The sequence below is a fragment of the Mesorhizobium loti R88b genome, from assembly GCF_013170845.1.
Classification (GTDB): Bacteria; Pseudomonadota; Alphaproteobacteria; order Rhizobiales; family Rhizobiaceae; genus Mesorhizobium; species Mesorhizobium loti_B.
In genome coordinates, this window is sequence record NZ_CP033367.1 from 2,498,014 (window position 1) to 2,609,783 (window position 111,770).

The window sequence follows — 111,770 nt, forward strand, 5'->3', positions numbered from 1 at the left end:
ATCGCCACGCCGGCGCTGGCGCAGTATGCGGCCGGTGGCGGAACGGCAAACACCGCCGGTTCGGTGGCGGTCGGTCCGTCCGCTACTACGAATGGACTGCGGGGTGTCGCGATTGGCTCTGGAGCAACTCAGGCCGGAATCGATTCGATTGCCCAAGGCACCAATGCCAGCGCCGGTAGCCAGAATGCAGTCGCGATCGGGTTTGGAACGATCGCCTCCGCGTTAAACTCCATCTATCTTGGCTCGCGCACTGTCGCCGGGACCGGTGCCACTGCCGCGAGCGCCATCGGCATCGGTACGGATGTCACGGCATCCCAGGTCGACGCCATCGCGGTAGGACGTTCATCCGTTGCGTCGGCACAATACTCGGTGGCTCTCGGCCTGAACGCGAAAGCCACGGGCGCAGGCGGCGCGATGGCGCTGGGCCAAGGCACCGTCTCAAGCAGCACCAATTCGGTCGCGCTCGGCGTTCAGGCGCAAGCCACCAGTGGCGGCGCCAACGCCTTGGGCACCTTCTCTGTTGCTTCGGGAGGGAACTCCACCGCGCTCGGCACCAGCTCCACGGCTAGCGCCGCCCTTGCGACAGCCGCAGGCTGGGGATCTGTCGCCAGTGGCGTTAATTCGTTCGCCGGCGGACAGCAGGCGGCTGCGTCAGGACAAAGCGCGACGGCGCTTGGAAGTACCTCCAACGCATCAGGCAACTTCGCTCTGGCTTTGGGTAATGGAGCCGTGTCGAGTGGGGTGGGTTCGGTCGCGGCGGGCTCGGGAGCACAGGCCACGGATGTATCGGCCACGGCGGTCGGCAATAACGCCACGGCGACCGCCGCGAACGCAAGCGCGCTGGGACTGGGCGCCACGGCGAGTGCCATAAACAGCACAGCCGTTGGCAGGCAGACCAAGGCCAGTGGAACAGGCAGTACCGCACTCGGTATCGGTTCCAACGCCAGTGCTGCCAACGCCGTGGCGATCGGCAATACGGCAGTCGCGGATTCCACCGACGCCGTCGCCATGGGCACCAATGCTGTGGCGACCGGCGGCAAGGCCGTCTCGATCGGCTCCGGCAACACCGCTTTTGGCGACGGCGCGGTCTCGATCGGCGATCCCAGCTATGCCAGCGGCACCGGCGCCTTCACCGGCGGCGCCAACAACATCGCCAACAGCGACGGCACGGCGACCGCTACGGCTGCCAACATGGCCAACGGCGCCGTCGCCATCGGCAACAACAACAAGGCGATCGGGCAAGGCTCCGTGGCGCTGGGCAACGGCTCTACCGCGGGTGCCGCCGGTCTTGCCGGCAACGTCGCGCTGGGCAATGGCGCGACGGCGGCGGCGAGTTCCGGCGACGTGGCGCTCGGCTCGGGCTCGGTGACTACTGCAGCGGTCGGCACGGCCAGCGCTGTGGTCAACGGCACGACCTATGCTTTCCAGGGCACCAATCCGACCTCGACGGTCAGCATCGGCGCGCCCGGCGCGGAACGCACGCTTACCAATCTGGCGGCAGGGCGGATCAGCTCGACGTCGACCGATGCAATCAACGGCTCGCAGCTCGCCGCCACCAACCAGGCGGTCGACGCCATAGGCACGACGCTCAACACCATCAACACCGGCGGCGGCATCAAGTATTTCCACGCCAACTCGACGCTGGCGGATTCGTCGGCGACGGGTACGGACTCGGTCGCCATCGGACCTGTCGCCACCGCAACCGGGACGAACGCCATCGCGGCCGGTACCAATTCGAGTGCCTCAGGCATCAGCGCCTCGGCCATCGGCAATGGCGCCATTGCATCGAACCTCAACGCAACGGCGTTGGGCTACATATCCAAGGCCTCAGGTCAATACAGCACCGCAATCGGCGCCAACGCCAACGCAACAGCCACGTCCAGCACGGCGATCGGCCAGAACGCGTCTGCAGCCGGTGTTCAAGCGACCGCTCTCGGCGTGGGAGCGAATGCCGGCGCCCAGAATGCGATCGCGCTGGGTGCCCTTTCCACCGCCGGCAACGCAGGCGATGTGGCGCTGGGCTCGGGCTCGGTGACCGCCGTCGCGGTCGGCACGCCCAATGCGGTGATCAACGGCACGACCTACGCCTTCCAGGGCACCAATCCGACCTCGACAGTCAGCATCGGCGCGGTCGGCGCCGAGCGTACGCTCACGAACCTAGCCGCGGGGCGGATCAGCGGCTCCTCGACAGATGCGATCAACGGCTCGCAGCTCTTCGCCACCAACCAGGCGGTCGATGCCATTGGTGCCACGCTCAACAACATCAATGTCGGCGGCGGCATAAAATATTTCCACGCCAACTCGACGGCTGCGGATTCGTCGGCGACGGGTACGGACTCCGTCGCCATCGGACCCGTCGCGACCGCAACCGGGACGAACGCCATCGCGGCCGGCACCAATTCGAGCGCCTCCGGCGTCAGCGCCTCGGCCATCGGCAACGGCGCCGTCGCATCGAGCCTCAACGCAACGGCATTTGGATACATAGCCAAGGCCTCAGGCCAATTCAGCACCGCCGTCGGACCCAATGCCAATGCTTCAGCCACCTCCAGCACGGCGATTGGCCAGAACGCGTCTGCAGCCGGTGTTCAAGCGACCGCTCTCGGTGTAGGAGCGAATGCCGGCGCCCAGAATGCGCTCGCTCTGGGCGCCCTCGCCAACGCCGGCAACGCCGGCGACGTGGCGCTGGGCTCGGGCTCGGTGACCGCCGTTGCGGTCGGCACGCCCAATGCGGTGATCAACGGCACGACCTATGCCTTCCAGGGCACCGCCCCGGCCTCGACGGTGAGCGTCGGCGCGGTCGGCGCGGAACGCACCATCACCAACGTCGCCGCGGGGCGGATCAGCGGCTCCTCGACGGACGCGATCAACGGCTCGCAGCTCTTCGCCACCAACCAGGCGGTCGACGCCATCGGCACCACGCTCAACACCATCGGCAGTTCCGTCACCAATCTCGGCAACACGATCAGCAACATCGCCGGCGATACCTCGACCGCCTATACCGACGCCAATGGCGTGGGCATCCGCTACGCCCGCACCAACGAGACCGGACTGGCGCAGACCGATTCCTTCGCGCAAGGGGTCGGCTCCAGCGCCGTCGGCTACCAGGCGACCGCGACCGGCGTCAGCGGGCTGGCGCTCGGCCGCGACAGTGCGGCCAGCATCGATGGCAGTGTGGCGCTCGGTTCGGATTCGGTGTCCGATCGCGCCCTGGCGCCAGCTACCGGCCAGATCGCGGCCGGTCCCTCGAACTTCATCCAGTATAACACCACCGACAAGACGCTGCTCGGCGCGGTTTCGGTCGGCACCGCCACATCCTACCGCCAGATCACCAATGTCGCCGACGGCACGCAGGCGCAGGACGCGGTGACGGTCCGCCAGCTGCAGGGAGCGATCGCCTCGGTCTCGGTGACGTCGACCAAGTATTTCCATGCCAATTCGGCGGCCGGCGACTCGCTCGCGGTCGGTGCGGAATCGGTCGCGGTCGGTCCGACGACGGTCGTCAACGGCGACAATGGCGTCGGCATCGGCAATGGCGCCATTGTCGACCAGACTGCGCCCGGCGGCACGGCCATTGGCCAGAACGCGCATGTCATGCTGGCCGACGGCCTGGCGCTCGGCACCAATTCGCTGGCGTCCGGCATCCAGTCGGTGGCGCTCGGCGCCGGCGCTCAAAGCACCTTTATCAACAGCGTCGCGCTGGGCGCTCAGTCCATCACCTCGGTCGGCGCTCAGACCGGCTATACGGCTTTTGGCCTCACTGCTCCGCAGACCTCGGTCGGCGAGGTGTCGATCGGCGCAGCCGGGGCCGAACGCAAGCTCACCAACGTCGCGGCGGGTTCGGCCGAAACCGATGCCGTCAACGTCTCGCAGTTGCGCGGCGTGTCGCAAAACGTCGCCAATCTGTTCGGCGGCAACACCACGGTCAATCCGGACGGCTCGATCACCGGACCGACCTACACCGTCCAGGGCAACACCTACACGACTGTCTATGACGGGCTGACCGCGGTCGACAATGCGCTCACCAACATCAGCAATGGCGGCGGCATCAAGTATTTCCATGCCAATTCGACGCTGGCCGACTCCACCGCGAGCGGCACCGACAGCGTGGCGATCGGGCCGGCCAGCGTGGCGAGCGGCACCAACAGCCTCGCCGCCGGCAATGGCTCGACTGCCACGGGCCAAGGCGCGGTGGCGCTCGGCCAGGGCGCCAAGGCCAACAACGCTAACGATGTGGCGCTGGGTTCGGGCTCGGTGACGCAGACCGCGGTCGGCACGTCCAGCACCGTCATCAACGGCAAGACCTACACCTTTGCCGGGACCACTCCGATCGGAACCGTCAGCGTGGGTGCTGCCGGCGCCGAGCGGACGATCACCAATGTCGCCGCCGGACAGGTCAACGCCAACAGCACCGATGCGATAAACGGCTCGCAGCTCTACGCCACCAACACGGCGGTCGAGGATTTGAAATCGGGCCTCGGATCGCTCACCCAGAACGCGGTGACGTATGACACCAATCCGGACGGCAGCAAGAAGAACAGCATCACGCTGCAGGGCGGCGACGTCAACGCGCCGGTCGTCATCTCCAATGTCGGTCCCGGCGTTGCCGGCACCGATGCGGTCAACGTCAACCAGCTGAACCAGGGGCTGGCCACGAGCATCAACACGTCCAACACCTATACCGACAAGGTGGCGGCCACGACCTTGCAACAGGCCAATAACTATACCGACCAGAAGCTCAGCCAGCTCAATACGGACCTGGGCGGCATACGCGACGAAGCACGGCAAGCGGCAGCGATTGGGCTCGCCGCCGCCTCGCTGCGCTACGATGACCGTCCCGGCAAGCTGAGCGTTGCGGCGGGTGGCGGCTTCTGGCGGGATTCCAGCGCCTTGGCCTTCGGCGCCGGCTACACCAGCGAGGACGGCCGCATCCGCGGCAATGTGTCGGGCACGGCGGCGGGTGGGCATGTCGGCGTCGGTGCCGGCATCAGCTTCACCTTGAACTGAGGCAGGAATGAAAGGACTTGTTGCCCTGACTTGCCTGGCGCTCTGCGGCGGCCTCGCGCCGGCTGCCGGGCAGGTCGCCTCGCCTTACAGGATCAAGCCTTCGGATGTGGTGCTGCCGCCCGATGTGAAGCTCGGTGACTATCAGCGCACCATCCGCCCATTCGAGAACTGGACGCTGATCTGCGACGAGAACCTCAAGGCCCGCAAGAAGGTTTGCAATGTCTCGCAGGTGATCGAGGACGCGTCCGGCAAGATGGCCTTCAGCTGGTCGCTTGCCGCCACGCAGGATGGCAAGCCCTACATGATCCTGCGCACGGCGCCGAATGCCAGGAGCGACGGTCTGGTGTCGCTGAAGTTCGGCGGACAGGCGCAGCCGATCGACGTGCACCTGAACGGCTGCAATGAAATGGTCTGTGTCGGCATGTTGCCGGTCGGGCCGGTCATGCGCCAGCAGATCTCGCTGAACGCGACGCCGGCGATCTCCTATCCGACCGTCGACGGCAAGACGATCACCGTGACCGCAGCAACACTCAAGGGGCTGACAGAGGCCCTTTCGCCAGTCAAATAACCGGGGCAGCACCATGAGCCAGCAGGACCAGTTCATATCCGCAAAACGCAGCAGTCCGACAGTCGATGCGGATCGGCAGAGGCTGGTCGAACCCAAGCGGCGGCGCTGGCCGCGCGTCGTCGGATTTTCACTGTTGGGGCTTGTCGTGGCGGGCCTTGGCTTTGCCGCCGGAAACTATGCCGCGATCGCCAATTTGGTCGGCAGCGCGACGGCCGCACAGCCTGAGGCAGCCAACCCGGCGCTTCCGGACACGCCTTTCCTCGAGCATGTCAAGCAGGCCGGGGTGCAGGCCTGTTCGACCATCTATCCGGTGCTCGGACAGATTTTGACGACCGGCACGAAATACAGCGTCAAATCGCTGTGGAACGACCAGGCCGCCGACAAACACGCCGTCCAGGCCTTTGTCGGTATGGACTATCGGACGGAAGGCTATAGCGGACCGGCTGCCGGCGTCGTTTTCGCGTCGCCCACCGCCTCGGGCTGCGAGGGGGCGATGGTGCGGGTGGCACCATTCGCTAGCCCATGCGCGGACATTCCGTCCATTCTGCCGCAAGGCAGCAAGATCACCGACCATCTTGGGCAGGTCGAGGTCTACGAGCTCGGCGGCAATGCCGGTGAAGCTCTTCTGCTGCCGACGGGCAAAAGCTGCGTCGTGATCTCCGTCGCTTCGGCGGCGAAGTAAGGCAAGCGACCGGGATCAAGGAAAGGGGTGCCGACCATGAGATTGCAGGCTTGGGCAGTTTTGGGCTTGGCCTTGTTGTGGAGCGGACAAGTCGTCTCGGCCGATCTGGTGGCGCCGCCGGAGCCGCAGAAGGAAGAAAAAGGCATCTGGGCGGCGATCGCCTATTCGCAGACCGACAGCAAATACGGCTTCTTCTGGGGCGCCGACAAGCGGCAGGAGGCAAACGACATCGCGCAGAAATATTGCGAGAACGCAGGCGGAAAGGCCTGCAACGTCGTCGCCGTCTTCCGCAACCATCGCCATTGGAATGACGACGACGAGACCGGCTTTCCCTACAAGCACTGCGGTGCGCTCGCCGTGGCCGACAAAGTCGATAGCCGTTTCACGCCCTGGGGGGTGAACTCGGCCGAGACCCGTCGGGAAGCGGAAGACCTCGCCTTGCGCGCCTGCGAGGCAGGGGGAGCCCAATGCAAGATCCGCGAGTGGGTCTGTACCTGACAGCAGCCACAAGGCGTCCTGAAGCTGATCTGGGCATTCCCCCGCACCGAGAAGGCCTCCTTTATTGGTTCATAGAGATTTTTCCCTGAAGGCCGTCGCCGTCTACGCAGTTGCCTTCGCTGCCTCGGTGCCGGCTGCTTCCGCGCAAGAGCAACAGGCCGCCTCGCTTCCGAACGGCGCATCGTCACTCCAGGAAACCTATCAGGACTGGCAGCTGGCCTGCAGAATGCAGGACAACGCCCGGGTCTGCACGGTCACACAGGACCAGACGCAGAAAAACGGCCAGAGACTTCTGGCCGTGGAATTGCGCGTGGGGCAAAAGGGCGGAGTGGCCGGAACCTTGTTGCTTCCCTTCGGCATATTGTTCGACCCGGGCGTGACACTCCAGATCGACGATCAGCCGCCGCTATTGCAGCAACGATTGCGGACCTGCCTGCCAGCGGGCTGCCTCGCGGTGTTTTCCATTGACCGGTCGGTGCTTGGAAAGCTGAGGGGAGGCGAGGTGCTGAAGCTCAATGTCACGACAGACGCCGAGACGCCGCTAACATTCCCGGTGTCGCTACACGGCCTGACCGCGGCGCTCGACCGCATGGTTGCGCTGAGCGCGCGGTGAGGACAGCTCAGGTTGAGCGGCCTTCGCTGACGGCGTTCATTGCAGGGTCGGCATGCGCACTATGCCTGCGAAAAACACAATGCTAGCGTCGCGCGATGACCGCAGCCTCGCCCCTTCAGGAACGCATCCGCAATCAGCTTCGCAAGATCAAAGCCGCTGCCGAAACCATCCGTCCGCGCAAGGGCTTCATGACGAAAGAGGAACTGCCCACGCTCAAGATCGGCGAGGCGCTGGTCTCGGTCATCGGCGATGACAATGTGCCGACAGAGGTCGAAAAAGTGTTGGTGATCATGCCGACCGCGCAGGTCGGATCGATTTCGATTGAAGAGCGCCAGCTCGTGCTCGAGTCGACGCCCTTGCGGAAGAAATACCACGCCGGCATGGCGGAGCACATCGCCGGCCGGGCGTTCAACCGCCGCATGATGGAGGCGAGGGGGATAGACCCTGGACTGGAAGGCGAGGCGATCGTGCCCGAGCCGAACCTCTACCTGAAGCACGTCCCGACGATCGACATCAGCCGGGAGCCCGCCCCGGGCGCGGCGCGCCGGCTGGCGGGGATCGCAGCTTGAGGAGCGGTGGCAGCAGCGGGGCTGAAGTTGGCTGGGGTGATCTGAGCGTTGTTTTCAGGGATTCTGGGGCTTGGGGTCGGACGAGAATTGCACTGCGCCGCCGCCGGCATTTCCGATTTGAACCAGGTCTTCAGTTCTTCGCGTCGCCATGCCTCTAAGCAGAACGCGCGCTCCGCCCTGCCTCGCGGCGGATGCAATCTGTATCAGGTCGGAGGTCGTACGTGTTGCTGCGTCCAAGACGAAGCCTCCTCCCGCCGCTGCGATTTGCATCAGGTCACCGGTCGTTCGCGTCTCAAAAGACATTTCATTCTCTTTCTTTGCGGATAACGATTGTCTCGATCTCAACAGCGATCCTTTGTTCGTCTCGCCTGGCATCGAACAAAAGGCCTTGTCCCGTCGATTTAACAGGGGCGAGGTCTGTAAGCTTGTTCGATGCGCGCAGGAAAAACAGAAAGTAGGGGTCCGTGATAGTTAGTGCATCGCCATCCCAAGATATCGGACTGCTGCCGGGTTCGCCAGCGGCTGCAATCGCCTGCATCTGTTCGAGCGCCGACGTGATGCTCGAACCTACCGGCGGCTCGGTCAGGCAAACTTCACGTACCCTGGTGAGAATCTTGTCGTAGGGGAGGGCAAGTTCGGCTGGGTCCTTTGCGATTGCCAACAAAATCGCCCGGTAGACGTCCCCCTTTGAGCCGTCGTTAAAGTCGTGCTCTTTTCGCTCGGTGCCCCTGGTTCTCGGTCCGGTATGCAGCGCGGTGAGCATGGTTGAAAAGTCGGTCAGAGACGAGGTGCGTAGCATTGTCTCTTCGAGGAGTGTCTCCCCGACCTCTACCCGTTCTAGTTCCGCCATGGCCTCCCTCACGTCGATCTCAAAGCCAAGGTTGAGGCAGATCGCTTGCATCAGTTGCGGTGAGCCGAACGCCTCGGCTGCTAGCTGGCGTTCCACTCTTGGCGCCAACTCGACGTTGAGTGCTGCGAACCCCTTTCGAGCAATCTGCTGCAATTCGCTCGGCGTCCAATAGGCCAGATCGACCGCCGCGACGCGCCCGCGAAGCTCCGGGTTGCTGCGAACAACATCGTCCGCGCGGTGCGGCACTGAAGCGGTTACAATCCGGACCCCGTTTTCAGCTGCGGCCTTAATCTGCCGCCCTATTTCGTCCCTGTAGGCTTGGTCGATGTAATGAAAATCGTCGATAAAGACTGCGAAGCTGCTGCCGGCTATTTCTTTGATCACCTGCTGCAGACCGTTTCGAGAGTAGGATTTCGAAGTCTCCCCACCCCAGCCGCGCGACCCTGCAAACTCGGCCTGGGCACCACCCTCGGCCACGAATGGTACCTTAAGTTTTCCCCCAGCGTTTACCGATCCTGAAATCTCGTTGGACGTGCTATCAGACACGGTGGTTTCTGAGGGCGAGCCCATCCAACCTAAAACCTTTTCCCAAAGATCGTCGGGCGACGTGATGGTGGCGCCATTGACGGAGATCAGCTCATGTTCTGGAATGACCTTCTTCACCAAGACCGTTTTGCCGGATTTGGACGGTCCTGACACAGAAATGACCATGTTCGGAGTGGCAAAATAGTCGCGGAGTTTCTGCTCCAACTTGTGGTCGGCGCGATCAACATAAGTGATCGTTGGAATGTCGTTTGGCGTGAAGACCTGCTGAATTTTCATTGTTCGCCCCGGCAACAAATAATAGACGCTCAATACACAAGTCGGGAAGGGCGTTTCAACATATTTCGTTTACCAAGCGGGGACACCGTGACGGTTCAAATTTTCAGCAATCGCCTTCGCCGCGTAGTCCCGGCGTCGGCGGAACGTCGAATAGGCCCAGCCGGCGGCGCTCTCGCTCGCGACATCGGCGTTAGGTTTACCGCAACCGATCTCGTTGACCTTTGCTGGCTGTTACCAACACTGTCCTCGAAACTAATTCTACGATCCTAGATGGTGGTTTGAGCCGTGGGAGGATGGTTCGCGGGAGGCTTATCCCATCCGAAGATCTCAATCGATGTTTTCGTCAGCCTTAGTCCTAGCCCAACTCCGATAGCCACAACACCAACCGCATTGAAGTAGCTAAGATCATCTGGCATCCCCGAAATGGCGAGTCTGAGAACTCCCAACGCGGATACGGTTAGATAGATGTAGTCAATGCACTTTACCCACGCCTTTGCGAACCACTCCCCGAAAATTCCTGCGCTGAGATGCGGGCCGGCAAATCGCGCCGCATTGTGAAAGATAGTTGTCCAAGCAATTATCGTATAAACCGCCATAAACATCGACCACTTCAGCTCTCGTTGCGGATCAGAAAAATAACTGACCGATATTATTGTAATAAAGACCGGAAATACAATCTGAAAACTCGACGCCGTCCACGCAGATAACGTCTGGCGGGAATGCAGAGAGTCAGTAACTCTTTGAAACCATAGCGAACAAGTCACGATTAGCAGCGAGACAACGGTGACGATGAGCAAGGCGCGGGGTGAAAGTGTCGAATGACGGTAGAGCGTGCCCGAAAGTAAGAGCCCCGCGGCGAACATACCCATAAGGAGCTCAAACGCCGTTACGACAAGGTGACCCACCACCCGTAGAAGATTGCCATTTTGCATGCGCGTTCCCTTCTGCCGAGTTGTGTTTTCCAGCGGAAGAAACGAAAGTGTCAAGTAGGCCGTTTTCGCACCGTTCGCGAAGGCCCCAGCGCGTTTGAGGTCATTGCCGAGGCTATGGATCACCGTGACGACAATCTTGGCGACTGAAGGTATCTATTGCCGTAGGCGCGGTGCTCGAAGCAAAACCAGTGCGAGTCCGTTCGGGGCCGTAGGATCTCAGGAACGCTGAGCGGGCCAAGATCGGGGATCCGATGGGAAACCGGGCAATCTGGAAATACAAGTGAGAGCAGCTATCCAGTTCAAGTCAACTACCACAGCCATTTTATAGCTGTAGTCATTGCCAGGAAGCACATGATCCACAGGATAACGGGTCCTGCGGCACCTTTGAACTTAAATCCAAACCCTTCAAATTCGATTGGCCCGGCTGCTTGGCGCAGCACGGCAATGATGGCAAACGAAGCAATGGCAGCAGCAGGCAGGCCAATGATCACATCAAATTTTGTTTCGATGAGGCGAGAAAGCTGAGGCGCGGACCCCACCGCAAAATCCGTCAAGTCTTTTCCGAACAAAGAGAGGACTACGAAAGCCGGAACGACAACCAAAACAACCGGTAAAGCTAACCACCACTTAGATGACTGCCCCTCAGTCGGATTTGGGTCGTCGATGCCATCCTGCATAGTTTTCCCCCTCCCCACAGTGAAGTATCAATAGAGCATTAATGCTCTGTTCGCCATTCCCACGGCCTGTCGAACGACCCGGCCCATAGGCCGCGCTTGGCGTCGACAATCCGATTCTCGTAAATATGAATGTAAGCACGCCAACGCTGATCGGATGGCTTAATATAATCCACATTTTGGCAATCACTGCTGTGTCTTGGATTCCCGCCGCTTGTATTTGCAAAGAAGGATAAAATTGTCCTGCCCCAGCTTTGGACCGACAATTGTCACTATCTGGAAGCTAAAATCGCAGTTGCTCCCCATTACTTGGGACAGCTCGCCCTCTGTTTTGCCTGATACCCTGATCACGTCACCCGGCTCGCATTTGATAGTCCCATCGTAAGCGTCGACAACGGAGACATCGCACAACTGTTCGGCATGCGTCGGACCCCACATTGAGACCAGTATACCCCCAGCTATCAAGCTTCTTACAACCGCTACAACCATTCTCGCCCCTATCCATCGCACGCGCACCCCGGCGCCTTGTGACATCGCTTCTCTCGCGAGATACAGCTTATCTCCACATGCCTGGCCGGTCGAACAATGTTTGCAGCATCCCTCAACCGGGATTGTCGACCAAGGGATGGACGGATCCAGCCGCCTGACGATGGACGCAGAATCCACCGGCATGAAAATGCCGAAGATCGCCAACGCGGCGATGATCCGAAACATGATTGCTCCCCTCCCAAGGCAAGAGGATCAAAGCATTAGTTCTGATTCAGGTCGAATCAATTAGCAGAGTTCTTGGATGGTGTTTCGGCAGTTTGATGGCATGCGTACATCAAACGTTTTCCAAAATCAGAGAGCTGGATTGGCGTCTCTATAAACAGAGAATGATGATTAGCTACCGCCGTCTGCATCACCTTAAGGGCTAGTTCGTTGGGTTTCGGAGATATTCCCGCGGCTAAATTCCGTATCTGGGCCAGTTGCCTTTCCAATTCGTCCGAATCGATCGCCGCTAGTGACGAATGCATTTCCACTCGCGCTCCGATACGCTGACCTCTATCTGGAATTACCGTTACTAACCCCAAAGAGATGACGGCACTGATTGAATGTGGGAGTCGCTGCCGGTCGATATTTTTAATGAGTTCTCGGCCCATTTCAATACGCTTCTCATGGTAGGCTCCGTACAGAAGCTCATGCTGTGCCTCAGTGATAGTTGATTGCCCATCTCCTATGCTCCTCTGTGCAGCAAAAACGCGATCGTATTCAGATGCCAGGTCGAAGAGATATTTCAGCAGTCGGGCTTCGGCAGGTCCAAGGTTCTTCAGAGCCTCGGTGAACCCTCGTTCAGCTGAGATTCCATTGTCGGGGGTCAGCGCATTGGCCGTTAGGGATGCCCACAATTCGGATAGCAAAGGGTCATCCTGCTTCGACAGATTCTCGAATAACTCGTACATCTCTCCGCCTGGGAGAGCCTTCATTTTGTTGAACGAAACTCCCATTCTTTTGAGGTGCTCTGCGGTCTTATGGAGCCCGTTCGCGAAGTTGCGAGTTCTCCATTCACGTAGTCGATCGCCAACTAGCCCTCCCCATCCATCGGCGAGACTGTTTCCAATAGCTGTCGCCGGCCCACCGAGCATTTGACGAAGCAGATCAGCGGCAGCCTTGTCTATCTCACCGCCAGGTAGCAGTGGACCCCCTTTTGAAGATTCAGACACCCCAGCCTCCAATTTCCGCATGTTGCGTCTATGTCGCGCGGATTCGCCGATAGTCGCAGGAAATGCTTTGAAATCAACGGAAGCTGATTGCAACAAGGCGCGACACGATATCTGCAAATCCTCGCAAGCGGCGAGGCCGCAACTACTTGATTTTACTATCGAAAGTAGTGGTAGCGGGAGAGCGCTACCGTCTTTCCCCCCACTCCTCGGATCGGCGGTTTCTGCTCCGTTGTCTTGGGTGAGGAGCCATTTTTGAATTGCGCCCTCTACTCAATGTGAACGTTGGTTATCCAATACCAGCATCTGGATTCGAAGACCTCGTTTTGTCTACAGCCGAAATCGTCAGACCGGCAGCCCGAGCTGCTTTCGCAGGCTTTTGTCGAATGCGGACGCGGGGACGAAACGGCGCAGGAAACTGACCTGGCGCGCCATTTTTCCCGCCGCATAGCGTTTCTTGGGAGCGGGATCGATCGCAGCGGCCAAAATGGTCTTGGCTACCAATTCGGGCGTATCGCCTTTTTCCATCGATTTCCGTACGGCTAAGGTCATGCCGGCGCGCGCGGAATCGTAGATATCAAGCAACTGGTCGGGGGCGGCGAGATTGTCCTCGAATGACGTACGGGTGTAGGCGGGCTCCACCAACGAAACGCGAATGCCGAACGGGCGCAACTCGTGATCGAGCGATTCGGAATAACCCTCGATGGCATGTTTGGTCGACGCGTAAAGCGCGAAATAGGGAGCGGGGATGAACCCCTGTACCGAACTCAGATTAATGATCCTGCCTTTCCCTTGGCGTCGCATTGCCGGCAACACCGCGTTGGTCACGCGGAAAACGCCGAAGACGTTCACGTCGAACAGGGCCTGTGCCTGGGCGGTCGAGGACTCCTCGGCGCCGCCAAACAGACCCATGCCGGCATTGTTGACTAGCAGGTCGATGCGCCCGGCATTGGCCAGAACGTCATCGACCATTTTCGCAACGGACGCGTCGTCGGTCACGTCGCAGGTCAGCATGGTAACGCCGTCGGATTGTGTGGAGGCCGTGCGACGGCTGGTTCCGAATATGCGAAAGCCAGCCTTTAGCAAGGCTTCGGCGGTAGCCCGCCCGATGCCGGAAGATGCCCCTGTGACGAGAGCGACGCCAGGATTGGTCTTGTTCATGGAAATCATATCTTTCTTTGTGTTGGATCGGAATTGGAGAAGCATGAAAGGTTGGTGTGAAGGGTGCCGATCATGAGCGCCCCTGGGCCTCGCGTCGGGTCGCCGGGGCGGTCCAGCGCCTGAACAAGGCGCTGGCATTCACGCCGCCAAAGCCGAAGCCATTGGAGATCGCGTACTCCATCTCCATTGGCCGGGGCTGGTTGGCGACGAAGTCGATGCCGTCGGCGGCCGGATCGGGAGCGCTCAGATTGAGTGTCGGCGGCGCCACCTGATCCCTGAGCGCCAGGATCGCGAAGATGGCTCCAAGCCCGCCGGCCGCGCCCAGCAGGTGTCCCGTCGCCGATTTCGTTGCACTCACAGCTATCGCGAAATCGCGCCCGAACAGGCTCTTGATCGCTTCGATCTCACCCAGGTCGCCGACTGGCGTGGAGGTCGCATGCGCATTGAGATGACCAACCTCGCGCGGCGATATCCCTGCTTGCGCAATCGCGATCTCCATGGCCCGGCGCGCACCGTCGCCGTCTTCGGGACCAGAGGTGACGTGGTGGGCATCCGCCGTCGTGCCGTAGCCGACGAGCTCGGCGAGCGGGGTTGCGCCGCGCGCCAGCGCGTGGCTCAGCGCCTCGATGACCAGTACCCCGGCACCTTCGCCCATGACGAAGCCGTCGCGCGAAATGTCGAAGGGACGCGAGGCTTGCGCCGGCGCCCAATTGAAGCCGGTTGAAAGGGAGCGCGCGGCAGCAAACCCCCCGAGACTGACGATGTTCATGCACGCTTCCGTGCCGCCGCAAACGGCAATATCAGCCTCGTTCGCGCGGATAAGACGAGCAGCGTCGCCGATCGCCTGGATGCCGGCAGCGCACGCCGTCACTGGTGCGCCCAGTGGACCTTTGAAGCCATGACGGATTGAGATCTGGCCTGCTGCGAGGTTCACCAGAAAGGACGGCACCGTAAAGGGCGACAGGCGGCGGGGCCCACGCTGGTCGACCGTGCGCACGGCTTCTGTGATGGCGGGGAACCCGCCGACCCCCGAAGCGATGATCGTGGCTGTACGCAGGCGATCCGTTTCCAAGGCCGGCTTCCATTTCGCCTGCGCAAGCGCCTCTTCCGCCGCCGCCAGCGCAAAGAGAATGAACCGGTCGACTTTGCGCTGATCCTTCGCGGACAGGATGACATCGGGATCGAAACCGGCGTCCGGATCTTCATCCGCGGAGGGAACCACGCCGCCAATCTTCGCCGGCAGGTCGCCCACCACATCGTCCGAAAGCCTACGAATGCCCGAACGACCGGCCAGCAGGCGCGACCAGGACGCTTCGACATCGGCGGCAAGGGGCGTGACCGCTCCCATGCCTGTAACAACAATCCGTCGCATCTATTCTCCTATGACTTGAGTGCGCCGACAGCACTGCCGACGCCGTTCAAGCGGCGACTGCTTGGCGCACCTGATCGGTCGCTGCATCCAGAAAAGCCTGCGCAAGGTCGGGGTCGTTGACGACCCGTGATAGGAGCACCGCGCCGACCATCGTCGACAGAATGGCCATGGCCTTGCTATCGGACTGCTCGCCATTGGCCTCGGCAATGAAACGGCCGAGGATCTCAAGATGCTCGTTGATGCCTGCTTCGAACGACCCTTTCACGTCCTGGCCCTGTCTGGCGGCATCCGAACCGAGTGCCACGATCGGGCATCCGTCCATCCTTTCTCCGCGATGGCCCATGCTGAGATAGAAGGAGAGCACTGCTTCGAGCGGATGCTCAGGGCTTGCAGCAGTTGCGGCCGACCATCGGTCGGTGGCGCTCTCCATAGCCCGCCTGGACGCCTGCGCTGCCAGGTCCTCCTTTGACTCGAATTGCTTGTAAAAGGCGCCCTGTGTCAGCCCCGCACCCTTCATCAGATCCTTGAGGCCGATGCCGTCAAAGCCGCGCTCGCGAAAGAGGCGGCTTGCCACATTGATGACGGTCTCGCGGTTTTCTGCGGCTTGAATTCGGCTCACGCGCATCGTCGATCTCCTTTTTGATTGCGTTCGTAATCTATAACCGATATAGAAATCGAACGCAATCTAATTTGAGATGAGGCGACGAGCGTGAAAAAGAGAACCGTTATCGTGTTGGGATCGACCCTGACGGCGATGTCATGGGCGGCGGCATTCGCCACGTTTGCTACTCCTGCTCAGGAGGCTCCTCTGGTGATCGACCCAAGGCAGGAAGCGCCTTTCGTCAGACTTGTGTCGGCAGCGCCAGTGACCGGATCAGAGCGCGGCTTCACCGGCGTCATCGCGGCGAGGGTGCAGAGCAATCTCGGCTTTCGCGTTCCGGGCAAGATCATGGAACGGTTGGTGGACGTCGGTCAGGAGGTCAAAGCCGGTCAGCCGCTGATGCGGATTGACGATACCGATCTGCGCCTTGCGCTTTCGGCGAAACGCAATGCCGTTGACGCAGCGCGCGCAACAGTCGTTCAGACACAGCCGGATGAACGGCGGTACGCCAGCTTGCTCCGCGCCGGTTGGGTTACGCCGCAGCGCTACGAGCAGGCGAAGGCTGCGATGGATACAGCCCAAGCGCAACTTGCCGCCGCCGAAGCCGACGCACGGGTTGCCGAGAATGAGGCGGCCTATGCAGTCCTGTTGGCGGACGCGGATGGAACCGTGGTTGAAACGCTTGGCGAGCCGGGGCAGGTCGTCGCTGCCGGCCAGCCTGTGATCCGCACCGCCAAGGCAGGCCCACGCGAAGCGGTCGTCGCGCTTCCCGAAACGATCCGGCCGGCGATCGGCTCGGCAGCCGAGGCCAGCGTGTATGGTGGCGATGAGCGCCGCTATTCAGCGCATCTGCGGCAGCTGTCGGACTCCGCTGATGCCCAGACCCGCACATATGAGGCGCGCTATGTGCTGGATGGTGAGGCTGCCACGGCACCGCTTGGCGCGACGGTTACCATTCGGCTCGCAAGCCAGGTGAAACAGCCGGAGGTTCAGGTGCCACTGGGAGCCGTGCTTGATGACGGCCGCAAGACCGGCGTTTGGGTGTTGGACAGCACCACCTCAACCGTACACTTTCAGCCCGTCCAGCTTGTTCGTGTTACCAGCGAAACCGCCGTGATCTCCGGTTTGAACTCCAACGTTCCCATTGTGTCGCTCGGCGCCCACCTCCTTCAGGAAGGGGCTCTCGTTAGGACTGAGTCCGAAAGCGGAAGCAACTGATGAACTTCAATCTTTCCGCGATCGCCGTTCGCGAACGCGCTGTCACTCTGTTCTTCATCCTTCTGCTGGTGGCTGCCGGCGCCTACGCCTTCCTCATGCTCGGCCGGGCCGAGGATCCCAGCTTCACCATCAAGACCATGACGGTCACGACGGCGTGGCCGGGCGCGACGGCGCGAGAGATGCAGGACCTCGTCGCTGAACCGTTGGAGAAGCGGCTTCAGGAGCTAACCTGGTACGACCGGGTGGAGACGACCACACGGCCAGGGTATGCGTATATGACGGTCACGCTGAAGGACAGCACCCCGTCATCCGTCGTCCAGGAGGAGTTCTACCAGGCTCGCAAGAAGCTCGGGGATGAAGCCCCGAACCTGCCGCCCGGCGTCTTCGGCCCCTTCGTCAATGACGAATATTCGGATGTGAGCTTCGCCCTTTATGCGCTGAAGGCCAAAGGTATGCCGATGCGGGAACTGGCGCGCCAGGCGGAGGGGATCCGCCAGGACCTCCTGCACGTGCCCGGCGTCAAGAAGATCAACATCCTTGGTGAACGTCCCGAACAGATATTCGTGGAGTTTTCCTTCGCCAAGCTGGCAACGCTCGGCGTGTCGGCACAAGACATCGTCGCTGCCTTGCAGCGGCAGAACACCGTCACGCCCGCAGGCTCGATCGACACCTTGGGGCCGCGCCTCTTCATAAGGGTCGACGGCGCCTATGACAGCGTTCAGGCGATCGCGGACACGCCGATTATCGCAGGGGGGCGGACCCTGAAGCTCTCCGACATCGCCGAGGTCAGCCGCGGCTATGAAGACCCTCCCACATACCTCATCCGACGCCAGGGCGAGCCCACCATCATGCTCGCGGCGGTTATGCAGGAGGGTTGGGATGGTCGCGCGCTCGGCAAAGCCCTGGAGGACAGGACTGCCGCTATCACACAAACACTGCCGCTCGGCATGACGCTCGACAAGGTAAGCGACCAGGCCGTCAACATCACCTCAGCAGTCGACGAATTCATGTTGAAGTTCGCCATGGCGCTCGGCGTCGTGCTGCTGATCAGCCTGATCAGCATGGGCTGGCGCGTCGGCATCGTCGTGGCGGCTGCCGTCCCTCTGACGCTCGCCGTCGTGTTCCTCATCATGCTGGAAACAGGCCGGTTCTTCGATCGCATCACGCTCGGCGCCCTCATCCTGGCGCTTGGTCTTCTCGTGGACGACGCCATCATCGCCATCGAGGTGATGGTGGTGAAGATGGAAGAGGGCATGGACCGCATCAAGGCGGCGGCCTATGCATGGAGCCACACTGCGGCGCCGATGCTATCGGGAACTCTAGTGACTATCGCCGGATTCGTGCCGGTGGGTTTTGCGCGCTCGACGGCCGGCGAATACGCCGGCAACATCTTCTGGGTCGTGGGATTCGCCCTTATCGTCTCATGGATCGTCGCGGTGGTCTTTACGCCGTATCTCGGCGTCAAAATGCTGCCCGCGATCAAACCGGTCGAGGGCGGTCACCACGCCATTTACAACACGCCCAACTATCGACGTTTGCGGCGGCTCATCACCTTTGCCGTGCGGCATAAATTTGTAACCTGCGGTATCGTTGGCATCGCCTTCGCGCTTTCCGTCGTCGGTATGGGGGGCATCAAACAGCAGTTCTTTCCGACATCCGACCGCCCCGAAGTGCTGGTGGAGGTTCGCCTGCCGGAAGGTGGTAGCATCGAGACAACGACCGCAGCGGTCGAGAAGCTCGAACATTGGCTGGACAGCCAGCCAGAGGCCAAGATCGTCACGAGCTATGTCGGTCAAGGCGCTCCGCGCTTTTTCTTCGCAATGGCCCCGGAGCTTCCTGATCCCGCTTTCGCCAAGATCGTCGTGCTGACCCCGGACGCCGAGGCGCGTGAGACTTTGAAGCACCGGCTCCGAGAGGCAGTGGCGCAAGGGCTTGCGCCCGAGGCGAATGTCCGCGTTACGCAGCTCGTGTTCGGCCCCTACACGCCGTTCCCCGTCGAGTTCCGGGTTATGGGACCCGATGCCACGCAACTCTACAACATTTCCGAAAAGGCCCTCGACATCATGCGGGGTGTCCCGGATGTGCGACAGGCCAACCGCGACTGGGGCAATCGCACCCCCGTGCTTCGCTTTGTCCCGGATCAGGATCGACTGAACCTCATCGGCCTCTCGCCGGCGGAGGTGGCCCAGCAACTGCAATTCCTTCTCACCGGCATCCCCGTTACGCAGGTCCGCGAGGACATCCGCAACGTCCCCATCGTGGCACGCAGCGCCGGCGGCGAGCGGCTGGATCCGGCGCGTCTGGCGGACTTCTCACTCGTGAGCCGAGACGGCCGCTCGATTCCGCTCGACCAGATCGGGCATTCGGAAATCCGTCAGGAGGAGCCAATCCTGAAGCGCCGTGACCGCACGCCCGTTGTCACGATCCGCGCGGACATCAATGAGGCCACCCAGCCTCCGGAGGTCTCCAAGCAGATCATGAAAGCCCTTCAGCCGTTGATCGCGTCCCTTCCGGCCGGCTATCGCATCGAAATGGGCGGATCGATCGAAGAGGCTGAAAAGGCCAACACCGCGCTGGGCAAGGTCTTCCCGGCCATGATAGCCGCCATGTTGATCGTCATCATGCTGCAGGTGCGATCCTTCTCAACGATGTTCATGGTTGTGCTGACGGGACCGCTTGGCCTTGTCGGCGTCGTGCCGACGCTGCTCACATTCCACCAACCCTTCGGGTTCAACGCCATTCTCGGTATGATAGGACTGGCCGGCATCCTGATGCGCAACACGCTGATCCTGACCGAACAGATCAAGGAGAACCGCGCTGCCGGCATTGACGACTACAACGCGGTCATCGAGGCCACGGTGCAACGCACACGGCCCGTCATTTTGACGGCACTTGCAGCCGTGCTCGCCTTCATCCCTCTGACGCACTCCGTCTTCTGGGGGTCAATGGCCTATACGCTGATCGGCGGAACGGCCGCCGGCACGGTGTTGATCCTGCTCTTCCTCCCCGCGCTCTACACCGCATGGTTCCGGATCAAGCCGACCGCGGATGAAATCCATGAGGTTTCGACGGAGGAACTGGAAATGCGACCAGTTGTGGCTGCTGGGTAGGGCACCGAGCCTCGTTTGTCAGCACGGGGCGACTGACGGGTTCGTGTGCCGATGCCAGTGAGAGCAATCAATATGGCTAACGGTAGCCGATGCCCACGTACCCGATTGACCTTATTGACCAAATGGTAGCGGGAGAGGGACTTGAACCCCCGACCCCAGGATTATGATTCCCGTGCTCTAACCAACTGAGCTACCCCGCCAGGACGGCGAATGGCCCGAAATCCGCCTTAAATAGAAAGGCATTTCGAGGCGTTCGCCAAGGTCGCGCGGATATAAGGTTGGGAGGGCGAGCCTGTCAAGCTTCGAAGCATTCTATATCGGCGCATATTCTCATTGCCCAAAAAGCTTTGCCGCGCTGCCATTTGGTTGCAACCGCCGGGGTTGAGTTCGACGGGGCACGTCGCTATGTCTCGGCCACGAGTTTTTAGAGTTTGAAGCAGATGAAGCCGCGCATTGCAGTCCTCGGTTGCGGATACTGGGGCTCAAACCACATCCGCACCCTCAAGGCGCTCGGCGCGCTGCGCGCGGTTTCCGACGCCAACCGGGCGCGTGCCGAAGGCTTTGCCAGCGAACAGGATTGCCTGGCGATCGAGCCCGACAAGCTGTTCGGTCGCGACGACATCGACGCCATCGTCCTGGCCTTGCCGCCGCAGTTCCATGCCGATCTTGCCGTGCGCGCCGTCGAGAATGGCAAGGACGTGCTGGTGGAAAAGCCGATCGCGCTGACGGTGCCGGATGCCGAGCGCGCGGTGCAGGCGGCCAAGGACAATGGCCGCATCTTCATGGTCGGCCATGTCCTGCGTTTCCATCCGGCCTTCGAGACGCTGAAGGCGCTGATCGACAAGGGCGAGCTTGGCGAGGTCCGCTACATCCATTCGCACCGGCTCGGCCTTGGCAAATTCCATACCGAGAACGATGCGCTGTGGGACCTGGCGCCGCACGATCTGTCGATGATCCTGGCCATCACCGGCACCGAACCGATAGAGGTGCGCGGCGAGGGCGCGGCGCTGCTCGACAGTCTGAGCGACTTCGCGCATCTGCACATGCGCTTTCCCAACGGCCTGCGCAGCCATCTCTTCACGTCACGGCTCAATCCCTATCGCGAGCGGCGGCTGACCGTGGTCGGCACCAAGGCGATGGCGGTGTTCGACGATGTCGAACCATGGGAGCGCAAGCTTGCCGTCTACCGCCATGCGGTCTGGCAGGACAGCGGGCAGTGGGCGTTCACCACCAACGAGCCATCCTATGTCGCGGTCGCTCAAGGCATGCCGCTGACGCGCGAGCTGGAGCATTTCATCCAGTGCATCGAGACGCGGGCCGAGCCGCGTACCAGCGGCGAGGAAGCGATCAGGGTGCTGCGCATCCTGACGGCTGGCACGGTCACCCACACCAAGTCGAAAGACTGAGAGAACCGCTAATCTATTCGGCGGGGATCTGCGCCGGCCTTGCGGCAAGCCGGCTCAGCATTGCCTCGGCCTCGGCGCCGCGCTCGGAGCGCTCGATGAAGCCGCCGCCGAAGATTCGGGCTTCGTTGCCGTCGTCGGAATAGAGCACGCAGGCCTGTCCGGGCGCGATGCCGGACTCACCGTCGGCCAGTTCGACCGACGTCACGCCTGCGATGTGGCGCAGCACGGCCGGGCGCGGTGGCCTGGTCGAGCGCACCTTGGCGAACAGTTCGAGGCCGCCGGCGGGAATATCGGTGAGCTGCCCGTCGCCAAGCCAGTTCATGTTGCGCAGATAGATCTTGTGCGTCTCCAGCGCTTCGCGCGGGCCGACGACGACGCGGGCCCGTTCGGCGTCGAGATGGACAACATAGAGCGGCTCGCCCGACGCGATGCCGATGCCGCGGCGCTGGCCGATCGTGTAGCGCAATATGCCCTCATGGCGGCCGAGCACGCGGCCGTCGATGTGGACGATGTCGCCCGGATTGGCGGCGCTCGGCTTCAGCTTGGCGATGATGTCGGAATATTTGCCCTGCGGCACGAAGCAGATGTCCTGGCTGTCCTGCTTGGCCGCCACCGTCAGCCCCATCTCCTCGGCAATGGCGCGAACCTGCGGCTTCGACAGACCACCCAAGGGAAAGCGCAGATAGTCGATCTGCGCTTGCGTGGTGGCGAACAGGAAATAGCTCTGGTCGCGGTCGGCATCGACCGGCCGGTAGAGCGCGCGGTGGACGCCATTGGCGCCCGAGCGGATATAGTGGCCGGTGGCGAGCGCATCGGCGCCCAGCTCCTTGGCGGTGGCCAGAAGGTCGGCGAACTTCACTGTCTGATTGCAGGAGACGCAAGGGATGGGGGTCTCGCCAGCGACATAGCTTTCGGCGAAGGGATCGATGACCGCCTTGCGGAAGCGCTCCTCATAGTCGAGCACATAATGCGGGATGCCCAGCGTCTCGGAGACGCGGCGGGCGTCGTCGATGTCCTGTCCGGCGCAGCATGAGCCGGCCCGATGCGTCGCTGCGCCGTGATCGTAGAGCTGCAAGGTGACGCCGACGACATCATAGCCCTCGCGCTTCAACAGGCCGGCGACCACCGACGAATCCACGCCGCCCGACATGGCGACGACGATGCGGGTGTTTTCGGGACGTGCTGGAAGATCGAGACTGTTCATGATGCTTTCATTCTGCGCGGCGTCTCAATGCCAATGTCGAGAATATAGGTCAAGCTTTCCGGCGACGCCAGCTTGCATGGCGATTCACGGATTGCGGACAATTCGCGATCGGCCGGATTTTCCCCAGGCAATTCAAGGCTTCCAGCCGGATGTTTCAAATGCCCGCGAAAAGACTAACGCGCCGTTCACGATCCTTACCTAGTCATTAGGGTCTGCTTAGGCAATTTTTAAAGCTGTGGCGGTAACGTGGCGGGGATTGGGTCTTTGAGTTTTTTGTAGAGAGTACGATGACCGATCTGGTTAGACCTAGAGTCAAGTATGTTATCGGGCCTGACGGCAGCCCTCTTACCATTGCCGATCTGCCGCCGACCAACACGCGTCGCTGGGTTATCCGGCGCAAGGCGGAAGTGGTTGCGGCGGTGCGTGGCGGGCTTTTGAGCCTCGAAGAGGCATGCCAGCGCTACAAACTGACCACCGAGGAATTCCTGTCCTGGCAGGCGTCGATCGACGAATACGGCCTTGCCGGGCTGCGCACCACGCGCATCCAGCAATACCGGCACTAGAGCCGGCTCAAACAAGATCAAAAGGGCGCGGTCCTCCGCGCCCTTTTTGCTGTTCAAAGCGATACGTGCCGTGGTCAGGCCGTCAGCGCCACCTTGCCGATCGGCTTGGTGGCCAGATATGCGTGGGCGGCGCCAGCCTGTTCGAGCGGAAAGCTCTTCGCTACATGGACGGTTAGCTTGTTCCCATCGATCAAGCTGGCAAGTTCCACCAGACCTTCGCGGTCAGGCACGACGGACATGCGCTCGACGCGGATGTCGCGCGCGCTGGCCAGCGCCTTGGTGGCGTCGCTCAAATTCAGCAAGGACACCAGCACGCCGCCGTTCCTGATGACCTTCAGCGAGCGGTCGGCATGCTCGCCGCCCATCGGCTCCAGCACCAGATCGATGTCACTGATTTGCGTGGTAAAATCGCCCTTGGTGTAGTCGATGACTTCGTCGGCGCCGAGCTTGCGGACGAAATCGAGCTTGTTTGGGCTGGCGGTGGCGATGACGTAAGCGCCGCGCGCCTTGGCGATCTGCACCGCCAGATGGCCGACGCCGCCGGCCGCCGCGTGGACCAGCACGCGCTGGCCCGATTTCAGCGCGCCGTGACGGACAAGGCCCTGCCAGGCGGTCAGGCCGGCCAGCGGCAATGCGCCCGCCTGGATATGATCCGCAGCCTTCGGCTTCAGCGCGATCTCGTCGGCGGGCACAGCCACCAGTTCGGCGTAGGCGGCCGCCTGTTTGGGGAAGCGCGGCATGCCGAACACCTCATCGCCGACCTTGAGGCCGGTGACGCCGGCGCCCAGCGCCTCGATGGTCCCTGAAATATCCCAGCCGAGGATGAAGGGCGGCTCTCCGAGCAGCTTGAAATAACCGGCGCGGACGGCGCCATCGACCGGATTGATGCCGGCCGCCTTGACGCGGACCAGCACTTCGCCGGCCTTTGCCGTGGGGTCAGGCTGATTGGCGATGACAAGCACGTCGGGGTCGCCGACGGAATTCTGGATAACGGCACGCATCATATGTCTCCTGTTGTTGGTGCCACTATCATTTGGATAGTAATGGTCTCTTGTCCAGTATGTACCTTTTTGATATATAGGTACCTCATGGATAGTGATTTTGACTCCTCCTTCGGCTATGACGCATACCGGCGCACGTGTCCTTCGCACACTGTGCTGGAGATGCTGGCCAGCAAATGGGTCTACCTGGTGGTCTGCGCGCTGCGCAAAGGCCGGCAGCGCAATGGCGAGCTTGCCCGCAAGCTCGAAGGCATCACGCCCAAGATGCTCACGCAGACGCTGCGCGTGCTCGAGCGTGACGGCCTCGTGCGGCGCGAGGTCTTTCCGGTCATCCCGCCACGCGTCGAATATGAATTGACCGAGCTCGGCCAGAACCTTGCGGGACTGCTCAGCCAGATCAGATCATGGGCGGAGCAGCACGCGCCAGATATCAAGGATGCCCGAGCGAGGGCAATTGCCGGAAATGAAGGGGATTTGGCCGCTTAAGGCGAATACCGGTTCTGTGGCCAAGCCTGCCCGGAAATCGGGGTGATTCCGTCCGTTCGGACGGCAACCCGGTGCCGCGATCGGCCAGGCTCAGCCGATCATGGCGCTGCGGCCGCCGGTTTCGGCCTCGCGAACCTTGGTGTCGCGCGATTCCAGCATTTCGGCCTTGGAAAGCTCCGCTTCAGCTTCGCCGAGTAATGATTCGGCAGCGCTTCGCTGCTGGGCGAGGTCGCTTTGCGAGTTTCTGAGGTTGTCGCGGCGCAAACGCGCCGCCTTGGCGAAGGTCGGATAGGCGAAATGATTGATGTCGGTGATGCCGGCTTTCTTTTCCTCGGCGGTGATCTGAAGCTCCAGTTCGACGGCCATGCGTTCGAACTCGGCGATCATCATGTCGAGCTGCAGCAGCTGCCGCCGCTTCTCATTCACCTGAAATTGTTTCAGCCGAACGAGGTTTTCACGTGACTTCATGATTCGGTACTCCCGGAAACGCACACCCGCACATATCGTCCAAACCACCTGAAAAGGCCCAGGCGTTGCCCGTGTCCACCGGCTTTCCCCGTACTATGGGAAACAAAACCCTAAAGTTTTTTGCCGGCGGTAACCATTCGTTTACGGGCATTGTTAATCATACGGGTCAGGACTTAAGGCCGGGTAAAAATTCCGGTCACCGATTCGGAAGCGCGTCGATGAGTCCCTGGAGTCACTTAGTCCAGGTTGTTAATGTGTCGCATTAGGAATTTGGGTCTGTGATTCATTATTAGATTCAAAAGGGTGTAGAAAGAGGTTAAAAAATCTGGTACCGTCGTGGACGGGAAATTAGGTTTTGTTAACCATTTGATGGCAGCCTCTGCACAAGGCAACCACTGCTCCGGTTCCGGACGGGTCGTGAAATGGTCCGGCAGCAGAAAAGGGGAATTAAATGCGTGTTCTGCTGATAGAAGATGACAGTGCAACCGCACAAAGCATCGAACTGATGCTGAAATCGGAAAGTTTCAATGTCTACACGACCGATCTCGGCGAAGAGGGTGTCGATCTAGGCAAGCTCTATGATTACGACATCATCCTTCTCGATCTCAACCTGCCAGACATGTCCGGCTACGAGGTCTTGAGAACGCTTCGCCTCTCCAAGGTGAAGACGCCCATCCTCATTCTCTCCGGCATGGCCGGCATCGAGGACAAGGTACGCGGCCTCGGCTTCGGCGCCGACGACTATATGACCAAGCCGTTCCACAAGGATGAGCTGGTCGCCCGCATCCATGCCATCGTGCGGCGCTCCAAGGGCCACGCCCAGTCGGTCATCACCACCGGCGACCTGGTGGTCAATCTCGATGCCAAGACGGTCGAGGTCGGCGGCCAGCGCGTGCACCTTACCGGCAAGGAATACCAGATGCTGGAGCTGCTCTCGCTGCGCAAGGGCACAACACTCACCAAGGAAATGTTCCTCAACCACCTCTATGGCGGCATGGACGAGCCGGAACTGAAGATCATCGACGTCTTCATCTGCAAGCTGCGCAAGAAGCTCGATGCCGCGTCCGGTGGCCAGAATTACATCGAGACGGTCTGGGGCCGCGGCTACGTGCTGCGCGAACCTGAAGACATCCGCGTCAGCGCCTGAGCGGCGCGCGCCGTTTCGCCAACCGAGAAAACCCGGCTTCGGCCGGGTTTTTGCGTGTGCCAGCAATAAGGGTGGCTTGCTGCCGCCTCAGGCGGCGACCTTCAAGGTGCGGAAGCGCTCTAGCAGCTGCGGCCGGTTGAACGGCTTCAGCAGATAGCCCTGGGCGCCGGCGCGCTTGGCCCGCATGATCGAGGCGATATCGAGCTCGACCAGTGAGATCAGGATCTGCGGCTTTATTGGGCTGTCCATGGCGCGCACGCGGCGGATAAGGTCAACCGCCTGCACGTCCGGCAGCGCGCCGTCGACGACGATGATGTCGGGCATTTCGGCGGAGCACATCTCCAGCGCATCGAGCCCGCTGGCTGCCTCGATGACCATCATGTCGGAACCGCCTAGGATGCGTTTTGCAACCTTCCTGATGACGCTCGAATCGTCGACGAACATGCAGCGTTTCATTTCCGGGTCCTCTTTGCCTTCTGGCAATCCGGTAGCGTTGGGGGCATCCGGAAATTCACCATAGGCCGATCTGGTAAAGAACCGGAAAAGCCATTAGGTAAAATTTTTGCAAAGATGCCATTTGCAGGTTGTTCTTCGCAATGCTTCGCTCAAGCGATCGGGCAAAGCTCATCGTGCCTCGATTGAGGCGTCAACGAAATATTCCGGATTGAAATACTTTGTTTTCCTTGGATGGCGGGTGTCGATTTCAGGCGGCCGAAAGCACGATTTCCTCGGCCGTTGCATGGATGGAAATCGTCATGCCGGCCTCACGGGCGAGCAGCAGCGTGTAATAGGGCTGCACCGAATGCGCATCGATCGGCTCTTCCGGCTTGTGGCCGGAATGCAGTTCGAGGAATTTCGGCGGCACGCGCAGCATCGGGCCGCTTGCCGAAATTGAAATGCGCGGCTCGGTTTCGAGATTCTCGAGGGTCACGACCAGTTTGCCGCCGCGCGGAATGGCGGCATTGCCGACCAGGATCAGGTTGAGCAGCAGCTTGACCTTGTTCTTGGGCAGCAGCGCGCGGGTCCCGTTCCAGATCAGTTCCGGCTTTTCATTCTTGAGGAAGGCGGTGGCGACCGCCTCGGCGTCGCCAGTGTCGATCAGCATTCCCGCAGAACCCGCTGCGCCGAAGGCAATGCGGGCGAATTGCAACCGGGCCGAGGCGTTCTTGGCGCTCTGGCGGATAAGCCGCATGGCGTCTTCATCGGCGCCGCCCTCGTCCAGCAGTTCAAGCCCATTGTTGATCGCGCCGACCGGCGAGATGATGTCGTGGCAGATGCGGCTGCACAAAAGCGCCGCCAGGTCAGGTGCGGAAAGGGTGAACAGTTCGGCCATCGGCGAAAATCCCTGCAAGTTCCACTAGTCATGGCCGCGCGATCGATTGTCGCGCCCGCCCACACGAATCACGCTTCAACCCGAGGCTTTCTGAATACACAGCACTCGTAGGTACAGCAACAAACCCGAAATTGTCGTCGGGGCAAATGGCGTTTTCGCGCAGGCTGCCAGCCCCGCGCGACCCCAAAGCCAGCCTTCGAACCGCCATCTTCCTGTGGGAGTTAATGGTTGAAAAAGGATTACGGCATAGTTTGCCCTTAACAGTCATCCTTAACGGCCGCCTAAAGAGCCGGACCGGGTGCGAGGCGTCGGCGAAAGTGCTCCATGACGGAGATTGGAAGCATGTTTTCCCGATTCTACGACCGGAGTTTCCTCCGCGTCCTTTCTATGGCGATCACGCTCATGGGCGTTCTCGTCTTCTCGACCTCAGCCTTGCGGGCTCAGGAATACACCGCTCAGGAGATTATCGATTCCGGTCACAAGTTCTTCGGCGCGACGTCGGGTGGGCTTGCCACCGTGATCGAGAAGATCTTCGCCTCCTATGGCCTGCCCAATGGCTATCTGCTTGGCGAGGAGGGGTCCGGCGCGCTGATCGGCGGCCTGACCTATGGCGAAGGCACGCTCTACACCAAGAACGCCGGCGACCATAAGGTGTTCTGGCAAGGCCCGTCGCTGGGCTGGGATTTCGGCGGCGAAGGCTCCCGGGTGATGATGCTGGTCTACAATCTCGACGATGTCAGCAATCTCTACAACCGCTATGGCGGCGTGGCTGGTTCGGCCTATGTGGTGGCCGGCGTCGGCTTCAATGTGCTGAAGAACAACAATGTGCTTCTGGTGCCGATCCGCACCGGCGTCGGTGCCCGGCTCGGCGTCAATCTCGGCTACCTGAAGCTGACCGAGCGGGCGACCTGGAATCCGTTTTGATTCCCTGCCGATCGCTGGGATCGCGGGCATTTCGGTCCGATCCATGCGTTAATGACCCCATTGTGCTGCGGCGAGCCCTTGCCGCAGCGCCGGATTTCCGCCATGCCAAAGGGGCAAAATCCAGCTTCTATGGTCGCCGCCTATAACGGGTAGTCCTTTGGTTCAGTCGGTTCTGTTCTTTGCCCTCGGCTTTCTCAGTGCCGGCTTTCTGGCGCTGATCGTGGCTCCCGCCGTCTGGCGGCGTGCCGTCGCCCTGACCCGCAGGCGCATCGAGGCCTCGATCCCTTTGACGCAGACTGAGATCCAGGCCGACAAGGACCGGATCCGGGCCGAGTACGCCATGTCGACGCGCCGCCTCGAAATGAACGTCAAGGCGCTGCGCGAGAAGGCTGCCGAACAACTCGTCGAGATCAATCGCGGCCGCGAGGCGTTGAAGGGGCTGGCGGTCGAGCGTACGGACAAGAACGCCGCGCTTGCCGAATTGGGCGCCAAGAGCGAGGCGCTGCGGCAGCGCGAAGAGGAGCTGCATCAGCTTTCGGAGCGGCTCAAGGAAACGGAGCGCAAGCTGGAGAAGCGGGCGCTTGAGCTCGAAAAGCTGGAGCACATGTATGACGATGCCAGCTTTTCCTCCTCAAGCCGGCAGATCGAGCTCGTGGCGCGCGAATCCGAATTGCAGAAGCTCGCCAGCGACATCTCGCTGCTGCGCGGCCAGCGCAAGGAAGCCGATCGACGCCAGCAGGAGATCGCGGCCGAAAGCAAGGCCGCGCGCGATGCCCTGAAGGCGGAGAAGAAAAGGACGGCCGAACTCGACAAGAAGGTCGAAAGGCTGCTCGCTACGCTCGCCGATCGCGAGGAGAAGCTCGAGCGTCGCGAAAAGGAAATGGCGCGGCTGCGCGAAAAGACGAAAGCCGAGGAGGGCGGACCGGCCCTGCGGCTGGTCGGCAAGCAGGATGAAGCAAACAGGCGCGATGATCTGGACAAGGCGATCGCCAAGCTCGACAGCGATCGCGAGCGGCTCGAAGCCAGGCTGACGGCACTGGCGCGTGAGAACAAGCGGCTGAAGGCGGATCTCGGCGCCATGGCGGCTTCCGGTTCCACGAATGGCGGTGCCGCGCTGCGCGAGCAGATGAACGAACTGGCGGCTGAGGTCGTCCACATGACGGCAAAACTCGAGGGGCCTGACTCGCCGATTGCCAAGGCACTGGCGGTGCCGCAGGAGTCCAACAATGGCGACCGCAGCCTTGCCGACCGCGTCCGGGCTTTGCAGAAGGCGGACGCGAACTGAAGTCCGCTTGGGCCGTCATGCCTGACGCTGCGAAAAATGATGCAGGGCGATTGCTGACGCGGCTGCGACGTTCAGGCTGTCAAAGCCTTTCGACATGGTGATCCTCACGGTTTGCAGGCGCGCGAGCAGGTTTTCGGGCAAGCCTTCGCCCTCGGTGCCGAGATAGAGCGCCAGGCGCCTGGCGGGCTTGGCATCGCGTATCTCGGTTTGTCCACGCGGCGATAGCGCGAACTGCTCAAAGCCGCGTTCGGCGAGCGTCGCCGCAAAGCCCGATGTGTCGGGGAAGGACGCGAACGGCAATTTCAGCGCCGCGCCGACCGAAACGCGGATCGCCTTGCGGTAGAGCGGATCGCAGCATGTTGCGTCCATCAGCACAGCATCGGCGCCGAAGGCAGCGGCGTTGCGGAAGATCGAGCCCATATTGTCATGGTTGGCGATGCCGACGAGCACCACGATCAGGGCCTGGTCGGGCAAGGCATCCAGCAATGACCCGGCCGGCTGCGGTGTTTCCTTGCGGCCGATGGCCAGGATGCCGCGATGCATGTGAAAGCCGGCGATCGCATCCATGACCGCGCTAGCGACGACGTAGACCGGTAGCTCCGCGGGCGCCTTGCGCAGCACATCCTTCAGGCCGTCCAGCCGGTTTTCCAGGACCAGAACGGATTCGGCGCCAAAGCGGCCGGACGACAAAAGCAGGTCGAGCACCACCTTACCTTCGGCGACGAAGCGGCCTTGCCGGCCCGCGAGATCGCGTTCGCGGATATCGAGATAGGCGGCGACGCGAAAATCCCGAGGGTCGTCAATGCGAATTGGGTCCATATCCACCGCTCAAAGATCGAGAGCGCGGTTCGTGTGTCGGGAAGACACACAAGCCACGCTCCGGAAATCGTCAGCGAGGTAAGCGGCCGTACGAGCGTTCGGTCAAGTCCCGGCGCGGCGCAATCTCTGTGCCATATGGGACAGGTCGTCCCTGCCGCCGCCGAAAATACCCTCCAGCGTGGCAAGCAGTTCGCGCACTGGATCGGATTTGCAGGAGTAGTAGATCATCTGACGGTCGCGGCGAGTTTCCACGAGGTCGAGCGCCCGCAGCTTGGCTAGGTGCTGCGAGAGGGCGGATTGGCTGAGCATCACCTTTTCGGCGATGGCGCCGACCGACATTTCGCCGTCGATCAGATAGCTCATGATCAGCAGCCGTTTTTCGTTGCCCATCAGCATCAGAAATTCGGCTGCCGAATCGGCGTTGGCGATTAGCTTTGTCGAGACCATGAATGCCCCATGCTGTTTGCTCATCGAGACACCATGGGGGCAATGGTGTCTGAATCCATAAATTCACTGCGAAAGGCGACCGACGAGTCAGCGCCACTCCTAAAGCCTAGAACATTTCGTTCAAATCTCAAGCGTTGCTTTTGATCAAATACAATTAAGTCTCGCTATCTGCCTGCCCAGCAGCCCGGCCACTCCTGGCCATGTCGACCAGAACGGGCCGCAATTCGCGTGCCGATGCCAAGGGTTGCGGGAAGAATACCCGGCAAACATTGTCCCCCGACACCAGATCCATGCCGTCTGGGTCCAGGCCGGCGATAATCCAGCCGTCACTGGGCGCCCCGGCAAAATGATGTGCATAAACGGCGATCGCGTCGAGATGGTCGGCGTTCATATGCTCGACGGCGGATTGCTCGCTCGCCGCAAGCTCTTCGATAATCGGTCCGCCGGTGACGAGATCGGAGCGACCCAGCAGATAGGCCTTGCCGAAGCCGCCATTGAGGCTGGCGCGTTGCGGCTCGAGGCGAAAGATCGAGAAATCGCCCAGCCCGGCATAGAGGCCCGCCTTGGGATTGCGGTTGAGATAGCGACGCTCGGCGCGAGCATGCGCGTCCGATCCGCGCTCGAGCCGCGATGCCTGGCAGATCAGCGTCAGGCGCGGATGCGCCAGCGGGTCGCCCTTACCGGGCTCGCCAAGCAGCAGGGAGCAGCGTGGATCGGCAAGCAAGGCCGGCGTGTGCGCCGAAAGCATCGACACCAGGATCAGCGGCGTGCCGTCGATGTCTGTTGCCACGCCGACCCGGCTTGCCAGCGGCGACCCGGTCCGCGGCTCCAGCACCGCCAGCGCACCGAAGCGGGCACTGCGCAGCAGCGTCTTCGCCAGCCGGATCGCCTGGGCGTCGGTCTCGCGGATCACGTCCTTGTTTTGATTTTGCTGCATCAAAACGCTCGCCACAATTTGTTTTCGCCTGTCGGTGCTACAGGCCGGATTCGGTCTTTCCGACGACTGCCAGTGCCATTTCGGCGGCCAGTGCTATTTCGGCGCCATGCGAATGGCGCCGTCGAGGCGGATGGTCTCGCCATTCAACATCTGGTTCTCGATGATGTGGAGGGCAAGGGCGGCATATTCGGATGGCTCGCCAAGGCGGGACGGGAAGGGCACGGCGGCCCCCAGCGAATCCTGCACCTCCTGCGGCATGCCGGCCATCATCGGTGTCTTGAAGATGCCAGGGGCGATGGTGCAGACCCGAATGCCGGAACGGGCAAGGTCGCGCGCCACCGGCAGCGTCATGCCGACCACACCACCCTTGGAGGCGGAGTAGGCGGCCTGGCCGATCTGGCCGTCATAGGCGGCAACCGACGCGGTGTTGACGATGACGCCGCGCTCGCCGCCCTGCAGCGGCTCGAGCCTGGCGGCGCGGTCGGCGACGAGGCGGATCATGTTGAAGGTGCCGATCAGATTGACCTCTATCACCTTGCGGTACTGGTCGAGCGGATGCGGCCCATCCTTGCCGATCGTCTTCACACCGATGGCGATGCCGGCGCAGTTGACCAGGATGCGTGGTTCGCCCAGCTTGCTCGCCACCTCGGCGACGGCGGCGGCGCCACTGTCGGCGCTGCTGACGTCGCACTGGACGGCAATGCCGCCGATCTCGGCCGCGACCTTGGCGGCGCGGTCGATGCCGACATCGAAGATGGCGACGCGCGCACCCTTGGCGGCAAGCGCACGCGCGGTTGCCTCGCCAAGGCCGGAGCCGCCGCCGGTCACGATCGCGATCTGGCCGTTCGGATTCATGGCGTCATCCTTTCCCGGAGCAATTCATAATTTCACGAAAGCGCTGAACACCTTTCTTGGAATTGCTCCAAGAGAGCAGGGACGGATCAGGCCCGGATCGCCGGGCAAGGTCAAGCCATGTAACCCTTTGCTTTAACGCAATTCCGGACGGAAAACCGTTTCACACTTTTCCTGGAATTGCTCTAGATATGCTCGGCAACCTTGACCTGGCTGGCATGACAGACCTCGCCCGTGAGCCTGGCAACCGCGCCTGACGTGATCTCGTGCGACAAAAGGCGATCGAGATCGACAGGGCGCGGCATTGAAATCTGGCCGCGCGGGATGCGCTTGAAGCCGAGCGGCCCGTAATAGGGCTCGTCGCCAACCAGTATGACGGCGGGCGCGCCGGCCTTGGCGGCCGCCTCGAGGGCTATCGCCACCAACCGGCGGCCGATGCCGAGATTCTTGAAGGCCGGCCGCACGGCAAGCGGTCCGAGCATCAGCGCGCGGCCGGCGCCGGCGGCGATGCGCGTCATGCGCACCGAGGCGACGACGAGGTCGCCGTCGACCGCGACAAAGGACAGCGCGCGCTCGTGGCCGCCGGCTTCGCGGATCTTGTAGGCGGCCAGCACGAAACGGCCGGGCCCGAAGGCTTCGTCGTTGATTGTTTCGATCTGGATGTCGTGCGCCGGGGTTTCCGGCAGGTATTTCACGTCGGCAAGGCTCATGGTCTTTGCGTTCCGGTACAGAGGATAGGTCGCTGCAAACGGCAGCATTCGCCAGTCAGCGCTTCATCAAGCGCGGGCGCCCTTTCGTCGTCGGTCAAACCGGATCAAAGCAAAGTCGAACATGCGGTGTGTCCGCTAGCATCAATTTTCGACTGCTGCAATCAACCCGTTCGCTGGCCCTACCGATTGACGATCTGTTCAGTCCTTGGTGATTCCGACTTGCCGCATCGCGCTCTACATGAGGTGGAAACGCGAAAGGACATTGCATGGGATTGCTGGTCGACGGCAAATGGCAGGATCGCTGGTACGACACCAAGGACAGCGGTGGCAAATTCGTGCGGGCGCAGTCGCAGTGGCGCGACTGGATCACGCGCGACGGAACACCCGCCGAAGGCCGCAGCCGCGGCTTCAAGGCGGAACCCGGCCGCTATCACCTCTATGTCTCGCTTGCCTGTCCCTGGGCGCACCGGACGCTGATTTTTCGCGCGTTGAAGAAGCTGGACGGCATTATCTCGGTGTCGGTGGTGCACCATTTCATGGGCGCCAATGGCTGGACGTTTCTCGCCGAGGACGGCGCTACCGGCGACACGCTCTACGGCCTCGACTTCCTCCACCAGATCTACACCAGGGCCGATCCCGCCTATTCGGGCCGGGTGACGGTGCCGGTGCTCTGGGACAAAAAGGAACAGACCATCGTCTCCAACGAGTCCTCCGAAATCATCCGGATGCTCAATTCAGCCTTCGACGAATGGGGCGACGCCAGCCTTGATTTCTATTCGCGAGCCTTGCGCGGCGAGATCGATGCGATCAACGCGCTGGTCTATCCCGCCGTCAACAACGGCGTCTACCGCGCTGGCTTCGCCACCACGCAGGCCGCCTATGAGGAAGCCTTCGGCGAATTGTTCTCGGCCCTCGACGCGTTGGAAGAACGGCTATCGACGCAACGCTATCTCGCCGGCGACCGCCTGACCGAGGCCGACTGGCGGCTGTTCACCACGCTGGTGCGCTTCGACCCGGTCTATGTCGGCCATTTCAAATGCAATCTGCGCCGCATCGCCGACTATCCGAACCTGTCGAACTATCTGCGCGACCTCTACCAGGTACCTGGTGTTACCGAGACCGTGAACCTGCATCACATCAAGGCGCATTATTACGCCAGCCACGAAACGATCAACCCGACGCGGATCGTGCCTGTAGGGCCGGAACTGGACTATGGTGCGCGGCATGACCGGGGCAGGTTCAGAAAGGCGGCGTGAAGGCCGCGGTTCCTACTGGAAAGGCTTGGTATCGAGCGGCGTCTGTCTTGCGCGATGGGCTTTCAACAAGGTGTTTCCGAACCGGTTGGAGTAACCGGCGGCGTTGAGGCCGAAAACAAGCAGGACAGCGAAGGCGAGGATCAAGATCCAGACATAGGCCGGAATGCCAGCGGCATCTCCAGGTATAGCGCCAGCCGCGAATGAAAACGCGAGCAGCAGCGCCGAGAAAAGCAAGGCGGCTATCGTCGAAAACGATACGATTTTCCAGTATTCCTGCCGGCTGAAAAGCCGCCCGTTTCGTTTTACGAAGAACGAATAGGCCGTCATGGTCGAGATGAAGTTTATGACGAAATTCATGGCCTTGCCCGCGCTTTCGAACAAGGACGGAAAAAACATCGCGAAGACGATGAGAGCTATCGATAGGGCGATCGTGGTCAGGATATAAATCCCGACATACGGCCATACATTGGCCGATTGCGTTTTCTCGATAGTCATTCGGCTCTCCGGGGAAACATAGTGGAATATTAGAGTTAAATAATAAAATATTCAGGCCAAGTAAGTTGTATTCCAGAGATCAGCGGTAGGGACAAGCCGGATCGCTTTGAAAGTCTGTGCAATTCGCCGGTGCCGCTATACCGTCGCCGAAAGGTATCGAAGCGGCTAAGTTCTCTGGCCTACCAGTAAGGCGACGCCGGTTCGCTCCTGAAAACCTCGGCGATGCGCCGCAGTGTTGCCGGTGTCGTTCCCTCCGGCAAGCCATCGAGCGGGAAGAAGCCGGCCTCGGCGATCTCGTGGTCCGGCTGCTTTGGCGCTGTCTGGCTGAAGTGCTCGATCACGTAGAAGCCGACATGATCGCGCCGGCTGGAACGGCGGTTGAAATGCATCGACGTCAGCACTGGCAGGCCGGTCAGGGCGATGTTGCACTCCTCGACAAGCTCGCGCGCCAATGCGTCGGCCATCGTCTCGCCCACCTCGACGCCGCCACCGGGAAGCTGCCAGCCGGGAACATAGGTGTGACGAATGAGGAAGATGGAGTTGGATGCGGCGTCGTGGATCAGGCCGCGCACGCCAAGCGTCATTGGCCGCCGCAGCACGAAATAGAGGTGAAACAACCTGGCTCGCAGTCCCGGCCAGCCGGTCTGGCGAAAATCGGCTTCTGCATCGTTCGTCATTGCTAGCGAAACCGTGGGTGGAAAGCCAAGCTGTTGTGGAAAGAAGGGCGCGTGTCGCCTATGAAAGAAACATGTTCAGGCTCGCGCATATTTCCGATGTCCATCTGGGGCCGCTCCCTGATGTATCCTATCGCGATCTCGCCTCCAAGCGCGTGCTCGGCTACGTCAATTGGCAGCGCAACCGCCGCCGCCACATGCATGATGCCGTCATCGACGCCATCACCGCCGACATCAAGGCGCAAAGCCCCGACCATCTCGCCGTCACCGGCGACCTGGTCAATCTGGCGCTCGACGGGGAGATCGAGATGGCCAAACACTGGCTGGAGACGCTGGGATCGCCACACGATGTCTCGGTTGTTCCGGGCAATCACGACGCCTATGTGCCCGGCGCCTTTGACAAGGTCTGCCGCTCATGGGCGGCCTGGATGAGCGGCGACGGCATCAACACGCCGGTCGACCGCAACGCATTTCCCTATCTGCGCGTGCGCGGCAATGTTGCGTTGATCGGCGTCTCGACGGCGCGCGCCACCGCACCCTTCATGGCCAATGGCTTCTTCATGGAGGGCCAGGCAGAGCGGCTCGGCAAGATCCTGCGCGACACCGCCGGACAAGGTCTGTTTCGCGCGATCATGATCCACCATCCGCCGGTGCGTGGTGCCGTCTCGCAGCACAAGCGGCTGTTCGGCATCTCACGCTTCCACAAAGTTGTGCGCCAGCGCGGTGCGGAGCTCGTGCTGCATGGTCATTCGCATCTGCCGTCACTGTTCCAGATCGGGGCTCGTGGCGCCAAGGTTCCGGTGGTCGGTGTCGCCGCCGCCGGCCAGGCGCCGGGCGGCAAGCATCCGGCAGCGCAGTACAATCTGTTCGATATCGATGGCGAAAAGGGCAATTGGCGCATCCGCCTGACACGGCGCGGACTGACCGGACCGGCAACACCGCCGTCGGATTTGCAGACGCTGGAACTCGGCGTGGAGGCCGGCGCTTCTATGGCCGCAAGCTGAGCCCCAAGGCCACGATACGGTCCCAGAACAGTACGACTGACACCGCCAGGCCGACCAGGGCGCCGGCGGCGATCAGGCCAAGGCCGGACAAGAAGGCCGACCAGCCCTTGCTGCGCGTCGCCACCCGCAGTGGCGGCTCTGCTTCAAGCACGCCGGCGCGTTTCATGCCGGCTACAGCCGGCTCGACCCCGCCCTCCATCATCCGCTGACGTTCGACGACGCGCTCGGCGACATAGCGCGTCACCTGATCGACAACGGGCTTCATCTCGGTCGATTCGGCGAGCACCACCCGGCCGATGCGGGTGTCCTTGAGGAAACGGTAGGTGCGGCGGTCGCGCCCCATCGCGACATGGCTGACAGCATCGATCCACAGTCGCGGCTGCAGGCCTGAGGAAACGACGAAGTCGAAATTGTCCATGTCGGTGGGAACATCGGCAAAGACCGGCGCGAGTTCGGCGGCCAGCAGATCGAGACGCATGCGGTGCGCCTCGCGCATGTCGACGACGACATCGTCGCGGTCGGCGAAGGCGTTCTTCACATCACGGATGGCATCGGACAGCTTTTTCGACTGGTCGATCCTTTCGCCTGCGTCCTTCATCGGCGTCTGCCTCGCGGGTTTGGTTAACACGGGGTTAACACAGCCGCCGGCAAAATGCACTGTGAGATCGATGTGTCCGGGAACAGGCGAAAAAGTCAGCCAGTGGCTGCTAAATTCGGACGCTGCGGCTTGGCACGACGGTTCATGTTGCGGCGAACGATATCGGCGACCAGATCGGGCACTTCCTCGGCAAGCATATGGCCGGCCTCCAGCACATGATGCACATGAAAATGCGCCGGCAGGTCATCGGCCTGGGTGGAGGGCAGCACGATATCGTCGGCACCCCACACCACCATGACAGGCATGTTCAGCCCGTCGAGACGGTCACGCGGGATAACGCCTTGCCGATCATCAGCGGTCATGGCGGCCGCGATTTCGTCAAGTTTCTGCAGCTGGCCGGGCCGCCGACGCATCTCGCAGAGCATGTCCACGATACGTTCCGGAGGTTGGCTGTGAGGGCCGGACATGGCGACAAGGCAGTCTCTGATCTCGGACGGATTCCGGGCGCTGGCGTAGCGGCGCAGCAGCGGACCATTGATCTCGGGGCCAAGGCCTCCCGGAGCCAGAAGGGTCAGTGAGGCGATCTTCGCGGGTTCGGCCAGCGCCATCAGCATCGCCACCGCGCCGCCCATCGAGTGGCCGACAAGATGAACGCGCTTCAGTTTTCGCGCCGACAGATCGGCGAGAACCGCCCTGGCGGCCACCTTGGCAGGACCGGCGTCTGGGAAACCGAACGACAGTCCGTGGCCTGGCAGGTCATAAGCCAGGGTACGCGTAGAGGATGGCAGCGAGGCGATCACCTCGCGCCAGACATCGTGGCTGCCGCCGAAACCATGCAGCAGAACGATGGTCTTCGAACCAGCACCTTGTTCGACGGCATAAAGCGATGAAATCATGAAGACTGGGGGCTTGTTGCGGGACTGGGAAAACTGCGGAACCGGATTGCAATTGTGGCTGAATTGCTCCTCGCCCAGTGCTAAGGCCAGTAAAGTTTTCGCGATTTGTACGGTTGATGACAAAACTCGCCGGCTAACCGGTATTCGATGGTTGCATCTTATGAAACCGACAATGGCTCGGCGCGCCGAGCCGTGGATGTTGCTTGGCGTCAGCTCGGGTTGCCGAGCCCCGCGGCGCGCAAGGCCTCGACCAGCCGGTCGGTCAGGTCGGCGGGATATTTCCGCTCGACGAAGGTCGCGCGCGGATCGGCGGCAAATTTGGGGAATTTGGTGTTCAGCTCTTCCAGCAGCGTGGTCACCAGATGGTCCTGTCCGGCCGCCTTGGCGCCGATCAGACGCGCCGCCAGATAATGCGATTTCGTTGCCGTGGTTCTCAATGCCATGCTGGCCGCGATGGCCTTGTTCATGTCGCCCAGCATGAAATCACCAACGAACAGGCCGTAGTCCCACCATGTCGAGTGGCCGCTGAACGTCTCGGCCGCATGGGTAAGGATCGGCGTTCCCTCCGCGTAGCGCCCGGCGAAGATCAGCCCGTAGCCGTAAGCGGCTGCCATGCCGAGATCATAGGGATTGAGTTCATAGGCCTTGCGCATCCAGCGGATCGCTTCGTCGGTATTGCCAAGGCGCGCACTGACGTAGCCATAGGAGCGGTGCGCATAAGGGCTGGTCGGCCCCATCTGCACGCCGCGGTGGGCAAACTCGACGGCCTTTTCGATCGTTGCATTGGGCGGATAGACATAGTGATCAGCGACCGCTTCAACCTGCAGAGATGCAAGTTCCGAATAGACGAGCGAGGATTTTGCCCCGGAATTGGCCAACGTCTCCAGGCAGCGATAAGCGGCCTCGTGGGTTCTGGCATTCTGATCGAGATAATATTTGTCGTTGAGCAGCAGGCATTCGGTCAGGCCATTTGGCGCGCCAGTCTGCTCGATATAGTTGTAGATCGTGCCCGAGGCGGGAAGTGCAGAGCTCAGCATGTCGGCAACGCGGTCCTCGACAGTGGTCGGGGCGCTGTCGGCCGGCGTGAGATTGCGTGAAAGGAGCACCCGCCCCGACGCCACGCTTTGCAGTTCGATCGTAATGTCGCCGGCATTCGGGCCAGGCAGAATGTCGAAGATGAAGCTGGTGGCCTCGGTGGCGGGATCATGCCTGTTGATGGTATCGCGACCGATGAAGTCGATCGTATCGAAGCCGCTCAGGCCGGCGCGCAGCGACGCGGCGACACGGCTGGTATCGGCACCGTCGGCTTTGACGTCGATATAGACGAGCGGCAGGGATTCGGCGATCGCCGATGGTACGACGGTGCTGGCTTGGCCGGCGGTCGCGAGCGTAGCGGGCAAGTCGCCGCCTGCCAACAGCGCGCCGCTGCCCTGACGCAAGATCAGAATGCCGAGCATGGCTATGACCACGGCGATCGCCATCCAGAAGAATCTGAGATGGCGTGCCACCGAGGGGAGCGGCGCTACCGGCGGCGCCAGCAACGCAACGGGCGCAATGGTGTCGTCGGCGGCACCGAAGTGCTCGGATGGGGCTGCTGTCGCTTCCGTCTGCTCGGCGGGCTTCACCGCTTCCGGCAAACGGATCGCGTTGAGCTCATAGGCAGGCACGTAACCGCCGCGTGGAATGGCGATGCGGACGGGTTCGGCGACGCCTTCATTGGCGAAATACTGCTGCAGCAACTCGCGCAGCCTGCCTGCCTGCACCCGCACCACGGCATCGGTCGACGGATCGAAATCGCCGTCTTTGCCAAAGACATCCATGGCGATGGAAAAGCCCTTGAGCCTATCGGCTTCGCCAGCTTGCTCGCGTTCAACAAGATAACGGATCAGCTTGCGCGCGCGCTCGGATCTTCCGAACGTTTGGCTGGCAAGCAGTCGTTCCAGTGTCTCGCGCACTGCGGGGGCGGCAGGCGTCGCATGCTGCAAGTGTCGATCCTCTCGAAGTCGGCACAGGTTGAGGCGCAATCATATAGGGCCTGCACCGCCACACAAGTGTACAGGCCATTATGCGATCGCGTACCTAACCGATAATTTTCCGGTGGTTAATGGCCCGGCCGAAGTCGGCTATGAAGCGGCGCGCTAAAGCGCGCCGTCAACATCACCAGCTGGTTGAGGCCAAGGCCTTGTTCAAGCTCGAAAAATCGTGGCGCGAGAGCCAGTCGAACCTCTCGCGCCGATGACATGCAGACGCTGGAATTGCTCAGCGCGCCTTGCCGCCAACGATGCGGTTGGCGGCCGAAGTCACCGCTTCAAGAGAGGCGGCGACAATGTTGGTGTTGATGCCGGCGCCGAACAGCTTGCCACCGGGATATTCCATTTCGACATAGGAAATGGCCGAGGCATTCGAGCCGCGCTGCATGGAATGCTCGGAATAATCGAGCACCGACATCTCGACGCCGACATGGCGCGACAGCGCATCGACGAAACCGTCGATCGGGCCGGTGCCGGTGCCGGTAATGGTCACTTCCTTGCCATTGTCGACGATGATCGCCTCGACCACGCGCCGGCCCTTGACCTCGGTATCGGGATAGGTGTGATGGTCGAGGAATTTCAGGCGCGCGCCGGGCTGGTCGATGTAGGTCTCGAGGAAGCGATCGTGGATGCGCTTGACTGGGACCTCCTTGCCTTCGGCGTCGGTGATCGCCTGAATCGCCTGGCTGAACTCGATCTGCAGATTGCGCGGCAAATTGAGGCCGTAATCGGCCTGCAGCACATAGGCGATGCCGCCCTTGCCCGACTGCGAGTTGATGCGAATGATCGCCTCGTAGCTGCGGCCGACATCGGCCGGGTCGATCGGCAGGTAAGGCACTTCCCACACCGTCGTGTTGGCCTTTTTCAGGGCCTTCATGCCCTTGTTGATGGCGTCCTGGTGCGAGCCGGAAAAGGCGGTGTAGACCAGTTCGCCGACATAGGGATGGCGTTCGGAGATTTTCAGCTGGTTCGAATATTCATAGACGTCCTTCATCCGGTTGATGTCGGAGCAGTCGATGCCCGGGTCGACGCCTTGCGTGTACATGTTGAGCGCCAGCGTGACGATATCGACATTGCCGGTGCGCTCGCCATTGCCGAACAGCGTGCCTTCGACGCGGTCGGCACCCGCCATCAGGCCGAGTTCGGTGGTGGCGATGCCGGTGCCGCGGTCATTGTGCGGATGCAGCGAGATGATCAGGTTCTCTCTGGCGTCGAGATTGCGGCACATCCATTCGATGCGATCGGCATAGATGTTGGGCGTCGACATCTCGACCGTCGACGGCAGGTTGATGATCAGCTTGTTGTCTGAAGTCGGCCTGACGATCTCGGTGACGGCGTTGCAGATCTCCAGCGCCACTTCGAGCTCCGTGCCGGTAAAGCTCTCCGGCGAATATTCGAAGCGATAGCCGCCGCCGGCCTTGGCCGCCATGTCGGTAATCATCTTGGCCGCGTCGGTGGCGATGCGCTTGATGCCGCCGACGTCCTTTTCGAAGACGACGCGGCGCTGCAATTCGCTGGTCGAATTGTAGAAGTGCACGATCGGGTTGGTGGCGCCCTTCAGTGCCTCGAAGGTGCGGGTGATGAGTTCGGGCCGGCACTGCACCAGCACCTGCAGCGACACATCGGCAGGCACATTGCCCTGCTCGATGCACCAGCGGGCGAAGTCGAAGTCGGTCTGCGAGGCCGAGGGGAAACCGATCTCGATTTCCTTGAAGCCCATGTCGAGCAGCAGGCCGAACATGCGCGCCTTGCGCTCATGGCCCATCGGGTCGATCAGTGCCTGGTTGCCGTCGCGCAAATCGACCGAGCACCAGATCGGCGCCTTGTCGATCACCTTCGAGGGCCATGTGCGGTCGGTGAGGCCAACGGTTGGATAGGGTTGATATTTACGGGCGGCGTCCGGCATGCCCCGGTTCTGCATGCCATGGGCCGCCTCAGGCCTGCCCTTCGCCGCATCCTTGCCGGTTACCGTGGCATCAGGACGGATCTCTTCTCGTGCGTTCATCGTCTTGTTCTCCCGGCGGCTCACGGATCCACCTCAGCGGATTGATGGCGAGCGACGCCTTTACCAGAATTTCGTTCGCTTGATGTGACTTGGCAAGGAGCGTGCGCTTGCGCGGCGGTTCGACCGCCGGGCGCTCCTTCAGCGAACCCGGCGATCGCCGATAAGGCCGAGAAGAAGCAGGGTCGAGGCAAGCGCGCGCACGGTCTCGCCGGCAAAGCCGGTCTGACGGGAAGCGGTGATGGCGCGCGTGTTCATGCCGGTCCTCATACAGGAGCGGCCTGTTGGAGGCAAGCGGGGGCTGAATCTGTTGAACATTATCCCTAATGCAGGTGCTCTTCCCCAGGCGCCGCAAATGCGCCAGACTTGGCTGCCGGCGGGGCTGCGGTGCTTCGTCACCGAGAGGGGATTGTCTATGAATTTCGTGTTCTTCTCGCCGCATTTTCCAGCCAACGGCGCCGATTTCTGCGACCGGCTGAAAAAAGCTGGAGCCACCGTGCTCGGCATCGGCGACGCGCCCTACGATGCGCTGGACGGCAGACTGAAGGCGGCACTGTCGGAGTATTATCGCATCGCCGACATGGAGAACTACGATGCTGTGTTCCGGGCGATAGGGCATTTCATTCACAAATGGGGCCGCATCGACCGCTTCGAATCGCTCAACGAGCACTGGCTGGAGCTGGAAGCCAACATCCGCACCGACTTCAACATCTACGGCACCAAGCTCGATTTCGTGAAGAATCTGAAGCGCAAGAGCCGCATGCGCGCCTTCTTCCGCAAAAGCGGTGTCGAGACCATCGCGCAGCGCAAATGCTCCGACCGTGCCGGCGCCATGACCTTCATCCGCCGCGTCGGCTACCCCGTGGTGGTGAAGCCGGATTCGGGCTCGGGCGCCTCCAACACCTTCAAGATCTCCAACGCCAAGGAGCTCGACCAGTTCTTCCGCGACAAGCCCGAGGACGTGACCTTCGTCATGGAGCAGTTCATCGAAGGGCTGGTGGTGACTTATGACGGGCTGGTCAACCGTGACGGCGAGGTGGTGCTGGCGGCCAGCCACCGCTACGACCAGAGCATCATGGAGGTGGTCAACAAGGACCGCCACATGAGCTACACCTGCTTTCCCCGGGTCAGGCCGGCAATCGAGGAGGCCGGCCGCAAGATCCTGAAGGCGTTCGACGTGCGCGAGCGCTTCTTCCACATCGAGTTGTTCGAAACCAGGGACGACCGCGTCATCGCGCTGGAGGTCAACATGCGGCCGCCCGGCGCCTGGATGACCGACGCCATCAACTACACATTCGACATCGATGTTTATGCGGCCTGGGCCGACATGGTGGTCAAGGACGCCGCCGGCGGACCCTATGAGGGCAAGTATTTCACCGCCTATGCCAGCCGCAAGCGGCGCCTCCACTATTTGCACAGCCATGAGGACGTGCTAGCGGCGCACCGCGACAAGATCGTCCACCATCAGCCGATAGAAGAGGTTTTCAGCCGCGCCATGGGAAATTACGCCTATCAGATGCGCTCGAAGGATCAGGCGGAACTGCGCGAGGCGGTTGCCTATATCCATGCGGAAAAGGCTTGAGCCATGGACATTTCCTATCACAAGGCCTTCGCTCGCACTCTCGGCCGCGACATGGAATACAAGCGCTACGGCCATGCCGGCCGGCCAGTCGTGGTGTTCCCGACCTCGCAGGGGCGGTTCTACCAGTTCGAGGATTCCGGCGGCGTCGGCGCGCTGGGCGAGTTCATCGACACCGGCCGTATCCAGCTGTTCACGGTCGACGGCATCGATTCGGAATCCTTCTTCAACAAGCATGTCGATGCCGCGCATCGCATCGCCCGCCACGAGGCCTATTTCCGCTATGTGCGCGAGGATGCACTGCCGGAAATCTTGTCCACCGCATCGGCCGCCAATGGCGGGCGCAAGCTGAAGCCGCTGTTTTCAGGCTGTTCGATGGGCGGCTACCACTCCTCGAACTTCGTCTTCCGTTTTCCCGAACTCGCCAGCGGCGTCATCTCGCTGTCGGGCGTCTATTCGGCCCGCGATTTCTTCGGCAAGGCGCTGGACGGCGACATTTTCTACAACTCACCACTCGATTATCTGCCCGGCATCGTCGACCAGAAACTGCTGGCCCGGCTGAAGACGCTGAGGCTGATCTTCTGCTGCGGGCAGGGCGCCTGGGAAGAACGCATGCTGGTCGAGACGCGCAGGCTGGAACAGATCCTGCGCGACAAGTCGATTCCCGCCTGGGTCGATTATTGGGGCGGCGACGTCAGCCATGACTGGCCATGGTGGCACAAGCAACTGGTCTATTTCTTCGGCCGCTGGCTGGATGACGATTTGATGCACAGATTAGACTGATGACGACACCCGAACCTATCCGTCGCTTTGTCGAGGCCACCAACGAAGGCGACACGGAAGCCTTTCTTGGCACCTTTGCCGACGACGCTTCCTTGACCGACTGGGGGCGGTCTTTCCAGGGCCGCGACGAGATCGCGCGCTGGAACCAGTCGGACAACATCGGCGTGAGGTCCCATCTCAGCATCGTCAGCGTCACGCCGGCGGACGGCAATTATCGCGTCCGTATCGCCGTCAAAGGCAAGGGCTTCAATGGCGAGGGCGACATGACTTTCACGCTGGATGGCGACCACATAGCGAGCCTCGTCATCACCTGACATTAGCCTTCCTGGCCGGCCGGCAGCGGGACGGCCTCGTGTTCCGACGCCGATCCGCGACGCAGGCCGAGGAAGACGACAAGGGCGGTGACGACGGTGATTGCCGCCAGTACGATCAACAGGCTGTCGAACGCTGTTTCGTAGGCTTGGACCAGAACCATGGCGCTGGCCGTCGGCAGATGTTGTGCCGTTTCAGCGACATTGCCGGTCACCAGCAGCTGCGCCGCTGCGGTCGCATCCCTGAAGGACGCTCCTTGAGCGGAGAGCTGTGCTGCGGTGAAGCCTGACAGGGTTGCCATGACGATTGCCACCGCCACACCCTCGCAAGCGACACGGGTGGTGTTGAAGATGCCGACCGCCATGCCGGCGCGCTCCCTTGGCACGACGCTGACGGCAAGCCCGTCCATCAATCCCCAGGGCAAAGCGATGCCGATACCGATCAGCACCAGCGGAGCGACCAGTGCGATGGCGACGGGTGGTGTCAGGCTCAGCCAGACGAGGCCGCCGGCGGCGATGAGCAGGCCCGCGCCGCAGATCATGGCCGGAGCGATCCAGCGCGCCAGCTGGCCGGCAAGCAGAGGCAGGATCAGCAGCGGCCCTGACAGGCAGATCATCAATTGCCCGGCCTTGATCTCGCTCATCCCTTCGATGCCGATGAAGCGGATCGGTAAAAGCACCAGCAGGACGACGAAGCCATAGGCGGGTGCCGCCGCCAGGAACTGGACGCCGACGAAGCGGGGAAAGCGAAACAGGGTGAGATCCAGCATCGGCCGGCACACGCGCCGCTCGACGATAACGAACGCGGCGAAGAAGAGGGCGGCCGCCACGAGCAGGGCGATGACGAGGGGATCAGCCCAACCGCTCTGCGGCGCCTGCAAGACACCATAGGTCAGCAAGGCCAGTGCGCTCGTGAAAGTGCCGGCACCCGCCCAGTCGAGGCCGGTCGCATCCGGATCGCGCGATTCCGTGATGGTGCGCAGGCCGAGGCTTGCCGCGGCAACCGCGAGCGCTGCGACCAGAACAAAGATCGAGCGCCAGCCGAATGCGGAGATGAGCAGGCCCGAGGCGATCGGGCCGAAGGCAAGGCCGGTGCCGAAACTGGTGCCGAGGAAGGAGAAAGCGCGCAGCCGCAGCGGTCCTTCGAATTCCTGGGCAAGGGCCGAGGCGTCGCCGGCGAAGGCGGCGGCCGCGCCGATGCCTTGCGCGGCCCTGCACATGTCGAACCAGACGATATCAGGCGCCAGCATGGCACCCAGTGAAGCCAGCACGTAGAGGCCGAGGCCCGCCAGGAAGAGCCGTTTGCGGCCATGGTTGTCGGCCAGCGCACCTGCCGCCATCAGGCTGGCGCCGAAGGTCAGCATGAAGGCGTTGGTCACCCAGTTGAGCGCGATCGGGCTGCCGCCGAGATCGGCCGCGATACGGGAGAGCGCGACGGCCGGACCGGTGAAGGTCAACGGCATCGTCATCGCGGCAAGGCATACGGACAAGAGCACGAGCCATCTCTCGGCCGAGCCGGTTGTGGTCTTCAAGGTCATGGATTTTCCTATCTGAAGCAGTATCGGCCGGCATGCCGCCTGGATCGCGACGCCGGCTGTAACGACAAGATAGGTCGGCGGCTTTTCCGGAAAAATAGTGCTATATCTCCTGATATACCGGACTGAAACGCTCGAATGGACATGCGATGGATCGTCTCAATGGTCTCCTGGCCTTCGCCCGCACCGCCGAGCTCGGCAGCTTCATGGCCGCCGGGCGGGCGCTCGGCATTTCCGCTTCCGCCGTGGGCAAGAGTGTCGCCAGGCTCGAGCAGGAGCTCGGCGTGCGGCTTCTGCAGCGCAGCACGCGACGCATCGGCCTGACCGAAGAGGGCAGGCTGTTCAACGAGCGGGTGCGGCGCATCCTCGACGACATCGACGACGCCGAGGCGATGCTGTCGCGAACGCGGGAAACGCCGCACGGCCGGCTGCGCGTCTCGACCCCGATCGTCACCTACCATCTGCTTTTGCCGGTGCTGTCGGAGTTCATGGAGCGCTATCCCGAGATCGAGCTCGACATCGATTTCAACGATCGCATCGTCGACGTCATTGAAGAGGGCATCGACGTTGCAATTCGAAGTGGCGAGCTGGCCAATTCACGCCTGGTATCGAGACCGGTTGCGCCCTTTCGCATGCTTTTGTGCGCCGCACCGTCCTATCTCGACCGCCATGGCACTCCCGGCGTGCCTGCGGATCTCATCAGGCATTTCGGCATAAACTTCCGCTTTCTCAACAGCGGCAGGCTGCTGGAGTGGCCGTTCATGACCGGAAGCGCCGAACCACAGATCCGCTCGATGCTGACCTGCAACAACATGGAAGCGTTGAAGGGAGCCACGATCGCCGGCCTCGGTATCGCTTGCATGCCCGATTTCCTGGTGCGCGAAGCGCTGCACGAGCGAAAGCTGCGCCTCGTGCTGGACGATCATGTCGACGGCCGCGGCCAGTTCCGGATGCTGTGGCCCTCCAATCGCCACTTGTCGCCAAAGGTGCGCGTCTTCGTCGATTTCCTTCCCGAACGCCTTGCCGCACCACGATAAGCCGGCCAGCGGTTGCGGCCTCCGGCCGGCCAGGGTGCCACGGCCTCCGGCCAGCCAGGGTCACGGCCTTCGGCCGGCCAGGGGTCACGGCCTTGTGATTGCTGAATGTGAAGCTAAACTTTGAAGTTTACCTTCACATATGCTACAAGGCAGCCATGAAGGATCAAGCGCCTCCGCAGAACGACCCCGAAACTATGCGTGCGATGGCTTTGGCGGCCGAGCTTCGGGTTGTCGCCGGCAGGCTGATCCGGCGCCTGCGTGAACAGGCTGATGATGGCGACCTCACCACGTCGCAGAAGTCGGTGGTGCTGCATCTTGACCGGGAGGGGCCGGCGACGGTGACAACGCTGGCGCGTGGCCTGGATATGCGCCCGCAATCGATGGGCGCCATTGTTTCAGCGCTGCAAGTGGCGGGTCTGGTGGAAGGTGCGCCGGATCCGGCCGACGGCCGGCAGACCATCCTGTCGCTCACATCAGCCTGCCGGGACATGATCGCGGCCGGGCGAGCTGCCCGACAGGATTGGTTGTTCCGCGCCATCCAGACGAAGCTTGATCGGGAGGAGCAGGGACAACTCGCAGGCGCCATCGAATTGTTGAAACGGCTCGCCGACTTCTGACCCTTCAATATCCGCGCCGCCCTTCGATCGCCGAAAGGAAACGTATAATGGCAGTCACCGCGCTTGACTCGAAGACGGCACTCGTCGTCATCGACCTGCAAAAGGGCATTGTTTCGCTGCCCAGTGTCCATCCGATCGGCGACATCGTGCAGCGGGCCAGCGCGCTCGCCGATGCGTTCCGCGGCCGCGGCTTGCCGGTCGTCCTCGTCAACGTTGCCGGTGCGCCTCCGGGCCGCACGGAGCAGGCGCCTCGCGTGCGGGAATTTCCCGCCGGCTGGGCTGATCTTCTGCCCGAATTGAAGCAGCAGCCAGGGGACCACATCGTCACCAAACGCACGGTGGACGCCTTCGTCAATACCGATCTCGAAGCCTGGCTGAAAGGCGAAGGCGTCACCCAGGTGGTGATCGCCGGCGTCTCAACTTGCATGGGCGTCGAAGCGACAGCCCGCCATGCCCGCGATCTCGGGTTCAACGTTACGCTGGCGCTGGATGCCATGACCGATATGAACCTCGATGCCCACACCCACAGCATCGCCCATATTTTCCCGCGGTTGGGCGAAAGCGGCACGACGCGGGAGATCATCGATCTGCTCGAAAACAGGAGCGCCTGACATGCAATGGCTCGACTATGTGTCCTATCTATTCGGTGGCGCCGTACTGGCGAACGCCGTGCCGCATTTCGTCAGCGGCGTGATGGGGCGGCCTTTTCAAAGCCCCTTCGCCAAGCCGCGCGGCCAGGGGCAATCCTCCTCGACCGTGAACGTTCTGTGGGGATTTCTGAACCTGGCGATCGGCTATCTCCTGGTGCTCCGTGTTGGCGATTTCGACGTGCGATCCACGGCTGACGTCGTCTCGCTGGGGCTGGGCACCCTCCTCATGGGGGTGGCGATGGCACGCATGTTCGGCCGCTTCAACGGCGGCAACTTTCCGGTCGATGGATGAGCGGCCCGGCAAAAGGCACGTTCCGGTCACTGGCTAATTTCAACTACCGAATCTGGGCCGGCGGCGCGATCGTGTCCAATGTCGGAACCTGGATGCAGCGCACCGCGCAGGATTGGTTGGTGCTGACCCAAATGACCCACAACAACGCCACCGCCATGGGCGTGGTGATGGCGCTGCAATTCGCGCCGCAGATCCTTTTGCTGCCATGGACGGGTTTTGCCGCTGATCATCTCGATCGGCGCAAGCTGCTACTCGCCACCCAAGCCACCATGGGCCTGCTTGCGCTCGGCCTCGGCCTGCTCACCGTCGCGGGGCTCGTGCAGTTGTGGCACGTCTATGTGTTCGCCTTCCTGCTTGGCTGCACGACCGCGTTCGATTCGCCGACGCGCCAGACATTCGTCTCGGATCTTGTCGGTGAGAAAGACCTGTCGAACGCGGTGGCGCTGAATTCCACCTCATTCAATGTCGCGCGCATGATCGGGCCTGCTGTCGCCGGCGTCCTCATCGCTTCCGTCGGTTCCGGCTGGGTCTTCCTGATCAACGCCGCGTCGTTTGCCGCCGTCCTTGCCTCGCTTGGCTTGCTGCGTGTCGGTGATCTCCACCTGAAAGACAAGGCACAGCGCAGCCCCGGGAGCCTTGCCGAGGGCTTTGCGTATGTGTGGAAGCGCCCCGATCTCAAAGCCATCCTTCTGATGCTTTTCCTGATCGGCACGTTCGGGCTCAACTTTCCGATCTTTATCTCGACCATGTCCGTTTCCGTCTTTCACGCAGGCGCCAGCCAGTACGGGTTGTTGACGTCGACCATGGCGATCGGATCGGTCAGCGGCGCATTGTTGGCCGCTCGGCGCGAGCAGCCCCGCCTGGCGTTTCTTCTGGCCGGCGCCGCGATCTTTGGCGTCGGCTTTGGCCTGGCCGTGATCATGCCCAATTACTGGCTGTTCGGCCTCGCACTCGTCGTCATCGGCGTCTCGGCGCAGACGATGACAACCTCGACGATCAGTCTGGTACAGCTGTCCACCGACGCTGCCATGCGTGGGCGCGTGATGGCGATTGTGCTGGCCATAACGCTTGGCGGCACTGCTCTCGGCGCACCGGTGATCGGCTGGGTGGCCGATGATGTCGGCCCACGCTGGGCACTTGGCGTGGCCGCCATTGCCGGCTTTGCCGCAGCGATCGTTGGGGTTCGCTATCTCGCGACGTATCGCCACTTGCGTTTGCGGATTGAGGCAGGCCGTCTCCGCTTCGATCTCGATGATGGCAAAGTCGAGTCAGCATAAGCCGGACAGCCTTTTCCGACGTTCGGAAAAAATATGATTAATGTAGTCAAGTTTCTTGTGGAAACCTCGGCGGCGCTGTGGCATGCCCGATGACGGCGACGCGGCCAGGATCTTTCGGTGGCTTCGTTTGAACGCTATCGAAGGATTTCAGCGATGGACCAGTTGAGCGCGCAGACCCGCATCAGCGATGAGGCAATCAGGTCGGCGATCGAGCGCCTGCGCGACGAGCACGGCGAATGCGAGGTCGAAACCGGCGCTGCCGATCGATGGGAGCTTCGTCTGTATTATGGGTCGTTGAGCGCCACGCTTGAGGGCGACGACATGCTGATCCGCGTTGCGGCAATAGATGAGACCTGCCTTTCCTACATGAAGATGACGGTTGCCGGCCATGTCGCGCAGCATCTCGGCACCAGCAGCGGATTGCGCTGGCAAGGCGATGGCGCGGATGCCGGCACACCGATCTTCTTCCGCGAGATCACGGTGATGTGGTCGAGGCGGATTTCACCGCACATGCAGCGCCTGCGCTTCGCCGGCACGGACCTCGACCGTTTCATCCATGGCGGCCTGCACATGCGGCTGCTGTTGCCGCCGCGTGGCCGGCGGCCGGTCTGGCCGTCTATGGGCGTTGACGGCCTGCTGGTCTGGCCTGCCGGCGAGGACGCGCTCACCGTGCGGGTCTACACGATCCGGGCGATAGACGCCGCAAGCGGCTGGCTCGATGTCGATTTCGTGCTGCATCCCGGCCAGGATACGCCGGCCGCAATCTTCGCGCAGAATGCTCGGGCGGGAGATGTCATCGGCATGATCGGACCCGGCGGCGGCGAGGCGCCGGAGGGGCGGATCCTGCTTCTCGTCGGCGACGATACGGCGCTGCCTGCCATCGGCAGGATCCTTGAGCACCTGCCGCAGTCAACCCGCGCCGAGGCACTCATCGAGGTCGATGGTCCGGATGACCGCATCGCGCTGCCGCAAGGCGGGAACATCGACATCACCTGGCTCTACCGGCATGGCCGCGAGGCCGGTACCGCCGGATTGCTACCAGCCGCCCTGCGAGAGCGCAGCCACGCTGCACTCGCGGATGGCCTCGTTGTCTGGGCCGGATGCGAGTTCGCCGACTTCCGCGAGATCCGCAAGATCGTCCGCAAGGAATGGGGCCTGCCACGCGACAAGCATCTGGTCACCGCCTATTGGCGCCGCGGCGCGCTAGGCGAGAACGGCGGCGGCGAGGAATAATGGCACCTAAGGCACTGACCCGTGTCAGTCCCTGATACTTCTCGCCACCAGCCGGGCGACGCTTGGGCCGACCAGCAGCACGATCAGGAAGCGCGCCGATTGCAGCGCCATGACGAAGGAGATGTCGACGTTCTGCGCCGCGGCGGCGATGATGGCGACACTGTCCATGCCGCCGGGGCTGGTTGCCAGATAGGCGGTCAGCGGGTCGATGCCGAGCAGATGGCTGATCAGGAAGGCGAGTCCGCCACAGAAGGCGATCAGCGCCACGATCGAGGCGACGATCTGCGGCAGTGCGCGCGTCGCATGGCGCAGGATCGGCCTGGTGAAATTCAGCCCGATCGACCAGCCTACCATGGCGTAGCTGACTGCCAGGAGCCAGGGCGGCAACTGCATCTCGACACCAAGGCCGAGATGGATGACAGCGCCGAAGATGAAGGTGCCGAGGAAGAAGGGCGAGGGCAGGCGGCACAGTCTGCCCGCCAGCCCGCCGACCAAGGCGATGCCGATGGTTGCGGCGAAAGCTTGCATGTCTATCGGCGGAAACCAGATGATGGGCGGGACTTCGATGCCTGATGTGTCGACCCACATCTTGGCGACGATGGCCGCCGTCATCGACACGAAGATGACACGCAGATACTGCATGAAGGCAACGAGCCGCTGGTCGGCGCCAAAGGCGCCGGCCATCAGCACCATGGCGGTGGCCGCACCCGGTGACGAGCCCCAGACGGCGGTGGTGCCGGGTAGGATGCGCCAGCGGCTGATCAGCCAGCCGAGCAGGCTGGAGGCCGCGACGGTGGCGATCACCACGCCCAGGAACAGCGGCCATTCCCGGTAGAAGACGGGAAAGATGTCAGCCGAGATCGAGGCGGCGACGAGGCAGCCGACAATGGCCTGGGCGGAGCCGAATAGAAGGCGCGGCACCCGCACCGTGGCGCCGTTGGTGCCGGCGACGATCGCTGCCAGCATCGGTCCGATCAGCAGTGCCGCCGGCAAGGCGGCAAGTTCGAGCGCGCCGGCAAACAGGACCGAAATGGTGAGCAGGACCAGCCATTGCCAAGGCTTGTGCATCCGCGCCATACGCTCGGTGGCGGGCTGATCGGGGGGCTGCTGGGCCGAGGAATCCATCTTTCGGTCTTAGACGCGAAGCGGGGCGATGCGGACCCCGCCGCGCTGAAAAAGCTGCTCGCAGATATCAGCCCGTCTTGCCGTTAGCCAAGCCGAAACCGCCGACAGGGTGGGTCTCAACCTGGAACTCGAAGCCGGCGATGAAGGGGCGGGCTTTCGCGATGGCCGCCTGGACTTCGGGAAGCTGCAGCGACGTCTTGTGGCTTTCGGCGTCGGTCCACACTTCGGTGACCCAGATCGCATCGGCATCGGCCGGATCGGTGGCGATGATATAGCTCAGGCAACCCGGCAGGGCGCCGGTGCTGTCACGCAGCACGTCCATGACCGCGTCGCGCTGGCCGCGCGCCGCCCGCATCTTGCCGATCAGTCCATACATTCCTTCGCCTCCCTTTGAAGTCTCCGACAAGAGTATATGGGTCACCAGTATGCAATTGCCCGGTCACGGCATCAACTGGCCGCCATTCACCTCGATCACCTGGCCGGTGATGTAGCCGCTCAATAGATCGGACGAGAGGAAGAGATAGGCCCCAACGCAGTCTTCGGCGGTGCCAGCGCGCCCCTGCGGAATGGTGGCGACCATGCCCATGATCTGTTCGGCGGTCGAATAGCGCTCATGGAAGGGCGTGAGAATCGTGCCGGGCGCCACAGCATTGACGCGGATGCCGAAGCCGATCAGCTCCTTGGCCATGCCACGCGTGACATTGGAGACGAAGGCCTTGGCCGAGCCATAGAGACCCGCGCCGCCGCCGGCGCCATTGCGCGCGGCGATCGACGAGGTGTTGACGATGAAGCCGCCCTGCTTCTTCAGCCACGGTATGGCCTTGCGCGAGGCGGTCAGCACCGAGCGCGCGTTGAGGTCCATCACCGCGTCGTAATGCGCCTCGGTCTGCTCGGCATAGGGCACGCGGCCGAGCATGCCGCCGGCATTGTTGACCAGCCCATCGAGGCGGCCGAATGTCGAGGCACTCTCCTCGACGACACGCTCGACATCGGCGGCAACCGAAAAATCACCTTGGACCAGAAAGACCTCGCCGCCACCGTCGGCAATCGTCTTGCCGAGCTTCTCGGCGGCGTCGCGGCTCGAATTGTAGTGCAGCGCCACCCTGGATTTCTGCGCGGCATAGGCGAGCGCGAGCGCCGCGCCGATGCCGGTCGAGGCGCCGGTGACCAGAACCGCCTTGCCGGCGAGATCAGGGATGGTGAGGGTGGCTGGCACTGTTGTTTCTCCGGAGATTTCAACGAGATCGGCTGTTCCCAGCCGCTTGGTCAAGACTGTGCACTATGGCCGGAGATAGGCATAGCCCTGGCTTTGCAGTTCGGCGAGCTTGACGACACCGCCCTTGTCGGCGGCATGGAAGCCGTCGAGCAGGTCGGTGAGTGAAATGTCCATGCCCCGCATGGTGTTGCCGCAGGCCTGCGGCTCGAGCCCTTGCTGCACCAGGCCGGCGAAGCGGCCGGAGATGGCTGCCGATATGCCCTTCGACTTGAAGCTGGCCAGGGCCGGGCCATGGACGACCAGCACGATGTCGACATTGCCGCCGGTGCCCTCATAATGGTTCTTGATGTTGCCGAGCACAAAATTGACCTTGTCGACATCGCTGAGGTGATAGGCCACCTTCAGCCTGGCAGGCTCCGTGGCCGCTGCCTGCACAGCCCGCAGGCCAAGAAACGTTCCGGTTCCGGCAAGAACCGCGCGGAACATGTCGCGCCGGCGCATGGCATCCCTCCTCGGATTTCACTGCGATTTGCGTGGCTCTGGCCGCAATACTAGCATAAATTGACGTTACGTCCTGTCGATGCGGAGGAGAGGTCACATGACGTTCAGGGCAGGGGAATGGAAGACAATTGCCGGCGCCGGGTTTGGCTTTGCGCTGCTTGGTTTGCTGGCAGGCACAGCCGTCGCCGCCGACGCGCTCAAACTCAAGGAGCTCAGCCCGAACGGGGCCGACGCCTGTTTCGGCCGGGTCTATGACGCGGCCCATCTCAAGGCGCATCCGAAGCAAAAGGTGGCGCGGATCTTCTTCTACTATGGCCATGACCCGGTGAGCCGGCCGAATGAGGAACCGCCCGCCAACCAGGACACGTCCTACAATGGTTTTCTCACCACCACGGTGCGCGGCGCCAAGAAGCCGGAATGGGCGAGCAGCTGGTGCAACAAGAGCGATCCGAGCGACCCTTCGAGCGGTATAGGCTGCGGCATGGATTGCGACCGTTCGCTTGCCTCTCTGAAGGTCGACGACAAGGGCAAGCTTCTGATCTCAGGCCTGTCGCCGGACGTCTATCTCGATCCCGATGCATCGGAGTCGATGAGCAAGGCGGAATATGCCAGGCAGCAGCTCGGCAGCGAGGACGACAATTTCAAGCTCGACCCGATGCCGGCCGACACCTGCAAGGCGGAGTTCGCGCGCATCGATCCGATCGATCCGGCGCTTGGGGATCCGTTGCGCGTGCGGCTGAAGCCCGACCAGCCCTTCTGCTATGGGCGCGACTATGACGATGCGCATCTGAAGTCGCATCCTAACCAGATGACCCAATCCATCCGCGTCTTCCGCGGCCCGATCGAGCTCGCATCCTTCGCTGCTGACGGTGACAAGGCGAATTGGCCTGACGGCGCCGACATCGCCGTCTCGGTCACGACGCGGAAGAAGGGGGCTAAGGTCACGCAGACCTATTCCTGCCAGGGCGAGGCCGACCAGTGGCGTTGTGCCGCGAGTGCGAAGATGAGCAATTTCTCCTGCGACATCGCGCAGAAGGAAATCTTCCTCAAGCGTGGCGCGAACGGCACGATGATGCTGGCCAATCCCAACAGCAGCGTGGCGATCGTTGATCTGTGCTCCAAGGCCGCCGACGGCAAGACGAAGTCGGACGACAAGGTCTATCGACTGGAGCCAATGCCGCAATCGGCCTGCGCGCCTTGAGCTCGGATGGAGGAGCGCAAATGGATAAGGCGAAGGTCTTTTGGTCTGGCCGATCGCAAGCGGTACGCCTGCCGAAGAAATATCGTTTCGAAACCAGCGAGGTTTCAATCCGCCGCGAGGGCCGAGCGGTCGTTCTCGAACCGCTTGCGCAGGATTGGGACTGGCTCGACCGTCTGACTGGACCGCTTGACGATGATTTTGTCGAGGCGGCCTTAGACGGCCGATAGCGACGAATTACTCGGCGCTGAAGTTTTCGGGGTACGCCTTTCGTCACCCTATGGTCTGCGTCGCTTCGCTTCTGCTCCGGCCGTGGATGACGAAGTCGAGAGTCTTCGGCTAATTACCAAGATCGTGACGGGAAAATCGTCTCAAGCAAACGGCACCGCCGTCGTGCCCTTGGGCAGCTTGGCCTCGTCGTCCGGCTCGACATGGATGGTGACGCGCACGGAGGGGATTTCGGCCCTCAGCGCGTCCTCGATGCGGTCACAGATGACATGGCTGGCGCCGACCGTCATGTCGGCATCGACGACCAGATGGAACTCGATGAAAGTGGCGCGGCCGGCGATGCGGGTCTTGAGGTCATGCACCTCCATCGCGCCCTTGCAGTTGGCCGAGATGATGTCGCGGATACGCATGTGTTCGGCGGTATCGACGGCGCGGTCCATCAGCCCGTTCATGGACGAGCCGATGACGTGCCAGCCCTGCCACAGGATGTTGAGCGCGACGATGACGGCGAGCGCCGGGTCGAGGATCTGCCAGCCGGTCAGGATCGCCCCAACCAGGCCGCCGAAGACGCCGATCGAGGTCACCACGTCGGTCATGATGTGATTGCCGTCGGCGACCAGCGCCGGCGATTTCGCGGCCCTGCCGGCGCGGACCAGCGTCCAGGCCCAGAAGGCATTGATGGCGGTGGCGATGCCGTTGACGGCAAGACCGTTCCAGGGCTTTTCGATGGGCGCTGGTGTTTGCCAGGAGCGCCAGACCTCGTTGAGGATCAAAAGCGCGGCGAGCACGATCAGCACGCCTTCGAGCACGGCCGAGAAATACTCGGCCTTGTGGTGGCCGAACGGGTGATCCTGGTCGGCCGGCTTGTAGCTGACCTGGATGGCCCAGAAGGCGGCGCCCGAGGCAATGACGTTGACGATCGATTCCAGCGCGTCCGAATAGAGCGCGACGGAGCCGGTGATGTACCAGGCGGCGAGTTTCAGGCCGAGCACGACGGCGGCAATGATGATCGACCAGAAGGCAAGGTTGGCGACCTTGCGCTTCGCGGCCGCCTTGGCCGCGATCGCCATTGTGTTCTCGGCTTCGGCCATCGAGCTCAGGCTGCCTTTTCCTTGGCCTTGCGCGGCAAATGGGCAACGATGTTCTCGATGATGCGCATGCCGGCATTGTGGCCGAGCGTCATGATCGATTCCGGGTGGAACTGCACGGCGGCGATCGGCTCTTTGCGGTGTTCGAAGGCCATGATGACGCCGTCCTCCGTCTCGGCCGTGACAATGAAATCATCGGGCAGGCGCACCGGATCGGCGAAGATCGAATGGTAGCGGCCGACGGTGACTTCCTTGGGCAGGCCGGAGAAGATGATGCCCGGCTTGGAGACGCGGATGCGCGACGGCTTGCCGTGCATAGGCACATGCAATTGCCTGAGCTCGCCGCCATAGGCCTCGGCCAGTGCCTGCAGGCCAAGGCAGACGCCGAAGATCGGCAGATCGCGGGCACGAGCCTTCTTAATGGTCGCGGCGCAATCGAAATCCTTCGGCGTGCCGGGGCCGGGCGACAGCACGACGAGGTCGGGCTTCAGCCGGTCGAACACTTCATCCGGCACCGGCGTGCGCACGGTCGAGACATTGGCGCCGGTCTGGCGGAAATAATTGGCCAGCGTGTGGACGAAGGAGTCTTCATGGTCGACCAGCAGGATGTTGACGCCGTCGCCAACACGCGCGGTGGTGCGCTCGGTGCTGGCGGAATTGCCGGTCTTGGCGTCGCGGATGGCGGAGAGCATGGCGGATGCCTTCAATTCGGTTTCGGCTTCTTCTTCCTCGGGAATGCTGTCGAAGAGCAATGTGGCGCCGGCGCGCACCTCAGCGATGCCGTCCTTGATGCGGATGGTGCGCAGCGTCAGGCCGGTGTTCATGTCGCCGTTGAAGTTGACCATGCCGATGGCGCCGCCATACCAGGCGCGCGGGCTCTTCTCGTTCTGCTCGATGAAGCGCATGGCCCACAGTTTTGGCGCGCCCGTGACGGTGACCGCCCAGGCATGTGAGAGAAAGGCGTCGAAGGCATCCATGCCTTCGCGCAGGCGGCCCTCGATGTGGTCGACGGTGTGGATAAGCCGAGAATACATCTCGATCTGGCGGCGGCCGATGACACGCACCGAGCCCGGCTCGCAGACGCGCGACTTGTCGTTGCGGTCGACGTCCGAGCACATGGTCAGCTCGGATTCGTCCTTCTTGGAGTTGAGCAGCTTCAGGATCTGCTCGCTGTCGGAAATCGCGTCGTCGCCGCGCTTGATGGTGCCGGAGATCGGGCAGGTCTCGACCCGGCGGCCGTTGACGCGCACGAACATCTCGGGCGAAGCGCCGATCAGATATTCGCCTTCGCCCAGATTGATGAAGAAGGAATAGGGCGAGGGGTTGATCGATTTCAGCTTGCGCGAGATCTCGGACGGCTGCGTCTCGCAGCGCTCGTAAAACATCTGCCCGGGCACGACCTCGAACAGGTCGCCGCGCTTGAAACTATCCATCGCCTTGCGCACCAGATTGGCATATTCGCCGGGCTCATGGTCACCGCGCGGCGGGATGCGGTCGGGGGTCTTGAAAGGCTCGGCGATCTCGTCGCGGGCCAGGCCTTCGGTGGAAAAACCCTCGCCTGAATAGTCGTAGCGGTCGGTCCAGGCCTTCGCCGAATAATGGTCGACGACCAGGATCTCGTCGGGCAGGAACAGCACCAGGTCGCGCTGGCTCGGCTTGCGCTCGAGCTTGTAGTCGACCGGGTCGAACTGGAAGGCGAGGTCGTAGCCAAAGGCGCCGTAGAGGCCGAGATTGGCGTCTTCAGCGGTTTTGAACAAAGCGGTGATGGCGCGCAGCACGGTAAACACCGAAGGGACGCGGCTGCGCTCCTCCTCGGTGAAGACACGGCCGGGCTTGGCGACGTCGAGGCGGATCAGTGTCTTCGACGTCTCGGCGATGGTGATGTCGGCAAGGCCACCCAGCGTCTTGCCGATGACCGGCAACAGCGCCTCGCCGCGGCGGTTCAGCGCCTCGATGCGCATGGCACGGCCACGCGCTGAGATCACCAAAGGCGGATCGATGATGGCGGTGTCCCAGCGCGTGTAGCGGCCGGGATATTCGTAATTGGAGGAAAACACGGCTCCCCGGCGGGAATTCAAGCCGTCGACATAGGTGTCGATCGCACCCGCATAGGGCCGGTCGTGGCGCTCGCGGGTGATGGTGATGCCACCCTCGGTCACGAAGCTTTCAGCGCCGTTTTCCAGAACCTTCATCGTCATTGCCGTCTCCATCTGGCTTGTTGGGCAACGGACCCGGGACTGGCTTTTTAAAAAACAAATGGCCGCCCGGACTTTCCGTTGCGGCCACCCTCTCTTTCACGCACGCGCGTTCGAACAGGCCGCTGTCAGCAGGCCCACCACCAAATGGTCTTGGTCGAACGCATGTTCATGGCGAAATCCATAGCGGCGAAAACCCGGATGCGCAACAGGTTTGAAAAGGTCTGTCCGGTGGCTGTCGCTTCCGGGGTTCATGGCACATCGCCAGGGCGGGTGGTCCGGACTAGGCTAGGCTTCCGACAACCAAAGACGGGAAAACAGCAATGACCGATCAGGCCGAGCGCGCGCGGACGTTCCATGCCCTCCACGTCAAGGGCAACCCGATCGTTCTCTACAATGCCTGGGATCCGGGTTCGGCCAAGATCGTCGAGAAAGCGGGCGCCAAGGCGATCGCCACCGGAAGCTGGCCGGTCGCGGCCGCCTTCGGCTACGCCGATGGCGAGAAGATCCCGCTGGAATTGGCGCTCGACAACATCAAGCGCATCGTCGGTGCGGTCGACCTGCCGGTGACCATGGACCTCGAGGGCGGCTACGGCGTCGATCCGGAATTCGTTGCGCGCACGGTGACGCTGGCGTTGCGTGCCGGCGCCATTGGTTTCAATTTCGAAGACCAGATTGTCGGCGGCAGCGGCCTGCACGACATCGACGTCCAGGTCACACGCATCGAAGCCGCCGCCGCTGCCGTCAAGGCTTCCGGCATCCCGGCCTTTATCAACGCCCGCACCGACATTTTCCTCAAGGCGAAGCCGGATGCGCATGACGACGAGTTGCTCGACCAGGCCATCGAGCGGGCGCAGGCATATGAAAAGGCAGGCGCAAGCGGCTTTTTCGCGCCGGGTCTTGGCAACGAGGGGCTGATCGAGACGCTCTGCAAGTCGACGAACCTGCCGGTCAACATCATCGCGCTGGCGCATGTGCCGCCGCGCCAGCGGCTGGCCGAACTCGGCGTCGCCCGTGTGAGCCATGGTCCTGTGCCGTATCGGCAGATGGCGGAATGGCTGGAGGCGAAGGCACGGCTGGCGATTTCTGGTTAGTCAAACTATGCAGCTAAAGTGGCGCTGCCAAGAAAACCGCTAGCGCATTTGCGCGGCAGATCGCCTCGCTTAAGAAATGAGTTTCGCAATCTCAACCCGCCAGTATTCCATGGCCTTCTCGATAACATCATCCACGTAGTGCGTTTGCTGGTTATCGTCTGTCACCACAAGAGCAGGCGTGCCGATGTCGAAGCCCGAACTAAAACCATCCGAGAATGCCCCGCCACGCCGACTTTTCTTGGGTTTTTGGCCCTGAGTGATTGTCGCCGTCTTTCTGCTTAGCGCTCCATGCTTATGGGTGTCATGCACGTCTCGCGCGATAGCCAACTCATGTAAAGCGAACCCGAGAGCATCCCGCTCCGGGCCGATTCTTTGCACCGTTGGATTGATGTGTTGAATGAAGTGTTCGGCTAGATTATCAATTTCACCTAACGCAATTATCGCGTGCCGAGCGCTCAGTGGTTGAATCGCCCATTCGTTGACGGACGGCTCTACAAAGTCTTCTAAGAAATGGCGGGGATGCATGGGGTGGCCTCAGCCTGAGGCCTCTGGCGCGCGGCGCCCCTGCTTTTGCGGCTGTCTCTCGACAGGTGGTAATGCCAAGACTGGATCACCCGCCATTTTAGGAAATACGAGCTGATCAGCAACTTGCTTCAGATCGTCAAATTGGATTTTAGCGGCTGCGGCGTCATCACCTCCATCTGAAATTGCTGGTGGAAGCAGACGAATTTCAACGGTCATTCCGCGTTCGACACGAGCCAGAATTGATTCCAGCGCCCATTTCAGATCCGTGGCCTGCTCGTGCTTGCGACCGTCCCTTCCATCGACCTTATCCAATATCTCTTGGACCTTCGCATCGATGGATGCACCAACAACCTTATTGATCTTTGCGTCGAACAACTCCGCTATTGGGTCTTCCTTGAAAGCCGCAATCTTTTCGGTCTCAGCGCGTATCCTGCGGATATCTTCCACCTGTCTCCAGGTGCTTAATGCCCAATTCACAGCCAATCCGAGCAGTGCGATGGTCGCTGTGGAAAGTCCGAAAAAGAATTGAGGGTCTGTTGTCGAAATTTGGCGGACCTCAATTGGCTCAGCAGATCCTGTTGCCGCCTCAGAAAACGCTCGAACAGCTCTCTTAATGAATCTAAGTTCATCAATAAGTTTATCAAGATGATTTTCAAACAAGTCACGAGGCAGAAGGAAGCCAACCTCAGCTTGCCCTGGCTCTAGTTCATCTTTCTTTATACCGATAGTTAGTAATGATGCCCTAAGGCTCTTAATTTCGGAGATAAAAGCCGACCGAATCTTTATAAGTTTTGCTAGCTTGTCCTGGGCAACGGCAGGCGTGGCGGGACCATCAGACATCCATCTTTGAATTTCGCCCGCGATGTCTTCCACAAAGTAGGGACCTGCGCCAATCTCCTCCAAGAGTTTTACCTGAGCCGGTTGGAAGGTCCGAATAAACAGATCAAGCGCCTCTTTTAGCTTCTCAATCGAGCTTGATAGGCTCTGCTGGTAGGAGGGTTCGGCTGGCGATGAGACAAGTTGCCCTAAAGCCGATGACACGTCGCTGAGCCGACTTTCGGTGGCGGCCTCATCTTCATGGGCTATAATCAGGTCGACAATCTCAAGTAATCGCGAAGCGTTCAATTCCGTCCCCCAAAGTGCTTCATTCTTTTAGCCGCTGAGCACCAAATAGAACAACACCGTAGCCTTCGGCATCTACCCAGAATGCTGATAGCCGATGGATTACTAACGCGTCCCGCCCAGCGCCTCGGCGCGGTCGCATAGCAGACGGGTTCACAACTCTAGCGGCGTCTCACGAAATATTCGTATCACAAGCGTCACAAATAAAGCGAAACTTACAGGCGATCGCGAACTATCAATCCTCCAGCGTGCCTGACCTGGCATCGGCACTCTTCCGGTCGCCGACCAGCTTCAGCAGATCCTCGCCGGCGCGGATGATGCGGCGCGAGCGGCGGGTCAGGATGATGCCGTCCTGCGGCGCGAACACTTCCGCGCGGCCATCGGCTTCACCCGGTGCGTGAACGATGGTGGCAAGGCGATCGCCCCTGGCGACGCGGTCGCCGGGCTTGACATCGTAGAGCACGGCACCCGCCCGGTGCGCAGGCATCATGTCGATGTTTTCCAACGGGGCGACGACGCCCTTGAAAGGGCCGGGTGCGGGCAGCGCGCTGTCGGTGATCACGCCGCGCGCCACCAGAAGCCGGTATAGGCCTTCGGCGTCGGCTTTGGCCAGGGAGCCATCGACATCGAGGATGCCGCGATATTCGACCGTGGTGGCGACGCGGCGATCGAACTTCGCCACGTCGGCGGGAGCGTTCTGATAGGGCATGATCGAGGCGCCCTCGAAAGTGCCGTCGGCATCTTCGCTCCACAGCACCACGGCATCGATGCCCATGGCGGCAGCGCAATCGGCCATGGCCGGCCACAGGCTGGTGTGGATGTAGAGATAGGCGAGGCCCTCGTCGTCGCAATGCAGGTCGAGCACGATGTCGTGGCCGAGCGACAGCTGCACGAGACGCGATTTCAGCCGCTGGTCGGCGCCGCCAAAGGTCGTATCGGGCAAGAGCTTGACGTCAGGCGCGGCAAGCAGCGGAAAGCTTCTGTTGAAGTTGGTGCGGGTGCCCAGATGAAAGCGGCCCTGGTGCTCGCCGAAATGATATTGCGCGCGGCCGATCGGGTTGGCCCAGGGCACGATGGTGATGTTGCCCTTGATGCGGCCTTCGGCTTGCGCCTTGTTCAGCGCCGGCATCAACGCGTCGATGGCGACGACGCCTGGCAGTTCGCCGGCATGAAGTGCCGCCTGCAGATAGGCCGAGGGTGCTGCCTTGTCGCCGCCTGTGAAGCGGAACACCGGGAATTCGTAGGAAACGCCCTCGCTGTCACCGGCGATGCGTTCGATGGATTTTTGCATGACTTCCTCCCTCAACAGCGACGAGACATGCCCATTTGAGGACGCAGATGTCGATTGGTCCAGCTTGCCGCGCTATGGGCGCAAGATTTCTGTCCCGTTGACGAAGAGACGTCTACTCCGCGGCAGCCTGAAGCGGGACAGGCGCGCGCCGGTCCAGCGCCTGCGACAGCACCGCCACGGTGACCGCCAGCAAGGCGAGTACCGCGCCGACCAGTGGCAGGTGGGCGTAGGAAACGCCGGCCGAAAGCGCCACGCCGCCGATCCAGGCGCCACTGGCATTGCCGACATTGAAGGCGCCCTGGTTCAGCGTCGCGGCAAGGTTCGGTCCTTCCGAGGCCGCCTCGACGACGCGAATCTGCAGCGGCGGCACGACGACGAAGATCAGCAGGCCCCAGAGGAAGACGATGCCGATGGCCACACTTGCGATGGCGCCGAACTGCATGAAACCGACGAATAGCACCGCCATCAGCAGCAGCGTGCCGATGACCGTCGGCATCAGCTTCCAGTCCGCCAGTCGGCCACCGATAATGTTGCCGATGGTCATGCCGGCGCCGAACAGCAACAGCACCCAGGTGACATCAGAGGTCGACAGGCCGGAGACGTCGGTGAGGTATGGCTTGATGTAGGTGAAGACCGCAAACAGGCTGGCCGAGGCCAGCGAGGCGATCAGCATCGCCAGCCAGACCTGCAATTTGCCCAGCACGCGCAACTCGCCGCGCAGGCCGCCGCCGCTCGGTTCAGCGACATTAGACGGCACCAGCCAGGCGATTGCCGCGACCGAAATCAGGCCGATGCCGACCACGGCGATGAATGTGGAGCGCCAGCCGAAGGCTTCGCCAAGTGCTGTGCCGGCAGGAACGCCCAGAATGTTCGAAAGCGTCAGGCCGGCAAACATCATAGCCATGGCGCTCGCGCGCTTGTTGCGCGGCACCAGGCTCGCCGCAACCACCGAGCCGATGCCGAAGAAAGCGCCGTGGCCGAAGGCGGTGAAGACGCGCGCGGCCATCAGCGTCCAATAGTCAGGTGCGATGGCGCAAAACAGATTGCCGACTACAAACGAAGCGGTAAGCCCGACCAGCACCGGCTTGCGCGGCAGATGCGCGGTGGCCATGGCGACGATCGGGGCGCCGAAGACCACGCCCAACGCATAGCCGGTGACCAGCAATCCGGCTGACGGGATCGATACGCGGAGGTCCGCTGCGACCTCGGGCAGCAGGCCCATGATGACGAATTCGGTGGTGCCGATGCAGAAGGACGCAATGGCAAGCGCAAGGATCGGCAAAGGCATGGAGCGTCCAGACTGAATCGGTTCAATTTCGAGATTGAACGATGAGTTGAGCCATGCGCAATACACATTGCTGCAATGCACCAATGCAGAAAGTCCAGAGCTTCACGTGCCTTAGACCAGCGGTTTCAGTTCCTGGGCAATCGTGGGCAGCAGCTCCGAGACGGTCGGATGGATATGGACGGCGCGCGCCAGTGTGTCGACCGGCGCCTTGGCGTACATCAAATCGAGCACGCAATGCACCGTTTCGTCGCCGCCGGGGCCGAGCACCGAACAGCCGAGGATTTCCCTGGTGTCGGCATCGACGAGGATCTTCATGAAGCCTTGCGTCTCGCCTTTTTCCACGGCGCGGCCGACACGGGTCATTGGCCGTTGGCCGACCAGTGCGCGGCGGCCGGACCTTTTCACGGACGCCTCGGTCATGCCGCAGCGGCCGAGCGGCGGATCGATGAACAGGCCATAGCTCTCTATGCGGTCGCTGACCTTGCGGGGATCATTGTCGAGCAGGTTTGCGGCGACGATCTCATAGTCGTTGTAGGAGGTGTGGGTGAAGGCGCCCTTGCCGTTGCAGTCGCCCATCGCCCAGATGCCGGGCACGCTGGTGCGCAACTGGTCATCGACAGAGACGAAGCCGCGCTTGTCGACTTCGACGCCGGCTTTGTCGAGGCCGAGATCGTCGGTGTTGGGGGTCCGGCCGAGCGCCAGCAGCACATGTGAGCCAACGGCCGGCGGCTTGCCGGCGGAGAAGGTCACGGCGATATCGTGGCCCTGTCTGGCGAAGCCGATATCATCGGCACCGACATGGACTGCAATGCCTTCGTTTTCGAGGATCGACTGGATGGCGGCCGAGACGTCCTCGTCTTCGCGGCCGGTCAGGCGTCGGCTCTTTTCGATGACGGTGACTTCGCTGCCGAAGCGGCGGAACATCTGCGCGAATTCGAGCGAGATGTAGCTGCCGCCGACAACGACGAGATGGCGCGGCAGAACGTCGAGATCCATCATCGACGAGTTGGTCAAATAGTCGATGTCATTAATGCCGGGCAGGTCTGGCACCGAGGCGCGGCCGCCGGTGTTGAGGAAGATCTTTTCGGCGGTCAGCAGATCATCGCCGACGCGCACCGTGTTGGCGGATTCGAAGCGCGCATGGCCGCGATAGAGGGTGCAGCCCTTCATCCCGGCGATCCAGGTCTCCAGATTGCCGCGGGCGTCGTTGGTCACCTTGTCCTTGCGCGCCTTGATCCTGGCATAGTCGACGCCGACCGGGCCAGAAAACGTCACGCCATAGTCGGCGGCGCGCCGCGCCAGATGCGCGGCATAGGCGCTGGCGACCATGGTCTTGGTCGGCATGCAGCCGGTGTTGACGCAGGTGCCGCCGACCAGCTTGCGCTCAATCAGCGCCACGCTCATGCCGGCTGAAGTCAGCCGTCCGGCCAAGGGAGAACCGGCCTGTCCGGCGCCGATGATTATGGCGTCGAAGGTTTTGGCCGTCATGCCACCGCAGCCACGATCAGCAGGCCGCCGATGATCGCTACTGCGTCCTCGATGAAGGCGGCGGGCGGATCCTTGCCGAAAGCGGCCGCCATCCTGCCGCGCGCTTCAGCACCGCCCAGCGTGCCGATGACCGCGCCGATGGCGCCAGCAATCAGACCGCCGATGGTGGCGCCGCCCGAGGCGCCGATCACCGCGCCGCTGAAGGCGCCAAGCAGGATGCGGGCGCCGAACTGCTGCGGCACCTTGCGGCTTGGTGTCGACGGCAACTGGTCTGTGACCAGCTCGACGATGGCCAGGATGGTGAAGATGCCGACAGCGGCCCAATGGCTCATGAAGCTGGCCCAGGTGCCGGCAACAGGCAGCCAGCCGAGATACGCGCCCCACGCAACGGCGGCCGGCGCGGTCATGGCACGAAGGCCGGCAATGACGCCGATCAGAAGTGCAAAGAGATAGAGCATGGTTGATCCCCCTCGATCCCGGGCCAGGACAGCCCTGAAAAGGCAAGCTACCATAGGTCCGGTATTTGGCCACTACTCGCGTCGGCGCTTTCCGCCGGCCGCTATTGTGCTTTGCGATGACGTCAATTGGAGACCCCGCCATGGCTGGAAACGAGCGCACGAAGATGGCGGCCGGCGAATGGTACACTTGCCTCGATGACGAGTTGGAGGTCTTGCGCGTCACCGCGCGCGACGCAGTGTTCGAGCACAATTCCTTGCCGCCAAGGCAGCGCGGCAATCTCGGGCCGGGCCTGAAGGCATTGCTCGGCGGCGCGGGCGAGGGCGCCCGTATCGAGGCGCCGTTCCACTGCGCCTATGGCTTCAATATCTTTCTCGGCGACGGCGTCTTTCTCAATGCCGGCTGCACCGTCCTCGACACGGCAAGCGTGCGCATCGGCAAGAGAACGCTGCTTGGCCCCAATGTGCAGATCTATTGCGCCGAGCACCACAAGGAAGCGGCGGGACGGCAGGCGGGACTCGAGATCGCCAGGCCGGTCGAAATCGGCGCCAATGCCTGGATCGGCGGCAGCGCCATCATCCTTGGCGGTGTCAGCATCGGCGAGGGCGCCATTGTCGGCGCCGGTGCCGTGGTGACGCGCGACGTGCCTGCCAACACCACGGTGGTTGGCAATCCGGCGCGACCGGTCAAGCGCCGTTGACATTACACGGCGGGAAACCGGATCGTCGCTTCAAAACCGTCCTGCCGGCCGGATGCCGGTGAGTTCAGGATCAACGTTGCATCGATCTGTTGCAGGATCTTGTTGACGATCGCCAGTCCGAGTCCCGATCCGTCGGCACGCGTTGCGCCGCGTTCGAACCGTTTGACGAGACCGGCTGGGGTCAGGACCACCGGGCCTTGATTGATCACGCTGAGCTGGGCATCCTCGTCGATGCGAACGACAACCTCGCCGCCTTCGGTGCCATGCCGCAAGGCATTCTCGATGAGGTTGCGCAGGACGATGGCCAATGCATCCGTATCAATCGCGGCCAGCGCCTTGCCTTTGTCGGGCGTTTCAAGGCGAAGGCGACGCTTGTTCTGGCCGTGCTGCTCGAAGTCCGCGACCACCAATGCGGCGACCGCGGCAAGGTCGGCTGACTTGCCGGCGATCGCTACTCCGGCATCGGCGCGCGCCAGCTGCATCAGCTTTTCGGACAGGCCGGCGAGGTCGGATAGGGCGGCCTTTATCTGGCGCGGGCGTTTTCTTGCCGCCTCGTCGGGAGCTTCCGCGATCAGGCGCTCCGTTTGTGCCAATGCGCCGGCGATCGGCGTGCGCAATTCATGCGCGGCGTTCGCGGTGAATTCCTTTTCGGCGTCGAGCGCCATGTGCAGGCGCCGCATCAGGCTGTTGACCGACTTGGCGATTGCCGCAAGTTCGGAGGGCAGGTCTTCGGTGCGGATCGGGGCAAGGTTGTCGCCGTGACGGGCGCTGATCTCGCCGCGCAGTGTCGCGATCGGTCTCAGGAAACGCGCCAGGGTCAGCCACGCGACAAGTGCGCTCAACGGGATGAGGATGACCATCGGTATCAGGAAGCCGGTGGCGGCTTCGAACGTTTCCTCATTGCGCCGTGCGTCGAGCTCGGCGACCTGGATGAAAACGGTGCCGCTGACCGCCGGCTCGGTGTAGATGCGCCATCCAGCGGCCTCAGAAAAACCTTTCGCGAGGTCAGCCGTGAGCGGCTCCGCGGGAGCATCATAGGAGTGTATGAGAACGCGACCGCCGGCGTCCCGCACCTGGAAAATCAGGCGGTCGCCGTCATCGTCTGAAACAGCCTCCGCAAGCCTGCGCGGCGATTGCGACGCCTCGCGTCCGAAAAGATCGTCGATGACCAGCGGCAGCAGCCGACGCGCTGCTTCCTGCATGGAACTGTCCATGGCTTCGTTGATTTCACGATGCAGCGTGATGCTGCCGGTGCCCGCTGCGACCAAGCCGAAGGCCACCGTGAGCAGGATCAGCGAAGCAACGAGGCGACCCACAAGGCTGTTGAAGACCCTCATGGAGATGCCAGGCGGTAGCCCAGCCCCCTTACGGTCGTGAGGGTCTCGCGCCCGATCTTCTTGCGCAGGCGGCTGACATAGACTTCGACGGTGTTGCTTTCGATCTCCGCGCCGAAGGCATAGAGCGCATCCTCGATCTGGTTCTTGGCGACGGTAACGCCGGGCCGGCGCAAGAACTGCTCCAGCACCGCCCATTCGCGCGACGTCAGCATGGCCTCCACGCCGTCGACGATAACGCGGCGCGCGGCCTGGTCGATTTCGACCGGCCCAAGCCGGATCAAGGGATTGGGGTTCCCCCCATAACGACGCGCGACCGCGGCAAGGCGTGCGGACAACTCGCTGAGATCGAACGGCTTGACCAGATAGTCGTCCGCCCCGGAGTTCAGCCCCGCTATGCGGTCCGAGAGCTGGTCGCGCGCGGTCAGGATGATGACTGGCGTATCGGTACCTTCCCGGCGTAGCGTCTGCAGGAATTCGAGGCCCTTGCCGTCGGGCAGATGCAGGTCGAGCAGGACGAGTTCATAGGAGACGACACGGAGGTGATCGCCCGCACCGCCAAGCGTCGTGCTCCAGTCCACGGCGTGGCCGTCGGCAGCGATATGGTCGCGCACCGCTTCGCCCAGCACCCGGTCATCTTCGATCAGCAGAACGCGCACTTCGCCTCCGTGTCGCGGCAACACGCCGCCTTCATGCGGCACGAGGCTGACAGGAAGCTGAATGAAAGCCAACTGAGGCTTTTGCACGATGCGATGCGTGTTCAGGCTGCTGTCAGGTTTTGCGGCCAAGGTCCTCGACATCGGAATTGGCCGATGGAGAAAACAAGATGAAGACCTTGATCCTGACCGCGCTGGTTATGGCTTTTGCCGGGCCGGCCTTCGCCGCCGACAAATGCGATGTGCCGACCGACCAGTGGCAGCCGCGCGAAGCCCTGCAGAAGAAGCTTGAAAGCGAAGGTTGGAAAGTTCGCAGCATCAAGACGGAACATGGCTGCTATGAAGCCAAGGCGCTCGACGCCAATGGCAAGAAGCTGGAAGCGGTCTTCAATCCCAAGACGCTCGAGTCGGTCGGCGCCGATTCCGACGACGGTTGATCGCCATGAACGCCACCGTTTCGACACGAGAACAATTGGTCAAGGTCTGGAGCCCTTATGTCCGCCTCTTTCACTGGTCGCTGGTCCTGTGTGTTGCTGTGGCGTGGCTTTCTTCCGGCGAAATCATGAAGGTGCATGAGTTGGCCGGCTACAGCGCGGGCGTGTTGATAGCTTCCCGGCTGATCGCCGGCTTGGTTGGATCTGGATACACGCGCTTCCGTCAGTTCGTGCGTGGGCCGCGCGTGGTGAGTTCTTATCTCGCCGACGTGGCGCATGGCGATGAAAAGCGTTATCTCGGCCACAACCCCGCCGGCGGTGCCATGGTGCTGGCGCTTCTGGCTTGCGTGGCGGGAATTGCGCTGACCGGCTGGATGCAGACCACCGATGCCTGGTGGGGCGTGGCCTGGGTCGAGGACACGCACAAGATCCTGGGCAATGGTATCCTGGTGCTGATCGGACTGCATGTTGGCGGCGTGCTGCTCGCCAGCCTGCGTCATCATGAGAATCTGGTTCGCGCCATGATCACCGGCCGTAAGCGCGCGCCATCGCCGGAAGACGTTGCCTGACCGCTAAGAGAGTGGAAATGCAGGGGGCGCCGCATGGCGCCCTTTGCCGTTCGATCTCAAGATAACAGAGCCTGCGCCATGCGCTCGCCGTGATCGGCCCGCCTGGAGAATTCCCGTCGGTATTGCGCCGGCGATGTCCTGAGCCTTGCGGAAAAATGCTGGCGCAGCGAGGTGGCGCTGCCGAAACCGGCTTCGAAGGCCACGATATCCATCGATTTCTCCGTAGCTTCCAGCAGTCGCTGCGCCAGTTCGATCCGCTGGCTGGTCAGCCAATCGCCAAAACTGGTGCCGATCGATTTCTGGAAGCGGCGGGTGAACGTGCGCCGTGTCAGGCCGGCGGCCTCGGCGACGCTGTCGAGGCTGTGCGCTTCGCCGAGCGTGGCGCGCACCGCGTCGAGGGCCCGGGTGAAGCGGTCGGCGTTCGCGCTTTTTCCCACGGGATGCTCGATGAACTGCGCCTGCCCGCCCTGCCGATGTGGGGAAAGCACGATCTGGCGGGCAAGCCGCAATGCCGCCTCCGCGCCAAAACGGGCGCGCACGATGTGGAGGCAGCAGTCGAGGCCGGCGGCGACGCCGGCCGAGGTCACCACGTCGCCATTGTCGACGTAGAGCACGGTGGGGTCGACATTGATGTCGGGATGAAGTTTCTGCAGGCGCTCGCTATAAGCCCAATGCGTCGCGGCACGGCGCCCCGAAAGCAGCCCTGCAGCCGCAATGGCAAATGTCCCCAGACACAGGCCGACGATCAATGCGCCATGCTCGTGTGCCTTGCGCAGAGCCTTCACCAGCAGCGGTGACGGCGGCTCGTCAAGATGATGCCAGCTTGGAACAATGACGATATCGGCACCATCAAGCCCATCGAGCCCATGCGGCGCCGCAATGGTCAATCCGGCCTCGGTATGGATCGGGCCGGCCCTGACCGCGCAGATGCGGAAGTCGAAGCGCGGCAACCCAAGCGCTGTCCTGTCCTCGCCGAACACCAGGCACGGCACCGAGAGATGGAACGGGCTGATGCCGTCGAAGGCGAGGACGGCGATGATCGGGGCGTTCATGGGCGTTTCCGGCAAGTGAAAACCGGATTGTCCCAATTCTTTCGAATGATGTCAATTGGGCCACTTTTGGTCGCTTATCGACCGGCCTACCTTCGGCCCATCGCATTCAAGCCGGAAAGGAAAACACCATGTCTGACCCAGCCAACACCACGCCGCGCCGCGCGCTCGTCGTCATCGACGTCCAGAACGACTATGACGGCGGCAACCTGGCCATCCAGCACCCGCCGTTCCGCGACAGCGTCGCCAATGTGGCGCGCGCCATGGATGTGGCTGCCGCCGCCGGCATCAAGGTGGTGGTCGTCAAGCAGATGGCGCCCGAGAGCTCGCCGATCTTCGCTAGGGGCAATCACGGCGGCGAATTGCATCCCGAAATCGCCAGGCGTGAGCGCGACCACTATGTCGAGAAGATGCTGCCCTCGGCCTTTACCGGCACCGACCTCGAGGACTGGCTGCGCGCCAACGCCATCGATACGCTCACGGTGGTCGGCTACATGACGCACAATTGCGACCTGTCGACTATCATCCACGCCGTGCATATGGGCTTTGCGGTCGAGTTCCTGTCCGACGCGACCGGCTCGGTGCCCTACGCCAACAGCGCCGGCTATGCCTCGGCCGAGGAGATCCACCGCGTGGTGACTGTTATCCTGCAGTCGCGCTTCGCCGCCGTGCTCAAGACCGCCGAATGGGTCGAGTGCCTGAAGACCGGCGCCTTGCCGGAGCGCGACACGATCTACGCGTCCAATCAGCGGGCGCTGGCGCGCAGCGCGGCCTAATGCATGTCGCCCAAAAGTGGCCTCGGTTTTGGGAAAACGACATGCATAAAAACAAAGATTAAAGCGCGACGCGCTTTAGAACGATCCGCAAACAAAAAGGGCGCCGCATCGCTGCGGCGCCCTTTTGATTGTCGGGACAAAGATCAGAACAGGCCTTCGATCTGGCCGGCTTCGTTGAGGAAGATCTTCTCCGAGGACGGCGCCTTGGGCAGGCCGGGCATGGTCATGACCTCGCCGCAGATGACGACGACGAAGCCGGCACCCGCCGAGAGCCTGACCTCGCGCACCGGCACGGTGTGGCCGGTCGGCGCGCCGCGCAGGTTCGGGTCGGTCGAGAAGGAATACTGGGTCTTGGCCATGCAGACCGGCAGATTCCCGTAGCCGGCGTCTTCCCAGGCCCTGAGCTGGTCGCGCACCGACTTGTCGGCGATCGCCTCCGAGCCGCGATAGATGCGCTGGACGATGGTGTTGATCTTCTCGAACAGCGGCATCGCGTCGGGATAGAGCGGCGCGAACTGCGAGGCGCCGGATTCGGCCAGCGCCACCACCTTGTTGGCAAGCTCCTCGATGCCGGCCGAGCCCTTGGCCCAATGCTTGCACAGGATCGCCTCTTCGCCCATCGAGGCGACATAGTCCTTCATCGCCTGGATTTCGGCGTCGGTGTCGGAATAGAAATGGTTGATGGCAACCACGGCCGGCACGCCGAACTGGCGAATGTTCTCGATGTGGCGGCCAAGATTGGCGCAGCCCTTTTTCACCGCCTCGACGTTTTCCTTGCCGAGGTCTTCCTTCTTGACGCCGCCATTCATCTTCATGGCGCGCACGGTGGCGACGATGACGGCGGCTGCCGGCTTGAGGCCCGCCTTGCGGCACTTGATGTCGAAGAATTTTTCAGCGCCGAGATCGGCTCCGAAGCCGGCTTCGGTGACGACATAGTCGGCGAGCTTGAGCGCCGTCGTGGTGGCGACCACCGAGTTGCAGCCATGCGCGATGTTGGCGAACGGGCCGCCATGCACGAAGGCCGGGTTGTTCTCCAGCGTCTGCACCAGATTGGGCTGCATGGCGTCCTTGAGCAGCACGGCCATGGCGCCATCGGCCTTGAGGTCGCGGGCGTAGACCGGCGACTTGTCGCGGCGATAGGCGACGATGATGTCGCCGAGGCGCTTTTCCAGGTCCTTCAGGTCGGTCGACAGGCATAGGATGGCCATGACTTCCGAGGCGACGGTGATGTCGAAGCCGCCTTCGCGCGGAAAACCGTTGGCGACGCCGCCGAGCGAGCAGATGATTTCGCGCAACGCGCGGTCGTTCATGTCCATGACGCGGCGCCAGACGACGCGGCGGGTGTCGATGCCGAGCTCATTGCCCCAGTAGATGTGGTTGTCGATCAGCGCCGAAAGCAGATTGTGCGCGGTGGTGATGGCGTGGAAGTCGCCGGTGAAATGGAGGTTCATGTCCTCCATCGGCACGACCTGCGCGTAGCCGCCGCCGGCCGCACCGCCCTTGACGCCGAAATTCGGGCCGAGCGAGGCTTCGCGAATGCAGACGATCGCCTTCTTGCCGATGCGGTTCAGGCCGTCGCCGAGGCCGACGGTGGTGGTGGTCTTGCCTTCACCGGCCGGCGTCGGGTTGATGGCGGTGACCAGGATCAGCTTGCCGTCCTTGTTGCCCTTCACCGATTTGATGAACTCGGCTGATATCTTGGCCTTGTCGTGGCCGTAGGGCAGCAGGTGTTCAGTCGGGATGCCGATCTTCTGGCCGATCTCCTGGATCTGCTTTTTCTTGGCGGCGCGCGCGATCTCGATGTCGGACTTCACTTCGGCCATGACGGCTTTCCTTCGGATTGGACGGTGGAGGGGACGGGTTTGATCTCACTCGCAGGCATGCTGAACCCGGGCGCGGGCATGTTCTAACCCTGTCGCTGCCGTGGCGTCAACTTGCATGCAACTATGTTTCCTATAGAGAAAAATTCCTCTGCAACCCGGCCGACCTGTCGCTGGTTCTTCTTGTGCCGGTTGGCGCGCCTTATAGAAGCCAGAGGACGCGTCGCTTCGCCGTCTCAAAACAGCCGCACAATGCACGGAATGCGACAGAGGCGACGGCGCAAATTCGCCATCGCCTGGCCAAAGCGCATCGCGCTTTGGCCTTTTGTTTTTATGCATGTCGTCCTCCCAAAACCGGGACCACTTTTGGGCGACATGCATTGTGTCCAGGCGACGTTACTGCGTCAGCACGTTGCTGATTTCCACCATGTTGGAGCGCACGCGCAGGACATAGAAGCCCATCGTCGTCAGGTGCGTCGGCAGCAGCCAGCCGTCCTCGCGGCCATTGGCGATGATGAAGGGCTGGATGCGCAACGCCGAGACGAACTGCGCGTCCATCGTGTCCCACAGGCTCTGCAGGTGCTTTTCCTTGATGACATCCTCGAAGTCGGCCTGGGCGCCCTTCATCAGGCCGTAATAGGCATAGAGCTGGCCATAGGCGAACCAGTAGCGGTCGTCGGCGCGGAAATCGAACCAGCCATTGTTGTGGTTCTCGGCGCGTTCCTTGAGGATGGCGGAGGTCGAGCCGATGTCGCTGGCGATGCGGTCGATATATTGTTTCAGATTGTCGGCACGGGCATCGAAGGTGGCCTGGCAGGTGGCAAGGCGAGCGTTGAACGAGCGCAGCTTGCGCACCGCGTCGCGGTAATAGCTCGGCGTCGGTGTCTTCGGCCCAAACGGGTTCAGGCCGAAATACCAGGTTTCTTCGTCAAACTGCAAATTGCCGCGTGCGTCCTGCAGGTCGCCGTCGATCTGCGAGGTGGTGCGCACACGGCCAAGATTGTCGGCGAGTTCGGTCGCCGTGCGCCGCACCGCCTGGTTGATGCCGCGCTGGAACGAGGCCTTGTTGTCCATCCACGGCGTGTCGTCCCAGTCGATGCCGAACAGGCCGAGCTTGTAGAGGATCATCGACGAGATCCAGGCATTCTGGTTGACGTTGAAGTCGGTTAGGTCGGCCGCCACCTGGGCGATGCCGGAATTGCCGCAGGTCTTGGCGGTGTCGGTGCCGGCACCGGCGGCCACCTGCTCGCCGGCAGAAACGTTGCGCTTCTCGAACGTGTAGGTGTCGGGGTAGTTCGGGTTGAAATTGTTCCACCACTGGGTGGCGTAGAAGAAGTTGGCGTAAAGGCCGATCAGCACCAGCAGGGCCAGGCCAACCACCGCCTTGAGGATCCAGCCGCGCTGTGTGTACCAGCGCCCGGCCCATATGAAGGGCCACAGGATAACGCCGATCAACAGGCCGATGCCACGGCCGATCCATTGGAAAACCCTGGTGAAGAAGTTGACGATCGGATCGAGCATGGCTGTGTCACCCCTCAGCATGATGCCAAAAAATTGCAGACTTTCTGGACAACATCATGCGTCAAAACAATAAGTCAGAACGAAATGAACGGTTCATTCCGTTCTAGTCAGTCAGGCCGTAGAGGCGTGTGCGAAACGCCACCTTGTCCTTCAAATATGTGGTTTTCAAAACGTCCACAACATGCGATCGCCAGGCGTCGCTGTAGCCGTCATAGTCCTTGTAGAAGCCGTCCTTGTTGAAGATGTAGCGCGAGACAAAGTCCGACGGCACGAAATCCGAGATCAGCCGGTTGGTCAGCCAGGCGTCGGGATGGTCAGGCTTGGCGCGGATGACCAGGAAGCGCTGCTGCGGGAGGACATCCTCGATCTTGAGGTTGCCGAGTTGGGCAATCTGGCGCTTGGCGGCGTTGAGGAAAGGAAAGTTGCCGTCCCTAGTGATCAGGTCGGCATGGCTCTGGATCCAGGTCTGCAGCCATACCTTGTCGACATCGGTCAGATTGCGGTTCGGCTCGGCATCGCGGATCAGCGCGCGCACCACCATCTCGGCCCGGTGCTCGAGATAACCAGAGGTTTCGATCCAGGAGGCGCGCGGTAGCTCGATGCGGCCGGTCGAGGCCAGGAACTTGAACACCTTATCGGCATCGCTGATCGAGATATAGCTCACCTGCCATGGCCGCGAGCGGCGGAAGCCGGGGGCCGCCGGATCGCTGATCACCGTCGTCATGTCGGGATCGACGAACACGTAGAGCCCGCCAAAATGGCTGGTCCAGTAGGCATTGTGGCGGAAGATCACCTGGTCAGGCACCAGCGCGTTCTCTCTGATATCGCCGCAGACCTTGGCCAGCTCGACCATGCGGGTCAGCATGGCATTGTCGCGCCAGGCATCGGGCTCCTGCTTCAGCCTGTCGACCAGCTTGCCGAGTTCGGCGGCCTTGCCCAGCACATCCTCGGCCGACAGCACCTTGAACTCGACCTGGCTGATCGACAGCAGGTCCTCGATGTCGTTGACCTTGGGAACGGAATCCTCGATCTCGCCGTAGATGACATCCTTGATGGTCAGCGCGTCGATGGCGCGCTGGTTCTTGGACATGAACTCGAACATCAGCTGCGAGGTGTTGGAGAAGGCGGTGTGCACCACCGGCAGGTCGATCTGCGACGGCGTCAGGATGATGAAGCGGCGGTTGACCTCATCGGGGTCGAGATAGTCAGGGTCGCCGCATTCGTCGGCGATCTCGGGCGAGAAGCCGGTGCGGTCGATCTGAAAGCTTTTGAGCTTGGTGGGCTTCTTGCCGAACGCGGCCAGGGCCTTGTTGTAGCGATCAATCAGATGCGGCTCATCGACGGTGAGCAGGCGGCCGTAGATGAGTTCGTTGTCGCGGAGGAGGTCGGGTTTTTTGGCTGCGTGCGGCGCGTCTTCCGCCGTCGACGAAGGTCTACGCATTCCAATTGCCCTTCTTCTTCATCTCCTCCATCTCCCGCGCCGCCCGCTCGCGCAGCCGCGCGTCGCGCAAAAGCTTCTCCACGGCGGCATCATCCGACTTGTCGGAATAGCGGAACTCGGAATCGGCGTAGCGGTTGATCTCCTGCATGACCATGTCCATCGAGAACGGCCCGCGCAGTTCCTCGATCATGGCTTTCTTCTCGTCGTAACCCTTGTGCATGAAGGCTTCCGGCTTCTCGAACCAGTCGTCGGGAAGCTCGATGTCCATGGCGCGCATCTTGATGGCGTCGGTGACGTTCTTGATGGCGCGGCCGGTGAAGCGCGGCTCGGCGTCCTTGATCAGGTGCAGATAGGTGCCGATGTCGGCCATGGTCTTGGGTGCGCCGTTCTCCTTCATGTAGCGCTCATAGACCTTCATCAGCCCGTCCTCTTGCGGCTTCTCGTGCTCCTCATAGGCCTCGGTCACGGCGCGCTGGATTTCCTGCGCGGCATAGAGTTCGTGCTTGCCCAGAGGAATCTCGTGGTTCTTGCCGGCAAGCAGCACGAAGATGTCGATGTAGTCGTCGCGGGTTTGCGGGCCGTCGACCAGCCAGCGAGCGCCGGCGCGCTGGCGCAGCGCGTCGTCGACATTTTCGGGATAATTGGAGAACATGCCGAAGGAGCAATTGCCGCGCACCACGGTGGCGGCGCCGGCGAAGGCGTCCATCAACACGCCGGTGATTTCCTGCTGGCCGGCCGAGGCGCGGTCGTCGGAACGGCGCGCCGCCACCTGGTCGATGTCGTCGATGGTGCCGAAGCCGATGACGCGCGGGTTCAGCACATTGTTGATGAACTGGCGGCAGTTCTGGCCCGACTTGCCCTGGTAGGAGGAGATCTGGTCGACGCCGAAATTCTCGTAGGCGAAGGGATAGCCGGCAACCTGGCAGTAGCCGTTGACGAGGCCGGCGATCATCTGGATCAGCGTCGTCTTGCCGGTGCCCGGCGCGCCGTCGCCGATGAAGGTGAACAGGAAGCCGCCGAGCTCGACGAACGGGTTCAGCTCGCGCTCGAAATCATAGGCCATCAGCATCTTGGCGAGCTTGACCGACTGGTATTTGGCGATGTGGTTGCCGACCACTTCTTCCGGTGTCTTGAAGGTCATCACCAGCGGCTTGGAGCGCTTGCCGGGCGCGACGTCGAAGCCGTCGAGGGTGAAATCATCGGCATCGATGCGGATATGGGCGTTCTCGAACGGGCCGATGCCGTCGAAGCGGCCTTTCCTGGCCAGCAGCCCGTCGATGGCGACACGGGCGAAGGCGCGCGCCCTGGTCATCAGGTCGGTGTCGTCGGCCGAGCCTGCGATGGCCTTGTCGAGGCCGGCGAGGATCGATTTCACCGCGTCCTGCGGCGTGTCGAAGAGAAAATCCGGCTCGGGGATGTCGTTGGGCGCTTCGCCATCGCTGTCGATGAGCTGGAACAGATAGGACGCCAGGCTGAAGGCCGAAATGTAAGCCGAGGCTGACGAAAGCTTCTTGAAGGTGGACGCGTCATCACCCTCGAGCGGCGCGCGGGTGTTTTTCGCCTGCAGGCTTTCGAGATCGGAGCCTTCGGCAAAGACATCCGATACGGCCAGCGCAATCGCCGTGCCGCGCCGGGCGCGAAACAAAAGCGTGTGCTGCGCGATGGTGAGCAATTGATCGTCGGGATGGACGGCGCTGACGGTTTTCGTGAGCTCGACCTCGCGCGTACGGCGCACCGAGCCGACCGAGACGGTGGAAACGAAGCGGCGGTTGGTGCCGGCCAGCGCCGTGCCGGATTCGCGCGACGGATCCTCCAGCACAACAATGCGGGTGATGAAGCTCTGCGCCATGGCGCGATGCTTCTCGATTGCCGCTTCCGGGATGGTGGTCAGGCCGGTGTCCATGTGTACCTCATGTCAATCGTGCTCTGCCTTGCGCATTCTACGTCTTTGGGTGAGCCAGTTGGCCGCGAACTCGACTGCGAAGATGAATAAAAACATCAACGTATAGATGACGGTAAAACACAAAATCGCGTCGAAAGCAGTTCCTACTCCGCCGACGGCCATGCCAAGGCGAAAGCCGGTAAGCGGTACAAACAAGCACAGGGATAGGATAGTCGAGACAAGTCCAGCCATTGCCGTGAGAGCGCTTTGCCTGCGTGAATTTGTCAGTGCCAATGCCCCGCCAATCGCTCCGGACAAGACAACTGCGCCAGAGACTGCTGCAACGATTTCTTCTGGAGCAAAATGCTGCAACAAAAAGGCCAGGAACCACGCCACCACATTTACGAGGACCACGGTCGTGCCGCGATAGAGCGTGTGTGCTGGTGCTGTCGTCTCGCTGTCAGACATCTGAGATGACCTGCCCGTTGGACAGGATGTGGACCTTGTAGCCGCCAAAGATCTTCTGGGCTTCGCCGGCGGCGTAAAGCGCCTGATAGGCTTCGTGCGGGATGAGCGCGTGGTTCTCGTAGCTCGACACGCCCTGGCGCGCGGCTTCCAGGTCGTCGGTGTTGATGAAGAATTCCTGCGTCGTCTTTTCGCTCGAAAACAATCCCTTGCGGCCTGGTTTCTCGCCCTTGGAATAGACTTCCTGGATGGTCCAGGTCAGCAGCCAGGCATTCTCCGGCTTGCGCACCTTGGCGAGCACCTCGGTCACTGTCGAATTGTTGTCGGTAATGCCCGCGGAATAGAAGGGTCCGAGCACCACGCGGCGCAACTGCTTGGGATGCAGCGGCTCGAAATCCTTGTCGAGGTTGACGGCAATCGTCGCCGGCGACAGCGTGTAGGCCGAGTTCTTCTCGGTGAAATCGTCGAAGCGATGGGCGAGCTCGGGATTGAGCAGGCCATCGACCGGCAGCGGGATGTCAACCTTGTCGTTGAGCTTGCCATCCCGGTCGACGAGCTGGCGGATCATGCTCTCGGAGGAATCCTCCACTGTCACCATGTAGACCAGCGGCAGGTTGGCGCTGCCGTCGAAGGTCGCCCAATGAACGAGGTAGTAGGGCCGCGCCGTCTTTGGATTGACCGAGACCTTGGCCGTCTGCGCCAGCGTGAACGGCCCGAAAGTCTGCTCGCTCTTGACGTCCTCGAGATAGAGCCGCTCGGCCATCGACTTCTGCAGCGCTTCGGGGAATTCCTTGTGGCGCAGGATGAAGTCGGCCATCTCCTCGCGCAATTCGCCGGCCAGCGGTATGTTGGCGAGCCGGCTGTCTGCCTGGCGGCGGTCGTTTTCCAGTTCAAGCAGGTTCTGGAAGACCGGAAAACCGCTTTCGGCGCGCGAAATGCGGAACGTATCCATGAAGCCCAGCCGGTTGCGCCAGCAGCCAAAGGACTTGTCAAGCCGGGCGATGTATTCGGCGACGATCTTGGCGACGATGCCGTGCCGGTAGAGCGGCGAGCGGTCGTCGCGCATGAACACTTCAAGGCCGCTGAGCGCGGCCGTGATCGCCGAGAAATACCGCGCCGCCGCGTCGTTTTCGGGGGTCATGCTGTCAGCCCTGGGATTGTCGCACCGATGCGTGCGGCAATTATGACTGCACGTAGTTGGCCGAATTGTGCTTCTTCAGCACCTCGTCGAAGCGGCGGGCAAAGGCGTCGTCGGCGAGCTTCTTGCGGCGCTGGATATCGGCGCTGGCGACCATGTTCTTCTCGTGCATTTCCAGGAGGTCGCCGATGTGCTTTTGCGAAGCGGCACCGATGCCGGCCATGGTTTCTTCCGCCGTGTTGTCGACCTGGCTGCCCAGCGTGTTGATCTTGTGGGCGACGTCCTGCTGCGCGGCGGTCTTCAGAGAATCTTCCAGCGCCTTGTAGAGCACGATGCGCTGCTCGGTATCGATGGTCAGCTTGTTGATCAGCGTCGACTGCGCGGCGATCTGGTTGTTGAGCGAATCGACGAAGGTCTGGAACATCGAGGTGTAGCGCTCCAGCGTCTGGCTCTCGGCCAGCAATTCCTGCTCCTTGGCCTGCTTCTCGTTGTATTCGGTGGCGAGCACCGAGCGTTCGCCTTCGAGCTGCGTGCGGTCTTTCTGGTTGGTCGAGGCGGCGATCTTGTTTTCGATGTCGAGCAGCATCGGGTTGAGCTCCTCGATGCGCTTCTGCACGGCTTCGAGGTTGGACATGGTGGTCTTGCGGCGCTCGATCACCTGCGACAGGCTGGCCTCGGAGGTCTTGTAGCGCTGGTCGAGAACTTCTTTCTGCGCCTTCAGGATGCCGACGATGGTGTCGGACTTGGCCAGAAGTTCCTGCAGGTTGCCGGCCAGCGACATGTTGCGGACGCGGTCTGTGCGCAGGCGCTGCTTGCGTTGCGCCGAAAAGATGCCGACGAAATTTTCCCAGCCGGAATAGTTCTTCATGCTCTCGAACTCGGCGCCGAAGACGTTGGTCGCGTCCTCAAGGCCGATGATCAGGTCGGCGATGTTGCCTTCCATCACCTTCTGTTGCTTCAGCACATCCTCGATGCGGGCGTTCTCGATGTCGAAATTGGCGTCACCGATCTTCTTGTCCGATGTCGCGAGCGTGTCGAGTACGGTGCCGGACTGCTCGATCCTGGAGCGCATGTCCTGCACGACCTGCTTGGTCTTGGCTATTTCGGCATCGAAATTCTGCAATGTCGCCATAGGGGCCTCCCGCTTCGGCTTCCGGTCGCTGGCTGCGAACAGCGGCGAATATATGTGGGGCATCCGGGGATTGAAAGAAGGAATACATGGAGAGGCGCCAAAACAAAGAATCGTCTAAACCCTTGAAAGCCGGGCGCGGCGTGCGCATGACGGCTGAGTACTTTGTCTGTCGCCATTATGTTGAGTGGCTGGCTATTTAAGTTGCAATCGCTACCTATGAAAATGCTTGGTGAAGACCAGCTCCGTTTCCGGTGGTGTGGTTGTCAATCGACCACTATCAGCCGCCTGCTTCGCGCTTGTGCACGTTGGGTGAGCCCTTCATACCCAGCAGACGGCGCCACCATCGTTGCGCACGCTTTTCCGCTTTACGAACCTCGGCGTGGCGTTCGAAAGGGATTCCGTATTTGCCGCAAGAGATGCAATTTTTGACCTGGCCGCATTGGTCTTGCCAACACTGTACGTCTTGGGTCAGTGCCAGGGCAATGCGTTCCAGATGAAGATTGCCGGAGCCCTTGATCAGGATCAATTCATTGGGGCGCAAAGTGGCCTTGATGTGGTCGGCGGCTTTGCGCACCGATCGCATTTCATGGAAACGGCCGCTATCGCGATCTTGATCAGAGGCACGCGCGCGGTGTGCGTTCTCGCCTACGAAAATGACCTCGTCCGCCGCCGCCCGAGCGTTTTGATAGACAGCGCGATAGGTCTTGTCAGCCTTGCCGACGTAATCCGAAATCTGCCCGACAATTGCGCGCTTGTGCGGCACGTCGGCCTTTTTCAGCGCGTCGAAAGCCAGGTTGAGGGAATGCAGAGGCGCCTTGTTCGTGTCGATGAGGAAAGCGGGTCCGCCCGGAACTTCCAATACACTGAAGCGATCGAAAAGCGGCTCGAAGCACGCAATACGCTCGCTGACATGGTCGGGGTCGATGCCGAGTTCGAGCGCTGTGGCTGCGGCGGCGGCAACCGGAAGCCAGAAGTGCTCGGCGACGAAGCGCGTGCGCAAAACGACAGCACCGCCCTGCCACCGCAGTTGCAAAGCCAGTCGGCTTGGGAAGGCTGCTTTGATATCGGTGGCGCGGTAGTCGGCGGTGTCACCGCGCCCGAAAGTCACCGTGCGCGCCATGCTCGCCTTGGCCATTGCCATGACACGCGGGTCATCCGCGTTCAGCATCGCCACACCTGCCAGCGGCAGTGATTGCACCAGCCACTGTTTTTCGATGGCGACCGCTTCGGCGCCCCGAAAGATCGATCGATGTTCGTCGGCGACCAGTGTGACAACAGCAATATCCGGTTTGAGCAAGGCCGCCATTGCCGCGACGCCGCTTTTGCCGCCGGCGGCAACCTCAATCACTGCATAGTCGGCGTCACGCGATAGACGTCGAAGCCCGCGGACGAGGGGTTTGAAGGTGTTGCCTTTGGTCTGTTTGTGGACGCGTCCCTCCGGTTCAAGGATAAAGGCCAGGAGTTCGGACGTGGTGGTCTTCGCAGAGCTGCCGGTGATGCCGATCACGGTAGCCCTGCTGCGGTGGCGCCGCCGGCGAGCCAGTTCGACATGGAAACACTTCTTGATGGCTCGAAAGAAGGTTCGAGTCTTTCCTTGCTTGTCGAAGCTGAGCACCTGCATCGCCCGGTCGACCAAGGCGCGCATGAACGATGTCCTCCGGGTTTGACGACAGCACATTCTGAGCGTGCATGCCGGCGCGCGCAACCCCCTGCTTGCCTGCGCAGAAATCGCTCAGGGCTTCGGATCGGCCTTCAGATAGGCGATGACGTTGGCGATGTCGTCGTCATTGCTGAGGCCGCCGAAGGCCATTTTGTTGCCGGGAACTTTGAGCTTGGGAGCCCTGAGATACTCAGCAAGATTTGCCTCGTCCCAGACGAGACCAGCAGCACCGGCACTCTTCATCCCTTCGGAATAGTGGCCAAGAAAGCTCTCGGCGGTGCCGGCGGTGCGGCCAACGACACCCAGCAAATGCGGACCGACCTTGTCGCGATCGGTCGCTGCTTCATGGCAGGCGATGCAGCGGTTGAAGACTTTCTTTCCCAGCGCCGGATCGCCGTCAGCGTAAGCGCCAACAGTGGCCGCAAGGAGGAGAAGGCTGGCGGAGGAAACGGCTCGAAACATGGCTGACCCGGAGAGCTCTGGCTGGAACGAGATGGCGCAAAATAGGGCTGAGGCCTTAACAAACGCTGCATCATGGCAGGATTGCTCCGGCTCTTCCTATCGTACTTCAGGACAATGGCGCGGCCGGGCCTGCGCCGGGAAGCGTGGCCATGCAGGTCAGGCCTGCTGCGCCAGGTCGCGGCGCAGGAAATCATGCAGCCGATCGACCGCCGGCGTCGTCGACAACGGGTTGCGCAGGATGCCGACTTCGAGATCCGGCAGTGCGGGAAGCCCTTCATTGGCACCAATGATGCGCAGCGACTGGGGCACGCTGCGCTGAGCGAGGCCGGCGACGGCGAGTCCGGCCTGCACGACGGCAATCAGGCCAAGCAGGGAGGCGCTGGAATAGGTGCAACGGTAGGACCGGTCGGCTTCGCCAAGCGCCTGCAGTACACTCATCCTGGCGGCGCAGCCGGGCTCGAACAGCGCGACGGGCAAGGGATCGGCCTGCCAGGCGACATGGTTTGGCGAGGCGACCCAGACGAAGCGTTCCAGGCGGATGACGTCGAGCGGCTGGTCCGGCAGACGGGTGACGATCGCCAGGTCGAGCTTCCCCTCGGCCAGGGTTTTCACCAGCGCGGTCGACTGCTCGCAGATCAGTTCCACCGTCACCAGCGGGTGATCCTCGGCAAAGCGCGACAGCACGGGTGGCAGCAGGAAAGCGGCATAATCGTCCGGCACGCCAAGGCGCACGCTGCCTGTCTCCTTCGGACGGGTGACGCTTGCCCAGGCCTCGTCCGACAGCTTCAGCAGCCGGCGCGCATAGATCAGGAAATCCTCGCCGATCGCGTTGGGGACGACCGTTCTCGGTCCTCGCACCAGAAGCTGGGTGCCCACCATCTCCTCCAGCCGCTGCATCTGCATTGAGACCGCCGACTGGCTGCGGCCGACCCGGGGTGCCGCATTGGACAGGCTGCCGCTCTCGACGACGGCGACGAAGGTTTTCAGCAAATTGAGGTCGAGCGGAGCAGCCATGGTGCTATCAGCATATCGAATAGCTAGGTCCAAATCTATTCGCTTGTTTGAAAGCTATGCTGCTGGCCAGATGGTCCAACCCTTGAGGATTCTGCGATGAAGGACCTGCCAACCGCCCGTTTTCCGGCCGCGAGCCTCGCCGTGGCGATGACGATCGCCGGCACGGTTGGCGCCTTCGTCACGGAATCGGGCCTGCATCCGGTCACCGTCGTCTTCTGGCGATGCGTGTTTGGCGCGATCTTCCTGGCCGCATGGTGCCTGCTGCGCGGCTATCTGCCGGACCGGACGCTGTCGCCGTCCCGCCTTGCGCTGGCCGCACTGGCCGGCGCCTGCATGGTGCTGAGCTGGACGGCGTTCTTCGCCGGCTTCGCCATGACGTCAATCGCCACGACGACGATCGTCTATCACGTGCAGCCGTTCTTCGTGGTGTTGATCGGCGTGGTCTTCCTCAAGGAGCGCATCTCGCTTGACCAGATCCTGTGGATGCTCGGCGCGTTCCTTGGCGTCGTGCTGGCCAGCGGCCTCGTCGTCACCCACGGCCATGCCGATGCGAACTGGGCGCTGGGCATCGCGCTGACGCTGGGCGCTGCCCTGCTTTATGCCGTGGCGACGATGCTGGCCAAGGGTCTTGGACAACAGCGCGCGGAAATCACCGTGCTTTGCCAGACTCTGGTCGGTGTCGTCATGCTCGCCCCGTTCGCCGGCATCGGCCAGCATATCCCGCCGGCGTCGTGGGGCTGGGTGGCCGGGATCGGTGTCCTGCACACCGGCATTGCCTATGTGCTGATGAATTCGGCCTTCCCACGCCTGACCACGCCGGTGATCGGCGTGATCACCTTCATCTATCCGGTCGTTGCCATCATCGTCGATTGGGCGATCTATGCCCATCCGCTCGGACCGGCACAGGCGGCCGGCATGGCGCTGATCGCGCTGGCGACGCTCGGCGTGCGGCTCGGCTGGCGGTTTCCGATGCGGCGTGTCTCGGCCGCGTGAACCCGGTCAACCCTTCATGAAGCCGATGAAATCGTCGGGTGCCGCGCGGCCCATCTCTTCTTCCCAGTGGCGGCGACAGAGCGAGACGTAGACGTCCTTGCCGATCGCCACCTGCTCGCCCTGGCGGGCCACCTTGCCGTCGGCGCCGAGACGCACGACCATCGTCGCCTTGCGGCCGCAGCGGCAGATGGTGCGCACCTCGCGCAGATCGTCGGCGATCGCCAGCAGCGCGCGCGAGCCGGAAAACAGCTTGCCCTGGAAATCGGTGCGCAGGCCGTAGCACATCACCGGAATGTTCAGCCGATCGGCGATGCGCGCCAATTGCCAGACCTGCTCTTCCTCGAGAAACTGCGCCTCGTCGACGAAGACGCAATGTACCGTCGTATGTTCGTGATGCTCGGCAACCCTGGCAAACAGGTCGTCGCCGTCGCGGAACATCTCGGCCTCGGTCTCCAGCCCGATGCGCGACGAGATCAGGCCGCTGTCGCCCTTGCGGTAATGGCCGGCGACGAACAGCATCGTCGTCATGCCGCGCTCGCGATAATTGTAGGATGCCTGCAAGAGCATCGTCGTCTTGCCGGCATTCATCGTTGCGTAGTTGAAGTAGAGTTTGGCCATGTTCCTCTTCTAAGCCGACTTGGCCCAGGGCGGGGAGGGGCCGCCGCCGCATTCCCCTGAAAAAGCCGGAGCGTCCCTGAAAAGCTTCTCTCGCCCCTCCCAAAAAAATGTCTGACACGACAAAAGCGTCAGCCGTGTCGCTGATTGGCCAGTCCGCGCCGTTGATCGTGATTGCCTTGACGCTTGAATCCACACCAGAATGGTGTTTGGCTGACGAAACAAGGCGGGCACAGAAACCGTAACTACGCTTCGCCAAAGAATCACAATGGGAGAATACCTATGTCGCGTATGAATACCTTCGCCGCCGGCCTTGGCCTTGCGGCTTTGTTGTCCACGAGTGCCGCCTTTGCCGGTGATGCGGCAAGCTGCAAGGCGGTGCGTCTCTCCGATGTCGGCTGGACCGACATCCAGGCGACCACTGGCGTCGCATCCGTTCTGCTCACCGCGCTAGGCTATGCGCCACAAACGATCCAGCTGTCGGTACCGGTGACCATGGCGTCGCTGAAGAACAAGGACCTTGACGTGTTCCTCGGCAACTGGATGCCGTCGATGACCAACGACATCAAGGACTACACCGCCGACGGTTCGGTCGAAACGATCAGCACCAACCTGACCGGTGCCGGCTACGGCATTGTCGTGCCGACCTATGTCGCGGATGCCGGCGTCAAGTCGCTGACCGACATCGGCAAGTTCAAGGACAAGTTCAACGGCAAGATCTACGGCATCGAAGCGGGCAATGACGGCAACCGCATCATCCTCGACATGATCAAGAACCCGAAGGACAATCTCGACGGTTTCGAGCTGGTCGAATCCTCGGAGGCCGGCATGCTGACCCAGGCCGAGCAGTCGATGAAGAACAATGAGTGGATCGCCTTCCTCGGCTGGACGCCGCATCCGGTGATGGGCGCCATGAAGATCACCTATCTCGACGGTATGGGTGACAGCGGCTTCGGCGCCGCGACCGTCTACACCAATGTGCGCAAGGGCTACACCACCGAATGCCCGAATGCCGGCAAGTTCATCGCCAATCTGAAGTTCAATCTGGACATGGAAGGCCAGATGATGGACGCGATCCTGAAGGGCGGCGACGCCAACACGGTGGCGGCCGCCTGGCTGAAGAAGAATCCGGATGCCGTAAAGCCATGGATTGCCGGTGTGACCACATTCGACGGTGGTGATGCCGCCGCAGCGATCAAGACCGCGCTCGGAAGCTGAGCCGACTGAATTCGGCAAGGCCGAACCAGGAAGGGCAGCCATCTTAGAAAAGGCTGCCCTTTTTCATATCCTGTGACAAGATGACGTTGCGCGAGCCGAGAGCAGGGCGGCTCCTGGACGAAGAGGGGTAAGATGGATCCGATTTCGCAGTTCATGGTCGATCACAAGATCCCGATCGGGGCCTGGGGAAAGGCGTTCTTCGGCTTCCTCACCGACAATTTCGACACCATCTTCAGAGCCTTCTCAAATGGCCTGAATTTCCTGCTCGACGGGCTGGTCAACGTCCTCTTGATGGTGCCGCCGGTGCTGCTGGCCCTCATCATCGCTGCTATCGCCTGGCTGCTGCAGCGCTCGCGGCCGCTCGCCATCGGTGTCTTCCTTGGCCTGATCTTCATCATCAACCAGAACCTCTGGAAGCAGACGGTGCAGACGCTGGTGCTGGTCGTCGCGGCCGCCGCCATGGCAATGGCCATCGGTGTGCCGCTCGGCATCTGGGCGGCGCACAAGCCGAAAGTCTACCGCATCATGCTGCCGGTGCTCGATCTGATGCAGACGCTGCCGACCTTCGTCTACCTGATCCCGGTGCTGACGCTGTTCGGCCTCGGCAACGCGCCTGGCCTCATCGTCACCATCATCTTCGTCATCCCGACCGCGGTCCGGCTCACCCATCTCGGTGTCGTCTCGGTGCCGAAGTCGATCATCGAGGCCGGAGAGGCGTTCGGCGCCACCAAGAGCCAGCTTTTGTGGAAGGTGGAACTGCCCTCGGCGCTGCCGACCATCATGGCCGGCCTGACGCAGTCGATCATGCTGTCGCTGTCGATGGTGGTGTTCGCCGCGCTGATCGGGGCCGGCGGTCTCGGCACTGAAATCAACCGCGCTCTCGGTTCGCGCCGCATCGACCTCGGGCTCGAAGCGGGCCTGGCCATCGTGGTGCTCGCCATCGTGCTCGACCGCATGACCCGTATCGCCGTTGGAGGCAAGAAATGACCGTCGCCGTCGATTTCAAGAACGTCGATATCGTCTTCGGCGCCGACCAGGCCGGCTCGCTGGCGATGATCGACAAGGGTGCGACCCGCGCCGAAATCCTCGAGAAGACCGGCAATGTGCTGGGCTGCGCCGGTGCCAGCCTGACCGTGCACGAGGGCGAGATCTCGGTGCTGATGGGCCTGTCGGGCTCCGGCAAGTCGACGCTGCTGCGGGCCGTCAACCGGCTCAATGTGGTGTCGCGCGGCCAGGTGCTGGTCAAGGACGGCGACAAGATCGTCGATGTCGTCACCTGCGACCAGGCCACGTTGCGGCGCCTGCGCCAGAAGCAGGTGGCGATGGTGTTCCAGCAATTCGGCCTGCTGCCGTGGCGCACCGTGGAGGAGAATGTCGGCCTCGGCCTCGAACTCGCCGGCGTGCCGGACGCCGAGCGCAAGGAACGCGTGCAACGCCAGCTCAAGCTGGTCAATCTCGACCAATGGTCGAACAAATATGCCCATGAACTCTCGGGCGGCATGCAGCAGCGCGTCGGCCTGGCGCGTGCCTTCGCCACCGAGGCGCCGATCCTTTTGATGGACGAGCCGTTCTCGGCGCTCGACCCGCTGATCCGCACCAAGCTGCAGGATGAGTTGCTGCAACTGCAGGCGCAACTGAAGAAGACCATCATCTTCGTCAGCCACGACCTCGAGGAAGCGCTGAAGATCGGCACCCACATCACGATCATGGAAGGCGGCCGCATCGTGCAGACCGGCGCGCCGGAAGACATCGTGCTGCGGCCCGCCAACGACTATGTCCGCGACTTCATCGCCAATGTGAATCCGTTGTCGGTGCTGACCGCCTGGAACGTGATGCGCGACAGCCGCGACCTGGAGCATGGTGACAATGGCTGGGTGTGGCTCGACCGTCGCAAGACGACGCGCTTCAAGATCGACGAGCATGGCCTGGTGGCGGCTGCCGAACGCGACGGCAAGCCGGCGGTCTGGGTATCCTGCGCCGATGTCGAAGGCCAGTCTGAGGAAGCGGCGCAAGTGTTCTGGGCCAATCCCGGCACCTCGCTGAAAACCGTGATGCTGGCCATGCACCGCTCGCAGACGGCGCCCGTGGCGCTGTTCGACGATCAGTCGCGATTTGTTGGCGCTATCGGCATCAGGGATGTGCTGAGCGCGGTGTTGCGGCGGTAGGCAGCCGCAGGAGGTCAAGCTGCCAGCGGCAGTCGCAGCTCGGTCAGCAGCCCGCCGCCCGGATGGTTGGACAGCCGGATCTCGCCGCCGGCGGCGCGTGCGATGTTGCGCGCGATGGTGAGGCCGAGCCCAAGGCCCCCGGTCTGGCGGTTGCGGGACTGTTCGAGCCGCACGAAGGAGCCGAACACGGCATCGATCTGCGCCTGCGGTATGCCCGGTCCTTCGTCGCGGATGGTGAGCGTGATCGTGCCGTCCGAGCGATGCAGGCTGAGATGCGCCTTCTTGCCGTAGGTGACCGCGTTCTGCACCAGATTGGTGACGCAGCGCTTGAGCGCCACCGGTCTAGCGATGCAGATCAGGCCGCGAGAACGGGTGTCGTCATTGTCGAACGAGACCTCGGGATAGGGGTCGGCGATCGATTCCACGAGCGACCAGAAGTCGATGCGCTCGGTCTTTTCCTCGTTCACCTCGAAGGTGGCGAAATCGATCACTGAACTGGCGATGCTCTCGACATCGGCGAGGTCGTGCGCCAACGCCTCGCGAACCGCCGATTTCCGCAACAGCTCCAGCCGCAGCCGCATCCGCGTCATCGGCGTGCGCAAATCATGCGCGAGTGCGGCGGCCAGATGTTCGCGGTCCTCGACATATTCGCGCAGCCTCGCCTGCATGGCGTTGATGGCTCTGGCGGCAGCGCGAACCTCGCGGCTGCCCGACTCGGCGATCGGCGGGCTCTTCAGGTCCTTGCCGATCCTGTTCACGGCGGTTTCCATCATCCGGTAGGGCGCCGTCAGCCGGCGCAGCGACCAGATCGACATGATCACCACCAGGCCGGCGATCAGCGCATAGAGCGGCAGGCTGTCGAAGCTCAGGATCGGGCCGACCGGCGTGATCGGCTCGGTGAAGTTCAGCCACTGGCCGTCGGCGAAGCGCAGCGAGGCCGTCAGCTTGTCGCTCTGGGCGAAATCGGCGGCCAGCACAAGAAGGTCGCGCTCGACCTGGCCGATATCGGGGCCGGACACTGTGTTGGCATCGTCGGCCTCGCGCGTTGCCGGATCGCGCCGCACGCGCGCGTCGGTGACGCCGAACTTCGACAGCCGGCCGACGAGGATGTCCTCGAGTTCGGCCAGTTCGTCGTCGCCGGCGATCGAGGAGGTGACGGCGGGCGTATCTGAAACGGTGAGCGCGTAAGTCGAGTTGAACAGCCCCGCGGCGGTCGCCTTGCGCTCCTCGGGCGTGGCGCCGCTCATCAGCTGCACCAGGGAGAAGGCGCGGTCATTGAGGCGATAGAGGTCGACCACGTCGTTGGCGGCGGCGCGGTCGCGCGACACGATGTAGAGGGTCGCGACCTGGCTGATCAAAAGGCCTGAAATGACGATCAGCAGCACCCAGACAGGCAAGGTCTGCGGCAGGAGACGTCTCATTCGGAGGTCGTCTCGGGCAGGAACTGGTAGCCGCCGCTGCGCACGGTCAGGATCAATTTCGGCGTTTTGGGGTCATCTTCCATCTTGCGCCGCAGCCGGCTGACCAGGATGTCGATGCTGCGGTCGAAGGAATAGTCGCTGTCGCCGCCGGAAAGCTCGATGAGCTGGTCGCGGGTCAGCACGCGCTGGGCGCTCTTGACGAAGGTCTGCAGCAGGTTGAACTCCGCCATGGTCAGTTCGACCCTGACATCGTCGGGTGCCGTCAGCCGGCGCCGCGAACAGTCCATCGTCCAGCCGGCGAAGTGGTAGATCTGCTTGGTGGTGGCGCGCTTCGGCTCGGCGGCACCATTGCGCCGCAGCACGGCGCGGATGCGCGCCAGCAGTTCGCGCGGGTCGAAAGGTTTGGGCACGTAGTCGTCGGCGCCCATTTCCAGGCCGACCACGCGGTCGGTCGTCTCGGTGACGGCGGTCAGCATGATGATCGGCGTCGAATATTGGGCGCGCAAGTCGCGGCACAGTTCCAGCCCGCTCTTGCCGGGCAACATCACGTCGAGCACGATGAGGTCCACCTGCGCGCGGCGCAGGACGGCCTCCATCTCGACACCGTCGGCGGCAACCGACGTGTGCAGGCCCCGCTTCTGGAAGAACTCCTGGAGCAGGTCGCGGATGCCCTTGTCGTCGTCGACGATCAGTATGTGTGCGTCGGATTTCACAGCTGTCCTGTCTCGATTGCCGGCCAAGTCATTCCGGCTGGTGAGCCACACGATAGAATTCGGGCCATATGTTGGCCAGTGCCTTGGATTTCAAGGGAGAATGAATTCCAGCTTCTCCACATGGAAAGCTATGGCCGCGCTGAAGCTCTCTATTCCAGACGTGGCGTTTTCCCAAAATCGGGACAACTTTTGGCGACACGTATCAGCCGAGCCCGCCAGACACAATCCAGAAACAAAATTCTACAATCGGGAAAAACTCCTGAAAAGGTAGGGCGGCATAACGGTGCCGTGGCGGTCAGGTTATCGGCTGCGACGCTAATCTCCGGGTTTACGGATAAACCGATGCCAAGGTTGTCGATCAGTTTGTTGGGAGCGTTGCTGGGCCTTGGCCTGGTCACTGCCGCTGTCGGCCAATCGGATGCAAAGGCGCCGCTCACCCGGAGCGAACGGTGCGCCAATCTCAGCCACCAATTTGATGAAGCCCTCGAAACCCATGCCACGGCAACGCAGGTCACCGCGGCAAAGGCACTTCAGAGAAAGGGCAACCGGTACTGCGCTGCCAAGAAACAGGCGCAGGGCATCCGGATGCTCGCCAACGCTTTGAAGCTGCTTGGAGTGACACCGAACGACCCGGTCCAGTGACACTCAAAACGACCCGCACTAAAAAGGAAATGAAGCCATGAAGAAGTCCATCCTGTCCGGCCTCGGCCTCGCCGTTGCTCTCGCGTTCTCGATGCCGGCTCTCGGCAACGCCGCCACCACGACCACCGCTGCTCCGGCTGCCACGACCACCGCTCCTGCGACCACGGCTCCGGCCACCGCTGCTCCGATGAAGGCAGCCCCGAAGAAGGTCGCCAAGAAGGCCGTCTGCAAGGTGACCAAGAAGCATAAGTGCCCGGTCAAGAAGGCCGCCCCGAAGGCTGCCCCGAAGGCTGCTCCGAAGAAGCCCTGATCAGCTTCGACGTCAGTTCTATCAAGGCCGTTCCAGCCGCAACCGGCTGGGGCGGCCTTCTGCCAGGAACCTAATCGAGCGGCTGAACGCCGGCAGCTTACAGCCAGTCACCTCGATCGTATTTAACCCGTTTTCAACGCCGGCCGTGTAGGACAATCCGCATGAAGAAGCGGCTTTCGTCCATTTTGCGTTCGATGGTGATTGGTGGCCTGGTGGCCACCGGAGTCGCCAGGGCGCTGATTCTGCTCACCGCCAGCCCCGTGCCCGACCCGGCCAGCGGCCGCACCGAGCCCTCGCTGTTTGCGCCGATCATTTCCAGCAACTGGGACTACATAACGCCTGTCCAGGCGTGGCTGCTGATCGTGCTTCTTGCCGTGACGCTGGTCTGCATTGCCGGATGGCCGATCGCGGCCTGGCTGGAACGCCGGGCCGGCGGTAATCGTCTGCGTCCCAATCTGGACCGTTGAACCGCGGTCAACCATTGCCCACATGATGGTGAAGTCTCGCGCCTGGTCGTCGACCGGCTGCGGGTCAATCAAAATAGACGATCGGCAAAATAGACGATCGGCAAAATAGACGATCGGTTTGGCCCGTGGCAAAATGCATGGGCGCTGATCCTCGATTGGGAAAATCACCGGTTCCGATGCCTGAAAACACCACAAAGCCACGCACGAAGGTCAAGCCGCAGACCGAGCGGCCAAAGCTCTACAAGGTCATCCTCATCAATGACGATTTCACGCCGCGTGAATTCGTGGTGACGGTGCTGAAGGGCGAGTTCAAGCTCAGTGAGGACCAGGCGCACAAGGTCATGATTACAGCACATCGGCACGGCGTTTGCGTGGTCGCGGTCTTCACCCGGGATGTCGCCGAGACCAAGGCAACGCGGGCCACTGACGCCGGCAAGGCCAAGGGCTATCCGTTGCTGTTCACGACGGAGCCGGAGGAGTAGAGGCAGCGTCTTTCTCCCCGTCACTATACGGGGAGAAATGTCCGGCAGGACAATGAGGGGCGGCGCCGAAGGGTGATAATAGTTCGCTTCGATGAGCTGTGGAGATCGCCAATCACGTGGGGTCAGCGCTGCCCCTCATCCGCCCTTCGGGCACCTTCTCCCCGTAAACGGGGAGAAGGAAAAAGGGCGCAGCTACCGTCCCTCGCGGTACCACATCGAACCCATTGCCAGCAGCAGCAGGCCGAGGCCGAGGAAGCCGCCGAACAGCGGCACGCGCGAGACGGCCTTCAGCACGCTGTCGTCGGTGGTGCGCAGGCCGATCCAGTCGCTGCCGGAGGCTTCGCCGGAAGAACGAACCGGCACGATGGAAGGCAAGGTCACATCGCTGCCCAGGGCCGTGGATGAGGCCAGCCGGCGCACGCTGCCGCCGGTGGCCTCGGTTGGTGCCCTCAGACGATTTTCAGTGGAGATGACGTCGGCGAATTCCGGCGCGTTGACCGGTCCGACATGGGCGAGCGCGGTGAGATCGCCATTGGCGACCTGGAACAGGCCGATCTCGTTGGTCTGGACGCTGCCCAAGAAGACGCCGGGCTCGGATTTGTCGAGCTTGACGGTCAAGGTCTTGCCGGACGGGGTGATGATCTGCGCCGCGCCGGGTTCGTCGGCCATGGTCTGGCGGCGGATCTCCAGCACCATGCCGCGTCCCTCCGCGGTCAGCCGCTCTTCCTCGAGCTCCGGCTCCTTCATCAGCCAGTGGGCGATGCGCCGATAGAGCTGGACATGCGGGCCGCCGCCCTCGAAGCCGCGTGCCCACAGCCAGCCCTGATCGGACAGAAGCATGCCGACGCGGCCTTCGCCCTTGCGGTCGAGCAGCAGCAGCGGCCGGTTGTCGGCGCCCTTCATCACCACTTCACCTTGCGGATTCTGCACGCCGATGGTGCGGAACCAGCGGCTCCAGTGCGGCGGCTCGGTGGCCGAACCGTCGAGGCCACGCGTCACCGGATGACGCTGGCCAAGTTCGGTGAGGCGCGGATAGAAGGCCTTTTCGACCACTTCGCCGGTCGGCATCGCCGGCAGGGCCGACATTAGCGGTGTGCGCGCGATCGAAGCCTCGCCGGCATATTCGGGCCCAGCGGCGATCAGCAGCGCGCCGCCCTTTTCGACATATTCGGAGATGTAGTCGTAATAGAGGATCGGCAGCACGTCGCGGTGCTGGTAGCGGTCGAAGATGATGAGGTCGAAATCCTTGATCTTCTCGACGAACAGCTCGCGGGTCGGGAAGGCTATCAGCGACAATTCGTTGATCGGCGTGCCGTCCTGCTTTTCCGGCGGCCGCAGAATGGTGAAATGGACGAGATCGACCGAGGCGTCGGATTTCAGCAGGTTGCGCCAGGTGCGCTCGCCGGCATGCGGCTCGCCCGAAACCAGCAGCACGCGCAAATTCTCGCGGATGCCGTCGACCAGCGCGATGGCGCGGTTGTTGGTGTCGGTCAGTTCGCCGGGTTCGCGGTCGATGGCGAGTTCGATGATGTTGCGCCCGGCGCCGGGAATGGTCACCTGCAACGGCATGGTCTGGCCGACCGTGGCATGCTCGACCGCGACCTGTTCGCCGTTGACCGAGACGCGCACATCGACCGGGCCGGTCTCGTTTTCCGTCGAGATGACGCGGTAGCTCATGTCGAGCGGCTTGCCGACAAGGCCGAAGCGCGGGGCGTTGTCGAAGCGGATGCGGCGATCCTTTTCGTGGTCGTTGCCGGTGATCAGCGCATGCAGCGGGGCGTTGAAGTCGGGCGCACCCGGCGGCGCGTCATGCACCTCGCCATCGGTGATCATGATGGCGCCGCCGATACGCGAGGGCGGTACGTCGCGGAAGGCACCTTCCAGCGCGCCGAACAGCCGCGTTTCGGTGCGCTCTTCGGCGGCTTCGGACTTGCCGGCCTCGACGACGCGGAGATCGAATTGCTTGAAGCGGCCAAGCCGTTGCTGCAGCCCGGCCAGGGCCTCATCGGTCTGCCTGGTGCGGTCGCCAATATCCTGGCTCTGACTGCGGTCGACGATCAGCGCGACAACGCTCTTCAGCGGCTCGCGCTCCTCATTGAGGAACACCGGGTTGAACAGCGCGGCGGCGAGTGCCAGCAGGGCAACGAAGCGCAGGATACCGCCGCGCTGGCGAAACCACAGGCCGACAAGCGCCAGCAGCGCTAGCGGCACCAATACCAGGGCCAGCAATGGCCAGGAGATCAGGGGTTCAAAAGAGATCGACCAGTTCATTCCTTACCCTCCCGCTTGAGGGGAGGGCTTATCCGCTGAGGGTGCGCAACAAGGAGCGTCATCTTACTGCCCCAGCCGTTCGAGCAGAATGGGCACGTGCACCTGGTCGGATTTATAGTTGCCGGTCAGCATGTACATCATGATGTTGACGCCGGCGCGCAGCGCGTAGACGCGCTGCATCGGGTCGGCCGGCACGGTCGGCAGCAGCGGGTCGCCATTCTCGTCGACCGCCCAGGCGCCGGCGAAATCATTGGCGGTGATCATGATCGGCGAAACACCGTCGCCGGTGCGCACCGGGCGATTGTCGGCGTTGCTGGCGTCGAGCGATGCCTCCACCCAGAGCGGGCTGCCGGCGAAGCGGCCGGGAAATTCGGGCAGGATGAAAAAGGATTTGGTCAGCACGTGGTCCGACGGCACCGGCTCCAGCGGCGGCACGTTGAGGTTGCCGAGGATGTCGCGTAGCCGCTCCGTCGCCGGGCTGGTCGAATCGGCGCCGATGCCGTTGGCGAACTGGTCGCGCGTGTCGAACAGCACCGTGCCGCCCTGTTGCATATAGGCGTCGATGCGGGCGATCGCGGCTTGGCTCGGCATGGGGGCGGCCGGATTGATCGGCCAGTAGATCAGCGGGTAGAAAGACAGTTCGTCCTTCGAAATGTCGACGCCGGCCGGCGCGCCGGGTTCGAGCGCCGTCTTCTCGATCAGGAAGCGGGTCAGGCCCTCAAGCCCGGCGCGGCTGATCGAATCGTCGCCCGGCACGCCGGTCAGCACATAGGCGATACGGGTCTTCGAGATCGCCTCGATGGCCGCATCGTCGCCCGGTCTGGCATCATCGGCGCGGGCGAAATCGGCATGGCCGAACCCTGCGCCAAGCGCAATCAGGACTGCAGCGGTGGTGGCCACGGCGCCAGCACGGCGCGGCCGGCGCGAAAACAGGCCGCCCATCCAGAACACCGCCAGCGTGTCGAGCAGCATCAGCACCAGGGCTGCCGCGACCAGCGAGCCCTTCAAATTGCGCGATTCATCGAAAGCATACTGGATCGTGGTCATCGGAACCGCGATCTGCGGACGCGCCAGTGGCTCAAACGTGCTTGCGGCGTCGAGCAGATTGTGGGCGAAGACGCCGGTCTCGGAACCATAGAGGCCGGGCGGGTTCTCGAAGGTCACCGGCAGCGCGCCGGCGCCGGGTACCAGCGGCCGCGCATCCGGTGTCGGCGGCACCAGCGAACCGTCGGCCGCGATCATGCGGTAGGGCGCCAGCGACGTGGCGGCGGCTTCGGCATTGGCGATCGCAGCACCCTGGTTGCGCGACAGCTGGACGATGCGGCGCAGCATCTCGACGAAGCTACCGGAGATCGGCAGGTTCGACCATGTCGCCTCGGGCGTGACGTGGAACAGCACCAGCGTGCCCTTGCCTTTCTTCAGCCCGGTGACCAGCGGCGTGCCATCGGCAAGAGCGGCCCAGGTGCGTTCGACAATATCGGGTGTCGGCTCGGCCAGCACCTGCCTGTTGACGGTCACCTCGGTGGGCGGGGCCAGATCGGCGAAGGGACCGGCCTTGGGAAATTCGGTGACCGGCTGCGGCGAGGTCCATGACAGGGCGCCGCCCAGCGAACGCTCACCGGTGCGCAGGCGGACCGGCAGCAAATCGTCGTCATTGCCGGCGGCGGCCAGCCGCGAACCGGCGAAACGCACCAGCGTGCCTCCATTGTCGACCCAGTCGACCAGCCTTTGCCGGACCTGCGCCGGGATGGTGCCGACGTCGGCCATGATGATCATCGCCGGCTTCTGGTCGAGGATCTGCGGGATGGCGTCGGCGAGGTCGGCGCTGGAGGGCTCGACCAGGTCGGCGAAGGGCTGCAGCGCGCGCCTGATGTAGTAGAGCGGCGACAGAAGCGGTTGCGCCTGGTCTGCCTCGGCCTGCGACAGCAATCCGACACGGCGGCGCTTGGAGCTTTCGTCGAGCACGCGCACCGCACCCGCCTGGCGCTCACCGTCGAGCGCGATCGAGGCGAAGTCGTTGCGCAGCTCGAACGGCACGGTCATGGTGCCGGTGGCGGTGGCTTCGCCCGGGGCGAAGGTCAGCGTCGCATCGGCGATGCGGCGGCCCTTGTCGTCGAAGGCGCCGGCGGTGACCTGGGCAGGCGCCGGATCGCCCGGCGCGCGGATTGCGGTCAGAGCAAAGCCGTCGACCTGGTTGTCGGCGCCGGTCAGGCCGGTCAGCGACAGCCGGTCAGCGGTCGCCCAGACGACGCGGGCGGCATTTTTCGACAGCAGCGTGTTGAAGGCGGCTTCGTCGCCCTTGGCCGCCAGGCCGTCGGCCAGAACGGCGACGCTGGCGCCGGGCAAGGTCGCCAGCACGCCGGCGACGCGCGCATAGACGGCGGGCCGGTCGGTAGGGATCGGCCGCGGCTTGGCGGCGCGCAGCCGGTCGAGTGCGGCTGCGGCATCGAAGGGGCCGATCTCGGCATTGGCCTTTTCGGCGGTGAAGGCGATGATAACAGGCACGCCGTTCGAACCGGCATCGTGGATCAGCCGCTCGGCCGTGGCGACGCGCTTGTTCCAGTCGGCGGCGCTGGCCCAGTCATTGTCGATGACCAGCGCGAGCGCTGCACCCTCGGCCGGCAGTTTTTCGCGCGGGTTGAAGACCGGTTCGGCAAGGGCTGCGACGATGAGCGCCGCCATGAGCAGCCTGAGCAGCGTCAGCCACCATGGGCTCTGCTGCGGGGTCTCCTCGCGCTTGAGCACGCGGGCCAGGATTTTCAGTGGCGGGAAGATCTCGGCCTGCGGCTTGGGTGGGGTCAGCCGCAGCAGCCACCAGATCACCGGCAGCGCCAGCAGGCCCCACAGCACCATGGGAGCGCCAAAGGAGAGCGGCAGCCAGCTCATGCGACGGCCACCTTTCCAGGCTGACTGGCACGAGCGCCAGCGTTCGGCCCGGCATATGAGCCATCGGCGGTCATCGCCATGTGCAGGCGCACCAGCGCGTCGGAAGCGAGCCGGTCCGTGTGGTTGACGGTAAAGCTCCAGCCGAGGCGCTTGCACCAGCCGGCCAGCTCCTGGCGGCGGGCGGTGTAGAGCAGGCGGTACTCGTCGCCGAGCATTTCGGCGCGACCGGCGGTCAGTTTTTCGCCGGTCTCGGGATCGGTGAACTCGGTGCGGCCGGCATAGGGGAAGGTCTCCTCGGCCGGATCGGCGACCTCGATCAGGTGGGCGCGCACGCCGTGGCGGGCGAGCACGTCGAGCCAGGCCATTGTCTCTTCGACCGGATCGAGGAAATCGCTGACGATGACGATGTCGCAGAAGCGCCTGATGTCGGAGAGGTCGGGCTTGGCCGGCAGATCGCCGGCATGCATCAGCTGGGCGGCGATGCGCTCGGCGCCGTTGCGGGCGGTGAAGGGATCGGTCAGCCCGGGCCAGGCGATGCGCTCGCCGCTGCGCGACAACAATTCGGCCATGGCCAGCGCCAGCACCAGCGCGCGCGATTGCTTGGAAACGCTGGCGCCGGTCGATTTGTAGAGCATGGATGGCGAGGGGTCGGCCCAGAGCCAGACCGTATGGGCGGCTTCCCATTCGCGGTCGCGCACATAGGTGTGGTCGTCGCGCGCCGAGCGGCGCCAGTCGATGCGCGAGGAATCGCCTTCGACATAGGGCCGGAACTGCCAGAAATTCTCGCCGATGCCGCGTTTGCGGCGGCCGTGCCAGCCGGCGATCACGGTGTTGACGATGCGGCGCGCCTCGACCAGCAGGTCGGGCACAAGCGAAGCCCGCAACCGGCCACGGGCGAGCGCGTCACGCGTCGCTGCCGGAGCCTGGACCTCGCCGATGCGCGCCATTAAATCCCTTTCACCAGTTTCGCCACCACATCGCGCACGCTGGTGCCCTCGGCGCGGGCGGCGAAGGTCAGCGCCATACGGTGCTGCAGCACCGGCTCGGCCAGTGCCCGCACGTCGTCGACCGAGGGTGCCAGCCGTCCGTCGTAGAGCGCGCGCGCCCTCGTGCACAGCATCAGCGCCTGGCTGGCGCGCGGGCCGGGACCCCAGGCGACATGCTTGTCGGTTTCGGCATTGCCCTGGCCCGGACGCGCAGAGCGCACCAAAGTGAGGATCGCCTCGACAACGCTTTCGGGTACCGGCATGCGGCGGATCAGCGTCTGGATTTCCTTCAACCGTGCCGGTTGCAGCACGTTCTGGGCTTTTGCGTCCTCGATGCCGGTGGTTTCCAAGAGGATGCGGCGCTCTGCCTCGATTTCGGGATAGAGGATGTCGACCTGCATCAGGAAGCGGTCGAGCTGGGCTTCCGGCAGCGGATAGGTGCCTTCCTGTTCCAGCGGGTTCTGCGTCGCCAGCACATGGAAGGGCGCGGGCAAATCGTAGCGGGCACCGGCGATGGTGACATGGTACTCCTGCATGGCCTGCAGCAGCGCCGACTGGGTGCGCGGCGAGGCGCGGTTGATCTCGTCGGCCATCAGCAACTGGGCGAAGATCGGGCCGGAGATGAAGCGGAAGGAGCGCTTGCCGGTCTCATCCTGCTCCATGACCTCGGAGCCGAGAATGTCGGACGGCATCAGGTCGGGCGTGAACTGGATGCGGCGTGAATCGAGGCCGAGCACGATGCCCAACGTTTCGACCAGCTTGGTCTTGGCGAGACCCGGAACGCCGACGAGAAGCGCATGGCCGCCGGCCAGCACCGCCACCAAAGTACGCTCGACAACGTTCTCCTGGCCGAAGATGACCCGGCCGACGCCGTCGCGGATCCTGGAAATATCCACCAGCGCCTTCTCGGCCTCTGCGACCATGTCCGTTTCGCTGATCGGGCTTTCCTTGACCATCACGCTCATGCAGCTCGATCCCTTTTTGCCTGGAGATACCTATGGTTGGAAATACGGCAGCACCATAGCATAAGTTGCCGCGATTCGGCCTCGCGTAGTGGCTATGGTCGAACTTAAATCACAGACTTAGGCTGACAAGCGGAACAACAGTGACTATTTCGTGACGATGACGGAACACTACGAACATCGCGAACAAAGCCTTACGAGCGCCACCGAGGCGCGCGGCCTGGAGGCGTTGATCTCGCGCGCGGCGCGTGCCGGCAAGGGTGCGGCACCCGTCGAGCGCTGGAATCCGGACTTTTGCGGCGATCTCGACATGGAGATCAAGGCCGACGGCACCTGGTTCTACCTGGGAACGCCGATCGGCCGCATGCCGCTGGTGCAGCTTTTCTCTTCCGTGCTGCGCAAGGACGAAGACGGCAGGACCTATCTTGTGACGCCTGTGGAAAAGGTCGGCATCCGTGTCGCCGACGCGCCGTTCATCGCCGTCGAGATGGATGTTTCGGGCAGTGGTGACGAACAGATCATCACCTTCCGCACCAATGTCGGCGACGTCGTCGAGGCCGGGCCGGAGCGGCCGCTGCGCTTCGTCGACGAGAGCGAGACCGGCGGCCTGAAGCCCTATTTGCTGGTGCGCGGCAGGCTGGAGGCGCTGGTGGCGCGGCCTGTGATGTACGAACTGGTCGGGCATGGTGAGGAGATCGAGATCGGCGGCAAGACGATGTTTGCCGTGCGGTCCAAGGGCACGGTGTTTCCGATTATGCCGGCGGACCAGTTGAGACGGCTGAGCGCATGATGGATCAGGTGTCATTGGTGCCGTTTTCATCGGCGGATTTCCGCGCGCGGTTCGCCGCGCAGCGGCAAGCGCATGCCGGCGACGATTATGGCGACCATCGCTTCAATCCCGGGCATCCGCGACTCAATCAGGGCAAGGCGCTGCGCAATGCCGCGGTGCTGATCCCGGTGGTCGATCACCCGGGCGAAGCGACGGTTCTCTTGACCAAGCGGGCCGAAAAGCTGCGCAGCCATTCGGGCCAGGTGGCCTTTCCCGGCGGCACCATCGACCCGACAGACGCAAGCCCAGAGGCGGCGGCGCTGCGCGAGACCTTCGAGGAGATCGGCATTGACCGGGATCGCATCGAGATCATCGGCCGCATGCCCGACTATGTCGCCGGCAGCGGCTACCGCATCGCACCGGTGCTGGGCATCGTGCGGCCAGGCTTCGAGCTGACCTTGAACGCAGACGAGGTCGACGCAGCCTTCGAAGTGCCGCTGCGTTTCCTCATGGATCCGGCGAACCACAAGCGTGACAGCCGCATGTGGAACGATCTCGAATGGTTCTTCTACGACATGCCGTATGGCGACCGGCGCATCTGGGGCGTCACCGCCGGCATCATCCGTACGCTCTATGAAAGGCTCTATGCGTGAGTGTTTCGATCGCGGGCAGGGCCGACTGGCTCACCGACAAGCATCTGCAGCGCTTGCTTGCCGCCCTGGCTGAAGGCGGTGAGGAGGCGCGTATCGCCGGCGGCGCCGTGCGGAACGTGCTGATGGGCCAACCGGTCGCCGATATCGACATCGCCACCACCTGTTTGCCTGATGAAACCATCCGCCGCGCCGAGGCGGAAGGCTTCAAGCCGGTGCCGACCGGCATCGAGCACGGCACGATCACCGTCGTTGCCGGCGGCAAGCCCTATGAAATCACCACCTTGCGCGCCGATGTCGAGACCGACGGTCGCCGCGCCAAGGTGTTGTTCGGACGCGACTGGAAGCTGGATGCCGAGCGGCGCGACTTCACCATCAACGCGCTCTACGCCGAAGCGGATGGCAGCGTTGTCGACCTGGTCGGTGGCATTGCTGACATCGAGGCGCGGCGGCTGCGCTTCATCGGCGATGCGGAAGCGCGCATCAGTGAGGATTATCTGCGCATCCTGCGCTTTTTCCGCTTCTTTGCCTGGTATGGCGAAGGCCGGCCTGACGCCGAGGGGCTGAAGGCCTGCGCCCGGCTGAAGGAAGGCCTGGCGCAACTCTCGGCGGAGCGCGTCTGGTCCGAACTGAAGAAGCTCTTGTCGGCGCCTGACCCGTCGCGGGCGCTGCTGTGGATGCGGCAGGCAAGTGTGCTGACCACCGCGCTGCCGGAAAGCGAGAAATGGGGCATCGATGCCATCCACGGGCTGACCAAGGCCGAGAAGGATCTGGGCTGGGCGGCCGATCCGCTGCTGCGGCTGGAGGCGATCGTGCCGCCGGATGCCGCGCGCATGAAGATACTCGCCGAGCGGCTGAGGTTTTCGACCGCGGAATCAGACCGCTTGCGCCACTGGGCACTCTCCACGGCCGTCGAGCCGAAGACGACCGAGAGCGAACTGGCGAAAAGGCTTTATCGCGGTGACAAGCAAGGGTTTGTCGACCGGCTGCGGCTGTCGCTTGCCGCCGCGCGGGTGCGCGCTGTCGAGGACAATGCCGCGCTGCTCGAAGCCGGCGGCTTCTCGCGCCTGCTGGCCTTCGCGCTCAAATGGGAAAAACCGGTGTTTCCGCTGAAAGGCGCCGATCTGGCGGCGCTCGGCGCAACGCCTGGGCCGAAACTGGGCGAAATCCTCAAGAATCTCGAGGCGGAATGGATCGAAGCGGGGTTTGCGCCCGATCGCGGCGCGCTGCTCGAACGCGCCGCAGAGGCCCTTGAAACCTAATCAAATACCGGCGTCGCTCACCTACTTGATCGCTACGGGGGCCAGGGCGCGTGAGAGGCTGGCCTCTCCCTTGCCATAGACGGATGCACTATAGTTGGCCAGCGTGTCGGTACGAGCCGTGTTGAGCAGATCGTTGGTGATCTGGGTCGGCGTGGCCTTGGTGAATTTGCTGCCGATGATCGCCGCATATCCTGAAATGATCGGCGCGGCGAAGGACGTGCCGTAAAGGCCGGTCTTGTCGCTGGTGACACCCACGACGAGGAAATGGCTCTGCACAGCCGTGTTGGAGCCGGCGTAGTTGGAATACCAGGCAAGCTGGGCCTTGTTGGACGTCGTGCCGTTCGTGGACAGCGCGCCGACGAAAATCGCCGAGGGTTTGCCGATCAAAGCGATGTCGAGATAATCCTGCTGGCCGCTGGTGACGCCGCCCACGGCAACCGAATCGTTGCCGGCCGCCTTCGAGACAATTGCCGACCCTTTGGCGGCGTAGGAGATGATGGAAGCTTCCTCCTGGGCCCACCCGATCTTGTTTGAGCTGTAGCCGGCCTTGGCGTACATGCCGTAGCTCAGATTGAGCACATTCAGGCCGCTCGCCAACGGGACGTATGAACTGGTGGTGAAGTCTTTCGACCTGATCGTTGCCAGGGGCGCAACCATGCTGGCTTCCTCGCGGGTCCACTCACCGTGCCGCTGGGTTTGAACCCCGACGCCGAAATTGCCGGAGAAGCGTGACGAGCTGCTGAAGTCGTCGACCATGGTAATGGTGACGCCCTTGCCCTTGTAGCCTGCCGCCCATGCGGCACCGACATCGGGGCTCATCCAGCTCTGCAGCCCCTGCGTCGCCGGTGCGGCCGGGATTGTCGCGCTCACGCATATGGACCCGCCACCGTGGCAGACCGCGGCCATCTCGTCAGCGTCGAGGGCCTCCTGCGCCGATGCGAATGGCGCCGAAAGGACGACAAGGGCGGCGGCGAGGCTGAACTTCATGCAAGTACCCGACATGTTCCTACTCCAGTCAGACAAGAACCAGGATGAGCGATCGCCTTCGGGGCGAGACGAATTCTGCATTTGCAACCTCGCGGCGATCAGAAAGTAACACGATAGTTCAGCCAGAGATGCTGGCTTTCCGGTTTAGCATTAACCAGATATTTCAAGGTTTCCTCAGGCGCCATCTGGCTGGCCGCGAGCCGGCAATTGACGCTATAGCTGCCCAGATCGCCATAGTCGGCTTCGCAGGACTTCTCGGTGAGCTTGCCGCCGATGGTCGTGGTGAGCGACAGGGAAAGCGTACTGTTGGGATTGGGATGCATCTGAGTGAGGAACCCAAGCTTGAGGCTGGGCTCGATCCGATACTTCTCGCCCTCTTCTCCGGTCCCGAAACCCCAAAGGATGCCGGTATCCTCGGTGATCTGGGTCAGCAGGTCCACATGCGTGTCGACCCAGCTCGCGCGGTACCACTGGTTGAACGATACAAAGGTCCCGTTCTGCAGTTCGTAACCGCCATTGCCCAGGCCTCTCGCGCGATCGCTTAGCGGCGAACCCTGATGGATGTCGACCAGCGATGTCGTCATTTCCTGGGCAATGGCCGGGGACGCCCCGACGAGCACGCAAAGCAGGAGAGCCGCCATGCGGAAACGCACTCGATTGCCGGACTTTTCGCGCATGCGCGAAACACCTCGCCCCACCGTTCCGGATCAGTGCCTGGGGCGACGGGCTTCTCTGGCAGCCCACTGCAGCCGGATTATCCGCGCGACATTGGCACGGGTTCGGTTACCGCAGGGTTTACTTTAGCGGAGGCAAATATAATTTTTCGACCTGAAAAAATCCGCCTCGCGCCGTGACCGCGATGGCGTCAGACGCGAGTCGCGTCCCAAAGCTGTTTTTACCCGCTGCATCCGATGGTGAGCGCCGGCGCGGTTCGCTTGCCGCCGCCCACGAAGCAAAGCCGGGTAAAAGCTAGGCGGCGTCGCGGACCTTCTCGATGCGCGAGCGGATCGCCTCGATCATCGTTTCGCGGATGACAGTCTCGCCATGCGTCTCGCGCATATGCTCGACGGCGCGGCGCATCACTTCGGCTTCCTCGTCGGCACGGGTGTGCCATTCACAGCCGGGAACGAGCGACCCGCAGTGAAATTCCTTCATTGGATTTCTCCTTTTCCTCCGGGGAGCCGGTCAGGGGCTCCGCCACTTTTCTTGGCTCACGGTCCAGCTTTGGACCGCCAGCGGGGCAATGACCATAACACGCGACGGGCCGTCTGGTTGCATCAAAGCTGCGTGCGCTTTCCGCAGAGCCGAGACTTACGGCCAGCGGACCTCAGGCGGCAGGCTGGACAGGATCGCGGCGACATTGCCGCCCGTTTTCAAGCCAAAGATGGTGCCGCGGTCGTGAAGCAGGTTGAATTCGACGTAGCGGCCACGGCGGATGAGCTGTTCATCGCGGTCGCCATCGGTCCAGTTCTCGTTGAAGTTGGCGCGCACGAGGTGGCCGTAGACGACGAGAAACGAGCGTCCGACGTCCTGGACGAAGTTGAAGTCGGCATTCCAGCCGCCCTTCTCCTCGCCCGAATGCAGCCAGTCGAAGAAGATGCCACCGGTGCCGCGCGGCTCGTTGCGGTGGGGCAGATAGAAATACTCGTCGCACCATGTCTTGAATTTCGGATAATCGGCGACGTCGGCGTTCTTCTCGCAGGCGAACTGCATGGCGCGGTGGAAGGCGACGGTGTCAGGGTCTTCCTGGGTGCGGCGGCGGTCGAGCACCGGCGTCAGGTCGGCGCCGCCGCCGAACCATTGGCGCGAGGTGACAACCATGCGCGTGTTCATGTGCACGGCCGGAACGTGGGGATTCCAGGGGTGGGCGATCAGCGAGATGCCGGACGCCCAGAAGCGCGGGTCTTCCTCGGCGCCGGGCATCTGCCTCCTGAATTCGGGCGAGAACTCGCCATGGACGGTCGAGGTGTGGACGCCGACCTTCTCGAAGACGCGGCCATGCATCATCGACATCGTGCCGCCGCCGCCCTTGCCGGCATCGCGTTCCCAGGGCGTCTTTTCGAAACGGCCGGGCGACCAGGAGGCCAAGGGGCCGCCAAGATCCTGCTCGATCTGCTCGAAGGTGCCGCAGATACGTTCGCGCAAGGCTTCGAACCAGAGGCGGGCCTTCATCTTCTTCTGTTCGATGTCGGCGGGCAGGCCAGCTTGTATTTCAGGTCGTTCCAAAGCGCCGTCTCCGGTTGCGGGCGGTCGAGTCGACAAAAGACTCGTCTTTTCCGGGCGCGATCCCTAATCTCTTGAGGAACAGGGTCAAGTCACTTTGGTTTTGCGCATGATCCTTTCCGAAACTCAGGTTCCGGTTTCGGGGGCATGCGCCAGGTGCAAGGAGTGGTTCGTGCGCACCCCGGCAAGACCGCCGCTGGATGGCCTGAAGAAAAGGCTCGACCAAAGCCGCGCCGAGCGTGCGCGCATGCCGCGCGACGGCTTTTTGCGCGAGACCTTCGTCCTGCCGCGCTCCGATGCGCGGCTCAAGGCCAAGGAATGGTTCGAGCGCTTTCCCAAGCAGGCCTACTGGACCGAGATCGAAAGCTGGTTCGAGCGGCCGGGCGACCTGATCGAGTTCACCATCAGGCGATTGCCCGTGGCGGATTAGGGTGCCGCCAAAAGGCGCCTCGCCCCTGTGCCTTCCCTTGCCAGCCGGTCGCCCTTGTTCCGGAGTGGGCATTTGTCGATCGACATGCAGCCGCAGCCGATGCAGTCGGTCAGCCCGTCGCGCAGCTTCTTCAGCTGGGCGATCTTGTGGTCGAGCCCGTCGCGCCAGGCGGTCGACAGCAGGTTCCAGTCGTCGCGCGTCGGTGTGCGGCCCTCCGGTAGTGAAGCCAAGGCCTCGCCGATCTCGGCCAGAGAGATGCCGACCTCCTGGGCGACCTTGATGATCGCCACGCGCCGCAGCACGTCGCGGCCGTAGCGGCGCTGGTTACCTGAGGTGCGGTGGCTGCGGATCAGTCCGCGCGCTTCATAGAAATGCAGCGCCGACACCGCGACGCCGCTGCGCACGGCCACCTGGCCGACCGTCAATTCCGTTACTGGAGCCATTTCCGATTTTCCGCTTGACCTCAACTTAAGTTGAGCTTGTAGCGAGGAAATGTTGATCGGGCAAATGACAGGAGAGGGCGATGTGCGCCTGGGTAAAGATGACAGCAGACGGCCTTGCCGGTGAACCCCTATCCGAGCTGCCGGATGGCTTCGCCCGCCACCATGGCGACGGACAGCGCGACGTTGATGCTGCGCGCGCTGCCTTGCATAGGGATGGTCAGCCGCGCATCCGCCGCCTGATGGACCGGATCCGGCACGCCTGCGGATTCGCGACCGAACAGGAGGATGTCGCCGTCCCTGAAACTGAAACTGGTGTAGGGGGTCGTCGCTTTGGTCGACAGAAGCACCAGCCGATCCGCGCGCGCCTTGCGCCAGTCCTCGAAGGCGTTCCAGTCGACGTGCCGGGTCAAGGCAGCCATTTCGAGGTAGTCCATGCCGGCGCGCTTGAGCGCTTTGTCGGAGAGCGGAAAGCCGGCCGGCTCGATGATGTCGACGCCAAGGCCGAGGCACGCGGCCAGGCGCAGGATTGTCCCGGTATTGCCGGCAATGTCCGGCTGGTAGAGCGCGATGCGGAGACGACCGTTCATTTCCGCGTCCTTCTAATAAGTGGCAGATCGGCAACAGCGGGCTCGCGGTTTTGGAAATTGCGGGACCTGCGGGTGGCCATTTTTTTCGAAGTCGGGTATACGGCCAGCATTGTCAACCCGAACCGATGGAGGGGAAACTCATGATGACCATGCACATCCAGCGCCCCTCTCGTGGGCTTACCTGCCTGCCGGCGGTTTCGGTACGACAATTCTCCTGACTCTCTAAGACTTGATCGCACCGATTCCCGCCGAAGCGTTTTTTCGGTCGAAGGAATGCTGCGATGTTTTTCAAAAAGTCAAAAGGGCTGAACGCCCGAACTGAACACGTCCAGACCGATGCCTGTCGTGTCCAGACCGACTCGTTCAGTCGTGTCCAGACCGACGCAATCCATGCCTCCGGCCGAATGCCGGCGGACGATATGGATTCGCCTTTTCATCTCTATTTTCACACGGAGGACGGACCGATGTTCGATCCCTACAGAATACCTGGCTCGAGGAGCCTGCATATCCACCGACTGCCGACCTGGGCGCTGTTGATCGGCGACACTTATTCGACGGCGGTTCACGCCGAAGTTCGTCGTCGGCCGCATCGCGGCATGCTGCCGGACGTCGATTTCTCGCGCGCGGTTCCCGATCCGAGCCGGCCGTCGCTGGTGCGCCGGATCATCCGGCTGATCCGGCCGGGTGCGAAAATCCAGCTTGTCGACACCGCACCGTCAGGATCGACAAACGACCCTGTCGGCGAAAAGCCCGCGAGCCCCTATATTGCGCGAAGCAGGGCCGACGGTCCGGATGATTCCGGACCGTCGGCCCTCGGCGCCGCCGGGGACTTCGTACGTCGCCAAGCCGCGTAAGCGGGAAACAGATTTTACAGGCATGACCTATGTTGTTGTTTAGCTGGTTTGAAAGAAGGCTCGATCCGTTCCCGGCAGCGGAACCCGTCGAGCCGCCCAAGACGCTGGTGGCCTTCTGCCTGCATTATACGCGTGGCGCATGGCCCTATATCCTTGTCGACGCGGTGCTGGTGGCGGCCATCGCCATCGCGGAAGTGTGGATGTTCGGCTTCCTCGGCAGCATCGTCGACTGGCTGTCGGCAGCGAACCGCGAAACCTTCCTGCAGACGGAAAGCTGGAAGCTCGCCGGCATGGCCTTCATCGTGCTGTTCGCGCTGCCGGGCACGGTGTGGCTGCATTCGCTGCTCAACCAGCAGACGCTGATGGGCAACTATCCCATGCGCATTCGCTGGCAGGTGCATCGCTACCTGCTCAAGCAATCGATGAGTTTTTACCAGGACGAGTTTGCCGGCCGCATCGCCACCAAGCTGATGCAGACGGCACTCGCCGTGCGCGAATGCGTCATCAAGGTGCTCGACGTCCTGAACTACGTCATCGTCTATTTTCTCGGCATGCTTTACATCGTCGGCTCGGCCGACTGGCGGCTGGCCGCGCCGCTGGCCGTCTGGCTGGTCGGCTACATCCTGTTGCTGCGCTTTTTCATTCCGCGCCTGGGCAAGGTTGGCGAGGAACAGGCCAATGCGCGCTCGGTCATGACCGGCCGCGTCGTCGACAGCTATTCCAACATCCAGACGGTCAAGCTGTTTTCCCATTCGCGCCGCGAGGCCACTTTCGCCAGGGAAGGCATGACGGGCTTTCTCGACACGGTCTATCGGTCGATGCGGCTGGTGACGGTGCTTTTCGGCTCGCTCTACATTTTGAACTCATTGCTGCTGTTCTCGGTCACCGCCATTTCGCTGTGGCTGTGGATGGGCCAAGTGGTGACGATCGGCGCGGTCGCCGTGGTCATTGGCCTGGTGCTCAGAATGTGGGGCATGTCGCAATGGATCATGTGGGAAATGTCGGGCCTGTTCGAGAACATCGGCACCGTGCATGACGGCATCGCCTCGATCTCGCTGCCACGGCTTGTCGAGGACAGGCCGGATGCGAAGGAGATCAGCGTTTCCAGGGGCGAAATCCGCTTCGAGGATATCCGCTTTCACTATGGCAAGCAGAAGGGCGTCATCGAGGGCTTGTCGCTGACGGTGAGACCTGGCGAGAAGGTCGGCATTGTCGGCCGCTCGGGCGCCGGCAAGTCGACGCTGGTCAATCTACTCCTGCGCTTCTACGATCTGGAAAGCGGCCGGATCCTGATCGACGGCCAGGAGATCGCCGGCGTGAAGCAGGATTCGCTGCGCGCGCAGATCGGCATGGTCACGCAGGATACTTCGCTGCTGCATCGTTCGGTGCGCGAGAACATCCTCTATGGCCGGCCGGACGCGTCAGAAGAGATGCTTGTCGAGGCGGCGCGGCGCGCCGAGGCGTTGGGCTTCATCGGCGGGCTTTTGGATCACAATGGTCGCAACGGGTTCGATGCCTATGTCGGTGACCGCGGCGTCAAATTGTCCGGCGGCCAGCGGCAACGCATCGCCATTGCTCGCGTTATGTTGAAGGATGCGCCGATACTTATCCTTGACGAGGCGACGTCGGCGCTGGATTCCGAGGCGGAAGCGGCCATCCAGGAGAACCTCTACAAGCTCATGCAAGGCAAGACCGTCATCGCCATTGCCCACCGGCTGTCGACCATCGCGGCGATGGACAGGCTCGTGGTGATGGACCAGGGTCGGGTCATCGAGGAGGGTTCGCACGACGAACTGGTCGCCAAGGGCGGGCTCTACGCCCAGCTCTGGCAGCGTCAGTCGGGCGGGTTCCTGCTCGAGGACATCCCGACAGATGTTGCCAATGATGCAATTGCAAAGGGCCAAGCTGCCGAATGATGACAGCCGTCTATCGCTGGTTCGAGAACTGGGTCTATCCGTTCAGGGAGCCGGCGAACCTTCGGCCACCGTCCAGCGTTGGCGGGTTTCTCTGGCACTATGTCGGCCAGGCGAAGTTCGCCTTCTTCGCCATGCTGGTCATCGGCGGCATCGCGCCGCTGGTCGAAGCCGGCCTGTTCTATTTCGTCGGGCGGCTTGTCGATATCCTCGACCAGCTTCCCGGCGAACGCAGTTGGCATGCGCTGTGGACCGCCGCCGGTCCCGAGCTGGTGTTCATGATCGCGGTGGTGCTGGTCATCCGCACCATCGTTGTCGGCCTGTCGGCGCTGGTCGACGAGCAGACGATCACGCCCGGCTTCTACAATCTGGTGCGCTGGCAGGCGCACCGGCATGTCTCGCGCCAGTCCTACGCCTTCTTCCAGAAC

110 protein-coding genes and 1 tRNA gene (2 of these 111 only partly in view) are annotated in these 111,770 nt (G+C 62.4%); 47 read left to right on the plus strand and 64 right to left on the minus strand.

The genetic code is table 11. The annotated features are described in order from the left end of the window. From EB235_RS12025 to EB235_RS12050, 6 genes are all read left to right on the plus strand, one after another. Nucleotides 1-5,004 carry the 3' portion of a beta strand repeat-containing protein gene (locus EB235_RS12025; protein WP_027030763.1) on the plus strand. It extends 234 nt beyond the left edge of the window, so only the last 5,004 of its 5,238 coding nucleotides appear in the window; the start codon falls outside the window, past its left edge; it ends in the stop codon at nucleotides 5,002-5,004. Nucleotides 5,005-5,011: 7 nt separating this feature from the next. Further along, entirely contained in the window at nucleotides 5,012-5,572 is a 561-nt protein-coding gene (locus tag EB235_RS12030; protein WP_027030762.1) for an invasion associated locus B family protein, read from the plus strand. 13 nt (nucleotides 5,573-5,585) lie between these two features. Further along, nucleotides 5,586-6,254 (plus strand): hypothetical protein, encoded by a 669-nt coding sequence (locus EB235_RS12035; protein ID WP_027030761.1) that lies wholly within the window; start codon nucleotides 5,586-5,588, stop codon nucleotides 6,252-6,254. Between the two features lie 36 nt (nucleotides 6,255-6,290). Further along, nucleotides 6,291-6,752, plus strand: coding sequence for a DUF4189 domain-containing protein (locus tag EB235_RS12040; protein ID WP_027030760.1), 462 nt, complete (start codon nucleotides 6,291-6,293; stop codon nucleotides 6,750-6,752). Nucleotides 6,753-6,816: 64 nt separating this feature from the next. After that, nucleotides 6,817-7,365, plus strand: coding sequence for an invasion associated locus B family protein (locus EB235_RS12045; protein ID WP_032925533.1), 549 nt, complete (start codon nucleotides 6,817-6,819; stop codon nucleotides 7,363-7,365). A 95-nt stretch (nucleotides 7,366-7,460) separates the two neighbouring features. After that, entirely contained in the window at nucleotides 7,461-7,934 is a 474-nt protein-coding gene (locus EB235_RS12050) for a helicase HerA-like domain-containing protein (RefSeq protein WP_027030758.1), read from the plus strand. Between the two features lie 304 nt (nucleotides 7,935-8,238). Here the strand turns inward: EB235_RS12050 and EB235_RS12055 are convergent, their stop codons facing one another. From EB235_RS12055 to EB235_RS12090, 8 genes are all read right to left on the minus strand, one after another. After that, on the minus strand, nucleotides 8,239-9,606 hold the full coding sequence (locus tag EB235_RS12055) for a hypothetical protein (protein WP_027030756.1): 1,368 nt from the start codon (nucleotides 9,604-9,606) through the stop codon (nucleotides 8,239-8,241). Between the two features lie 266 nt (nucleotides 9,607-9,872). Continuing rightward, nucleotides 9,873-10,538 (minus strand): hypothetical protein, encoded by a 666-nt coding sequence (locus tag EB235_RS12060; RefSeq protein ID WP_155256408.1) that lies wholly within the window; start codon nucleotides 10,536-10,538, stop codon nucleotides 9,873-9,875. 308 nt (nucleotides 10,539-10,846) lie between these two features. Beyond that, on the minus strand, nucleotides 10,847-11,215 hold the full coding sequence (locus EB235_RS12065; RefSeq protein ID WP_051429665.1) for a hypothetical protein: 369 nt from the start codon (nucleotides 11,213-11,215) through the stop codon (nucleotides 10,847-10,849). A gap of 183 nt (nucleotides 11,216-11,398) precedes the next feature. Further along, complete coding sequence (locus EB235_RS12070) at nucleotides 11,399-11,926, minus strand: hypothetical protein (protein ID WP_027030754.1); 528 nt, start codon at nucleotides 11,924-11,926, stop codon at nucleotides 11,399-11,401. 56 nt (nucleotides 11,927-11,982) lie between these two features. Then, on the minus strand, nucleotides 11,983-12,915 hold the full coding sequence (locus EB235_RS12075) for an Abi-alpha family protein (RefSeq protein WP_167334869.1): 933 nt from the start codon (nucleotides 12,913-12,915) through the stop codon (nucleotides 11,983-11,985). Nucleotides 12,916-13,257: 342 nt separating this feature from the next. Next, on the minus strand, nucleotides 13,258-14,073 hold the full coding sequence (locus EB235_RS12080) for an oxidoreductase (protein WP_027030752.1): 816 nt from the start codon (nucleotides 14,071-14,073) through the stop codon (nucleotides 13,258-13,260). A gap of 70 nt (nucleotides 14,074-14,143) precedes the next feature. Then, complete coding sequence (gene fabF / locus EB235_RS12085) at nucleotides 14,144-15,445, minus strand: beta-ketoacyl-ACP synthase II (RefSeq protein ID WP_027030751.1); 1,302 nt, start codon at nucleotides 15,443-15,445, stop codon at nucleotides 14,144-14,146. A gap of 46 nt (nucleotides 15,446-15,491) precedes the next feature. Next, on the minus strand, nucleotides 15,492-16,070 hold the full coding sequence (locus EB235_RS12090; RefSeq protein WP_027030750.1) for a TetR/AcrR family transcriptional regulator: 579 nt from the start codon (nucleotides 16,068-16,070) through the stop codon (nucleotides 15,492-15,494). 129 nt (nucleotides 16,071-16,199) lie between these two features. Between EB235_RS12090 and EB235_RS12095 the strand changes: the two genes are divergently transcribed. Together EB235_RS12095 and EB235_RS12100 are read left to right on the plus strand one after the other, a co-directional pair. Then, a complete protein-coding gene (locus EB235_RS12095) occupies nucleotides 16,200-17,264 on the plus strand; it encodes an efflux RND transporter periplasmic adaptor subunit (protein ID WP_051429664.1) in 1,065 nt (354 codons plus the stop codon). Further along, nucleotides 17,264-20,374: an efflux RND transporter permease subunit gene (locus EB235_RS12100; RefSeq protein ID WP_027030748.1), complete on the plus strand. Its 3,111-nt coding sequence runs from the start codon at nucleotides 17,264-17,266 to the stop codon at nucleotides 20,372-20,374. The genes EB235_RS12095 and EB235_RS12100 overlap by 1 nt, the downstream gene beginning before the upstream one ends. 123 nt (nucleotides 20,375-20,497) lie before the next feature. Here EB235_RS12100 and EB235_RS12105 read toward each other — a convergent pair. Further along, nucleotides 20,498-20,574: transfer RNA gene (locus EB235_RS12105), tRNA-Met, on the minus strand. A gap of 240 nt (nucleotides 20,575-20,814) precedes the next feature. On the opposite strand from EB235_RS12105, the gene EB235_RS12110 reads away from it, so the two are divergent. Beyond that, the gene (locus tag EB235_RS12110) at nucleotides 20,815-21,780 is read left to right on the plus strand and encodes a Gfo/Idh/MocA family protein (RefSeq protein WP_027030747.1); all 966 of its coding nucleotides are present in this window, start codon (nucleotides 20,815-20,817) and stop codon (nucleotides 21,778-21,780) included. A 13-nt stretch (nucleotides 21,781-21,793) separates the two neighbouring features. Here EB235_RS12110 and mnmA read toward each other — a convergent pair whose 3' ends face one another. Next, nucleotides 21,794-22,984, minus strand: a complete 1,191-nt coding sequence (gene mnmA, locus EB235_RS12115; protein WP_027030746.1) for a tRNA 2-thiouridine(34) synthase MnmA — start codon at nucleotides 22,982-22,984, stop codon at nucleotides 21,794-21,796. Between the two features lie 287 nt (nucleotides 22,985-23,271). Between mnmA and EB235_RS12120 the strand changes: the two genes are divergently transcribed. After that, nucleotides 23,272-23,547 carry a DUF1153 domain-containing protein gene (locus tag EB235_RS12120; protein WP_006203587.1) on the plus strand — a complete coding sequence of 92 codons (276 nt, stop codon included), beginning with the start codon at nucleotides 23,272-23,274 and terminating at the stop codon, nucleotides 23,545-23,547. A 74-nt stretch (nucleotides 23,548-23,621) separates the two neighbouring features. Here the strand turns inward: EB235_RS12120 and EB235_RS12125 are convergent, their stop codons facing one another. After that, nucleotides 23,622-24,548: an NADP-dependent oxidoreductase gene (locus EB235_RS12125; RefSeq protein ID WP_027030745.1), complete on the minus strand. Its 927-nt coding sequence runs from the start codon at nucleotides 24,546-24,548 to the stop codon at nucleotides 23,622-23,624. Between the two features lie 87 nt (nucleotides 24,549-24,635). Between EB235_RS12125 and EB235_RS12130 the strand changes: the two genes are divergently transcribed. Then, a complete protein-coding gene (locus EB235_RS12130) occupies nucleotides 24,636-25,034 on the plus strand; it encodes a winged helix-turn-helix transcriptional regulator (RefSeq protein ID WP_027030744.1) in 399 nt (132 codons plus the stop codon). A 90-nt stretch (nucleotides 25,035-25,124) separates the two neighbouring features. On the opposite strand, the gene EB235_RS12135 is transcribed toward EB235_RS12130, so the two are convergent. After that, nucleotides 25,125-25,502 carry a flagellar export protein FliJ gene (locus EB235_RS12135; RefSeq protein ID WP_027030743.1) on the minus strand — a complete coding sequence of 126 codons (378 nt, stop codon included), beginning with the start codon at nucleotides 25,500-25,502 and terminating at the stop codon, nucleotides 25,125-25,127. A gap of 451 nt (nucleotides 25,503-25,953) precedes the next feature. Between EB235_RS12135 and ctrA the strand changes: the two genes are divergently transcribed. Next, the gene (gene ctrA / locus EB235_RS12140) at nucleotides 25,954-26,649 is read left to right on the plus strand and encodes a response regulator transcription factor CtrA (RefSeq protein ID WP_006203583.1); all 696 of its coding nucleotides are present in this window, start codon (nucleotides 25,954-25,956) and stop codon (nucleotides 26,647-26,649) included. Between the two features lie 87 nt (nucleotides 26,650-26,736). Here ctrA and EB235_RS12145 read toward each other — a convergent pair whose 3' ends face one another. Further along, nucleotides 26,737-27,105 (minus strand): response regulator, encoded by a 369-nt coding sequence (locus EB235_RS12145; protein WP_027030742.1) that lies wholly within the window; start codon nucleotides 27,103-27,105, stop codon nucleotides 26,737-26,739. A gap of 247 nt (nucleotides 27,106-27,352) precedes the next feature. Continuing rightward, complete coding sequence (gene chpT / locus EB235_RS12150; protein WP_027030741.1) at nucleotides 27,353-27,982, minus strand: histidine phosphotransferase ChpT; 630 nt, start codon at nucleotides 27,980-27,982, stop codon at nucleotides 27,353-27,355. 387 nt (nucleotides 27,983-28,369) lie between these two features. Between chpT and EB235_RS12155 the strand changes: the two genes are divergently transcribed. Together EB235_RS12155 and EB235_RS12160 are read left to right on the plus strand one after the other, a co-directional pair. Next, nucleotides 28,370-28,906, plus strand: a complete 537-nt coding sequence (locus tag EB235_RS12155; protein ID WP_245268957.1) for a DUF1134 domain-containing protein — start codon at nucleotides 28,370-28,372, stop codon at nucleotides 28,904-28,906. A gap of 157 nt (nucleotides 28,907-29,063) precedes the next feature. Beyond that, nucleotides 29,064-30,191 (plus strand): hypothetical protein, encoded by a 1,128-nt coding sequence (locus tag EB235_RS12160; protein WP_027030739.1) that lies wholly within the window; start codon nucleotides 29,064-29,066, stop codon nucleotides 30,189-30,191. A gap of 15 nt (nucleotides 30,192-30,206) precedes the next feature. On the opposite strand, the gene EB235_RS12165 is transcribed toward EB235_RS12160, so the two are convergent. The 5 genes from EB235_RS12165 to EB235_RS12185 form a co-directional block, all read right to left on the minus strand. Continuing rightward, nucleotides 30,207-31,010 carry a TrmH family RNA methyltransferase gene (locus EB235_RS12165; RefSeq protein WP_027030738.1) on the minus strand — a complete coding sequence of 268 codons (804 nt, stop codon included), beginning with the start codon at nucleotides 31,008-31,010 and terminating at the stop codon, nucleotides 30,207-30,209. A gap of 102 nt (nucleotides 31,011-31,112) precedes the next feature. Then, nucleotides 31,113-31,457 (minus strand): ArsR/SmtB family transcription factor, encoded by a 345-nt coding sequence (locus EB235_RS12170; protein WP_027030737.1) that lies wholly within the window; start codon nucleotides 31,455-31,457, stop codon nucleotides 31,113-31,115. A 154-nt stretch (nucleotides 31,458-31,611) separates the two neighbouring features. After that, nucleotides 31,612-32,394, minus strand: coding sequence for a HugZ family protein (locus EB235_RS12175; RefSeq protein WP_032925531.1), 783 nt, complete (start codon nucleotides 32,392-32,394; stop codon nucleotides 31,612-31,614). A 93-nt stretch (nucleotides 32,395-32,487) separates the two neighbouring features. Next, complete coding sequence (locus EB235_RS12180) at nucleotides 32,488-33,249, minus strand: 3-hydroxyacyl-CoA dehydrogenase (protein WP_027030735.1); 762 nt, start codon at nucleotides 33,247-33,249, stop codon at nucleotides 32,488-32,490. A 182-nt stretch (nucleotides 33,250-33,431) separates the two neighbouring features. After that, nucleotides 33,432-33,956 carry a GNAT family N-acetyltransferase gene (locus EB235_RS12185; RefSeq protein WP_027030734.1) on the minus strand — a complete coding sequence of 175 codons (525 nt, stop codon included), beginning with the start codon at nucleotides 33,954-33,956 and terminating at the stop codon, nucleotides 33,432-33,434. Nucleotides 33,957-34,222: 266 nt separating this feature from the next. Here EB235_RS12185 and EB235_RS12190 point away from each other — a divergent pair, with 266 nt between their 5' ends. Next, on the plus strand, nucleotides 34,223-35,212 hold the full coding sequence (locus EB235_RS12190; RefSeq protein ID WP_027030733.1) for a glutathione S-transferase family protein: 990 nt from the start codon (nucleotides 34,223-34,225) through the stop codon (nucleotides 35,210-35,212). A 12-nt stretch (nucleotides 35,213-35,224) separates the two neighbouring features. Here the strand turns inward: EB235_RS12190 and EB235_RS12195 are convergent, their stop codons facing one another. Both EB235_RS12195 and EB235_RS12200 read right to left on the minus strand, forming a co-directional pair. Beyond that, nucleotides 35,225-35,707, minus strand: a complete 483-nt coding sequence (locus EB235_RS12195) for an ABZJ_00895 family protein (RefSeq protein WP_027030732.1) — start codon at nucleotides 35,705-35,707, stop codon at nucleotides 35,225-35,227. 179 nt (nucleotides 35,708-35,886) lie between these two features. Then, nucleotides 35,887-36,384: an NUDIX domain-containing protein gene (locus EB235_RS12200; protein ID WP_027030731.1), complete on the minus strand. Its 498-nt coding sequence runs from the start codon at nucleotides 36,382-36,384 to the stop codon at nucleotides 35,887-35,889. Between the two features lie 71 nt (nucleotides 36,385-36,455). Here EB235_RS12200 and EB235_RS12205 point away from each other — a divergent pair, with 71 nt between their 5' ends. Beyond that, nucleotides 36,456-37,385 (plus strand): metallophosphoesterase family protein, encoded by a 930-nt coding sequence (locus EB235_RS12205; RefSeq protein WP_027030730.1) that lies wholly within the window; start codon nucleotides 36,456-36,458, stop codon nucleotides 37,383-37,385. Here EB235_RS12205 and EB235_RS12210 read toward each other — a convergent pair. From EB235_RS12210 to leuA, 4 genes are all read right to left on the minus strand, one after another. Further along, nucleotides 37,369-37,983 carry a hypothetical protein gene (locus tag EB235_RS12210; RefSeq protein WP_027030729.1) on the minus strand — a complete coding sequence of 205 codons (615 nt, stop codon included), beginning with the start codon at nucleotides 37,981-37,983 and terminating at the stop codon, nucleotides 37,369-37,371. The two genes, EB235_RS12205 and EB235_RS12210, sit on opposite strands and share 17 nt — an antisense overlap. Nucleotides 37,984-38,078: 95 nt before the next feature. After that, nucleotides 38,079-38,879, minus strand: a complete 801-nt coding sequence (locus tag EB235_RS12215) for an alpha/beta fold hydrolase (protein ID WP_027030728.1) — start codon at nucleotides 38,877-38,879, stop codon at nucleotides 38,079-38,081. Between the two features lie 209 nt (nucleotides 38,880-39,088). Continuing rightward, nucleotides 39,089-40,864, minus strand: coding sequence for a tetratricopeptide repeat protein (locus tag EB235_RS12220; protein ID WP_027030727.1), 1,776 nt, complete (start codon nucleotides 40,862-40,864; stop codon nucleotides 39,089-39,091). A gap of 274 nt (nucleotides 40,865-41,138) precedes the next feature. After that, on the minus strand, nucleotides 41,139-42,815 hold the full coding sequence (gene leuA / locus EB235_RS12225; protein ID WP_027030726.1) for a 2-isopropylmalate synthase: 1,677 nt from the start codon (nucleotides 42,813-42,815) through the stop codon (nucleotides 41,139-41,141). 511 nt (nucleotides 42,816-43,326) lie between these two features. Here leuA and EB235_RS12230 point away from each other — a divergent pair. Genes EB235_RS12230 through EB235_RS12240 form a run of 3 tightly spaced genes read left to right on the plus strand, consistent with a single transcriptional unit; the run spans nucleotide 43,327 to nucleotide 45,587 of the window. After that, nucleotides 43,327-44,493, plus strand: coding sequence for an ATP-grasp domain-containing protein (locus EB235_RS12230; RefSeq protein ID WP_027030725.1), 1,167 nt, complete (start codon nucleotides 43,327-43,329; stop codon nucleotides 44,491-44,493). Between the two features lie 3 nt (nucleotides 44,494-44,496). Continuing rightward, nucleotides 44,497-45,273: an esterase family protein gene (locus EB235_RS12235; RefSeq protein ID WP_027030724.1), complete on the plus strand. Its 777-nt coding sequence runs from the start codon at nucleotides 44,497-44,499 to the stop codon at nucleotides 45,271-45,273. After that, nucleotides 45,273-45,587, plus strand: a complete 315-nt coding sequence (locus EB235_RS12240) for a nuclear transport factor 2 family protein (protein ID WP_027030723.1) — start codon at nucleotides 45,273-45,275, stop codon at nucleotides 45,585-45,587. The genes EB235_RS12235 and EB235_RS12240 overlap by 1 nt, the downstream gene beginning before the upstream one ends. A gap of 2 nt (nucleotides 45,588-45,589) precedes the next feature. Here EB235_RS12240 and EB235_RS12245 read toward each other — a convergent pair whose 3' ends face one another. Continuing rightward, on the minus strand, nucleotides 45,590-47,122 hold the full coding sequence (locus tag EB235_RS12245) for an MFS transporter (RefSeq protein ID WP_032925529.1): 1,533 nt from the start codon (nucleotides 47,120-47,122) through the stop codon (nucleotides 45,590-45,592). Nucleotides 47,123-47,268: 146 nt separating this feature from the next. On the opposite strand from EB235_RS12245, the gene EB235_RS12250 reads away from it, so the two are divergent. From EB235_RS12250 to EB235_RS12275, 6 genes are all read left to right on the plus strand, one after another. Next, nucleotides 47,269-48,156 (plus strand): LysR family transcriptional regulator, encoded by an 888-nt coding sequence (locus tag EB235_RS12250; protein ID WP_027030721.1) that lies wholly within the window; start codon nucleotides 47,269-47,271, stop codon nucleotides 48,154-48,156. 155 nt (nucleotides 48,157-48,311) lie between these two features. Further along, nucleotides 48,312-48,773: a MarR family winged helix-turn-helix transcriptional regulator gene (locus EB235_RS12255; RefSeq protein ID WP_027030720.1), complete on the plus strand. Its 462-nt coding sequence runs from the start codon at nucleotides 48,312-48,314 to the stop codon at nucleotides 48,771-48,773. 47 nt (nucleotides 48,774-48,820) lie between these two features. Further along, on the plus strand, nucleotides 48,821-49,384 hold the full coding sequence (locus EB235_RS12260) for a cysteine hydrolase family protein (protein WP_027030719.1): 564 nt from the start codon (nucleotides 48,821-48,823) through the stop codon (nucleotides 49,382-49,384). Nucleotide 49,385: 1 nt separating this feature from the next. After that, the gene (locus EB235_RS12265; RefSeq protein ID WP_027030718.1) at nucleotides 49,386-49,715 is read left to right on the plus strand and encodes a hypothetical protein; all 330 of its coding nucleotides are present in this window, start codon (nucleotides 49,386-49,388) and stop codon (nucleotides 49,713-49,715) included. Beyond that, entirely contained in the window at nucleotides 49,712-50,992 is a 1,281-nt protein-coding gene (locus EB235_RS12270; RefSeq protein ID WP_032925527.1) for an MFS transporter, read from the plus strand. Before EB235_RS12265 ends, EB235_RS12270 begins: the two co-directional genes overlap by 4 nt. A 153-nt stretch (nucleotides 50,993-51,145) precedes the next feature. Then, a complete protein-coding gene (locus tag EB235_RS12275) occupies nucleotides 51,146-52,225 on the plus strand; it encodes a siderophore-interacting protein (RefSeq protein ID WP_027030717.1) in 1,080 nt (359 codons plus the stop codon). Nucleotides 52,226-52,249: 24 nt separating this feature from the next. Here EB235_RS12275 and EB235_RS12280 read toward each other — a convergent pair whose 3' ends face one another. From EB235_RS12280 to EB235_RS12295, 4 genes are all read right to left on the minus strand, one after another. Then, entirely contained in the window at nucleotides 52,250-53,350 is a 1,101-nt protein-coding gene (locus EB235_RS12280; RefSeq protein ID WP_027030716.1) for an AbrB family transcriptional regulator, read from the minus strand. Nucleotides 53,351-53,417: 67 nt separating this feature from the next. Then, entirely contained in the window at nucleotides 53,418-53,726 is a 309-nt protein-coding gene (locus EB235_RS12285) for a putative quinol monooxygenase (RefSeq protein ID WP_027030715.1), read from the minus strand. A 63-nt stretch (nucleotides 53,727-53,789) separates the two neighbouring features. After that, nucleotides 53,790-54,566, minus strand: coding sequence for an SDR family NAD(P)-dependent oxidoreductase (locus tag EB235_RS12290; RefSeq protein ID WP_027030714.1), 777 nt, complete (start codon nucleotides 54,564-54,566; stop codon nucleotides 53,790-53,792). Between the two features lie 63 nt (nucleotides 54,567-54,629). Next, nucleotides 54,630-55,067: a DsrE family protein gene (locus EB235_RS12295; RefSeq protein WP_027030713.1), complete on the minus strand. Its 438-nt coding sequence runs from the start codon at nucleotides 55,065-55,067 to the stop codon at nucleotides 54,630-54,632. 97 nt (nucleotides 55,068-55,164) lie between these two features. Between EB235_RS12295 and EB235_RS12300 the strand changes: the two genes are divergently transcribed. Then, the gene (locus EB235_RS12300) at nucleotides 55,165-56,268 is read left to right on the plus strand and encodes a hypothetical protein (RefSeq protein WP_027030712.1); all 1,104 of its coding nucleotides are present in this window, start codon (nucleotides 55,165-55,167) and stop codon (nucleotides 56,266-56,268) included. Nucleotides 56,269-56,288: 20 nt separating this feature from the next. Continuing rightward, entirely contained in the window at nucleotides 56,289-56,495 is a 207-nt protein-coding gene (locus tag EB235_RS12305) for an antitoxin (RefSeq protein ID WP_027030711.1), read from the plus strand. Nucleotides 56,496-56,636: 141 nt separating this feature from the next. Here the strand turns inward: EB235_RS12305 and EB235_RS12310 are convergent, their stop codons facing one another. Beyond that, nucleotides 56,637-57,584, minus strand: a complete 948-nt coding sequence (locus EB235_RS12310) for a cation diffusion facilitator family transporter (RefSeq protein ID WP_051429663.1) — start codon at nucleotides 57,582-57,584, stop codon at nucleotides 56,637-56,639. Between the two features lie 5 nt (nucleotides 57,585-57,589). Further along, nucleotides 57,590-59,779 (minus strand): anthranilate synthase, encoded by a 2,190-nt coding sequence (locus EB235_RS12315; RefSeq protein ID WP_027030709.1) that lies wholly within the window; start codon nucleotides 59,777-59,779, stop codon nucleotides 57,590-57,592. Between the two features lie 320 nt (nucleotides 59,780-60,099). Here EB235_RS12315 and EB235_RS12320 point away from each other — a divergent pair, with 320 nt between their 5' ends. After that, entirely contained in the window at nucleotides 60,100-60,870 is a 771-nt protein-coding gene (locus tag EB235_RS12320; protein WP_027030708.1) for an isocitrate lyase/PEP mutase family protein, read from the plus strand. 69 nt (nucleotides 60,871-60,939) lie between these two features. Here the strand turns inward: EB235_RS12320 and EB235_RS12325 are convergent, their stop codons facing one another. From EB235_RS12325 to EB235_RS12350, 6 genes are all read right to left on the minus strand, one after another. Next, nucleotides 60,940-61,395, minus strand: a complete 456-nt coding sequence (locus EB235_RS12325) for a hypothetical protein (protein ID WP_027030707.1) — start codon at nucleotides 61,393-61,395, stop codon at nucleotides 60,940-60,942. A 9-nt stretch (nucleotides 61,396-61,404) separates the two neighbouring features. Next, entirely contained in the window at nucleotides 61,405-62,520 is a 1,116-nt protein-coding gene (locus tag EB235_RS12330; RefSeq protein ID WP_027030706.1) for a hypothetical protein, read from the minus strand. Between the two features lie 232 nt (nucleotides 62,521-62,752). Next, nucleotides 62,753-63,808, minus strand: coding sequence for a succinylglutamate desuccinylase/aspartoacylase domain-containing protein (locus EB235_RS12335; RefSeq protein WP_027030705.1), 1,056 nt, complete (start codon nucleotides 63,806-63,808; stop codon nucleotides 62,753-62,755). 112 nt (nucleotides 63,809-63,920) lie between these two features. After that, nucleotides 63,921-65,096, minus strand: a complete 1,176-nt coding sequence (locus tag EB235_RS12340; RefSeq protein ID WP_027030704.1) for an MFS transporter — start codon at nucleotides 65,094-65,096, stop codon at nucleotides 63,921-63,923. Nucleotides 65,097-65,207: 111 nt separating this feature from the next. Continuing rightward, entirely contained in the window at nucleotides 65,208-66,584 is a 1,377-nt protein-coding gene (locus EB235_RS12345) for an FAD-containing oxidoreductase (RefSeq protein WP_027030703.1), read from the minus strand. Continuing rightward, nucleotides 66,581-67,042, minus strand: a complete 462-nt coding sequence (locus EB235_RS12350; RefSeq protein WP_027030702.1) for a membrane protein — start codon at nucleotides 67,040-67,042, stop codon at nucleotides 66,581-66,583. The genes EB235_RS12345 and EB235_RS12350 overlap by 4 nt, the downstream gene beginning before the upstream one ends. 140 nt (nucleotides 67,043-67,182) lie before the next feature. On the opposite strand from EB235_RS12350, the gene EB235_RS12355 reads away from it, so the two are divergent. Further along, nucleotides 67,183-67,740 carry a sugar O-acetyltransferase gene (locus EB235_RS12355; protein ID WP_027030701.1) on the plus strand — a complete coding sequence of 186 codons (558 nt, stop codon included), beginning with the start codon at nucleotides 67,183-67,185 and terminating at the stop codon, nucleotides 67,738-67,740. A 2-nt stretch (nucleotides 67,741-67,742) separates the two neighbouring features. Here the strand turns inward: EB235_RS12355 and EB235_RS12360 are convergent, their stop codons facing one another. Further along, on the minus strand, nucleotides 67,743-69,077 hold the full coding sequence (locus EB235_RS12360) for an ATP-binding protein (protein WP_032925526.1): 1,335 nt from the start codon (nucleotides 69,075-69,077) through the stop codon (nucleotides 67,743-67,745). Further along, complete coding sequence (locus EB235_RS12365) at nucleotides 69,074-69,733, minus strand: response regulator (RefSeq protein ID WP_027030699.1); 660 nt, start codon at nucleotides 69,731-69,733, stop codon at nucleotides 69,074-69,076. Before EB235_RS12365 ends, EB235_RS12360 begins: the two co-directional genes overlap by 4 nt. 167 nt (nucleotides 69,734-69,900) lie before the next feature. Here EB235_RS12365 and EB235_RS12370 point away from each other — a divergent pair, with 167 nt between their 5' ends. Further along, a complete protein-coding gene (locus EB235_RS12370) occupies nucleotides 69,901-70,167 on the plus strand; it encodes a PepSY domain-containing protein (RefSeq protein WP_027030698.1) in 267 nt (88 codons plus the stop codon). Between the two features lie 5 nt (nucleotides 70,168-70,172). Continuing rightward, a complete protein-coding gene (locus EB235_RS12375) occupies nucleotides 70,173-70,733 on the plus strand; it encodes a cytochrome b/b6 domain-containing protein (RefSeq protein ID WP_027030697.1) in 561 nt (186 codons plus the stop codon). 56 nt (nucleotides 70,734-70,789) lie between these two features. Here the strand turns inward: EB235_RS12375 and EB235_RS12380 are convergent, their stop codons facing one another. Beyond that, nucleotides 70,790-71,785 (minus strand): GlxA family transcriptional regulator, encoded by a 996-nt coding sequence (locus EB235_RS12380; RefSeq protein ID WP_027030696.1) that lies wholly within the window; start codon nucleotides 71,783-71,785, stop codon nucleotides 70,790-70,792. A gap of 128 nt (nucleotides 71,786-71,913) precedes the next feature. Here EB235_RS12380 and EB235_RS12385 point away from each other — a divergent pair, with 128 nt between their 5' ends. Then, nucleotides 71,914-72,558 carry a cysteine hydrolase family protein gene (locus EB235_RS12385; protein ID WP_027030695.1) on the plus strand — a complete coding sequence of 215 codons (645 nt, stop codon included), beginning with the start codon at nucleotides 71,914-71,916 and terminating at the stop codon, nucleotides 72,556-72,558. 143 nt (nucleotides 72,559-72,701) lie between these two features. Here the strand turns inward: EB235_RS12385 and EB235_RS12390 are convergent, their stop codons facing one another. From EB235_RS12390 to EB235_RS12435, 10 genes are all read right to left on the minus strand, one after another. Beyond that, complete coding sequence (locus EB235_RS12390) at nucleotides 72,702-74,381, minus strand: formate--tetrahydrofolate ligase (RefSeq protein ID WP_027030694.1); 1,680 nt, start codon at nucleotides 74,379-74,381, stop codon at nucleotides 72,702-72,704. Between the two features lie 393 nt (nucleotides 74,382-74,774). Next, nucleotides 74,775-75,899: a DUF2333 family protein gene (locus EB235_RS12395; protein WP_027030693.1), complete on the minus strand. Its 1,125-nt coding sequence runs from the start codon at nucleotides 75,897-75,899 to the stop codon at nucleotides 74,775-74,777. A gap of 103 nt (nucleotides 75,900-76,002) precedes the next feature. Further along, the gene (locus EB235_RS12400) at nucleotides 76,003-77,340 is read right to left on the minus strand and encodes a DUF6638 family protein (RefSeq protein WP_051429662.1); all 1,338 of its coding nucleotides are present in this window, start codon (nucleotides 77,338-77,340) and stop codon (nucleotides 76,003-76,005) included. Further along, on the minus strand, nucleotides 77,333-79,243 hold the full coding sequence (locus tag EB235_RS12405) for an AAA family ATPase (RefSeq protein WP_027030691.1): 1,911 nt from the start codon (nucleotides 79,241-79,243) through the stop codon (nucleotides 77,333-77,335). The genes EB235_RS12400 and EB235_RS12405 overlap by 8 nt, the downstream gene beginning before the upstream one ends. Nucleotides 79,244-79,255: 12 nt before the next feature. Then, a complete protein-coding gene (locus tag EB235_RS12410; RefSeq protein ID WP_027030690.1) occupies nucleotides 79,256-79,690 on the minus strand; it encodes a hypothetical protein in 435 nt (144 codons plus the stop codon). Beyond that, complete coding sequence (locus tag EB235_RS12415) at nucleotides 79,683-80,828, minus strand: hypothetical protein (RefSeq protein WP_027030689.1); 1,146 nt, start codon at nucleotides 80,826-80,828, stop codon at nucleotides 79,683-79,685. Before EB235_RS12415 ends, EB235_RS12410 begins: the two co-directional genes overlap by 8 nt. A 40-nt stretch (nucleotides 80,829-80,868) precedes the next feature. After that, the gene (locus EB235_RS12420; RefSeq protein ID WP_027030688.1) at nucleotides 80,869-81,957 is read right to left on the minus strand and encodes a hypothetical protein; all 1,089 of its coding nucleotides are present in this window, start codon (nucleotides 81,955-81,957) and stop codon (nucleotides 80,869-80,871) included. 277 nt (nucleotides 81,958-82,234) lie between these two features. Continuing rightward, complete coding sequence (locus EB235_RS12425) at nucleotides 82,235-83,602, minus strand: Mur ligase family protein (protein WP_051429661.1); 1,368 nt, start codon at nucleotides 83,600-83,602, stop codon at nucleotides 82,235-82,237. An 87-nt stretch (nucleotides 83,603-83,689) separates the two neighbouring features. Further along, on the minus strand, nucleotides 83,690-84,079 hold the full coding sequence (locus tag EB235_RS12430; protein WP_027030687.1) for a c-type cytochrome: 390 nt from the start codon (nucleotides 84,077-84,079) through the stop codon (nucleotides 83,690-83,692). Between the two features lie 156 nt (nucleotides 84,080-84,235). Then, entirely contained in the window at nucleotides 84,236-85,093 is an 858-nt protein-coding gene (locus tag EB235_RS12435) for a LysR substrate-binding domain-containing protein (RefSeq protein WP_027030686.1), read from the minus strand. 96 nt (nucleotides 85,094-85,189) lie between these two features. Between EB235_RS12435 and EB235_RS12440 the strand changes: the two genes are divergently transcribed. After that, a complete protein-coding gene (locus EB235_RS12440) occupies nucleotides 85,190-86,086 on the plus strand; it encodes a DMT family transporter (protein WP_027030685.1) in 897 nt (298 codons plus the stop codon). Between the two features lie 6 nt (nucleotides 86,087-86,092). Here the strand turns inward: EB235_RS12440 and EB235_RS12445 are convergent, their stop codons facing one another. Then, nucleotides 86,093-86,704 (minus strand): thymidine kinase, encoded by a 612-nt coding sequence (locus EB235_RS12445; RefSeq protein WP_027030684.1) that lies wholly within the window; start codon nucleotides 86,702-86,704, stop codon nucleotides 86,093-86,095. Between the two features lie 279 nt (nucleotides 86,705-86,983). On the opposite strand from EB235_RS12445, the gene choX reads away from it, so the two are divergent. From choX to choV, 3 genes are all read left to right on the plus strand, one after another. After that, nucleotides 86,984-87,919 (plus strand): choline ABC transporter substrate-binding protein, encoded by a 936-nt coding sequence (gene choX, locus EB235_RS12450; protein ID WP_027030683.1) that lies wholly within the window; start codon nucleotides 86,984-86,986, stop codon nucleotides 87,917-87,919. 132 nt (nucleotides 87,920-88,051) lie between these two features. Next, nucleotides 88,052-88,906, plus strand: coding sequence for a choline ABC transporter permease subunit (gene choW, locus EB235_RS12455; RefSeq protein WP_027030682.1), 855 nt, complete (start codon nucleotides 88,052-88,054; stop codon nucleotides 88,904-88,906). Further along, nucleotides 88,903-90,084 carry a choline ABC transporter ATP-binding protein gene (gene choV, locus EB235_RS12460; protein ID WP_027030681.1) on the plus strand — a complete coding sequence of 394 codons (1,182 nt, stop codon included), beginning with the start codon at nucleotides 88,903-88,905 and terminating at the stop codon, nucleotides 90,082-90,084. The genes choW and choV overlap by 4 nt, the downstream gene beginning before the upstream one ends. Nucleotides 90,085-90,098: 14 nt before the next feature. On the opposite strand, the gene EB235_RS12465 is transcribed toward choV, so the two are convergent. Both EB235_RS12465 and EB235_RS12470 read right to left on the minus strand, forming a co-directional pair. Further along, entirely contained in the window at nucleotides 90,099-91,505 is a 1,407-nt protein-coding gene (locus tag EB235_RS12465; RefSeq protein ID WP_027030680.1) for an ATP-binding protein, read from the minus strand. Further along, nucleotides 91,502-92,218, minus strand: a complete 717-nt coding sequence (locus EB235_RS12470) for a response regulator (RefSeq protein WP_027030679.1) — start codon at nucleotides 92,216-92,218, stop codon at nucleotides 91,502-91,504. The genes EB235_RS12465 and EB235_RS12470 overlap by 4 nt, the downstream gene beginning before the upstream one ends. A gap of 342 nt (nucleotides 92,219-92,560) precedes the next feature. Here EB235_RS12470 and EB235_RS12475 point away from each other — a divergent pair, with 342 nt between their 5' ends. The 4 genes from EB235_RS12475 (at nucleotide 92,561) to clpS (ending at nucleotide 94,119) form a co-directional block, all read left to right on the plus strand. Further along, complete coding sequence (locus EB235_RS12475) at nucleotides 92,561-92,860, plus strand: hypothetical protein (protein WP_013893442.1); 300 nt, start codon at nucleotides 92,561-92,563, stop codon at nucleotides 92,858-92,860. A gap of 37 nt (nucleotides 92,861-92,897) precedes the next feature. Further along, a complete protein-coding gene (locus EB235_RS12480; RefSeq protein WP_027030678.1) occupies nucleotides 92,898-93,170 on the plus strand; it encodes a hypothetical protein in 273 nt (90 codons plus the stop codon). Between the two features lie 161 nt (nucleotides 93,171-93,331). Further along, nucleotides 93,332-93,637, plus strand: coding sequence for a hypothetical protein (locus EB235_RS12485; RefSeq protein ID WP_032925525.1), 306 nt, complete (start codon nucleotides 93,332-93,334; stop codon nucleotides 93,635-93,637). A gap of 176 nt (nucleotides 93,638-93,813) precedes the next feature. Then, a complete protein-coding gene (gene clpS, locus EB235_RS12490; RefSeq protein WP_027030677.1) occupies nucleotides 93,814-94,119 on the plus strand; it encodes an ATP-dependent Clp protease adapter ClpS in 306 nt (101 codons plus the stop codon). A 192-nt stretch (nucleotides 94,120-94,311) separates the two neighbouring features. Here the strand turns inward: clpS and EB235_RS12495 are convergent, their stop codons facing one another. The 4 genes from EB235_RS12495 to EB235_RS12510 form a co-directional block, all read right to left on the minus strand. After that, nucleotides 94,312-96,390: a membrane protein gene (locus EB235_RS12495; RefSeq protein WP_027030676.1), complete on the minus strand. Its 2,079-nt coding sequence runs from the start codon at nucleotides 96,388-96,390 to the stop codon at nucleotides 94,312-94,314. A 63-nt stretch (nucleotides 96,391-96,453) separates the two neighbouring features. Continuing rightward, the gene (locus EB235_RS12500; protein ID WP_027030675.1) at nucleotides 96,454-99,276 is read right to left on the minus strand and encodes a DUF4159 domain-containing protein; all 2,823 of its coding nucleotides are present in this window, start codon (nucleotides 99,274-99,276) and stop codon (nucleotides 96,454-96,456) included. Continuing rightward, nucleotides 99,273-100,223, minus strand: a complete 951-nt coding sequence (locus EB235_RS12505; protein WP_027030674.1) for a DUF58 domain-containing protein — start codon at nucleotides 100,221-100,223, stop codon at nucleotides 99,273-99,275. Before EB235_RS12505 ends, EB235_RS12500 begins: the two co-directional genes overlap by 4 nt. Next, nucleotides 100,223-101,227, minus strand: a complete 1,005-nt coding sequence (locus EB235_RS12510) for an AAA family ATPase (RefSeq protein WP_027030673.1) — start codon at nucleotides 101,225-101,227, stop codon at nucleotides 100,223-100,225. Before EB235_RS12510 ends, EB235_RS12505 begins: the two co-directional genes overlap by 1 nt. A 157-nt stretch (nucleotides 101,228-101,384) precedes the next feature. Between EB235_RS12510 and EB235_RS12515 the strand changes: the two genes are divergently transcribed. The 3 genes from EB235_RS12515 to EB235_RS12525 are packed head-to-tail and all read left to right on the plus strand — an operon-like array spanning nucleotide 101,385 to nucleotide 103,905. Next, complete coding sequence (locus tag EB235_RS12515) at nucleotides 101,385-102,014, plus strand: DUF1285 domain-containing protein (RefSeq protein WP_027030672.1); 630 nt, start codon at nucleotides 101,385-101,387, stop codon at nucleotides 102,012-102,014. Beyond that, nucleotides 102,014-102,646 carry a CoA pyrophosphatase gene (locus EB235_RS12520; RefSeq protein ID WP_027030671.1) on the plus strand — a complete coding sequence of 211 codons (633 nt, stop codon included), beginning with the start codon at nucleotides 102,014-102,016 and terminating at the stop codon, nucleotides 102,644-102,646. Before EB235_RS12515 ends, EB235_RS12520 begins: the two co-directional genes overlap by 1 nt. Further along, nucleotides 102,643-103,905 (plus strand): CCA tRNA nucleotidyltransferase, encoded by a 1,263-nt coding sequence (locus EB235_RS12525; RefSeq protein WP_027030670.1) that lies wholly within the window; start codon nucleotides 102,643-102,645, stop codon nucleotides 103,903-103,905. The genes EB235_RS12520 and EB235_RS12525 overlap by 4 nt, the downstream gene beginning before the upstream one ends. 21 nt (nucleotides 103,906-103,926) lie before the next feature. Here the strand turns inward: EB235_RS12525 and EB235_RS12530 are convergent, their stop codons facing one another. The 4 genes from EB235_RS12530 to hemF form a co-directional block, all read right to left on the minus strand. Further along, nucleotides 103,927-104,907: a S8 family serine peptidase gene (locus EB235_RS12530; protein WP_080680811.1), complete on the minus strand. Its 981-nt coding sequence runs from the start codon at nucleotides 104,905-104,907 to the stop codon at nucleotides 103,927-103,929. An 83-nt stretch (nucleotides 104,908-104,990) separates the two neighbouring features. Next, nucleotides 104,991-105,569 (minus strand): hypothetical protein, encoded by a 579-nt coding sequence (locus tag EB235_RS12535; protein WP_032925523.1) that lies wholly within the window; start codon nucleotides 105,567-105,569, stop codon nucleotides 104,991-104,993. 292 nt (nucleotides 105,570-105,861) lie between these two features. Then, nucleotides 105,862-106,047, minus strand: coding sequence for a DUF1059 domain-containing protein (locus EB235_RS12540; RefSeq protein WP_027030667.1), 186 nt, complete (start codon nucleotides 106,045-106,047; stop codon nucleotides 105,862-105,864). Nucleotides 106,048-106,203: 156 nt separating this feature from the next. Further along, on the minus strand, nucleotides 106,204-107,064 hold the full coding sequence (gene hemF, locus EB235_RS12545) for an oxygen-dependent coproporphyrinogen oxidase (RefSeq protein ID WP_432431173.1): 861 nt from the start codon (nucleotides 107,062-107,064) through the stop codon (nucleotides 106,204-106,206). A gap of 223 nt (nucleotides 107,065-107,287) precedes the next feature. Here hemF and EB235_RS12550 point away from each other — a divergent pair, with 223 nt between their 5' ends. Beyond that, a complete protein-coding gene (locus EB235_RS12550) occupies nucleotides 107,288-107,545 on the plus strand; it encodes a hypothetical protein (protein WP_027030665.1) in 258 nt (85 codons plus the stop codon). On the opposite strand, the gene soxR is transcribed toward EB235_RS12550, so the two are convergent. Both soxR and EB235_RS12560 read right to left on the minus strand, forming a co-directional pair. Then, nucleotides 107,542-107,988 carry a redox-sensitive transcriptional activator SoxR gene (gene soxR, locus EB235_RS12555; protein WP_027030664.1) on the minus strand — a complete coding sequence of 149 codons (447 nt, stop codon included), beginning with the start codon at nucleotides 107,986-107,988 and terminating at the stop codon, nucleotides 107,542-107,544. The two genes, EB235_RS12550 and soxR, sit on opposite strands and share 4 nt — an antisense overlap. A gap of 128 nt (nucleotides 107,989-108,116) precedes the next feature. Further along, nucleotides 108,117-108,575, minus strand: coding sequence for a tRNA (cytidine(34)-2'-O)-methyltransferase (locus tag EB235_RS12560; protein WP_027030663.1), 459 nt, complete (start codon nucleotides 108,573-108,575; stop codon nucleotides 108,117-108,119). A 419-nt stretch (nucleotides 108,576-108,994) separates the two neighbouring features. On the opposite strand from EB235_RS12560, the gene EB235_RS12565 reads away from it, so the two are divergent. The 3 genes in view from EB235_RS12565 to EB235_RS12575 are tightly spaced (at most 29 nt apart) and all read left to right on the plus strand, a layout consistent with a single transcriptional unit that may run on beyond the window. Continuing rightward, complete coding sequence (locus EB235_RS12565) at nucleotides 108,995-109,429, plus strand: hypothetical protein (RefSeq protein WP_245268817.1); 435 nt, start codon at nucleotides 108,995-108,997, stop codon at nucleotides 109,427-109,429. 29 nt (nucleotides 109,430-109,458) lie between these two features. After that, on the plus strand, nucleotides 109,459-111,345 hold the full coding sequence (locus tag EB235_RS12570) for an ABC transporter ATP-binding protein (protein WP_032925522.1): 1,887 nt from the start codon (nucleotides 109,459-109,461) through the stop codon (nucleotides 111,343-111,345). After that, nucleotides 111,342-111,770: the start of an ABC transporter ATP-binding protein gene (locus EB235_RS12575; RefSeq protein WP_027030660.1), read on the plus strand. The gene runs 1,455 nt beyond the window's last position; only the first 429 of its 1,884 coding nucleotides appear in the window; it begins with the start codon at nucleotides 111,342-111,344; the stop codon falls past the right edge of the window. Before EB235_RS12570 ends, EB235_RS12575 begins: the two co-directional genes overlap by 4 nt.

Excerpts from the sequence above, each read along its gene's own strand:
- EB235_RS12030 (WP_027030762.1), top strand. The coding sequence starts at position 5,012 with ATGAAAGGACTTGTTGCCCTGACTTGCCTGGCGCTCTGCGGCGGCCTC.
- EB235_RS12035 (WP_027030761.1), top strand. The coding sequence starts at position 5,586 with ATGAGCCAGCAGGACCAGTTCATATCCGCAAAACGCAGCAGTCCGACA.
- EB235_RS12040 (WP_027030760.1), top strand. The coding sequence starts at position 6,291 with ATGAGATTGCAGGCTTGGGCAGTTTTGGGCTTGGCCTTGTTGTGGAGC.
- EB235_RS12050 (WP_027030758.1), top strand. The coding sequence starts at position 7,461 with ATGACCGCAGCCTCGCCCCTTCAGGAACGCATCCGCAATCAGCTTCGC.
- EB235_RS12055 (WP_027030756.1), bottom strand. The coding sequence starts at position 9,606 with ATGAAAATTCAGCAGGTCTTCACGCCAAACGACATTCCAACGATCACT.
- EB235_RS12060 (WP_155256408.1), bottom strand. The coding sequence starts at position 10,538 with ATGCAAAATGGCAATCTTCTACGGGTGGTGGGTCACCTTGTCGTAACG.
- EB235_RS12065 (WP_051429665.1), bottom strand. The coding sequence starts at position 11,215 with ATGCAGGATGGCATCGACGACCCAAATCCGACTGAGGGGCAGTCATCT.
- EB235_RS12070 (WP_027030754.1), bottom strand. The coding sequence starts at position 11,926 with ATGTTTCGGATCATCGCCGCGTTGGCGATCTTCGGCATTTTCATGCCG.
- EB235_RS12080 (WP_027030752.1), bottom strand. The coding sequence starts at position 14,073 with ATGAACAAGACCAATCCTGGCGTCGCTCTCGTCACAGGGGCATCTTCC.
- fabF (WP_027030751.1), bottom strand. The coding sequence starts at position 15,445 with ATGCGACGGATTGTTGTTACAGGCATGGGAGCGGTCACGCCCCTTGCC.
- EB235_RS12090 (WP_027030750.1), bottom strand. The coding sequence starts at position 16,070 with ATGCGCGTGAGCCGAATTCAAGCCGCAGAAAACCGCGAGACCGTCATC.
- EB235_RS12095 (WP_051429664.1), top strand. The coding sequence starts at position 16,200 with ATGTCATGGGCGGCGGCATTCGCCACGTTTGCTACTCCTGCTCAGGAG.
- EB235_RS12100 (WP_027030748.1), top strand. The coding sequence starts at position 17,264 with ATGAACTTCAATCTTTCCGCGATCGCCGTTCGCGAACGCGCTGTCACT.
- EB235_RS12110 (WP_027030747.1), top strand. The coding sequence starts at position 20,815 with ATGAAGCCGCGCATTGCAGTCCTCGGTTGCGGATACTGGGGCTCAAAC.
- mnmA (WP_027030746.1), bottom strand. The coding sequence starts at position 22,984 with ATGAACAGTCTCGATCTTCCAGCACGTCCCGAAAACACCCGCATCGTC.
- EB235_RS12120 (WP_006203587.1), top strand. The coding sequence starts at position 23,272 with ATGACCGATCTGGTTAGACCTAGAGTCAAGTATGTTATCGGGCCTGAC.
- EB235_RS12125 (WP_027030745.1), bottom strand. The coding sequence starts at position 24,548 with ATGCGTGCCGTTATCCAGAATTCCGTCGGCGACCCCGACGTGCTTGTC.
- EB235_RS12130 (WP_027030744.1), top strand. The coding sequence starts at position 24,636 with ATGGATAGTGATTTTGACTCCTCCTTCGGCTATGACGCATACCGGCGC.
- EB235_RS12135 (WP_027030743.1), bottom strand. The coding sequence starts at position 25,502 with ATGAAGTCACGTGAAAACCTCGTTCGGCTGAAACAATTTCAGGTGAAT.
- ctrA (WP_006203583.1), top strand. The coding sequence starts at position 25,954 with ATGCGTGTTCTGCTGATAGAAGATGACAGTGCAACCGCACAAAGCATC.
- EB235_RS12145 (WP_027030742.1), bottom strand. The coding sequence starts at position 27,105 with ATGAAACGCTGCATGTTCGTCGACGATTCGAGCGTCATCAGGAAGGTT.
- chpT (WP_027030741.1), bottom strand. The coding sequence starts at position 27,982 with ATGGCCGAACTGTTCACCCTTTCCGCACCTGACCTGGCGGCGCTTTTG.
- EB235_RS12155 (WP_245268957.1), top strand. The coding sequence starts at position 28,370 with ATGGCGATCACGCTCATGGGCGTTCTCGTCTTCTCGACCTCAGCCTTG.
- EB235_RS12165 (WP_027030738.1), bottom strand. The coding sequence starts at position 31,010 with ATGGACCCAATTCGCATTGACGACCCTCGGGATTTTCGCGTCGCCGCC.
- EB235_RS12170 (WP_027030737.1), bottom strand. The coding sequence starts at position 31,457 with ATGGTCTCGACAAAGCTAATCGCCAACGCCGATTCGGCAGCCGAATTT.
- EB235_RS12175 (WP_032925531.1), bottom strand. The coding sequence starts at position 32,394 with ATGCAGCAAAATCAAAACAAGGACGTGATCCGCGAGACCGACGCCCAG.
- EB235_RS12180 (WP_027030735.1), bottom strand. The coding sequence starts at position 33,249 with ATGAATCCGAACGGCCAGATCGCGATCGTGACCGGCGGCGGCTCCGGC.
- EB235_RS12185 (WP_027030734.1), bottom strand. The coding sequence starts at position 33,956 with ATGAGCCTTGCCGACGTGAAATACCTGCCGGAAACCCCGGCGCACGAC.
- EB235_RS12190 (WP_027030733.1), top strand. The coding sequence starts at position 34,223 with ATGGGATTGCTGGTCGACGGCAAATGGCAGGATCGCTGGTACGACACC.
- EB235_RS12195 (WP_027030732.1), bottom strand. The coding sequence starts at position 35,707 with ATGACTATCGAGAAAACGCAATCGGCCAATGTATGGCCGTATGTCGGG.
- EB235_RS12200 (WP_027030731.1), bottom strand. The coding sequence starts at position 36,384 with ATGACGAACGATGCAGAAGCCGATTTTCGCCAGACCGGCTGGCCGGGA.
- EB235_RS12205 (WP_027030730.1), top strand. The coding sequence starts at position 36,456 with ATGTTCAGGCTCGCGCATATTTCCGATGTCCATCTGGGGCCGCTCCCT.
- EB235_RS12210 (WP_027030729.1), bottom strand. The coding sequence starts at position 37,983 with ATGAAGGACGCAGGCGAAAGGATCGACCAGTCGAAAAAGCTGTCCGAT.
- EB235_RS12215 (WP_027030728.1), bottom strand. The coding sequence starts at position 38,879 with ATGATTTCATCGCTTTATGCCGTCGAACAAGGTGCTGGTTCGAAGACC.
- leuA (WP_027030726.1), bottom strand. The coding sequence starts at position 42,815 with ATGCCGGACGCCGCCCGTAAATATCAACCCTATCCAACCGTTGGCCTC.
- EB235_RS12230 (WP_027030725.1), top strand. The coding sequence starts at position 43,327 with ATGAATTTCGTGTTCTTCTCGCCGCATTTTCCAGCCAACGGCGCCGAT.
- EB235_RS12235 (WP_027030724.1), top strand. The coding sequence starts at position 44,497 with ATGGACATTTCCTATCACAAGGCCTTCGCTCGCACTCTCGGCCGCGAC.
- EB235_RS12240 (WP_027030723.1), top strand. The coding sequence starts at position 45,273 with ATGACGACACCCGAACCTATCCGTCGCTTTGTCGAGGCCACCAACGAA.
- EB235_RS12245 (WP_032925529.1), bottom strand. The coding sequence starts at position 47,122 with ATGACCTTGAAGACCACAACCGGCTCGGCCGAGAGATGGCTCGTGCTC.
- EB235_RS12250 (WP_027030721.1), top strand. The coding sequence starts at position 47,269 with ATGGATCGTCTCAATGGTCTCCTGGCCTTCGCCCGCACCGCCGAGCTC.
- EB235_RS12255 (WP_027030720.1), top strand. The coding sequence starts at position 48,312 with ATGAAGGATCAAGCGCCTCCGCAGAACGACCCCGAAACTATGCGTGCG.
- EB235_RS12260 (WP_027030719.1), top strand. The coding sequence starts at position 48,821 with ATGGCAGTCACCGCGCTTGACTCGAAGACGGCACTCGTCGTCATCGAC.
- EB235_RS12265 (WP_027030718.1), top strand. The coding sequence starts at position 49,386 with ATGCAATGGCTCGACTATGTGTCCTATCTATTCGGTGGCGCCGTACTG.
- EB235_RS12270 (WP_032925527.1), top strand. The coding sequence starts at position 49,712 with ATGAGCGGCCCGGCAAAAGGCACGTTCCGGTCACTGGCTAATTTCAAC.
- EB235_RS12275 (WP_027030717.1), top strand. The coding sequence starts at position 51,146 with ATGGACCAGTTGAGCGCGCAGACCCGCATCAGCGATGAGGCAATCAGG.
- EB235_RS12280 (WP_027030716.1), bottom strand. The coding sequence starts at position 53,350 with ATGGATTCCTCGGCCCAGCAGCCCCCCGATCAGCCCGCCACCGAGCGT.
- EB235_RS12285 (WP_027030715.1), bottom strand. The coding sequence starts at position 53,726 with ATGTATGGACTGATCGGCAAGATGCGGGCGGCGCGCGGCCAGCGCGAC.
- EB235_RS12295 (WP_027030713.1), bottom strand. The coding sequence starts at position 55,067 with ATGCGCCGGCGCGACATGTTCCGCGCGGTTCTTGCCGGAACCGGAACG.
- EB235_RS12300 (WP_027030712.1), top strand. The coding sequence starts at position 55,165 with ATGACGTTCAGGGCAGGGGAATGGAAGACAATTGCCGGCGCCGGGTTT.
- EB235_RS12305 (WP_027030711.1), top strand. The coding sequence starts at position 56,289 with ATGGATAAGGCGAAGGTCTTTTGGTCTGGCCGATCGCAAGCGGTACGC.
- EB235_RS12310 (WP_051429663.1), bottom strand. The coding sequence starts at position 57,584 with ATGGCCGAAGCCGAGAACACAATGGCGATCGCGGCCAAGGCGGCCGCG.
- EB235_RS12315 (WP_027030709.1), bottom strand. The coding sequence starts at position 59,779 with ATGACGATGAAGGTTCTGGAAAACGGCGCTGAAAGCTTCGTGACCGAG.
- EB235_RS12320 (WP_027030708.1), top strand. The coding sequence starts at position 60,100 with ATGACCGATCAGGCCGAGCGCGCGCGGACGTTCCATGCCCTCCACGTC.
- EB235_RS12325 (WP_027030707.1), bottom strand. The coding sequence starts at position 61,395 with ATGCATCCCCGCCATTTCTTAGAAGACTTTGTAGAGCCGTCCGTCAAC.
- EB235_RS12335 (WP_027030705.1), bottom strand. The coding sequence starts at position 63,808 with ATGCAAAAATCCATCGAACGCATCGCCGGTGACAGCGAGGGCGTTTCC.
- EB235_RS12340 (WP_027030704.1), bottom strand. The coding sequence starts at position 65,096 with ATGCCTTTGCCGATCCTTGCGCTTGCCATTGCGTCCTTCTGCATCGGC.
- EB235_RS12345 (WP_027030703.1), bottom strand. The coding sequence starts at position 66,584 with ATGACGGCCAAAACCTTCGACGCCATAATCATCGGCGCCGGACAGGCC.
- EB235_RS12350 (WP_027030702.1), bottom strand. The coding sequence starts at position 67,042 with ATGCTCTATCTCTTTGCACTTCTGATCGGCGTCATTGCCGGCCTTCGT.
- EB235_RS12355 (WP_027030701.1), top strand. The coding sequence starts at position 67,183 with ATGGCTGGAAACGAGCGCACGAAGATGGCGGCCGGCGAATGGTACACT.
- EB235_RS12360 (WP_032925526.1), bottom strand. The coding sequence starts at position 69,077 with ATGAGGGTCTTCAACAGCCTTGTGGGTCGCCTCGTTGCTTCGCTGATC.
- EB235_RS12370 (WP_027030698.1), top strand. The coding sequence starts at position 69,901 with ATGAAGACCTTGATCCTGACCGCGCTGGTTATGGCTTTTGCCGGGCCG.
- EB235_RS12375 (WP_027030697.1), top strand. The coding sequence starts at position 70,173 with ATGAACGCCACCGTTTCGACACGAGAACAATTGGTCAAGGTCTGGAGC.
- EB235_RS12380 (WP_027030696.1), bottom strand. The coding sequence starts at position 71,785 with ATGAACGCCCCGATCATCGCCGTCCTCGCCTTCGACGGCATCAGCCCG.
- EB235_RS12385 (WP_027030695.1), top strand. The coding sequence starts at position 71,914 with ATGTCTGACCCAGCCAACACCACGCCGCGCCGCGCGCTCGTCGTCATC.
- EB235_RS12390 (WP_027030694.1), bottom strand. The coding sequence starts at position 74,381 with ATGGCCGAAGTGAAGTCCGACATCGAGATCGCGCGCGCCGCCAAGAAA.
- EB235_RS12395 (WP_027030693.1), bottom strand. The coding sequence starts at position 75,899 with ATGCTCGATCCGATCGTCAACTTCTTCACCAGGGTTTTCCAATGGATC.
- EB235_RS12400 (WP_051429662.1), bottom strand. The coding sequence starts at position 77,340 with ATGCGTAGACCTTCGTCGACGGCGGAAGACGCGCCGCACGCAGCCAAA.
- EB235_RS12405 (WP_027030691.1), bottom strand. The coding sequence starts at position 79,243 with ATGGACACCGGCCTGACCACCATCCCGGAAGCGGCAATCGAGAAGCAT.
- EB235_RS12410 (WP_027030690.1), bottom strand. The coding sequence starts at position 79,690 with ATGTCTGACAGCGAGACGACAGCACCAGCACACACGCTCTATCGCGGC.
- EB235_RS12415 (WP_027030689.1), bottom strand. The coding sequence starts at position 80,828 with ATGACCCCCGAAAACGACGCGGCGGCGCGGTATTTCTCGGCGATCACG.
- EB235_RS12420 (WP_027030688.1), bottom strand. The coding sequence starts at position 81,957 with ATGGCGACATTGCAGAATTTCGATGCCGAAATAGCCAAGACCAAGCAG.
- EB235_RS12425 (WP_051429661.1), bottom strand. The coding sequence starts at position 83,602 with ATGCGCGCCTTGGTCGACCGGGCGATGCAGGTGCTCAGCTTCGACAAG.
- EB235_RS12430 (WP_027030687.1), bottom strand. The coding sequence starts at position 84,079 with ATGTTTCGAGCCGTTTCCTCCGCCAGCCTTCTCCTCCTTGCGGCCACT.
- EB235_RS12435 (WP_027030686.1), bottom strand. The coding sequence starts at position 85,093 with ATGGCTGCTCCGCTCGACCTCAATTTGCTGAAAACCTTCGTCGCCGTC.
- EB235_RS12440 (WP_027030685.1), top strand. The coding sequence starts at position 85,190 with ATGAAGGACCTGCCAACCGCCCGTTTTCCGGCCGCGAGCCTCGCCGTG.
- EB235_RS12445 (WP_027030684.1), bottom strand. The coding sequence starts at position 86,704 with ATGGCCAAACTCTACTTCAACTACGCAACGATGAATGCCGGCAAGACG.
- choX (WP_027030683.1), top strand. The coding sequence starts at position 86,984 with ATGTCGCGTATGAATACCTTCGCCGCCGGCCTTGGCCTTGCGGCTTTG.
- choW (WP_027030682.1), top strand. The coding sequence starts at position 88,052 with ATGGATCCGATTTCGCAGTTCATGGTCGATCACAAGATCCCGATCGGG.
- choV (WP_027030681.1), top strand. The coding sequence starts at position 88,903 with ATGACCGTCGCCGTCGATTTCAAGAACGTCGATATCGTCTTCGGCGCC.
- EB235_RS12465 (WP_027030680.1), bottom strand. The coding sequence starts at position 91,505 with ATGAGACGTCTCCTGCCGCAGACCTTGCCTGTCTGGGTGCTGCTGATC.
- EB235_RS12475 (WP_013893442.1), top strand. The coding sequence starts at position 92,561 with ATGCCAAGGTTGTCGATCAGTTTGTTGGGAGCGTTGCTGGGCCTTGGC.
- EB235_RS12480 (WP_027030678.1), top strand. The coding sequence starts at position 92,898 with ATGAAGAAGTCCATCCTGTCCGGCCTCGGCCTCGCCGTTGCTCTCGCG.
- EB235_RS12485 (WP_032925525.1), top strand. The coding sequence starts at position 93,332 with ATGAAGAAGCGGCTTTCGTCCATTTTGCGTTCGATGGTGATTGGTGGC.
- clpS (WP_027030677.1), top strand. The coding sequence starts at position 93,814 with ATGCCTGAAAACACCACAAAGCCACGCACGAAGGTCAAGCCGCAGACC.
- EB235_RS12495 (WP_027030676.1), bottom strand. The coding sequence starts at position 96,390 with ATGAACTGGTCGATCTCTTTTGAACCCCTGATCTCCTGGCCATTGCTG.
- EB235_RS12500 (WP_027030675.1), bottom strand. The coding sequence starts at position 99,276 with ATGAGCTGGCTGCCGCTCTCCTTTGGCGCTCCCATGGTGCTGTGGGGC.
- EB235_RS12505 (WP_027030674.1), bottom strand. The coding sequence starts at position 100,223 with ATGGCGCGCATCGGCGAGGTCCAGGCTCCGGCAGCGACGCGTGACGCG.
- EB235_RS12510 (WP_027030673.1), bottom strand. The coding sequence starts at position 101,227 with ATGAGCGTGATGGTCAAGGAAAGCCCGATCAGCGAAACGGACATGGTC.
- EB235_RS12515 (WP_027030672.1), top strand. The coding sequence starts at position 101,385 with ATGACGGAACACTACGAACATCGCGAACAAAGCCTTACGAGCGCCACC.
- EB235_RS12520 (WP_027030671.1), top strand. The coding sequence starts at position 102,014 with ATGGATCAGGTGTCATTGGTGCCGTTTTCATCGGCGGATTTCCGCGCG.
- EB235_RS12530 (WP_080680811.1), bottom strand. The coding sequence starts at position 104,907 with ATGTCGGGTACTTGCATGAAGTTCAGCCTCGCCGCCGCCCTTGTCGTC.
- EB235_RS12535 (WP_032925523.1), bottom strand. The coding sequence starts at position 105,569 with ATGCGCGAAAAGTCCGGCAATCGAGTGCGTTTCCGCATGGCGGCTCTC.
- EB235_RS12540 (WP_027030667.1), bottom strand. The coding sequence starts at position 106,047 with ATGAAGGAATTTCACTGCGGGTCGCTCGTTCCCGGCTGTGAATGGCAC.
- hemF (WP_432431173.1), bottom strand. The coding sequence starts at position 107,064 with ATGAAGGCCCGCCTCTGGTTCGAAGCCTTGCGCGAACGTATCTGCGGC.
- soxR (WP_027030664.1), bottom strand. The coding sequence starts at position 107,988 with ATGGCTCCAGTAACGGAATTGACGGTCGGCCAGGTGGCCGTGCGCAGC.
- EB235_RS12560 (WP_027030663.1), bottom strand. The coding sequence starts at position 108,575 with ATGAACGGTCGTCTCCGCATCGCGCTCTACCAGCCGGACATTGCCGGC.
- EB235_RS12565 (WP_245268817.1), top strand. The coding sequence starts at position 108,995 with ATGGATTCGCCTTTTCATCTCTATTTTCACACGGAGGACGGACCGATG.
- EB235_RS12570 (WP_032925522.1), top strand. The coding sequence starts at position 109,459 with ATGTTGTTGTTTAGCTGGTTTGAAAGAAGGCTCGATCCGTTCCCGGCA.